This window comes from Halomonas sp. SL18_1 (genome assembly GCF_055755715.1).
Genome location: NZ_JBVTRK010000001.1, coordinates 3350608 through 3462831 on the forward strand (window position 1 = coordinate 3350608; position 112224 = coordinate 3462831).

Here is a 112224-nt window from a genome sequence, read left to right on the forward strand (position 1 = left end):
GCCACGCCGCATTTTCCCCGGCTGCAGGTCCAGGGCCAGCTGCGCCCCTTCCGCGAGGTCGAGCTGCGCACCCGCCGCGAGGGCCGAGTGGCCGAGCTGCCGGTCGCCGTCGGCACCCGGGTCGCCGCCGGCGACACCCTGCTGGCACTCGCCCAGGATGCCCTGGCGGCCCAGCTCGAGCGCACCGAGGACGAGCTGGCCCTGGCCCGGGCGGAGCTGGCCGGCGCCGAACAGCTGCGCCAGCGCGAACTGATCTCCCGCACCGAGCAGCTGGGCCTGCAGGCGGGCGTCAGTCGCGCCGCCGCCGAGGTGGCCGAACTGCGCCGGGCGCTGGACGACACCCGCCCCGCCGCTCCCTTCGACGGCGTGCTCGACCGCCTGGACGCCGAGCTCGGCGACATCCTGCAGCCCGGCGAGGCCTACGGCCGACTGGTCGACGACAGCCGACTGATCGCCAGCGCCTGGGTGGCCCAGCGCGACGCCCGACACCTCGCCCCGGGACTGCCCGCCGAGGTGCGCCTCTTGGACGGCGAGACGCTGACGGGCGAGCTCACCCACGTGGCCAGCCGCGCCGACGATGCCACCCGCACCTTCTATCTCGAAGTGACCCTGGACGATCCAAGGGGCCTGCGCCTGGCCGGCGCCAGCACCAGCCTGACGATCACCCTGCCGCCACGCGAGGTTCACGCCCTCTCCCCGCCCTGCTGGAACTCGATGCCGACAACCGCCTGCGGGTCAAGCACCTGGACGAACAGGACCGCGTCGTCGCCACCCCGGTCACCCTGGTGGAGGCCGATGCCAGCCAGGCCCGCGTCGCCGGCCTGCCCGAGCGGGTGCGGCTGATTACCCTGGGCGGCGGCTTCGTCGAGCCCGATGAGCGGGTCACGCCGGTACCGGCCGACCGCGGCCCGACCGAGCGCGGCCCGACCGAGCGCGGCCCGACCGACCGGGCCATCAACGACGAGGCGTCGCCCTGACCATGCGCACCCTGATCGAGGCGGCGCTGGACCGTTCGCGCACCACCCTGCTGCTGCTGGCCTCGCTGCTGCTGGCCGGGCTGGCCGCCTGGCAGGCGGTGCCCAAGGAGGCCAACCCGGACATCGCCATCCCCATCATCTACGTGTCGCTGGCCCTGGAGGGGGTGAGCCCGGAGGATGGCGAGCGCCTGCTGGTGCGCCCCATGGAGCAGGAGCTGCGCGCCATCGAGGGCGTGCGCAAGATGACCGCCCAGGCGAGCGAAGGCCACGCCGCCGTGACCCTGGAGTTCGACGCCGGCTTCGACCCGCGCCAGGCGCTGGCCGACGTACGCGAGAAGGTCGACATCGCCAGCGCCTCGCTGCCCGACGAGGCCGAGGAACCCCGCGTCTTCGAGGTCAACGTGGGCCTCTTCCCGGTGCTCACCCTGGGACTCTCCGGCCCCCTGGAGGAGGCTCAGCGTCTGGCCGTCGCCCGCCGCCTGCAGGACGAGATGGAGGGCATCGCCGAGGTGCTGGAGGTGGAGCTCGGCGGCGAGCGGGAGGAGCTGCTGGAGATCGTCATCGACCCCCAGGTGCTCGACGGCTACGGGGTCGACTTCGAGGAGCTGTTCAGCCTGATCAGCCGCAACAACCGCCTGGTGGCTGCCGGCAGCCTCGACACCGGCGCCGGGCGCACGCCGGTGAAGGTGCCCGGGGTGATCGACGCCCTGGACGATGTCCTGCAGATGCCAGTCAAGGTCGAGGGCGACCGGGTGGTGACCTTCGCCGAGGTGGCCTGGATTCGCCCTACCTTCAAGGACCCCGAAGGCTTTGCGCGGATCGACGGCGAGCCGGCCCTGGTGCTGGAGGTGGTCAAGCGCGCCGGTGCCGACCTCATCGCCACCGTGGAGGGAGTGCGCGCGGTGCTCGACGAGGCCGCACCGCTGCTGCCCGAGGGGCTGACCATCACCACCATCATGGATCAGTCCGAGATGGTCGAGACCATGCTCGACGAGCTGCTCAACAACGTCATGACCGCGGTGGTGCTGGTGCTGGTGGTGATCCTGGCGGTGATGGGGCTGCGCAGTGCGCTGATGGTGGGCCTGACCATTCCCGGCGCCTTTCTCACCGGCATCCTGCTGATCTGGGCGATCGGCTACACCCTCAATATCGTGGTACTGTTCGCGCTGATCCTGGTGGCCGGCATGCTGGTGGACGGCGCCATCGTGGTCAGCGAGCTGGCCGACCGCCACCTGCGCGACGGCCAGCCGCCCCGCGAGGCATGGATCAACGCCGCCGCGCGCATGAGCTGGCCGGTGATCGCCTCCACCGCCACCACCCTGGCGGTGTTCGTGCCGCTGCTGTTCTGGCCCGGGGTGGTGGGCGAGTTCATGAAGTACCTGCCGGCCACGGTGATCCTCTGTCTGCTGGCATCCCTGGCCATGGCGCTGGTGTTCCTGCCCACCCTGGGCGGGGCGTTCAGCGCCCGCCGGCACCAGGGCGGCGAGCCCGGCAATCCGGTCAGCGCCGGCGGGCGCCTCTACCGGGCGGTGCTGGCCCGGCTGCTGGCGTGGCCGGGCTATACCCTGCTGCTCGCCCTGCTGCTGATGGCGCTGATCTACACCGGCTACGGCCGCTTCCACCACGGGGTGGAGTTCTTTCCCGAGGTGGATCCCGACAGCGCCCAGGTGCTGGTGCGCAGCCGGGGCGACTTCTCCGCCGTGGAGAAGGACGCCATGGTACGCCGGGTGGAGGTGCGACTGGCCGGCATGGGCGAGGTCGAGGCCCTCTACGCGCGCTCCTACGCCACCCCCGACGAGCAGCTCGGCAGCGACGTGATCGGCGTGGTGCAGTTCCAGCTGGTCGACTGGCACCAGCGGCGCCCGGCCCGGGCCATCATGGCCGAGATGGCCGAGCGCACCGCCGCGCTGCCGGGCATCGCCCTGGAGTTTCGTGAACAGGACATGGGACCGGGCGCGGGCAAGCCCATCGTGCTGGAGATCAGCGCGCCCACCGCCGAGCGCGCCGCGGCGGCGGTGGAAACGCTGCGCGATGCCATGGCCCGGCTCGGCGGCTTTCGCGATATCGAGGACAATCGCAGCCTGCCGGGAGTGGAGTGGCGACTGAACGTGGACCGCGAAGCGGCGGCCCGCCTGGGCGCCGACGTGGCCGCGGTGGGCAGCGCCGTACAGCTGGTCACCACCGGCCTGCAGGTGGCCAGCTATCGCCCGCCCGAGGCCCGCGACGAGGTGGACATCCGCGTGCGCCTGCCCGAGGCGTGGCGCTCGCTGGACCAGTTGGACCGGCTGACCCTCAACACGCCCCGTGGCCAGGTGCCCGTCGCGCACTTCGCCAGCCTGGAGCCGGCGCCGCGGGTGGGCACCCTGCACCGTATCGACGGGCGGCGCGCCATCACCCTGGAGGCCGACGTGGCCGAGGGCCACCGCCCGGACGAGCGGCTGCAGGCGCTGCTCGAAGCGCTCGGCGAGCCGCCCGAGGACGTGCTGGTCAACGTGGCCGGCGAGCAGGAGGAGCAGGACGAGGCCAGCCGCTTCCTGATCACCGCCTTCCTGGTGGCGGTGGCGCTGATGGCGATGATCCTGGTCACCCAGTTCAACAGCCTCTACCAGGCGGCGCTGGTGCTCTCGGCCATCGTCTTTTCCACCGCGGGAGTGCTGATGGGGCTGCTGATCAACGGCCAGCCGTTCGGCATCGTCATGGTGGGCATGGGGATCATCGCCCTGGCGGGCATCGTGGTGAACAACAATATCGTGCTGATCGACACCTACAACCAGCTGCGCCGCGAGGGGCTCGCCCCCGCTGCCGCGGCGCTGGAGGCCGGCGGCCTGCGGCTGCGCCCGGTGCTGCTCACCGCCATCACCACGGTGCTGGGACTGATGCCGATGGTGCTGGGCGTCAACGTCAATCTCTTCGCCCCTAGCCTGGGCATCGGCGCGCCCTCGACCCAGTGGTGGACCCAGCTCTCCAGCGCCATCGCCGGGGGCCTGGTCTTCGCCACCGGCCTGACCCTGCTGCTCACCCCCTGCATGCTGGTGCTGGGAGTGCCTAGAGGGGCGAGGAACGAGGGGCGAGGAGCAAGGGCCCAGGAACGAGGGCCCGGGCTGGATGAAGGAGATGGGATCTAAGGGATGACGTCAGGCGTGGGGCTGGGCGGCGCTGGACGAGGCGCCCGGGGTGTGGGCGGCATGCAGCCGGGCGATCAGCTGGTCCTCCAGGGCGAAGCGTTCGGTGAGCCCCTTGGCCAGGCGATCGAGCCAGGCCGGAAGGCGCGGCAGGTAGTGCTGGCAGCGCACCGGAGTGGAGTAGTCGGCATCGAAGGCGAGCACCAGCTCGGTGGACATGTCCAGGCGCTCGAGCAGCTTGTCGGCGATGCCCAGGGCGTCGTCGTCGTCGAAGGCGCGGGCCTCCTCGCGCAGCTGGGGATAGATCTCGAAGTGACCGGCGCTGATATAGTCCATCAGCAGCTCGCTGAAGCGGTCGATCTGCGCCTTGCCCACCGCCTCCAGCTCGGCATCGCAGGCCTCCTTGAGCTCCAGGAAGCTGACCAGCAGCTCACGACGCTCGTCGAGCCAGCGGTCGACCAGCTTGTGAACGCCTCCCCAGCGCTCCTGGGCCGTCTTGCAGTCTTCCAGCATGTACGCCTCCCTTGCGGCTATCGACCTGACCCCACCTCGGCAAGCCCTCAGGGTTCTCTCGCCGGGGAGTCTCAGACTCGCTCGTGGACGGTGTCGCTGTCAATCCTGAAACCGGCCTTCTCTGGGTTATCACCCGCTACCCCGTGGGAGGGACGGTTCGACGCCTCGACTTCAGCTCGCGAAGCAGTGCGCAGCACTGCCAAGGCGGCAACCGCCAGGCGCCTGACGGCACCTTCGCCCGGCAGAGCCGGCCTCCCACACTGACCTGCCAGCGGCTAGGCAGAGTGTTGGGTGTCCTGGCGCCGCGGGCTCAGTGCCAGGCGCAGCAGGCCCAGCGGCACCAGGGCCAGCACCACGAAGCCGATCAGGGTCCAGCCGGGCAGCGAGATGCCGGCCAGCAGGAAATCGATCTCGGCGCACTCCCCGGAGCCGGAAAACACCATGGACACCACCTGGCGCAGCGGCAGGATCTCCATCATGTAGTCGAGCCCGGGGCCGCAGCTGGGCACCTGCTCCGGCGGCAGCGACTGCAGCCACAGGTGGCGCCAGGCCACGCCGATGCCGCCGAGCACCGCGACCAGCGACAGGCCGCCGTAGGCCGCCGCCCCCAGCCGTCCGGCGGGATTGTGGATGGCGGCGACCCCAAACACCGCCGCCGCCGCGAGGACGGCCACGCGCTGGAAGATGCACAGCGGGCAGGGGGCGAGCCCGGCGATATGCTCGAGACCCAGGGCCACGGCCATCATCAGCGCGCAGAAGGCCAGGCCGGCCAGGCTCCACTGGCGTACGCTCATCCGCCGCAGTCTCGCCGTCATCGTCATGCCTCGCTGCCTCCCAGCCGCCGTGGCGCGATCCGGGGCTCCCGGGCGCGGTCAAAGTAGTCGCCAAGGAAGGCCTCGAAGTTCTGGGTATCCCCCGCCTCGATGTCGCGCTGCTGCTGATGGGAGGTCTGGGCCAGCTCGGCGAAGAGCGCCTCGCAGGCGGGGTCCATGGGCTCGCCACGCAGCTGCTCGGCCTGCTCCCTGGCCAGCGCCAGCATGGCATCGACGAACTCCTCATCGCGCTCCTCGAGCCGCGCGAGCAGCCGCCCCGAGGGGGTCAGGGCAGGCTCCGCGAGGCTCGGCGCCAGGTCTGCCAGGGCCGCCGCGTGGGGCACGCCCTCCTCCAGACGGTCGAGCAGCCCGGCCACTGCGGCCATCTCGTCGAAGATCTCGCCGCCCCAGTCGGCCACCGAGCGGCGCTGGCCGTCGTGGACCAGGCGCATGGCCGGGTCGCGGCCCCGCTCCACCACCCGCTGGCGGTTGTCGTCGAGGCGGTCGCACTCCTCGTCGGAGATCCAGGGGCTCTCCTTGAGCAGGCACCACATCAGGAAGGTATCGAGAAAGCGCATCCGCGATGCGTCGATGCCCAGGGTCAGGAAGGGGTCGAGGTCCAGACAGCGTACCTCGATGTACTCCACGCCGCGCGCCTCCAGCGCCTGGCTGGGGGTCTCGTCGTGGCGCATGACCCGCTTGGGGCGGATATCGCTGTAGTACTCGTTCTCGATCTGCAGGATATTGGCGTTGAGCTGGCGCCACTCGCCGTCGACTCGCACCCCCATCGCTTCGTAGGCCGGCCACGGCGTGGAGATGGCGTGGCGCAGGGTCCCCACGTAGTTGGACAGCGAGTTGAAACAGATCTTGAGCTGCGCCTGGACCTTGTTCTGGTAGCCCAGATCCGACATGCGCAGGCTGGTGGCATAGGGCGAGACCAGGGTATCGCGGCCGTGGGCCTGGAGCTTGTCGGGCACCTCGCCGCTCGGCAGGAAGCTGCGGTCCAGCGCCGGCGAGGCGCCGAACAGGTAGAGCAGCAGCCAGCTGTGGCGGCGAAAGTTGCGAATCAGCCCGAAATAGCGGCCAGAGCGGTAGTCACTCATCGCCTCGCCGGTGGCCCCGTCCAGTTCGCGCAGCAGCGACCAGAGCTCGTCGGGCAGCGAGACATTGTAGTGGGTGCCGGCGATGGCCTGCATGATCCGCCCGTAGCGCACGTCGAGCCCCTTGCGGTAGACGTGCTTCATGGTGCCCACGTTGGAGCTACCATAGTCGGCGATAGTCACGCTGTCGTTGCCGGCCAGCCGCGCCGGCATGCTGGCCGGCCAGATCAGCTCCTCGCCCAGGTGGCGGTAGCTGTAACGGTGCAGGTCGGCGAGAAAGGCCGCCGCATCCTCCGGCCGGCCGTAGACCGGGGTGATGTACTCCAGCAGCGCCTCCGAATAGTCGGTGGTGATATGCGGATGGGTCAGCTTGGAGCCGAAGGCGGCCGGATGCGGCGTCCCGGCGATACGGCCCGCCGGGTCGACGCGCAGCCCTTCCTTTTCCAGGCCGCGGCGCAGTCGACCAAAGCGACCTTCGGCGGCGGGCCCCTCGAGGCGCTTGATGAGGGAGGCGAGTGAATCGGACAAGTTGGTCACCCCTGTCTTGAAGAACGGTCGTGGACGCTGGCAAGCAGGCGTTTCACACTTCATGGCGGCGGACAGCGCCGGCACCGGGCATGCCCGAATTATGCCGCCCGCCGGCACCGAATCAAAGGTTAGCCGGCTATGTTTTGCCGCGATCCCACCGACATCGCCAGCCGCCCCTGTTCATTTTTGGTTCATCGCAGACTGGCGTGAACTTGCCCTGTGGGAGGGACGGTTCGACGCCTCGACTTCAGCTCGCGAAGTAGTGCGTAGCGCTACCCATGGGGCGCCTGCGGCGCCTTCGTCGAAGCGTCGAACCGCCGGCAGAGCCGGCCTCCCACCATAAAACCTGCCAGACATGTTCACGCTAAAGTGCGAAGAACCTCATTTTTTCTGCTTGGCTTTGAGCAGCGCCTCGCCCAGAGCACCCAGCTGCCCGCCTGCCCCGGCGTCCTGCTTGGTCGCGCCACGCCGGCTCTGCTTACGCGCCGGCTTGCCACTGCCGCGACGCGAGGCGTCGCCGTCGCGCCGCGACCGGCCGCGGCCCCCCTCGCCGGCCTCGTCGTCGGGCTGGTCGTCCAGACGCATGGTGAGGCCGATGCGCGAGCGCTCCAGGTCCACGCTCATCACCTTGACCTTGACGATATCGCCCGCCTTGACCACCGAACGCGGGTCCTCGACGAAGGTGTTAGAGAGCGCCGAGATATGCACCAGGCCGTCCTGGTGCACGCCGATATCGACGAAGGCGCCGAAGTGGGTGACGTTGGTGACGCTGCCCTCGAGGATCATCCCCGGCTCCAGGTCCTTCAGGGTCTCGACCCCCTCGCGGAACTCGGCGGCCTTGAACTCGGGGCGCGGGTCGCGGCCCGGCTTGTCAAGCTCAGTGAGGATATCGCTGACGGTGGGCACGCCGAAGCGCTCGTCGGCGAACGCCTCCGGGCGGAGCGCCTTCAGGGTGGCGCTGTCGCCGATCAGGCCGGCGAGCGGCCGCCCGCTCTGCTCGGCGATGCGCTCCACCAGCGGGTAGGCCTCCGGGTGCACCGCGCTGGCGTCCAGCGGGTTGTCGCCGTTCATGATGCGCAGGAAACCGGCGCACTGCTCGAAGGTCTTGGGCCCGAGCCGGCTCACCTTCAGCAGCTGCTTGCGGCTGGCGAAGGGCCCCTCGGCGTTGCGCCGGGCGACGATGTTCTCGGCCAGCGCCGCATTGAGCCCGGCGACCCGCGAGAGCAGCGCACTGGAGGCGGTGTTCAGGTCCACGCCCACGGCGTTGACGCAGTCCTCGATCACCGCCTCCAGGCTCTTGGAGAGCTGCAGCTGGGAGACGTCGTGCTGGTACTGCCCTACGCCGATGGACTTGGGCTCGATCTTGACCAGCTCGGCCAGCGGGTCCTGCAGGCGCCGGGCGATGGAGACCGCGCCGCGCACCGTGACGTCCAGCTCCGGCAGCTCCCGGCTGGCGTACTCCGAGGCGGAGTAGACCGAGGCACCGGCCTCGCTGACCATCACCTTGGCAAGCGCTCGCTTCCCGGCAAAGAGCTTGACCAGCTCGCCGGCCAACTTGTCGGTCTCGCGGCTGGCGGTGCCGTTGCCCACGGCGATCAGCGCCACATCGTGGCGCTCCACCAGTTTGGCGAGCTCGGCCAGCGAGGCGTCCCAGGCGTTGCGGGGCGCATGGGGATAGATCGTGGTATGGGCGAGGAACTGGCCGGTGGCGTCCACCACCGCCACCTTGCAGCCGGTGCGCAGGCCCGGGTCGATGGCCAGCGTCGCCTTCTGCCCCGCCGGGGCGGCCAGCAGCAGGTCCTTGAGGTTGGCGGCGAAGACCTCGATGGCCTCGAGCTCGGCGCGCTCGCGCAGCCGCCCCATCAGCTCGGTCTCCAGGTGGGTGTAGAGCTTGACCCGCCAGGTCCAGCGCACCACGTCGCGCAGCCACTTGTCGGCGGCGCGCCCTTCGTCACGGATATCGAAGTGCCGGGCGATGGCCACCTGGGCCGGATGAATCGGCGCCTCCTCCTCGCCGGGCAGCCTGATGGCCAGCGTCAGCACGCCCTCGTTGCGGCCGCGGAACATGGCCAGCGCGCGATGCGAGGGCACCTTGGCGAGCCGCTCGTCGTGCTCGAAGTAGTCGGAGAACTGGCACCCTCGCGCTCCTTGCCGGCGATCACCCGGGCGCTGAGCTCGCCCTCCTGCCAGAGCCGCTCGCGCAGCTGCCCGACCAGCTCGGGGTCCTCGGCGAAGCGCTCCATCAGAATCTGCCGCGCGCCGTCCAGCGCCGCCTTGGCGTCCTCCACGGCGGGGATATCGCCTTCCGCGGGCCGGAGGTACTTGGCCGCCTCGGCCTCGGGGTCCAGGGTGGGGTCGGCCAGCAGCGCATCGGCCAGGGGCTCGAGCCCCGCCTCACGGGCGATCTGGGCCTTGGTGCGGCGCTTCTTCTTGTAGGGCAGGTAGAGGTCTTCCAGGCGCTGCTTGGTGTCGGCGGCCTGGATCTGTCCCTCGAGCTCCGGGGTCAGCTTGCCCTGCTCGTCGATGGCGGCGAGCACCGCGACGCGGCGCTCCTCGAGCTCACGCAGGTAGCGCAGCCGCTCGTCGAGCTGGCGCAGCTGGCTATCATCGAGCGCACCGGTGACTTCCTTGCGGTAGCGGGCGATGAAGGGCACGGTGGCGCCGCCGTCGAGCAGCTCGACCGTGGCCTGCACCTGCTGGGGACGAACGGCGAGCTCTTCGGCGAGGCGTGAAATGATCCGGGTCGTGGCGTCCATGACTTCCTTGGTGTTGCGGCAACGAAAGATCGCGCCAAGGTAGCATAAACGCCTCCTCGACGGCAGACGCTACTGCCGGGAGGCTGTCGCCTCTACAAGATTGACAAGGCCCACTGTTGGAGCGCTGGTTCCCATCGCGACCGGCGCCGGTAGGCGCCCTGGAGAAGGTCACTGGCGCTGGCGCTGATCGCCAGCGTGGGCAACACCGCCGGGAGGCTGTCGCCTCCAGTCGCGATCTAAAGATGCTCCTACATTAGAGCATTTCGACCGTAGGAGCGCTGGTTCCCATCGCGACTGGCGCCGATAGGCGCCCTGGAGAAGGTCGCTGGCGCTGGCGCTGATCGCCAGCGTGGGCAACACCGCCGGGAGGCTGTCGCCTCCAGTCGCGATCTAAAGATGCTCCTACATTAGAGCATTGCGACTGTAGGAGCGCTGGTTTCCATCGCGACCGGCGCCGATAGGCGCCCAATCCTGGTAGCACCGCCGCTTCACGCCGGCACGAAGGTGAGCGCCAGGCCATTGTTGCACCAGCGCAGGCCGGTGGGTTCGGGGCCGTCGCTGAACACATGGCCCTGGTGGCCGCCGCAGCGGGCGCAGTGGTACTCGGTGCGGGGCCAGATCATGCGGAAGTCGAGACGGCTCAGCAGATGGCCGGCGACATGGTCGTAGAAGCTCGGCCAGCCGGTACCCGAGTCGTATTTGGTGTCGCTGCGAAAGAGCAGCAGGTCGCAGCCGGCGCAGCGATACTCGCCGTCGCGCCACTCGTCGTCGAGCGGGCTGGAAAACGGCGGCTCGGTGCCGTGCTCGCGGAGAATCTCGAACTGCTCCGGGGTGAGTCGCTCGCGCCACTCGGCGGCGCTGAGCTCCAGGCGCTCGAGGCCCGGGGCCGGGGATAGATCGAGCCGCGGGAAGCCGAACGAGACTCCCGGCAGCAGGGCCACCGCGCCGGTGGCGGCGGAGAGACCCAGAAAATGGCGGCGTTTCATCGGCGAACTCCTGGGGCCAGGCGGTCGGCGTGCACCGGCGGCCTGCCAACGACAACGGGGGAGAGGCCAAGGCCCCTCCCCGTTATGACCGCCAGCCGGTGCCGGCGGTTCGCCCCGGCGCGCTCAGGTCAGGCTGGGGCCCGCCTTGACGATGGCGTCGCTCACGCCGTCGAACTTCTTGAAGTTCTCGACGAACTTGGCGGCCAGCTCCTTGAGCTGACGGTCGTAGGCGGCCTTGTCCTCCCAGGTCTCGCGGGGGTCGAGCAGGCGGAGTCGACCCCCGGCACAGCCACCGGCACGGCCAGGTTGAGGCCCTCGATGCTCTGGGTCTCGACCTCGCGCAGCACGCCGGTCTGAATGGCGCTGATGATCGCCCGGGTGGTGGGAATGGAGAAGCGCGAACCGCCCTCGCCGTAGGCGCCGCCGGTCCAGCCGGTGTTGACCAGATACACCTGGGCGTCCTTCTCGGCCACCCGCTTGATCAACAGGTCGGCATACTCGCGGGCCGGGCGCGGGAAGAAGGGGGCGCCGAAGCAGGTAGAGAAGGTCGCCTCGAGGCCGGCGGAAGAGCCCATTTCGGTGGAGCCCACCTTGGCGGTGTAGCCGGAGAGGAAGTGGTAGGCGGCGGCTTCCTTGGAGAGCACCGACACCGGCGGCAGCACGCCGCTCATGTCGCAGGTCAGGAAGATGATGGCGTTGGGCTCGCCGGCGCGATTCTCCGCTACGCGCTTCTCGACGTGCTCCAGCGGATAGGCGGCACGCGAGTTCTGGGTCAGGCTGTCGTCCGCGTAGTCGGGCTCGCGACGGTCGTCGAGCACCACGTTCTCCAGCACGGTGCCAAACTTGATCGCCTTCCAGATGATCGGCTCGTTCTTTTCGGAGAGATCGATGCACTTGGCGTAGCAGCCGCCCTCGATGTTGAACACCGTGCCCGGCCCCCAGCCGTGCTCATCATCGCCGATCAGGTAGCGCGCCGGGTCGGCGGAGAGCGTGGTCTTGCCGGTGCCCGAAAGACCGAAAAACAGCGTGGTCTCGCCGTCCTCGCCCACGTTGGCCGAGCAGTGCATGGGCAGCACATCGGCCTCGGGCAGCAGGAAGTTCTGCACCGAGAACATCGCCTTCTTCATCTCGCCGGCATAGCGCATCCCGGCGATCAGCACCTTCTTCTGGGCGAAGTTGATGATCACGGTGCCGTCGGTGTTGGTGCCGTCGCGATCCGGATCGCACTGGAAGCCGGCGGCGTTGAGAATGGTCCACTCGTCCTTGGCCGCCGCATTGTAGGCCTCGGGGCGCACGAACATGGTGCGGCCGAAGAGGTTCTGCCAGGCGGTCTCGGTGGTGACCCGCACCGGCAGGTAGTGAACCGGGTCGCTGCCCACATGCAGCTCGGAAACGAAATGCTCGCCGCTACCCAGGTGCTCCTCGACGCGCCCCCAGAGGGCATCGAACTTGTCGGCATCGAAGGGGCGGTTGACGCTGCCCCAGTCGATCTGGGCGCTGGTGGACGGCTCGTCGACGATGAAACGGTCCTTGGGGGAGCGCCCGGTGCGCTCGCCGGTCTTCACCACCAGGGCGCCATTGGCGGCCAGGCGGCCTTCACCGCGCGCCACCGCACGCTCGATGAGCTCGGCGCTGCTGAGATTGACGTGGGCTTGAGGAGCGGCTTGGGTTGTGGTCATGTCGATTCCTGGGCCTTGCGGCCGGTTCTCTCTCGTGGGCCAGGCGTCCGTAACGCCATTGCAGTGAGGGTTCCGATCAGCCCGGGCGGGTCTTGCCGTCTTGTGGTCGGCTAATCGGCCTGAAAGCGGCGCCATTATGGCAAAAAGCGTCGCGGCGGGAAACGCTGCCGTTGGCCGAAGATCATGTAGTTTTACTACTACATGCCGACTACATCGCGACAGGTTGCCGCACCCGCCCTTGTGCATTGCAGCATGACAGGGCGGGCCCAGGAGCCTGTCGGGTTTGACCGATCGTCGCGAGGAACACGGATTTCGAGACAAGTTTATCGATCTGATGAGGCGAATAGCGCGCTATTTAACGAATCAGATCGAATGAAATTGGCCGAAAGCCCGGGTTTCGCAGCAGATCAGCGTTAAGTCCGACAGGCTCCTTGGCGGGGGATCAGTGAAGGGTCGGCGGCTGAGCGCCGTCGCCGGCCAGCAGGGCCTCGACTTCCGGCGGTTCGAAGCGGTAGTGGGTGTGGCAGAAGTGGCACTGGGTCTCGATGGCACCCCGTTCGGCGAGGATCTCGCGCAGCTCGTCTGCCCCCAGGCTGACCAGGGCGTTGGCCAGGCGTTCCCGGGAACAGCTGCAGCCGAAGCGCAGCGCCTTGGGGTCGAAGACCCGTACTGTCTCCTCGTGGTAGAGGCGGCGCAGCACCTCGAGGGGCGCAAGGCCCAGCAGCTCCTCGCGCTTGATGGTATCGGCCAGGTGCACCGTGCGGCCCCAGGCATCACGGTCCTGGTTCTGCGACTCATCGGGCAGGCGCTGCAGCAGCAGCCCGCCGGCGCGCTCACCGTCGGCCTCGAGCCACAGCCGGGTGGGCAGCTGCTCGGACTGGGCGAAGTAGGCCTCCAGGCAGCCGGCCAGGCTGTCGTGGTCCAGCGCCACGATACCCTGGTAGCGGTTGCCCTCGCGGGGGTCCAGGGTGATCACGATCTGGCCGTCGCCGAGCAGGTCGCGAAAGCCGGCACCCTCGTCGGGCATGGGAGCGTCCTCGGCCAGACGCGCGATGGCGCGCAGCTCGCCGCCGGGATTGGACTCGGCCATCAGCAGCGCCAGCGCCCCCTGGCCGCGCACCTCGAGGCTGAGAATGCCGTCGAGCTTCACCGTGTCGGTGAGCAGCGCCACCGCGGCGAGCAGCTCGCCGAGCAGGCGATTGACCGCCGGAGGATAGGCGTGGCGGTCGAGCACCTCTCGGTAGGCCCGCTCGAGGGTGACGATCTCGCCGCGCACGTTGGTGTCGTCGAAAAGGAAACGTTGGATCTGGTCGGTCATGTCGTGAGTTACCAACTGAGTGTATAGGTGCAGGCGCCAGGTTCGGGCAGCGCTGCGCGCTGCTTCGCGCGATAAATCGCCCTCCCACGGGACGAGTCACCGATGCAGCAAGCCAGTGTGGGAGGCCGCGGTTCGACGTCTCGACGCTTCCGGCGGTTCGGCGGTTCGGCGGTTCGGCGGTTCGACGCTTCGGCGAAGGCGACGCAAGCGCCAAAAGAAGGCCATCCGTGTAGGCTAGTCCTCGCCGCTCTCTTTGAATCGCCGGATATCGCGGCGCTGCTTCTTGTCGGGGCGCTTGAGCGGGTGCTGCATCGCCTGCTGGGTCAGCCTGCGCCCCTCGGCCTCTCGGCTGCGTCGTTCGACGCTTTCGGGGGTTTCGCGGTAGAGCTCGCGGGCCTCGGGAGCGCCGCGGCGCTGGTCGGAGAGCGCCACCACCTCCACCTCCCAGACGTCCCAGCCCTGGGGCACGCGAACGATAGCGCCCACCTCGACGCCCTTGCTGGTCTTGGCCCGGGCGCCGTTGTAGTGCACCTTGCCGCCCTCGATGGCCTTCTTGGCCAGGGCGCGGGTCTTGAAGAAGCGCGCCGCCCATAGCCACTTGTCGAGCCTGACGCTACTCATCGGCACCCTCCCGTGGCGTCTCCCGGCGCATCTCGGCGGGCAGCTCCCCGGGCAGGAGGGTGGCGAAGCGGTCCAGAGCGATGAACGCCTCGAGCTCCTTCTCCGGCCGGGTGCTGTCGGGCTGCTTGATGCCCAGCAGATGGCGCACGCCGTATTCGCGGGCGCTCTCCAACACCTCGGGATTGTCATCGATGAACAGGGTGCGCGCCGGATCGAAGGGCTCCACTTCCTGCAGCGCGAACCAGAACTCCTGGGCCTCCTTGGGCACCCCCAGGTCCGCCGAGGAGACGATGGCGTCCAGGTACTCCTCGAGGCCGGTGAGCGGCAGCTTGAGTTCCAGGCTCTCGCGGTCGGCGTTAGTGGCCAGCACCACCCGCGGATGGGCATGCCTGAGCCACCGGAGAAAATCCAGGGCGTCGCCGCGCAGGCCGATCAGGTGCTGCACCTCGCGCTTGAGGGCGAGAATGTCGACCCCCAGCTCACGGCTCCAGTAGGCCAGGCTGTACCAGTTGAGGGTGCCCTTCTCGCGGATGATCCGCGAGCGCACCGTCTCCTGGGTGGCCTCGTCCAGGCGGTGCAGCTCCACGTAGCGACGCGGCAGGTGTTCCAGCCAGAAGTGGCTGTCGAAGTGCAGGTCCAGCAGGGTGCCGTCCATGTCCAGCAGAACGGTGTCGATGGCGCGCCAGTCGATCATCGCGGCTCCGGGTGGCATCGGGTCAGGGGGAAGGCGTGCTATTGTACCAGCCAGCCCTGTCACGCAGAAATGGAGTTCCCATGCCCGATTCCCAGTGGCCGCCGAAACCCCGGGTGCTGTCCTGCCAGTCGGTGGCCAGAAGCCGCCTCTTTCATGTCGAGTCGCTGGCGCTGCGCTTTTCCAACGGCGCCGAGCGCACCTTCGAGCGCCTGAGCGGCAGCGACCAGGGGGCGGTGATGATCGTCGCCATGCCCGACCCGGAGCATGTGCTGCTGATCCGCGAGTACGCTGCCGGCTTCGAGGACTATGTGCTGACCCTGCCCAAGGGGCTCATCGACCCGGGGAGGACGTGATCAGCGCCGCCAACCGCGAGCTGATGGAGGAGTGTGGCTTCGGCGCTGAGCGCATCGAGCCGCTGGTGGAGCTGTCGCTGGCCCCCAACTACATGCGTCACCGCATGCAGGTGCTGCTGGCCACCGAGCTCTACCCCAGGCGCCTGCCCGGCGACGAGCCGGAGCCGCTGATCGTCGAGACCCACGCCCTGGAGGAGCTGCCCTCGCTGCTGCTGCGAGAGGATTTCCACGAGGCCCGGGCCATCGCCGCGCTCTACATCGCCCGTGACACCCTGCGTCAGCGCCAGGCGCAGGACATTCCGCCGAGCTGGTAGCCGTCCCGCGCTTGTTGTCACGGCGATCGCTCGGGGCTCAGTGGCCGTGCAGGCGGCGTCGGCTGCCGCCCTCCTTGAGCCGAATCCAGCGCCCCTGGCGATAGCTGTCGAGCCCCGCCTCGAGCAGGGTCATGACCGCCAGGGCCTCGTCCAGGGTCACCGGCGGGGGCGCTAGGCCGGCCAGCGCATCGAAGATGCCGGCATAGAAGGCCGAATAGTCGCCGCACGGGGCAGGCGCCTCACGACTGACCAGGGCGACGTTGTCCGCGCTGCCTTCGTTGAGGGTCAGGGTCCCCGGGGACGCGTCCACGCCCCAGCCGGGCGTCGGCCGGCGCCCCTCGCGCAGCCAGGCCTCCTGGGGGTCGCCGCCGTACTTGACGAAGCCGCCGCGGCCGGCGTGCAGCGCCACCCGCGGGGTCGCTTCGGCGACCAGCGAGCTGGCCTGCAGACTGACCCTCAGGCCGTCATACTCCAGCAGCGCCAGGAAGTCGTCGTCGACTTCGGCCCCCTCCCGTACCGCCGCCAGCTCCAGCAGGATCGCCCGGGGCATGCCGAACAGCTGCAGGACCTGATCCAGCAGGTGGGGCGCCAGGTCGTACCAGATGCCGCTGCCGGGGCGATGTCGGTCGCGCCAGCGGTCGCTGACCGCGGGGCGAAAGCGGTCGAAACGCAGCGCCAAGGAAACCGGCCGCCCGAGGCTGCCGGCCTTCAACACCGCTTGCAGGGCCAGGAAGTCGCTGTCCCAGCGGCGATTGTGGAAGACGCTGACGACCCGCTCGGCCTTCTCCGCCTGGGCCTTGAGCAGCCGCGCCTCGGAGAGGGTCACGGTGACGGGCTTGTCGATCACCAGGTGCTTGCCGGCCGCCAGCGCCGCCTTGGCTAGCGGAAAGTGGGTGTCGTTGGGCGTGGCGATCACCACCAGGTCGATATCGCGCCGGGCGAACAGCGCCGCCGCCTTGGGCAGCACCGCCACCTCGGGCAGTGCCGCCTCGACGTCATCGGGTCGGCTGCTGACCACCGCCAGGAGCTCGAGCCCCTCGGTCGCCTGAATCAGCGGCGCGTGAAAGGTCCGGCCGGCACTGCCGAAACCGACCAGGCCAACGCCGTAGCTGTGCTTGATCATGGACAACGCATCCCTGCCAGGTCGCGAAGCGCCGGGGCCCCGGCGCTTCGCCGTGACTCAATCGAGCTTGGAGAGATCGCGCACCGCGCCCTTGTCGGCCGAGGTGGCCAGCAGCGCATAGGCCTTGAGCGCCGGAGAGACCTTGCGGTCGCGCTGGATGCTTGGCTTCCAGGCGGCCGCCCCCTTCGCCTCCTCCGCCTCGCGGCGCGCGGCGAGCTCGGCGTCGCTGAGCTTGACGTTGATCGCCCGGTTGGGAATATCGATCTGGATGATATCGCCGCTCTCCACCAGGCCGATGGCGCCGCCCGCCGCGGCCTCCGGCGAGACGTGGCCGATGGAGAGCCCCGAGGTGCCCCCGGAGAAGCGCCCGTCGGTGAGCAGCGCGCACGCCTTGCCGAGGCCCTTGGATTTCAGATAGCTGGTGGGATAGAGCATCTCCTGCATACCCGGGCCGCCCTTGGGCCCTTCGTAGCGGATGATGACCACCTCGCCCTCCTTCACCTGGCCAGTGAGGATATGCTCCACGGCCTGGTCCTGGGACTCCACCACATGGGCCGGCCCCTCGAAGACCAGGATGGAGTCGTCGACGCCGGCGGTCTTCACCACGCAGCCGTCCACGGCGATATTGCCCTGGAGCACCGCCAGGCCACCCTCCCGGGAGAAGGCGTGGGCCAGGTCGCGGATGCAGCCGCTGGCGCGGTCGCCGTCCAGGCTCGGCCAGCGGGCGCTCTGGGAGAAGGCCACCTGGGTCGGCACCCCGCCGGGGCCGGCGCGGTAGAACTCCACCACCTCGGGGCTGGGGCTGCGCATGATGTCCCACTCGTCGAGCGCCTGCGCGAGACTGTCACCGTAGACGGTGGGCACCCGGGTATCCAGCACCCCGGCGCGGTCGAGCTCGCCGAGGATCGCCATGATCCCGCCGGCGCGATGCACGTCCTCGATATGGTACTGCTGGGTATTGGGGGCCACCTTGCAGAGCTGCGGCACCTCCCGGGAGAGGCGATCGATGTCGGCCATGGTGAAGTCGACCTCGGCCTCCTGGGCGGCGGCCAGCAGGTGCAGAATGGTGTTGGTGGAGCCGCCCATGGCGATGTCCAGGGTCATGGCGTTCTTGAACGCCGCCTTGGCGCCGATGGCGCGGGGCAGCAGGTGGGCCTCGTCGCCTTCGTAGTAGCGCTTGGCCAGCTCGACGATGCGGTGGCCGGCGTTCTCGAACAGGCGGCGGCGGTCGGCGTGGGTGGCCACCACGGTGCCGTTGCCCGGCAGCGCCAGGCCCAGCGCCTCCATCAGGCAGTTCATGGAGTTGGCGGTGAACATGCCGGAGCAGCTGCCGCAGGTGGGGCAGGCGCTGCGCTCCACTTCCGCCAGGGTCTCGTCGTCGACGCTGTCGTCGGTGGCCATGACGATGGCGTCCACCAGGTCGAGGCCATGGTCGAGCAGCTTGGTCTTGCCCGCCTCCATGGGCCCGCCGGAGACGAAGATCACCGGAATATTGAGGCGCATGGCGGCGTTGAGCATCCCGGGGGTGATCTTGTCGCAGTTGGAGATGCACACCAGGGCGTCGGCGCAGTGGGCGTTGACCATGTACTCGACGCTGTCGGCGATCAGGTCGCGGCTGGGCAGCGAGTAGAGCATGCCGTCGTGGCCCATGGCGATGCCGTCATCCACGGCGATGGTGTTGAACTCCTTGGCCACTCCGCCGGCCTTCTCGATCTCGCGGGCCACCAGCTGCCCCATGTCCTTCAGGTGCACGTGCCCGGGCACGAACTGGGTGAAGGAGTTGGCCACGGCGATGATCGGCTTGTGGAAGTCGTCATCCTTCATGCCGGTGGCGCGCCACAGGGCGCGGGCGCCGGCCATGTTGCGGCCGGCGGTGGTGGTGCGGGAACGATACTCGGGCATGGTGTCCTCTTATGCTCAGTCACGCCGTTTTCGGCCATTCGCGATGGCGCACGGTCTGGGTGTCCAGGTTGGCCATAGATTCTGGCATGGGGCCGGCCGTCAGGCCAGGCCCTGAGCTGGACGTCTTGCACCTCGAGACGGCTGGCAGGAAGATAGTCCGTAGCCTTCACGGCGCCGCAACCTTATCCAGGAGAAAGCCGCCATGCCATCTGCCGCAGTTGACGAAGATGCGAAGCAAGCGGTCATGCTGGAAGCCATCGTGTCTCTGGCACGCGAGCGCGAAGACCTGGCGGCCATTTGGCTCTATGGCTCAAGAGCACGCGGGGAGCACCAACCATACAGCGACTATGACCTGGCCGTTGCCTTTACTTCCTGGATCACAGACCCGCTCGAGCGGCGTCTTCGCCCCGAACTGCTGGCGCTGGAGTGGCAACGCGCGCTGGGCCTGGAAGAGCATATGTTAAGCGTGGTGGACCTGGCGATCGCCCCCATTCCCCTGGGTTGGAGCATCCTCAGCCAGGGCGCGCTGCTGGCAGACTTCCATCGGGAGATCAGAATGCGCCAGGAATCCCGCATTCTTTCTCGCTGGGAGATCGACTACCTTCATCCGGAGGGCATCCATGCCTGACAGCTCGCCCCAAAGCGCCTACCTGCTCGCCCAACGCCAACACCTTGCCGAGTGTGCACAGGATCTCGCCGACCTCAGGACGATTCTGCAACAGCGGCAGTGGAGCCGACTGGAGCGACATGCCGCCGAGCGCACCCTGCAAATCCTGATCGAAGCCTGCATCGGCCTGGCCAAGCACTGGGCACGAAGCGAAACGGGGATGGTCTGCCGGGATGCCGTTACCGGCTTCGAGCGGCTAAGGGACGCCGGCAAGGTCGATAGCGACATGCCATGGCGCAAGATCATCGGACTTCGCAACGTCCTGGTGCATGACTATCTGGATGTCGATCCTGAGATCGTGAAGAGCGTGATCGACCATCAGCATTACCGCACGATGATCGATTTCGGTCATCAGGCCCTGGCAGCGCTCGAACGGGGCGAGCAGCCCCGGCTCAACCAGGCTGAAGGGCCTCGAGCGACTCAAGGCAGCACCAGCGGGCTCTCCTCGGGCAGCGGCTCTCTGCCGTACACCACCCAGACGTCCAGCGCCGGGCCCAGGTCGGCGATCAGGCGTAGCGTATCGGGGTGGGCTTCAAGCGTTTGCCGGGCGCAGATGCCCGCCTCGAAGCGACCGTCCAGCAGCCCTTCGGCCACCCCCACGGTAGTGGGCACGTCGATCTCCTCATCGTAGCCGGAGAGGTCGGTGTAGTAGCGGGTGGCCGGCTGGCGCGCCACCCGACGCGGCTCGGCGATCTCACGGCGCGCCAGCAGCGCCAGCGGGTGGCTGCCGGCCACGAAGGTATCCACCGGAAACGCCCGATGCATGTAGCGGCCCACGCAGTCGGCATGGCTGAAGTGGGCAGTGCACTGCAGCACGCGGTCCACCTCGCCGGCCACCAGCGCCGCGAAGGCGGCCGGAAAGTCGTCGATCAGCCGTATCTCGGCATCGGCGAGGCCGCGGGCCTCGAGGTAGCGGCCCAGCACCAGTACGTGGTTGTTGCCCTCGGGGCCCAGCGTGGCAAAGATCATCACTCTTCTCCTTAGAACTCTCGTTGCGGCCTCCGCCTAGGCGCCTGACGGCGCCTTCGCCCGATGAATCGGCCTCCCACACTGCGCCGGGGCGCCTGGCGGCACCTTCGCCCGATGAATCGGCCTCCCACACTGCGCCGGGGCGCCTGGCGGCGCCTTCGCCCGATGAATCGGCCTCCCACACTGTGCCAGGGCGCCTGGCGGCGCCTTCGCCCGATGAATCGGCCTCCCACACCGTGTGGGCGACTGGAGGCCGAAGGACTCCCGGCGGTGTTGCCCAGGCTGGCCATCACCGCGTGCTTCCTACACCGCGAAGATCACCAGCGCTCCGACCACGATCAGCAGCAGTCGCAGCCAGGCCGCCCGGCGGGCGATCACCCCGAAGGAGATGGCCGCCAGCCCCACCGCGATCTTGACCGCATTGAGCACGGCACTGCCGGGGTCGAAGGCCAGACGAATGATGTCGGGGTTGGCGACCATGGCCAGCGGAATGATATAGAGCCCAATGCCCAGCGCCATGGCCTTCATGGCTACCTTGAGCCAGTTCTCGCCGACCATGCCGGCGGCGATGAAGACCCCACCGCACACCGGCGGCGTGATGGTCGAGAGCAGCGCGAACCAGAACACGAAGAGGTGGGCCAGCAGCGGCTCCAGCCCCAGCGCGGTAAGCGCGGGACCTGCCACCGAGACGCAGATCACGTAGGCCGCTGTGGTCGGCACCTCCATGCCCAGGATCAGGCAGGCCAGCGCCGTGAGCAGCAGCGCCGGCCACAGCATATCGTTGGAAAGGGCCAGGATGCCCGAGGTGATCTTGACTCCCAAGCCGGTCAGCGACAGCACTCCGATCACCAGCGAGGCGCAGATGATGATGGAGCCGATCACCGCCACCTGACGCCCCGCTGTCACCAGCGCCGTGGCCAGGCGTGAGGCGAAGCCGCGCAGGGAGAAGGTCAGCGTCACGTCGAAGAACAGCAGCGCCAGGCCGGCGAAGACCGCGAGACTGGCGGCGAACTGTGGCGTATAGCCGCCCAGGAAGATGCGCTCCAACAGGATCACAAAGGGGATCGCAAAGAACAGCGAGGTGATCAGCACCTCGCGTCCCGAGGGGCGATCCTCCTCGGGCATGGGCTTGAGGTCATGACGGGTAGCGTAGGCGTTGATCCCCACCCAGACGGTGGCGAAGTAGAGAATCGCCGGCAGCATCGCCGCCGCCATGATCTGGGTATAGGGCGTACCGGTCAGCTCGACCATCACGAAGGCGCCTGCCCCATCAGCGGCGGCATGATCTGTCCGCCGGAAGAGGCCACGGCCTCGACCCCGCCGGCCATGGCGCGCGGATAGCCCAGGCGGACCATGGAGGGAATGGTGATCGCCCCGGTGGACGCCACGTTGGCCGATGCCGACCCCGAAATGGACCCCATCAGCGCCGAAGAGATGACCGACACCTTGGCCGCGCCGCCGGTGAGCCGCCCCGCCACGGCACCGGCCATGTTCATGAAGCCGCGCCCCGCCTCCCCGGCGTTGAGCACCGCGCCGAAGATCACGAAGATCGCCACCACGCCAACGCTGACGCCGGTGAGCGAGCCCCACAGCCCTCCCTCGGCAATGGTCAGGGTACCCACGAAGCTCTGCATGGGCATCCCGGGATGGCCAAACTGGCCGGGGATGTGCATGCCGAACACCCCGTACAGCAGGGCGCACAGCGCCACGGTGGGCAGCGGCCAGCCGATCGCCCGGCGCGCCGTCTCCAGCGCCAGGCCGATCAAGAAGACCCCTACGGCCATCTGAAAATGGGTATCGATGAAGCCAAACTGGTTGGCCAGCGCCTCTTCGTTAAAGGCGATATAGCCGCAGGCGGCCACGCCCAGGACGGTGAGCACCCAGCCGCTCCAGCGCTCGAAGCGCGTCCGCGCCAGCAGGATCAGGATCCAGGGCAGCGCCAGGGCCATATGGATGGGACGGCTGACCAGCGCCGGGGTCAGGCCGTAGAAGATCAAGCCAAGATGGAAGATGACGCTAATCGCCCCCAGCACCACCCAGGCCGAGTGCAGGCGCGACGCCTCGGCGTCGTCGGCCCTGGCCGACGACGGGGAAGAGATGACAGACATTCGGACTCCGTTACAGGTCCGAGCCCCTGGGGCGGGGCCCGGTTGAGGCATCAGCGCAGCGCGTCGGGAACGTCGATACCGGCCTCATCGTAGTAGCGCACCGCCCCCGGATGCAGGGTGCCGGCGATGTTGCCGATCATGTCGTGGGTGATGCTGCCCCACCAGGCGGTTTCCTCGGCCATGGCGTCGCGGCGCTCCCAGAAAGTCTTGGTCAAGGTGTAGGCGGTCTCGTCATCCATGCCGGTGGTGGTGTAGGCGATCACCGGCAGCGAGGTGGTCTCGACGTCCTGGTCGATGCCCGAGTAGGTGCCGGCCGGAATCGTCTGGCGGGCCGCCCCCGTCGCCTCGATCTGCTCGTCGGTCAGGCTGACCAGGCTGATGGGCATGCTGGCGGCCGTCTCGATGACGTTGGGCGTGGGGAAGGAACTGGCGGTCACGAAGGCATCGATCTGGCCATTCTTGAGCGCATCGGGACCGCTGCCGATGCCGGCGCTGGCGATACGCACCCGATCCATCATGTCGAACAGCTCGAGATAGCGCTCCGCCTCGCGGGCGCCGAAGGTCCCACGGCCGATCAGGATATGCTTGTCTTCGAGCGCCTCCAGGCCGATCACCCCTTCGTCACCCGCCGCCACGAAGTGCATGGTGATCGCCGGGATCGGGAAGAGGCCGCGGATCTCCTGGAAGCGCGGGCTCTGGCGCTCGGCGAAGGCGCCCTCCCCTTCCAAGGCTTGCGCGACCAGCCCCGGGGGCGTGGTGAAGACGTAGTTACCTTGGCGCGCCATGACCTCCATGACGTTTTGCACCGAGCCCTGACTCTCTTCCAGGGTCACCACGATCTCGCCGTCGCTACCGCGGCGAATCGCTTCGGAGAGCTCGACCCCCATCTGGTAGTAGGCGGTCCCCGCGGAAGCGGACTTGTAGGTGACGCGGGTCTCGGCCTGGGCCTGGAACGCCGTAGCGCCCATCACGAGCGCGGCCACGGTCGCCAGCAGCGGGCGGGTGAACTGAGGCATGTCGATCTCCCTTAGTGTCCAATAATGCGTTTGATGGTGATTGTTATCAGTGATGATCACCAAAACACTATAATGCCGATTTTCTGGACGAGGAACCGTTCTGTCATGGAGAAACCGCAAGTCGTTCTGCTGGGGGCGGCCGGCGGCCTGGGCAGGGCCATCGCCGAGGCCCTGCTGGCCCAGGGGGACCGGCTCTGGCTGCTGGACCTTGCCGAGGGTCGCGAAGCGCTCGACGACCTGCTGCAGCGCGGCCCAGGGCAGGCAAGCTTTGTGCCTCTGGACCTGCGCGATCCGGCATCCATCGCCTCCGCCTTTCGGGTCATCGCGGCCGACACCCCATCTCTCGACGCCTGCATCAACGCCGCCGGCGTCATTCACCGAGCGAGCTTCGCGGATACCGACCCCACCGACCTGGAGCGCATCATGGGCGTCAACGTCACGGGCCCCTTTCTGGCCCTACAGCGGGCGGTGGCGCTGATGACGCAAGGCGGCCGCATCGTCAACGTCGCCTCGGCCCACGGCCTGCGTACCGGGCCCGAGCGCAGCGCCTACGCCATGAGCAAGGGCGCCATCCTGGCGCTGACCCGGGCGCTTGCCGTGGAGCTGGGGCCCCGCGGGATCCTGGTCAATGCGGTGGCGCCGGGGCCGGTCAGCGCCGGCATGCAGGATGCCGCCTCGGACTCGCGGCGGCGCTGGCAACAGGCCACGCCGCTGGGGCGCGTGGCCAGAGCCGAGGAGGTGGCCCGTGCCGTGCTACAGCTCGCCTCCCCCGAGAACACCTTTACCACGGGTCAGACGCTGGTGCTCGACGGCGGGGCCACCGCCAGCCTGGGCGCTTAACCAAACACCACCCTGGCCACGTCCCGGTAGCGCTTGGCGAAGTGCACCGTCATCCCCGCCTTTAGGTAGTCGGGCAGCTCCTCGTAGTCGCGGCGGTTGGCGTCGGGCAGGATCACCTCGAAGATCTCGCTGCGCCGGGCGGCGATGATCTTCTCGCGGATCCCGCCCACCGGCAGCACCTGCCCGGTCAGGGTCAGCTCGCCGGTCATCGCCAGGGGGCGGCCGACGGCACGGTGTCGGGCCAGGGAGATCAGCGCCGTGGCCATGGTCACCCCCGCCGAGGGGCCATCCTTGGGCGTGGCGCCCTCGGGCACGTGCAGGTGCACGAAGGCGGAGTCGAAGAAATCGGCATCGGCGCCGTACTCGGGCAGGTGACCCAGCACATAGCTGTAGGCGATATTGGCCGACTCCTGCATCACCTCGCCGAGCTTGCCGGTGAGCTTGAAGCCGCGGGTCAGCGAGTGCACCTTGCCGGCCTCGATGGGCAGGGTCGCCCCGCCCATGGCGGTCCAGGCGAGCCCGGTGACCACGCCCTCCCCCTTGAGCACCTGCTCCTGGCGGAACACCGGCGCGCCGAGGAACGCCTCGAGGTTCTTGACCGATACCTTCACCGTCTGCTGGTCGTTCTCCAGCATCTTGACCGCCGCCTTGCGCACGATGCGGTGCAGCTGCTTCTCCAGCTGGCGCACCCCCGCCTCGCGGGCATAGCCCTCGATCACCTGCTTGAGGGCCGCCTCGGTGAGATTGATGCGTTTCTTGGGGATCTTGTCGCGCTTGAGCAGCTTGGGCCACAGGTGGTGCTTGGCGATGGCCACCTTCTCCTCGGCGATGTAGCCGGAGAGGCGAATCTGCTCCATGCGGTCCAGCAGCGGCCCGGGGATCGAGTCCAGGGTGTTGGCGGTGCAGACGAAGAGCACCTTGGAGAGGTCCAGGCGCACGTCCAGGTAGTGGTCGAGGAAGTCGACGTTCTGCTCCGGGTCGAGCACCTCGAGCAGCGCCGAGGCGGGGTCGCCCTGGAACGACTGGCCCAGCTTGTCGATCTCGTCGAGCATGATCACCGGGTTCTCGACCTCCACCTCCTTGAGCGCCTGCACCAGCTTGCCGGGCATGGCGCCGATGTAGGTGCGCCGGTGGCCCTTGATCTCGGCCTCGTCGCGCATGCCGCCCACCGAGAAGCGGTAGAACTGCCGGCCCAGCGCCTCGGCGATGGAGCGTCCCACCGAGGTCTTGCCTACCCCGGGCGGGCCCACCAGCAACAGGATCGAGCCCCCCACGTCGCCCTTGAAGGTGCCCTCGGCGAGGAACTCGATGATGCGCTCCTTGACGTCCTTGAGGCCGTCGTGATCGCGGTCGAGCACCGTGCGCGCCTGGGCCAGGTCGAGCTTATCGTCGCTTTGCACGCCCCACGGCATGCTGGTCAGCCAGTCCAGGTAGTTGCGAGTGGTGCCGTACTCCGGCGAGCCGGTCTCCAGTACCGCGAGCTTGTCGAGCTCCTCCTCGATGCGGGTGAGCACCTTGGGGGCACCACCAGGCCCTCGAGGCGCTCGCGGAAGGTGTCGACGTCGTTCTCGCGGTCGTCCTTGGAGATGCCGAGCTCGCGCTGAATCACCTTGAGCTGCTCGCGCAGGAAGAACTCGCGCTGGCGCTCCTGCATCTGGGCGTTGACCTGCTCGCTGATCTCGGTCTGCAGCTGGGCGACGTCGATCTCCTTGCGCAGCAGCGGCAGCACCCGCTGCATGCGGTCGAGCACCGGCAGCGTGGCCAGCACCGACTGCAGCTCGTGGCCCTTGGCGGAGGTGATGGCCGCGGCGAAGTCGGTCAGCGGACCCGGCTCGTGGGGGCTGAAGCGGTTGAGGTAGTGCTTGAGCTCCTCGCCGTAGAGCGGGTTGATCGGCAGCAGTTCCTTGATGCCGTTGATGATCGCCATGGCGTAGGCGCGGGTCTCGTCCTCCTCGGCCTCCACCGGCTCCCGGGGGTAGGTCACCTCCACCAGGTAGGGTGGCTTGCGGGAGAGCCAGCGCACGATGCGAAAGCGCCGCAGCCCCTGGGCGATGAACTGCAGCTGCTGATCCTCGCCCTGCAGCTTGTGCACCTTCACCGCGGTACCGATCGCCGGAAAGTGATCGTGGGACAGATTGTCGACCCCGGCATCGCCGACGAAGGCCACGCCCAGCGTGTGGTGAGGGGTCTTGCCGACCCGCCGGATGGTCTCCTCCCAGCGCTCGCGGTTGATCACCAGCGGCTGCACCTGGGCGGGGAAGAAGGGGCGGTTATGAATCGGCAGAAGATAGATGCGCTCGGGCAGGTAGTCGCTGGCCGGGACCACCGCGTGGTGCGAGGTCTCCTCGCCATCCGAGCCCGGCACCTCGTCCGAGGCATTCTCGAAGGCGTCCTGCCAGTCCCGCTCGTCGTGGTCGTGTTCGCTCATGGCATCCTCCCGAAAGGCAATGCCCTGTGGAATGCGGGCGAGGCACGCCAACTTCAAGTCGCGAGGGCGGTTTTTGGGTTCATCGCACTTTAGCGTGAGCATGTTTGGCAAGCTCCAAGGCGGAAGCGACAAAGTGGGAGGGAGCTTCAGCTCGCGAAGTAGCGCGCAGCGCTACCCAGGGGCGCCTGCGGCGCCTTCGTCGAAGCGTCGCACCGCCGGCGGAGCCGGCCTCCCACTACACAGTCAGCAGGCGGCACCGTGGGAGGGCGCTTCAGCGCGCGAAGCAGTGCGCAGCACTGCCAACCGGTGCGCTACCACTGCCAACCGGGCGCCTGCGGCGCCTTCGCCCGGCGGAGCCGGCCTCCCACAACAGCCAGCAAGCCTGTGCTGCCACAACAGCCAGCAAGCCTGTGCTGCCACAACAGCCAGCTAGCCAGTGTTGCCAGCCTCACCGATAGGGGTCGGGAAGGGCTGTGCCCTCCCCGCCCTCCGAACCGTGCGTGCGGTTCTCCCGCACACGGCTCTCCAGTCGATGGTTTTCCTCATCGGGATTGGCTCGCGTACCGCCAGGCTCCGGCTAGGGTGAAGAGCCCCGCAGTCGCGAAGAACGTATTAGACCAGCGCCGTATGTCCGACCGGGTGTTGCCATGCCCCGGACGCTTCTCCTGCTTGCGCAGCATGGCCCGAAGACGTCGACGAATGAAGCCGTCCAGAGGACGGAACGTCGTCCGATAGGCATGCTGGAAGTAGCCGAACCAACCTCTCAGCATGGGGTTCAGCGAGGCAATGACGTGCCGTAGGCTCTTGCCTTCCGTACGCCGCGTCTTGCTTCTCACCTTGTCCTTGAACGCCTTAAGGCTCTTCTTGCGGACCCAGCGCCTGCCCGCCTCGAAGCGGTAGCCCAGGAAGTCGAAGCCCTGTCCCTGTTGCCGGCAATCGCCGACATGGGTCTTGTCGGGGTGCAGGGTCAGGCCATTCGCCGCCACCCATTCCTGTACGTGGGCCAGGGCTTGCCGGGCCTCCTGCTCGCTGTGGCAGAGAATGACGAAGTCATCGGCGTACCGCACCATACGGTAGCCGTGCTGTGTCACTTCCTGGTCCAGCGGATGCAGGTAGACGTTCGCCAACAAGGGGCTGATGATCGCTCCTTGTGGCGTCCCTGACGTGGGTGTCCATCGGCTCATGTCGCTGACAATATCCTGGCTCAACCAGCTTCGTAGCAAGGCCAGCAGTCGGCCGTCGCTGATCCGTCCTTCGACGCGGGCCATCAGACGGTCGTGCGGGATGCTATCGAAATAGCCTTGCAGATCCGCATCCACCACCCAGGTCATGCCCGCCTTGAGCGCGTCATCAACGTCTCGCAAGGCATCCTTGCAGCCTCTTCCCGGCCGGAAGCCGTAGCTCATCGGCAGGAACTCATGCTCGAAGATCGGTTCGATCACCCGCTTGACCGCCGCCTGGACAATACGGTCCTTGACGGTCGGAATGCCCAGCGGGCGCATCTTGCCGTTGCCCTTGGGGATCTCGACGCGTCGCACCGCTTGCGGGCGGTAACGCCCCGCTGCCAGGTCGGCCTGGAGCTCCTCAAGATAGCGCTCGGCCTGCGATGCGAAGCGTGACACGCTTTGCCGGTCGACCCCCGCCGCTCCCTGATTGCGGTAGACCTGTAGCCAGGCATCCACCAGGGTCGACGAGCGGTATACCTTGTCGATCAGACTGAACCACTTACGTCCTTTGACGCCGTTATCCAGCGCCGCCAACATGCGGTCCGTCCAGATCGAGCGGTCAACCCCCGCCATCGTGGCGGATGATGACGCATCTTGTTTAGCCCCATCGTGGGGCACTGTCGATGCTGTGCTGTCGCGTTCGCTCATCTCTGGTCGTCTCTCGCATCCATCTTCCTGCCTCCCTTCCCTCGGCGCAGGTTCTGTTCTCTGCGCCTCCTGTGCGGCGCCTTGGCGGTAGGCAGAGTCCGCGCTCCAGCATCTCTCGATCCCGGCTTTCGCCGGGATGAGCCGTGGCCAGGGCGTGATCCGCACGCCGGTACTATGAAGGCTCTGACTCCTGGCCGCCGTCACCTCGGCCGCCAGGTCTCCCCGATTATCTCGTACACCCTTCCTGACGTTCCGCCTCCAACCACCTGGCAGGTCCCGTCGTCGCTTTGTCCGCCATGCCAGCGCGACGGGTGAGTTTCAGGCTTCGCTATCTCCCAGCGAGCTCGCCACCTGACCCGGCCGAATCGAGTTCGTCATCCTACGGACCGCCAGTTCGCCTCCGGTTGCTCCCCACCCCGCCTCGCGACGACGCAGTTACCTTTGGCTACGGGGCCATGGCTTACCCCGATGCGGACTCTCACCGCACTGTGTGCACGCCTTCTCGGGCGCACTGGGAGGGCGCTTCAGCGCGCGAAGCAGTGCGCAGCACTGCCAACCGGTGCGCTACCACTGCCAACCGGGCGCCTGCGGCGCCTTCGCCCGGCGGAGCCGGCCTCCCACAACAGCCAGCAAGCCTGTGCTGCCACAACAGCCAGCAAGCCTGTGCTGCCACAACAGCCAGCTAGCCAGTGTTGCCAGCCTCACCGTGGGAGGGCGCTTCAGCGCGCGAAGTAGCGCGCAGCGCTACCCAAGGGGCGCCTGCCAACCGGGGCGCCTGCGGCGCCTTCGTCGAAGCGTCGCACCGCCGGCGGAGCCGGCCTCCCACAACAGCCAGCAAGCCTGTGCTGCCACAACAGCCAGCTAGCCAGTGTTGCCAGCCTCACCGTGGGAGGGCGCTTCAGCGCGCGAAGTAGCGCGCAGCGCTACCCAGGGGCGCCTGCCAACCGGGGCGCCTGCGGCGCCTTCGTCGAAGCGTCGCACCGCCGGCGGAGCCGGCCTCCCACAACAGCCAGCAAGCCTGTGCTGCCACAACAGCCAGCTAGCCAGTGTTGCCAGCCTCACCGTGGGAGGGCGCTTCAGCGCGCGAAGTAGCGCGCAGCGCTACCCAAGGGGCGCCTGCCAACCGGGGCGCCTGCGGCGCCTTCGCCCGGCGGAGCCGGCCTCCCACAACAGCCAGCAAGCCTGTGCTGCCACAACAGCCAGCTAGCCAGTGTTGCCAGCCTCACCGTGGGAGGGCGCTTCAGCGCGCGAAGTAGCGCGCAGCGCTACCCATGGGGCGCCTGCGGCGCCTTCGCCCGGCAAAGCCGGCCTCCCACCATAAAGCCTGCGAAACATCTTCACGCTAAAGTGCGATGAACCGGTTCTCGCGCCTAGCGCCAGAGCGGCGGCAACGGCCGACTATTCACCCTCACCTGGCCGCGGCCGATGTCGATCTGCAGAGTACGGGTATCCAGCGGCAGCCCCAGCCAGAGCGCCACCACGGTGGGCAGGTCGTGCCAGGTGAAGTCACCGTCGAGCCGCCGCTGCCACTGGGCCTGCATCGCCGGGTCGTCGAGCTCGACCAGGCTCAGGGACTCCAGGCGCCGCCCGTCGAAGAACAGCGCGCCGTTGATGCGCGCCGAGAGCCCGGTCATGGGGCTGTCGAGCACCAGCTGCAGCACATCGAGACGCGGTGAATCCTGCAGGACCTGCAGCAGCTGCGGTTCGAGCCATGCCAGGGCCTCACGACGGTCGAGGCGGTGATCGCCGCTGGCCGCCAGGTCGCGCAGCTGGGCCATCACGCCGCGCAGGGCATCGGCATTCAGGCGCGACAGCTCCGCCTCCAGCTCGCCTTCGAGCAGCACCTGCTCGGCGCTGTGCACTTCGCCCAGGTCGAGATCCAGGCGCAGGCGCAGCTCCTGATCGTCGAGGGTCATGCGGTTGGTCAGCGCCAGGTCCCGGGCGTCGAGCCGCAGCTGCGGCTGCTGCCAGGTCAGCGCGCTGACGCTGAGACGGTCGGTCTGGGTGAAGGTATGGGCCCCTTCGGTATAGGCGTAGCGGCTGTTGAGAACGGCCGGCCCCACCCGCAGCCGGGTATCGCCGTCGCTGAGCTCCCAGTCGGCCAGCTCGGCGCGCAGCTGCCAGTTGCCCTGCTCGCCGCTGACGGTCAGCCGCCCGCCGTCGAAGCGCAGCTCACGCTCCTGCTGGGTAATCCGAAGGGGAGACAGGCGGATGCCCGCCTCCAGGGTGCCGCTCAGGGTATGATAGCTCGCCTCCCAGCGCGGCGCCGAGGAGTCCAGGGAGTCGCCAAACAGCCGCTTGCCCTCGGGGCCATGGCGCAGCACCGCCTCGCCGTCCAGATGGGTGCTGAGGATGCCGTGGCGTGCCCGGTAGTCGAGCTCGAGGCCCCAGGCCTCGCCGAACAGCGGCTCGAGCTCGATGTGGCCGGTGGAGGACCACCACCCGCGCTCCACATCGACATGCGCCACCGCCAGCTCGCCGCGCGCCTCCAGATCCTCCAGGGCACGCCCCATCTCACGCTGGAAGAGCAGGCTGGAGGCGGCCTGTCCGGCCATCCAGCCCAGCAGCGCCACCGCCAGCAGAGGGACGATGAGACGTTCCTTGCGCATCTTCCTCCTCCCTTGTCGCTTCCCTACGTCCGCCTGGCCACCTGCCTGTCAGTGTAGCCAGAGCCACAGGTGCATCGTACTCCAGGCGTAGATGCCGGCCAGGACATCATCGATCATGATGCCAAAGCCCCCGGCCACCCGGCGGTCGGCCCAGCGGATGGGCCACGGCTTGAAGACATCGAAGATCCTAAACAGGATGAACCCCCACAGCGCCGCCTCCCAGGAGAAGGGCACCGCGGCCATGGTGATCCAGTAGCCGACGAACTCGTCCCAGACGATACCCGAATGGTCGTGAACCCCCAGGTCGCGGGAGGTCTTGTCGCACAGCCAGATCCCGGCCACGAAGGAGACCGCCACCAGCAGCAGGTACCAGTTCAGCGGCAGCTCGGACATCAGCCAGTAGAAGGGAATCGCCGCCAGGGTCCCGAAGGTCCCCGGCGCCCAGGGCACGGCACCGCTGCCGAGCCCGAAGGCGAAGAAGTGCACGGGGCGTCGCCAGACGCTGGCGGGGGCGCGGTTCATGACGCTCCCCCCGGTGATCCCCGGCATGGAAGTGCTGCCAGCCGCGCAGGCCGACCTCGCCGGCCCCCACCAGGCCCGGCTCGGCGGTGATCTGCCCGATCGGCGTCAGCGTCAGCCCCTGACCGGCCAGGCGCCGGCGCGCCTCGGCCATCGCATCCTGCGGCAGGCTGACCAGCAGCTCATAGTCGTCGCCGCCGCCCAGGGCGGCCTCGCGGGCGGCCTCGCGGCCCAGCATCGCCTCCAGGCCCGCGGCCAGGGGCAGCGCCTCGACCTCCAGCCGGGCGCCGACGCCGGAGGCCTCGAGCACATGACCCAGGTCGGCCAGCAGGCCGTCGGAAATATCGATGGCGGCGCTGGCCAGCCCGCGCAGCGCCAGCCCGGCGGCCAGTCGGGGCTGGGGGCGCAGGTAGCGCCTCAGCAGCGGATGGTTGGGGTCGCGCTCGCCACGCTGCCAGGCCGCCAGCCCCCCGGCCCCGCCGCCCAGGGCGCCGGTGACCGCCACCAGGTCGCCGGAGCGAGCGCCGCCGCGGGTCAGGGCCAGCTCGGGAGGCACCTCGCCCATCACGGTGACGCCGATGGAGAGCGTGCCCTGGGTCACGTCGCCGCCCACCAGGGCAGTGTCGGTGGCCGCGCACAGGGCGTGAAAGCCGCGGGCGAAGTCGGCCAGCCAGGCATCGTCGGCATCGCGCAGCGCCAGGGCCATCAGGCACCAGCGCGCCTCGGCGCCCATGGCCGCCAGGTCGGAGAGACTCACCGCCAGGGCGCGGTGGCCGATCGCCTCGGCGGGGGCGTCGGCGGGAAAGTGCACGTCGGCCACCGAGGTGTCGACGCTCACCGCCAGCCGCTGGCCGGCGCGGGGCGCCAGCAGCGCGCAGTCGTCGCCCACGCCCAGCCCCACGCCGGCCTCCGGGTCGGGGGCGGCGGGCGTGAAGTGGCGGGCGATCAGGTCGAATTCACTGGCCACCTTGGCACCTTCAGCGACGACGGGCGCTGACCTCGGCGCTGCGCAGCCGCGCGGCCAGCTTGTCGAGAATGCCGTTGACGTACTTGTGGCCGTCGGTGGCACCGAAGGACTTGGCGAGCTCCACGCCCTCGTTGATCACCACCCGGTAGGGCACCTCCAGGCGCTTGGTCAGCTCGTAGGCGCCCAGGCGCAGGATCGCCAGCTCGATGGGGTCGAGGTCCACCAGGCGCCGGTCGAGCAGCGGCGCGATGGCCGCGTCCAGCTCGGCACGGTCGCGCGCCACATTGTGCAGCAGCTCGCGAAACAGCGCCTGGTCGGCGATCTGCATCACCTTGGTCCAGTTCTCATGATCCTCCAGGTCGTCGTCGGGCAGCTGGCCGCGAAACTCGGCCTCCACCGCGGTGATCGACTTGCCGGTCATCTGCCACTGGTAGAGCCCCTGGACGGCCAGCTCGCGGGCCGCATGGCGCGCCTGCTGGCCCGCCGAGGGCGGACGGGGAGAACGCCCTGCGCTCATGACGCCTCTCCTGCATCGGGCTCGTCATCGCCCAGGCCGCGCAGCAGCGAGACCATCTCCATGGCCGCCATCGCCGCCTCGGCGCCCTTGTTACCGGCCTTGGTGCCGGAGCGCTCGATGGCCTGCTCGATGGAGTTGACGGTCAGCACGCCGTTGGCCACCGGGGTCTCGAACTCGAGCTGCAGGTTGCCGAGAGCGGCGTTGCAGCCGCCCGCCACGTACTCGAAATGCGGGGTGCCGCCGCGAATCACCGCGCCCAGGGCGATCACCGCGTCGGGACGGGCCACCTTGAGGGCGCGCTTGACCGCCAGCGGCAGCTCCCAGGCGCCCGGCACATGGACGATGTCGATATGCTCGGGGTCCACGCCATGGCGGGTCAGGCTATCGACGGCACCTTCCACCAGGCTGTCGACCACGTGATGATTGAAGCGGCCCACCACGATCACGTAGCGGCCATCGACGTCGACGAAGTTGCCTTCGAGTTGGGACAGGGTATGCATTCGGATTGTCCTGCGAAATACGGTTTAAGATTCTGAACGCCGCGCGGCTCAGGCGTCGGACGCGGCGTCATGCTCGCCCGGCCCGACCAGTTCGACCACTTCGAGATCGAAGCCGGACAGCGCGGAAAACTTCCACGGCGAGCTGAGCAGACGCATGCGCCCCACCCCGAGGTAGCGCAGGATCTGCGACCCGGTGCCGATGGTCAGGTAGTTGCCGGCGCCGTCGGAGTCGCTGGTGCGCGGCGGGCGGCGGCGCTCCAGGAACACCTCCAGGTAGTCGCGCAGGTCCTGGCGCTGCCGGCCGTCGTCGAGCAGCACGAAGACGCCGTGCTCGGCGGCGGCGACCTGCTCGATGGCACCGTGGGCGGTCCAGCTTCCGCCCTCGCCCTTCTGCAGGCAGAGCAGGTCGCGCATCACGTCGGCCAGGTGAACCCGCACCGTGGTCAGCTGGTCGGGGTGCGGGCGCCCCTTGACCAGCGCCAGGTGGTGGGTGCCCTGGATGCTGTCGCGGAAGACATGCAGGGTCAGCTCGCCGAAGGCGGTCTTCACCGGCGTGGCTTCCAGGTGCTCCACGGTGTGCTCGTTGTGGATCCGGTAGTGAATCAGATCGGCGATGGTGCCCATCTTCAGGCCGTGCTCGGCGGCGAAGCGCTCGAGCTCAGGGCGCCGGGCCATGCTGCCGTCGTCGTTCATGATCTCGCAGATCACGCCGCTGGGGTCGAAGCCGGCCAGCGCCGCCAGGTCGCAGGAGGCCTCGGTATGGCCGGCGCGGCGCAGCACCCCGCCCGGCTCGGCCATCAGCGGGAAGATGTGGCCGGGCTGGACGATATCCTCGGCCCGGGCGTCGGGGGCCACCGCGGCCTGCACGGTACGCGCCCGGTCGGCGGCGGAGATGCCGGTGGTCACCCCGGTGGCCGCCTCGATGGAGAGCGTGAACTTGGTGCCGAAGCCGGAGCCGTTGTCGCTCACCATCAGCGGCAGCTCGAGCCGCTCGCAGCGCTCGCGGGTCATGGGCAGGCAGATCAGGCCGCGGCCGTGGCGAGCCATGAAGTTGATATGCTCGGCCTCGACCTTCTCGGCGGCCATGATGATATCGCCTTCGTTCTCGCGGTCCTCGTCATCCATCAGGATGACCATCTTGCCCTGACGGATGTCCTCGATCAGGTCTTCGATGGGGGCCAGGCCCCCCTGGGAAGATTGCACCATGGAATCTCCGAATGGTTCAGCGTGCAGAACGTCGCCCGACCGCAACAGTCGTGTTGCCTAGGCTTTGTCCGAAAAGTCGGCGAGCGAAGGCCAGACAAGGCAAAAATCGGCGAAAAGACGGAGTTTACGGGGTGTAAATGAGTACTTTGAGCCGATTTTTAACGCCGTATGGCCGAGCGCAGCCAGTTTTCAGACAGAGCCGAAGGTCGACGCCCCGCCTCGAATGGGCGTCAGGGTACCTTGGCGCGGCCCCGGGCGCCACTGTGGGAGGCCGCTTCAGCGGGCGAAGCAGCGCGCAGCGCTGCCATTGGGGCGCCTGTCGGCGCCTTCGCGCGGCAAAGCCGCCCTCCCACACGGCATTATCCTACCAAAGTGAAAGACTCCCCTCGCTACCGCACAGTAGCGCGCTACCGGGGCCGGGCGGTGATGCGCCAGTCGCGGCCGATGGCGCGGATATCGAGGATCTCCAGCGGGCGCTGCTGAGCCATGCGCTCCAGCCCCGGCAGCGCGAACAGCGGCCGCGCCTCGCCGCCGAGCAGGGTTGGCGCCACGAACAGCTGCATCTCGTCGACCAGGCCGGCGTCGAGCATGGCGCCGGCGAGGGTCGCCCCGGTCTCCAGCAGCACCTCGTTGGCCTGCTCGTGGGCGGCCAGGTGGCGCAGTACCGCCTCCAGATCGACCCGGCCATCCTCCCAGGGCGGCAGCGCCAGCACCTCGGCCCCGGCTTCCTCCAGGCGTCGGCGCTTGTCGTCGTCGCAGACGCTCACCGTGGCCACCAGGGTACGCCCCGGCTCGCGCAGGCAGGCGGCGGCCAGCGGCAGCCGCAGCCGGGTGTCGACCACTAGCCGCAGCGGCTGGCGCTCGGCCACGGCCTCGGCGTTGGCCAGGCCCAGCTGGTCGGCACGCACGGTGAGCCGCGAGTTATCGAAGATCACCGACTCCACCCCGGTCATCACCACGCTGGAACGGGCCCGCAGCCGCTGCACCTCGCGGCGGGCGTGGGGCCCGGTGATCCACTGGGACTCGCCGGAGCGCATGGCGGTGCGGCCGTCCAGGCTCATGGCCATCTTCAAGCGCACATAGGGGCGGCCCAGGGTCATGCGCTGGATGAAGCCGGGGTTGAGGGCTCTGGCCTCCTCCTCCAGCAGCCCCACCTCCACCGCGATGCCGGCCTCGCGCAGCATGGCAATGCCGTTGCCGGCTACCCGGGGATCGGGATCGGCCATGGCGACCACCACCTTCTTCACGCCGGCCTCGATCAGCGCCACCGCGCAGGGGCCGGTGCGGCCATGGTGGGAGCAGGGCTCCAGGGTGACGTAGGCGGTGGCCCCCCGGGCGGCCTCGCCGGCGGCGCGCAGGGCGTGCACCTCGGCGTGGGGCTCACCGGCCCGCTCGTGGAAGCCCTCGCCGACAACGCGGCCGTCGCGGACCAGCACGCAGCCCACGCGGGGATTGGGGTCGGTGGTATAGAGCCCGCGACGCGCCAGCGCGAGCGCCCGGGCCATCCACAGAGCGGGTGACGGGCTGGGCGAGGAGTCAGCGGTCATCGCCATTGCCACCCGGCGTCTGGTCGGGTTCCTGAGACAGGCGGTCGATCTCGGCGCGAAACTCGTCGATGTCCTGAAAGCGGCGATAGACCGAGGCGAAACGGATAAAGGCAACCTGGTCCAGTCCCTTGAGGGCCTGCATCACCGCCTCGCCGATGTCGCGGGCCTGGACCTCCCGCTCCCCGCGGGCGCGCAGGGTCTGGCGGATACGCTCCACCGCCGCCTCGATGGCCTCGGCGCTGACCGGTCGCTTCTCCAGGGCGCGCAGCATGCCGGCGCGCAGCTTCTGCTCGTTGAAGCTCTCCCGGGAGCCGTCGGCCTTGACCACCCGCGGCATCACCAGCTCGGCGGTCTCATAGGTCGTGAAGCGCTCGCCGCAGGAGGAGCACTGGCGGCGGCGACGCACCTGGTCGCCCTCGGCCACCAGGCGGGAGTCGGTCACTCGGGTATCGTGGGCGCCACAAAAGGGGCAATGCATGATATCGATCCGAACGTAAAGCGGTGCGACCTCATGGCCGCTCGTGGGACATAGGCAATGGGCTAACTGGCCGAAAGCCCGGGTTGTTCTGCCAATCAACCCGGCGTGCCGAGAATAGTGTACCCGCTCACCCGCTGACCGCCCAGCACAGGCGCCGATGCATTCGCGTAAAAAGCGCTGTGCACACGGCATTTTGCACGCCGCCGCAGCTGGTGGAAACCGTATCCGTTGGTCGGCGCAACTGGCGCTGGGCAGGCAGGCTTGCCAGGATTGGCATGACCCGTCAACGACAGCCATTCAAGGGAGAGAACAATGGATACGCTTTTCAAGCAACTGGCTAGGGGATTGCTGCTGACCGGAGCCATGGGGCTGGCCGGCGGCGCAGTGGCTCAGGAAGATATCGATGGCTCGGGCGACCATCCGCAAATTCCTCGGGTGGCCGGTTCCTACATCGTCTACCAGGACCTCGTCGATTTCGACCGCCAGGCCATCCCGACCGGCCCCTATGAGGACGGCGAGCTGACGAGCAGCGAGGCATTGGAAGGCCAGGTGACGAAACTCAGCTACGCCTTCCGTGATCCGGACACCTCGACGCTTCGCGTCAAGCGCAACTACCTCCAAGCCCTTGAAGAGCGCGGCTTCGAGATACTCTATGCCGCCAGCGAGGAAGAGCTTTCCGCCGGAGACGGGCGACTGTTCCTGGTGCATGGCACAACGCTTTTCGAACGGGGCGCCCGGGATTGCTGCCACCTAAGCAACCGCGACCGGCAGGTCCGCTATATTGCCGCTCGCTCCGCCGACGGCAGCGTGCTCGCCGGCATCGCCATCTACAATGCGCGACGCGTCGGCACCTCGGTTGCCAAAGGCATCGTCACCGCCGATGAGATGGATACCGCCATGGAGCACATTCCATTGACGGCCGACGAGATGGAAGCGGGGCTGATCCAGGACGGCCGCGTGGCCGTTCAGGATATCCTCTTCGAGTTCGACAGCGACAGGATCCTGCCCGAATCCGCCGAGGCGCTGTCCACCATCGCTTCGCTGATGCAGGCGCAGGACACCATGCGGCTCATGGTGGTAGGGCATACCGATAACGTGGGCAGTGTCGACTACAACCTGACCTTGTCCATGGAGCGCGCCCAGGCGGTCGTCGAATGGCTGCGCAATGAGCATGGCATCGCCGGAGACCGGCTGCAGAGTGCTGGCGCCGGCATGATGGCGCCTATCACCACCAATCGCACGGAGAGCGGTCGTGCCCAGAACCGGCGCGTGGAACTGGTCGAGCTGGCACAATAAGCGCCCTACCCACCCCACTTGAGGATAACCGACATGGTGCGTCGCAACGCGCTGCTTACGGCCGCCCTGGCCGCTCTCGCCGCCGCTCCGCTGGCCTACGCCGACGACTGGCCGGCGCCGGTGCGTGCCCTGACCGATCAGGGGCTCGAGATTCACGGCACCTTCGAGGCCCCCGGCGGGCTTACCGGCTTCGCCGCGAGCCACCAGGGCCGTGAGATGGCCGTCTACCTCACCCCCGATGGCGAGCATGCCATTGTCGGCACCATGATCGACGCCGAGGGCAACGACCTCAGCGAGGCGCCGCTGGATGAGCTGGTACGCGCTCCCCAGGAAGCCGACGTCTGGCAGCGGCTGGAGGCAAGCGCCTGGATCGCCGACGGCAGCGACGAGGCTCCCAGGGTGCTCTACACCTTCACCGACCCCAACTGCCCTTACTGCCGCCGGTTCTGGGAAGCCGCCCGGCCCTGGGTGGAGGCCGGCGAGGTGCAGCTGCGCCATGTCATGGTTGGCATCCTGCAGCAGAACAGCCCGGCCAAGGCCTCGGCGCTACTCGGCGCCGAGGACCCCGAGGCCGCCCTGCACGCCCACAGCGGCGGCGACGAGATAGCCCCCTCGGCCCAGCCCCGGGAGATCGAGGACCAGATCTATCGCAACAACGGGTTGTTCGACGAACTGGGGCTGTATGCCACTCCCACTACCGTCTTTCAGCGTAATGGCCGCCTGGAGCGGGTGGACGGCATGCCCGAGCCGGACCGCCTAAAGGAGATGATGGGCGGCGAGGCGCCCTGAGGCACCGATCTACCGATAAACGCCCCTGCCAGGCTGGCCGGCAGGGGCGGCAGGATCGGCTGCATCCCCTGGTGCGCGGTCAACAAAGTGGCTGTCCTTTCTTCGCTCCGGGCCGCTCTCTCGAGCGGCCTCTGTCTGCCTGATGTGTGAACCATGGTTGACACATCCTTGGCTGTTAACTAGAGTTATCAGATGATCGAACTCATAAAAACCGATGTCTTCGATCGGTGGCTGCGCGGGCTGCGGGATACACGCGCTCGCGCCAGGATCACGGCCCGTATTCGGCGCCTGAGCCTGGGCAATCCCGGCGACGTGAAGCCGGTCGGGGAAGGCATCTCGGAGCTGCGCATTCCCTATGGTCCCGGCTACCGCGTCTACTACATCACTCGAGGGCCCGTGATCGTGGTGCTGCTCTGCGGTGGCGATAAAGCCAGCCAGGCCCGCGACATCGATCAAGCCAAAACCATTGCTGCGCAATGGAAGGAGTAACGTCATGACTGAGCAAGCCGCCAGCTTCAGCCACTACGACGCTGCGGACTACCTGCAGAGCGAGGAGGACATTGCCGCCTACCTCGAGGCGGTGATGGAGGAGAACGATCCCGCGCTCCTTGCTGCCGCGCTGGGTGACATCGCTCGCGCCCGCAACATAAGCCAGCTCGCCAAGGAGGTGGGCATGAGCCGCGAGGGGCTCTACAAGGCCCTGTCCGGCGAAGGCAACCCGGCCTTCTCCACTATCAGCAAGGTGGCCAATGCCCTGGGGCTGCGCCTGACGATTGAACCGCTCTCACGGCCGGAAGCGCACGGCTGAATGGCCAGATAGGCTTCCGTACTGGCGGTGTTGAAACGCGCCTCCAGGGCGTCGTTCAGCTGGTCAGGGCTCGCCAGATATAGGGTGCCACCCTTGAGGCACTGCACCGCTCGCTCGGCGCCGACATACTTGAAGGCAGTGAAACCGTGCATAGCGGAGCTCCGGTCAAATAATCGGCACGAACGGCACACAGCCGCCCTGGGGTAGCCCCAGGGCGGCAATTAGTACGATACGCCGCCCCCTCACGCCGCCCGGCGTTCATACAGCTCGCCCGCCGCGCGCATCCCGCGCAGGTGGCGAGCCTGGCGGGCGGCACAGCAGGCAGTCAGGCTCTCGGGGGTGCCCACGGCGCTGCCAAAGCGCGTGAGCAGCGTGGTGGAAGCGGCGATGAAGGCTTCGGGGTCGATGCCCAGCCGGTCGAGCAGCCGGGGCACGCGGCCTTCGATCAGCCCGCGCTTGTCGGAACGCTGGCAGCGGCCGGTGGTCTCGACCAGTTCGAGATAGTCTTCGAAGCTGAAGGGAATGGCAGCGGGCAGCGGCGCCGTGGCGTGGCGTGGCGTGGCGTGGCGTGGCGTGGCGTCAAACGGTATCAGCGACTGCAGCGGCAGCGCCTCGCACCAGGCCGGCACGCTGCCACACTCGAGGCCCCGCCTGGTTCGACTCTCCAGGCGGGGCCTTGCCATGGGCCTGCCGCTTCTGAGCCAGCGGGCCTCAGTCTGCAAGGGTCTCGAAACGCGGTACGCCGATATTCCACGGCTTGATCTCGTCGCCCTTCTCTCCCCAGTTGGCATGGTCGGCTAGACGGTGGCCGTCATGCTCACGCCGCTGTCCATAGTGAGAGTGGCGATGGAACGTCGGGCCGAAGCGCTCCAGGGTCTCGGCCACGTCGCCGGTGTAACGCGGGTCCTGAGGACGCTCCTGCTGAACCATGTAGTAGGCGATATCCCACGCCTCCTGATCAGAGAGCGAGTTGGGCTGACCCAGCGGCATGTTGTTCTGGATGAACCCGGCCGCGGTGAAGGTGCGCACGATGCCCGCCCCCAGTTGTTGGAGCCATCCCCCAGGTTGCCGGAAAGACATACTCGCCGTCCTGGAAGTAACCGGCGCCATCCTCGGCGTGACAAATGGCGCAGTGCTCCAGATAGCCCTGCTCACCGCGCGCGTAGCTGAGCTCCTCGGGACGCTCGGGGGCCGGAAAACCACGGCCATAGATCGGCTGGTCGGGATACATGGCCACCCCCTTGGCCAGCCACTGATGATAGGCAGAAAGCGCCAGCATATCGTCACTGCCATACGCCGGAGGCGTGCCGTTCATGGAGTAGGCAAAGCAGCCGGCGATGCGCTCCTCCAGGTTGTTGACGTGCTGATTCTTGCCGCGGAAGTTGGGCAGCAGGACCGCCGCCGGCCAGATCGGTGCGCTGAACGGCTGGCGCCCTTCGCCCAGGTGGCAGCTCGAGCAGTTCATGTCGTTGAACACGTTCTCGCCGCGTAGCTGCTGAGTATCGGTAAAGAGGTCATAGCCGCGGCGAATGACCCGCTTGGTCTCTGGGTGGAGGTCGGAGGCGTCGAGGTCAGCCATGGTCGGCGGAATGTGGACCAGCTCCCCCTCCTGCGGGGCCGGATAGCCCAGCGCCACCAGGGTCTCGACCGCTTCGTGCCTGGCATCGGCGAAAGCGGGCAGGCTAATGCCGGTGGCCAGCGCCACGCAGGCCACGGCCAGGGTTGTCCTGTGAAGTTTCATGATCTGCTCCCTTTATTCGAACGCAACGGCCTGGCTGGCCAGCCAGGCGGAAACGGCGCGGATATCCTCGTCACTCATGCGCTTGGCGATGGCCCCCATGAGATTTTGCGGATCGTTGTCGCGCTCGTCGGCCTGCCAGGCGCGCAGCTGAGCCTCGATATAACCGGCGTGCTGACTGGCGATGCCCGGGAAGTGGCTGCCGGCACCCTCGTTGCGAGGGCCATGGCAGCTTGCACAGGAGACGATGTAGGCGTCCCAATCGCCGCGCAGGGCCAGCTGCTCGCCCCGCGCCAACAGGGCATCCTCGACGTCGCCCCCCTGGGCCCGAGAGACCGGCATCTGGCTATAGTAGGCCGCCACGTCGGCAATCTGCTGAGCATCGAGCATGTTGGCGAAGGGCTGCATGCTGGCATTCTGTCGCCGTCCGGCCTGGTAATCATGCAGCTGCTTGGCAAGGTAACCGGCATCCAGGCCCGCCAGCCGTGGCCAGGACTCCCCGTCGGGCACATTCTTTCCGCTGCCGTCGGCCTGATGGCAGGCCACGCAAGCCACCGCGGCCGCCTGGCCACGCTCGGCATCGCCCTCTAGCGCTACCGCCTGACCGCTGACCAGGCCTGCGCCCAGCAGCAGGCCGAGCCCACTCGTGATCCTCTTGCTGATCATGTCGTTCCCCCTCGTTGTGTCATGAGCCCCTGGCAGGGGTTCAGCGACCCCGCCGGACCGGAACGGTCAGGCGGGCATCCAGCCCGCCCGCTTCGGGGCGGGCAAAATCGAGCCTTCCGGCGAAGCGCTCGGCGATGGCCACCACGATGGCCAGGCCCAGGCCGCTGCCCTGCTGCTTGCTGGCCCGCCAGAAGCGCTGCGACATCTGGGCCAGGGCCGGCTCATCCAGCCGCTTCCCCGGTTACGCACGCTGAATGTCAGCTCGTTGCCGGCTTCATCGAGGCTGGCATCCAGCACGATCGGCGTGACGTCGTCGCCGTGACGCAGGGCGTTATCGATGAGATTGCGCAGCGCGGCAACGGCCAGCTCGCGAGGCAAGTCCAGCTCCACCTCGGGCCAGGCACCGGGAAGCGTGAAACGCTGCGTCTGACACCCGCTATCGCGCAGGGCCAGCTCCATCACCTCGGCGACCCGACTGGGCTCCCCATCATCGAAGCGCCCCCGGCCCTCCAGACGCGCCAGCATCAGCAGCTGGTCGAGCGTGCGTGACAGGCGCCCTACCCCCTCCTCGGCGTGTGCCAGGGCGGTCTGTGCCGCCACGCCTTCCACGCGCCTGGCCACCTGCAGATGGGTCTTGATGGCAGTCAGCGGGGTGCGTAGCTCATGAGCCGCGTCGCTGGTGAAGCGCTGCTCACGCTGGAAGGCCTGACTGACCCGGTCCAGCAGCGTATTGAGCGCTACCACCAGCGGCCGGACCTCCGCCGGCACCCCGGCCGTGGTCACCGGCTCCAGCGCATCCGGGTGCCGCCCGGCCAGCAACACGCTCAACCGCCGCAGGGGTGCCAGCCCCCGCACCACGCCAAACCACAGCGCCACCAGACTCCCCAGCAGCGCCACCACGAAAGGCACCACTGCCACCATGACCACGTCGCGCAGCAGCATGTCGCGCTCATCCATGCGGTCGGCAGTGGTGATGGTCAGCCCGCCCCGCTCATAGATGAACACGCGCCAGGTAACCCCCTCGGCCTCTCGGTAGGTGTGCCCTCGCTCGCCGGCCTGAAGAATGCTCTCCAGATCGGAATGGGTGCGCGCCATGATCTCGCCGCGGGGCGAATGCACCTGACAGGCAAGCCCCTCGATGGGGGGAATGGAAAGCGCCCGGCGATCCGCCTGCAGCCATACCTCCTCGGGCAGCTGGGCCATGAGGCCGGCCACCATGCGCGCGGACTGGGCCAGGCGCTGGTCCAGGGTGGCCACCACCTGCTGGTGCAGGTCACGCATCATCCAGGCGGCGGCCAGCCCCCACAGCAGCAACAGGGTCAGCCCCAGGGTGATCAGCAGCCGGGCACGCAGGCTCATCCACGCCTCCCGTGGGGTGCGACATGCCCTCTCTCGCCGGGCTTGCCCAGCCGGTAGCCGAGCCCGCGCACCGTCTCGATCACTCCGCTGCCAAGCTTGCGGCGCAGGTGGTGGATATGCACATTGAGTGCATTGCTCCCCACCTCGTCGCTCATGCCGTAGAGGCTATCCTTGAGCTGGTCGGCGGAAAGCACGCTGCGCGGCGACTGCAGGAAGGTTTCCAGGAGCACCAGCTCGCGTCGCGTCAGTGCCACCGGCCGACCGTCTAGGCTGACCTCCCGGGCCAGCGGATCGAGGCGCAGCGCCCATGCACGATCACCGTGCTGGCGCGTCCGGCCGAGCGCCTCAGCAGCACCTGCAGACGCGCTACGAGCTCATCCAGATCGAAGGGCTTGATCAGATAGTCATCAGCGCCTCCCTGCAGCCCTTCGACCCGGTCGGGAACGGCATCCCGCGCGGTCAGCACCAGCACCGGCACGTCGATGCCTTGCGTCCGCCAGGCCTCCAGCAGCGCCAGGCCATCGCCATCCGGCAGACCCCGGTCGAGCACGACCACATCGGTGGAGACCGCTGACATGGCGCAGCGGGCATCGGCCATGCTGTCGACATGGTCAACCACGAAGCCATGAACTCCCAGGCCAGCCTGGATGCCTGATGCCACCAGCGCATCGTCTTCGATCAGCAGTACGTGCATAGCGGGTTCCTCTCGATGCAGGCAGGGTCGCAGCCCAGGATTAGCAAGGGATTAAGATGACCTTTACGTTCAACTGAAAACCAAGTTTTATTGATCGATATCATGTTTTCTAAACACACAAACCCCGCCGGGGTTGCCGGCGGGAAAGAAGCGGGATGCGGTGACGATCAGCGGGAGGAGGGTATCGCCCTGGCCAGGAACCAGCCGGCGACCATGGCCACCAGCATGGCAAGCAGCGGCGCGGTCAGGCCGCCCACCGAGGCGATGGCCGGCCCCGGGCAGTAGCCGGAGAGCCCCCAGCCGATGCCGAACAGCGCCGAGCCGCCGATCAGCCGGGCGTCGAGGTCCTGGCGGGTGGGCAGCTGGAAGGCGTCACCGAACAGCGGCCGCAGGCGCCGGAACACGAGCCGATAGCCGATGAAGGTGGTCACCACCGCCCCGCCCAGCACGAACATCAGGGTGGGGTCCCAGGCGCCGGCGATATCCAGGAAGCCCAGCACCCGGGCCGGGTCGGTCATGCCGGCCAGCGCCAGCCCCAGGCCGAACAGCAGCCCGGCGATATAGCCCATGACGGTACGCAGGGTCTCGGTCTTCATGCGCCACCTCCGATCACATGACGGACGACATAGACGGTGACGATGGCGCAGACCAGAAAGGTCACCGTCGCCACCATGGAGCGCGGCGACAGCCGGGAGAGGCCGCACACGCCGTGGCCGCTGGTGCAGCCGCTGCCCAGGCCGGTGCCCATGCCCACCAGCACCCCGGCCAGCAGCATCAGCGGCACGCCGCCCGCCGGCGCCCCCACCACCTCGCCGGGGGCGCCGGCGACATTGCCCAGGCCACCCCCAGCAGCATCAGCAGCAGCGGGCCGCTGATCAGCCCCAGCACGAAGGCCACCCGCCAGGCGCTGTCGCCCTTGGGGCGAACGGTAATGAGGTTGCCTACGATCCCGCTGATGCCGGCGATGCGCCCCAGGGTGGCCATCAGCCAGACGGCGGAGAGCCCGATCAGCACGCCGCCGATCAGCCCCTGTACACTTGCAATCCAATCCATGTTTACATTCCTCCCAATCGGTGCGGTGTTGCACAGTCAAACAGAGCGGTCTTTCAGACAGGTTCGATAGGCGCCCCGCCCGGCTGGCCGCAGCGAGCCCCCATGCCCGGCTCGGCCCCGTGCAGGGTTCGCCAGGCGTCATAGGTGCTCAGAAATACCCGGCCGGTGAGCTCCCGGCAGAAGTCGGTATGCTGCAGCCGGTCCATCACCGGCCCCTTCACCTCGGCGAGATGCAGCGAGACCCCGGCGTCCTTGAGCCGCGCGCCGATCACCTCCAGGCTCTCCAGCGCCGAGGCGTCGATGACGTTGACCGCCTGGCAGGCCAGCACGATGTGCTCGAGGCCCGGCTGGCGCGCGGCCAGCGCCATCACGGTGTCTTCCAGGTAGCGGGCGTTGGCGAAGTAGAGGCTCTCGTCGACCCGCAGGATGGCCAGCCGCTCGTCGGTCTCCACCGCATGGCGCTGCACGTTGCGGAAGTGCTCGGTGCCGGGCACCCGCCCCACCACGGCGCTGTGGGCGGCTGCGTATAGTCGAGATGCAGCGCCAGCGACAGCCCCACCCCCGCCACCAGGCCGCTCTCGACCCCGCTGCCCAGGGTGACGGCGATGGTCACCAGCATGGCCGCGGCGTCGCAGCGGGAGTAGCCCCAGGTGCGGCGAATCGCCGGCAGGTCCACCAGCGACAGCACCGCCACGATGATGGTGGCCGCCAGGGTGGCGATGGGCAGGTAGGCGATCAGCGGGGTGAGCAGCAGCGCTGCGGCAGCGATGCCCACGGCGGTAAAGGCCCCGGCCGCCGGCGTCTGGCGCCGGCATCGAAGTTGACCACCGAACGGGCGAAGCCGCCGGTCACCGGCATGCCGCCGGTGAAGGAGGCGGCGATGTTCGAGGTGCCCAGGCCCACCAGCTCCTGGTCGGGATCGATGCGCTGGCGACGCTTGGCGGCAAGCGTCTGCCCCACCGACACCGACTCCACGAAGCCGATGACGCTGATCAGCAGTGCCGCCATGAACAGCTCGCGCCATAGGTCGAGCTCGATGCCGGGCAGGGTCAGCGGCGGCAGGCCCGCCGGCACCTCGCCCACCACCGCCACACCGAGCGCGTCCAGCCCCAGCCACCAGGTGGCCAGGGTGGTCACCGCCACCGCCAGGATGGGGGCCGCCTTGGTGAGCATGTCCGCCGGCCGCGCCGGCACGCCCAGCGCCATCAGCCCGCCCTTGAGCCAGCGCCGGGCGGCATAGAGGAAGGCCAGCACGGAGACGCCGATCACCAGGGTCGGGGCGTTCACCTGCCCGAGGTTGGCGGCCAGGCTCCCTCCCACTTCCAGCAGGTTGTGGCCGGCGGCCTCCACCCCCAGCACGTGCTTGAGCTGGCCGGCGGCGATGATCAGGCCGGTGGCGGTGATGAAGCCGGAGATCACCGGGTGGCTGAGAAAGTTGGCCAGAAAGCCCAGCCGCGCCACCCCCATCAGGGTGAGGATCAGCCCCGACATCAGCGCCAGCACCAGGGCCGCGCCCAGATATTCCGGCGTGCCCTGGGGCGCCACCTGCCCCACCGCTGCCGCGGTCATCAGCGAGACTACCGCCACCGGCCCCACCGCCAGAGTGCGGCTGGTGCCGAAGATCGCGTAGATCACCAGCGGGGCGATGCTGGCGTAGAGCCCGACTTCCGGTGGCAGCCCGGCCAGCATGGCGTAGGCCAGCGACTGCGGGATCAGCATGATGGTGACGATCACCGCCGCCAGCAGGTCGCTGCCCAGGGTCCGCCGACCGTAATGCGGGAGCCACTGCAGAATGGGGAGGTAGCGCTTGGGATTCATCGCTCAGCGTTTCCCGGCGGCTTCCAGCAGCGGGCGACGCTCCTCCAGGTCATGCCCGGCGGCGCGGGCCGCGGCCAGCAGCGCCGGGATATCGCAGCTCTCGCCCTGGCTGCGGGAATGAGCCCAGAGGTGGACGGCGCGCTTGCCGGTTCGACAGAAGGCCAGGATCGGCGTGGGCAGGCTCTCCAGCGCCTGCCCGAAGGCCGCGATGTCGGCCTCGCTGTACTCGCCCGGAGTGACTGGGATGCAGCGCCACTCAAGGCCGAGCTCGGAGGCCCGCGCGCTCAGGGCGCGATCGTCCGGGTGATCCTCGGCCTCGCCGGGGCGACGGTTGCAGACCACCGAACGGAAGCCGCGCCGGGCGACCTCCTCGAGATCGGCGGGGGTGATGGCCTCGGTGATGGCGAAGCCGGGTTCTAGTTCATGGATCTGCATGGAATCTTGTCTCCTGGGCCACTCAGAACTTGTTGATCGGCACTTTGAGATAGACCTGGCCGTTGTCCTCGGCGGGCGGCATGTGGCCCGCGCGCATATTGACCTGCACCGATGGCAGGATCAGCCGCGGCATGTCGAGGGTGGCGTCCCGCTCGGTGCGCATCTTCACGAACTCTTCCTCGCTGATGCCCTCGTGCACGTGGACGTTGAGGCGACGCTGCTCCTCCACGCTGGTCTCGTGCTGGTAGGTCTCGCGGTCCGGCGCCTTGTAGTCGTGGCACAGGAAGAGACGAGTCTCCCGGGCAGGGCCAGCACCTTCTGGATGGAGCGGTAGAGGGTGCGGGCATCGCCGCCGGGGAAGTCGCAGCGGGCGGTGCCGTAGTCGGGCATGAAGAGGGTGTCGCCGACGAAGGCGGCGTCACCGATCACATAGGTCAGGCAGGCCGGGGTATGACCGGGAGTGTGCAGCACCCGCCCTTCCAGGTTGCCGATGGCGAAGGTGTCGCCCTCCTCGAACAGGCGGTCGAACTGGCTGCCGTCCCGGGCGAACTCGGTGCCGGCATTGAACGCCTTGCCGAAGACATCCTGCACCACGGTGATCTTGGCACCGATGCCGGTCAGCCCGCCCAGCTGCTCGTGCAGGTAGGGCGCGGCCGAGAGGTGGTCGGCGTGAACGTGGGTCTCGAGGATCCACTCGACCTGAAGGTCATTGTCGCGCACGAAGGCGATGATCTCGTCGGCGGAGCGCACGTCGGTACGCCCGGCGGCGTAGTCGAAGTCGAGCACCGAATCGAGGATGGCGCAGGCCCGGCTGTCGGGGTCCTGCACCACATAGCTAAAGGTGTTGGTGGGCTCGTCGAAGAAGTGGGTCACGATAGGCCGGGACATGGCTGACAACCTCCGTCATGGTGAGTCGCAGACGCTGCGTGCTAGGACCAGCATAGCTCAACCAGAGTTCTAAGAATAGACTATATTGCTATATGAGGCGCGCCAGCCAAGCGCTGGCCGCTAGTCCCAGGCGGCGCCCTCCAGGGCATCCAGCGGGATCTTGAGATAGCGCTTGCCATTCGCCTCGGGCTCCGGCAGGCGACCGCCCCGGGTATTCACCTGAAGGGCATGCAGGATCAGCTTGGGCATCGGCAGCTCGCTGTCCCGCGCCTCGCGCATAGCCACGTAGTCCGCCTCGGCCACCCCGGCCAGGTGAGGGTTGCGGCGGCGCTGCTCGCCCACGCTGCTCTCCCACTCCGGCTCGCGTCCTCCCGGCATGTAGTCGTGCCCGGTGAACAGCCGGGTATCGTCCGGCAGCGCCAGGATCGCCTGGATGGAGCGCCACAGCTGATGGGCGTCACCGCCGGGGAAGTCGGCCCGGGCGGTGCCGAAGTCCGGCTGGAAGAGGGTGTCGTGGACAAAGGCGGCATCGCCGATCACGTAGGTGATGGACGCCAGCGTATGGCCCGGCGAGAACATCACCCTGGCTTCCAGCTCGCCGATGCGGAAGGTGTCTCCGTCGACGAACAGCTGATCCCACTGCCGGCCGTCATCCGGGAAGTCGGGCCAGTGGTAGATACCCTTCCAGAGCGCCTGAACCCGGGTGACATAGCCACCGATGGCGGTGGGAGCGCCGGTCTTCTCGGCCAGATAGTGGGCGGCGGAGAAGTGGTCGGCATGAGGGTGGGTGTCGAGGACCCACTGCACATCGAGGCCCTGCGCCTCCACATAGGCGAGCAGCTCGTCGGCGTGATGGGTGGCCGTGGCACCGGACTTCTCGTCGAAGTCGAGCACCGGGTCGATGATCGCGCAGTGTCGCGTTGCCGGGTCGCTGACCACGTACTGGACGCTGAAGGTGCGCGGGTCGAAGAAGCCGGCCACGTCGGGGCTGCCGGCACCACGGCTGCGGGAGAGAGAGAAGGTCTTCATGCTCGGCCTCCTTACGTTGGAGAGGGGGCTTCTGGCCAGATAGCCCCGGCGCGCTGCCGGGGCCAGATGGAGCTCGATTCAGAGCGCCTTCTTGCAGAAGTACCAGTCGGTGTACTCGTAGCCTTCGCTGGCGCGCGCCTCGGCGTCTTCCATGGTGGCGGGCGGCGGCACGATGACCGGCTCGCCGGGCTGCCAGGCCTCCGGCGTGGCCACCCCGTGGGCATCGCTGGTCTGCAGCGACTTCACCAGGCGCACCACCTCGTCGACGGAGCGACCGTTGGTCATCGGGTAGTAGAGCATGGCGCGCAGCACCCCCTCCGGGTCGATGACGAAGGTGGCACGTACCGCTGCGGTGTCGCTGGCACCGGGCTGAATCATGCCGTAGGCATTGGCCACCTTCATGTTCAGGTCGGCGATGATCGGAAAGGGAATCTCCACGCCGAAGTTCTGCTTGATGCTGCGCGCCCAGGCGATGTGCGAATGCACGCTGTCCACGGACAGGCCAAGCAGCTCGGTGTTCAGCGCCTTGAAGTCCTCGGCGCGAGTGGCAAAGGCCGAGAACTCGGTGGTGCACACCGGAGTGAAATCGGAGGGGTGGGCAAACAGCACCAGCCACTTGCCCTGGTAATCGGCCAGGGACTTCTCACCATGAGTGGTCTTGGCGGTGAAATCCGGCGCCGGGCGGTTGAGCTGGGGCATCACGGGCTGCTGGGTCGGGTTATCCATCATGCATCTCCTTCAGGCGTGGTGGTGAGCGGGCCTCACCTCGATTACGGTTATAATGTTATTCTAAAAGTGGATATCATGGCCAATTGAGCCTGACGATGATCACGATAGAAAACCTAACCCCTGATCTGAAAAAGAAATGGCGCCACCGCCGTAAAGCGATGACGCCATCGAGAGAGCAGGCCCTTGCCCGCCTCAGACTACTTCTTCAGCTTGCAGGTATTGATACCGAGCAGCCGATAGGCGGGGCAGAAGTTGAACAGCCCGGTCGCCAGGGGCAGGATGCCGATCCAGCCCCAGGCGCCGATGACACCGGTGATCGCCAGGCCGATCAGCAGCGCGCCGATCACGATGCGGGCGATCTTGTCGGGCCCACCGACGTTGCTTTTCATTTCCATGAGGACTCTCCTTCATGGCCTGGCGCCGCCCCGCCCGACGATGCGCTGTTCGTCAGCGGCTCGGCAGCGCCGGCACAGGGCTTCAGAAGCTGTAAACGGGGATGGACGGATCGCGCATCATCTCGGCCATGGGGCCGGGCGCGGCGATACCGACGCCTTCACGCAGATCGCCTTCCTCGTGGTCGCTGTTGGGCAGGTAGATGGCGCAGACATCCACGTTGGCGCCCTCGCCCATCAGCATCTGCATGATGCCTTCCGGCGTCACCTGATCCATGGGATGGCCCGGCGGGGTATTGATGCCTTCACTGCTGTAGCCCTCCACGGCCAGGTCGCCGGCGGCGTCGCAGAGCAGGATGTGCAGCTGAGTGCCCTGCTGCTGCATGGCGTTGGAGAGAATCATCGCCATGCCCTGGGTCTGCAGCGAATCGCTGGTGACAATCACCAGTGCCCGGTCGTCGTCATGGGCATGGTCGTCGCCGTGGCTATCGGCCAGGGCAACGCCGGAAAGGCCGATGGCAGTAGCCGCGGCGGCCAGGGTCAGGGTCGTCTTGATGGTCATACGATCACCTCTTCACTCTAGGGGTTCGGCCCGCCCCGAGCCGGGGCGGTGCGGATCACATCTCGGCTGGCGCTCAGTGGGTCGGACGCCAGGCCACTTCGGGGTCGATCTCGTAGCTCCACGGCAGCCCAGAGTTGCGCCAGCCATTCACGGCACGCACGCCCTGGGAGTCGCCTTCCTGGAGGGTGCTGCCCTCGAAGCCGTCGTTAACGGAGTAGACCTGACTGAAGCCCAGCTCGGCGATCACGTCGGCCCCCGGCGCGCTGCGGGTAGCGCCGGAGCGGCACATCACGATGATGGGATCGTCCTCAGCCACGCCCAGGGCGTCGAGACGTGCCTTCACCTGCGCCTCGAAGCCGGTGTTGCGCACCATCGGCCAGGTCTTGGCCTCTTCATCGAAGCTGTTGCGATCGGCCACAACCCAGGGCACATGGATGTCGGTGGGTTCGGCGAAGCCGGTGAACTTGATCTCGATGGGGTCGCGCACATCGATCAGCACGGCCCGCTCGTTCTCCTGCATCAGCGCATAGGCCTCGGCTGCGGAAACGTAGAGCCCCAGCTGGGTCTCCCGGTAGGCCGGCGCATCTTCGGCCAGCAGCGGCGTCGCCACCAGGGTCATCGCCATCAGCGAGGCGCCACCAAGCAGTTTACGGCACATCATCATAAGGACCTATTTAAGTTCTAAGCAAATAACCTAATGTCATTTGCGAAGAATAGCGCCTCCTGCGCCGGCCTGCATGCGACAAATTGTCTCGATTTGACAAAAATCAATCTTGCCAACGTAATGCGCTGCTCCTTTTCGAGCCAGAAACCGCGAAGCCGGCCTCGAGGGCCGGCTTCGCCGGGTGGGAGCAAGCGGGAGGAGAGCGCCGCTCAGAGCGGCACCGTATCACCATAGGCGGGAATCTCGGCGGTGATATCGGCCTCGGCCAGGACCGCCTGAAGCGCCTGCTGGGCGCCGGGCTCGCCGTGAACCAGATAGAAACGCGGGCGGTGGCGGAAGGCGCCGGCCCAGCCGATCAGCTCCGTCTGGCCCGCGTGGGCCGAGAAGCCGCCCAGGGTGTGGAGCTTCGCCTTCACCGGCAGCATCTCGCCCAGCACCTTGACCTGCTCGGCGCCATCGACCAGGGAGCGCCCCAGGGTACCGGCAGCCTGAAAACCGACGATTACCACCCGGGTGCTGGGCCGGGCCAGGTTGTAGCGGAAGTGGTGGGTGATGCGCCCACCGTTGCACATGCCGGCCCCGGCGATGATGATGGCCCCACCACGAATGCGGTTGATGGCCATCGACTCCTCCACGGTGCGGGTCATGCGCAGGATCGGCAGGTACTGGCGGGTGTCGCCGCTGGCCGCCTTGTTGAGCACCTTGAGATCGTCGGCGTCCAGCGCCTTGCGCGCCCGGTGGTAGAGCTCGGTGACCTTGATCGCCATGGGGCTGTCGAGAAAAACCATCTGCTGGCGCAGCCGCCCTTCGTGGTAGAGCACGCTCAGGTGGTAGAGGATCTCCTGGGTGCGCCCCACCGCAAAGGCGGGAATCAGCACGTTGCCGCCCGCCTCATGGGCCTGCTCCAGCACCTCGGCGAACTCGTCGATGGTCTCCTCCAGCGGGCGGTGGTCGCGGTCTCCATAGGTGCTCTCCATCAGCACCACATCGGCATCAAAGACCTTGCCGGGGTCGCGCATCAGCACCGAGCTGGGATTGCCCAGATCCCCCGAGAACACCAGCCGCTTCTGCTGGCCGCCTGAGGGAACGGCGAGCTCGACGATGGCCGAGCCGAGGATATGCCCCGCATCGCGGAACACCAGCGTCACGCCGCCGGGCAGGTTCACCGGCTGGCCGTAGGGATGGGACTCGCACAGCGCCAGGGTTCGGGCCACGTCATCCAGCTCATAGAGAGGCTCGATGAGCGGCTTGTCGTTGCGCCGGCGCCACTTGTTCTCCCACTCCACGTCCTTGGCCATGATGAAGGCAGCGTCCTGCAGCATGATCTCCAGCAGGTCGCGGGTGCCGCGGGTACAGTGGATGGGGCCGCGATAGCCCTCGCGCACCAGCTTGGGCAGAAGCCCGGAATGGTCCAGGTGGCCGTGGGAGATCACCACCGCGTCGAGCTCCCGGGCCAGCCTGCCGAAGGGCCTGGCGTTGGCCTCGTCGGCATCGCCGCCGCCCTGGTGCAGCCCGCACTCCAGCAGCAGCTTCTTCGAGCCGGTGTCGCCGTCGGTCTCGATGAGGTAGCGCGAGCCGGTGACTTCCCCCACCGCGCCCTGGAAGGTCAATGTCGACATGGGGTTTCGTCCTTGCCCGTGGCTTGATCATGCCTTAAGCATAACGGACAAGGGCAGACGCTACACCGTCGAGCCTTGCGCCAACCGCAGGTCGACGGTCTTTGCCCGGTAGCTGCCCCACAGTACCGCCAGCCAGAAGCCGTAGATCATCACCCCGCTGTTGTGCGACAAGAACACCTGCGTCAGGCCGAAATCGATATACGCGACGGGCAGGATCACCCCCGCCGCCGCCAGGGACCTGAGCTCCATATCGCGAGCATGCAGCTGACGCACGAACAGCTTCATGGGCAACAGGTACAGCGCCAGCAGCATCGCCAGCCCCAGCAGCCCCCGCTTGGCCAGCGTATCCAGAAACTCGTTGTGTGCGTGGTCGTAGATCAGCACCCCGGAGTCGATGATCTCCTGATCGGCCAGCCCGCTCATGGCCTGCTGATAGTGGCCACTGCCAACGCCCAGCCAGGGCGCCTCCAGAGCCAGCCGGCTGGCCCCCGCCACATCTCGAAGCGCGACCCGACCGAGGTGACCCGGTTCTCTCCACTGACATAGCGGCTGATATCATCGACGGCCTGGTGAACGCGCTGCTGCACGCCAACCTGCGGCACCGCATAGGCTACCGTGGCCCCGCCGATCAGCGCTGCCACCAGGGCCAGCTTCGCGGTGCGGGTCAGTTCAGCTCCGTAGCAGCGATAGAGCACCCCCAGGATGACCGGCACGCCGATCCAGCCGCCGCGGCTACCGGAGAACAGTGACCCAGCACGCCACCCAGGGTACCCAGCAACAGCAGCGCCACCCATAGGCGGCGGCGCGGCTGCACCGCCGCCCAACCCAGCCCGGCGAGGCACAGCATGCCCATCAGCATGCTGATATTGCCGAACTGGATCGGGTGAGTGAACGCTTCCACTCTCTGCACGCCCTGCACCAGGCTTTGCCACCCCGCCATGCTCCCGGCCAGTACCGCCCCCAGCGCGAGCCCCGACCATAGCCAGGCCAGCCTTGGCGGGTAAGCCACCACCAGCAGTAAAACCGGCACTGCCAGAAGAATGCGGCTCGGCCGATCGATGCTGCTCGACCCGGCACCGCTTACGGCTGCCTCCAGCATGCTATACACCGCAAATATCGCCATGGCCCCAATCACCAGCCAGTCCTGACGGCCCAGCGCCAGACTTGGCCGCCTGACCAGCAGCACAGCGCTACCCAGCAGCAGCATCACCGCTCCCACGGAATAGCCGCTGGGCACTACCAGCCCCAGACCACCCAGCAGCAATACCGCCAGGCTGGTGTAGGCGTTCCAGAATGCATCGTTTCTCAACATGTCACCTTGTCTCTGGCGGGGCCGACCTTAACCAAACAGATACTCATCGAGCGGTATCGGCTCGCCGACCAGTCCACCGTGATAGTGCTCCAGCATGAAGTCATCGACCGGGCCACGACTGGCATCGATGAACTCGGCCGACTCGGTGAACGCAAGCGCCAGATCACCGAAGCCGAGTTCATCACTCTGCACTTCGGCCAGCCAGTAGGCGTAACCCGGCGCATCCGGCTCACGATCGAGCACATTCTGATAGAGCGCCTCGATGGCCTCTTCCGGGGTTGGCTCGAGCATGCCGCCCAGAAACTCATCGCTCACGAAGAATGCCCCGGCGACATCGGCCAGCGACGCGCCCTGCTCCACCTCACCCTGCCAGTAGTCGAACCCATCGCGATCCGGCATGCGGTCGAGGATGCCGCTATAGAGCCGCACGATTGACTCGGCCGACTCCCGGGCGCTCTCGAAAGCGGCCACGTCGAAGCCCAGCTCGGCGGGATCGAGGCGCTCCAGATTGGGGCCCCGAAAGCATCAGCTTCGCCCCCTGGACCAAGGAGTGGGAGGATGCCGCGTACTCATCGGAGGCGGTAAAGGCCAGCGCCAGCTCCACCGGCTCCAGGCGACCGCTTTCCAGCTCACCCAGCCAGTAGTCGCGCCCCCCGGCATCGGGCTCGCGCCCCAGCACATGCCGATAGAGCGTTTCCACCAGAGCGGCCTCGCCCCGCCCTGGGAGGCCAGCTGCTGAGCGAACTCAGCAGAGTCGAGAAAGCCCTGCGCCAAGTCGACGAGCGAATGGCCGTCATTGAGCTGGCTGACCCAGTACTCCGCCCCGTCTCGATCAGGCGCACGGCCCAGCAGGCCGGTATAGAGACGCACCACCGGATCGATGACGCTCTCCAGATCGGCATAGGCGAAGAAGGTCTCCGTCTGGACGATTTCCTCCGACAGGCCCGGGGAAGCTCCCAGCCTTCGGAGGCAAGCCGTATCATGAACGTCGCCAGCGCCTCCTCGGCCTCGCTCGGAACGGCGGCTTCCCTCAGCTCGGGCGGCAGCAGATGGTCGTTGCCGGCCATCCAGGCCTGAAGCGTATCGTACTGCGCCTGCACGCTAACGGCCCATGAAGAGGTCGACACCACCCCCACCAGCATCGCCTGGCCGTTGTCGTCGTACCAGATGGGCCCCCCGCTGTTACCGGGACTGACATCCAGCGCTTCGATGTCCAGCACCCCATAGCGGGCATTGTCACCGACCCAGCCGCGGTCCTCGATGAGACGCGGCCCACTGGCATCGGCATAGCGGCCGGGATAACCGGCAAGATGATACGCCTCTCCCGCCGCGTAGGGCCCCAGGGTAAACCAGCCGGTCTCCAGGCCCAGGGCCTTATCGAAGCCCAGCAGGGCCAGGTCATCCTGGCTCTCTTGCACGGTCAGCCTCCCCGACGTGGCCGGCTCCAGCTGGTAATACTCGGCATAGTGGGCCGCATGGCCGCTTGCCGGATCGATTCGGCCATCGTGCCCCGGATAGACCGTCACCTGCTCGGCCATGCCGCCATTTTCAGGGCTGTAAACCACGTGCGCCGCCGTCAGGACATCGTTGATGCCCACCACGGCGCCCGAGCCGGAGACCCGGGTGCCATCGGGAAAGGTTGCCTCCACATAGGTGACGGCACTGTAGGGAAAGTTGGTGCTCTCATCGGCTACGAAGGTTGTCATGAGTCCCCCTGGAGCATGGCACTGGTCACGTTTCCCGGGCAGACAGCACGGCGGGGTGCCATGGGCACCCCGCCGTCACGCTCCGCCAGGATGGCTGGCCTCGGCCCAATCGCTCAGTGAGCGGTGGCTTCGGCACCCTCGAGCTCGCGCTTGAGCGCATTGGCATAGGCGGCACGCGCGGTCTGGGCGATGGCCAGCTGCTGATTGAGGCGCGCGACCTCCTGGTCGGTCACACGCAGGTTCATCAGCTGATTGCGCGCCTCTTCGCTGAGCTGATCCACGGCATACTCCTTGCCGTCGATGGTCACGGTCTGATCCTTGCGCTGCTCTGCCATAGTAGAGACTCCTGATATCGGGATAGCCATGGGAAAGTCGCTATCGTAAAAGGTTGGCATGATACCCCATTCCAAGAGCCTGACACAGGCCGTGCAGGCTAAAGAATCCCGGCCGGCGGCCGATATAGGGCCTAACCTTCCAGCTTGCAGAAATAAGGATGTCAGCTTGCGCCTCATTACCCTTGCCACGGCCCTGGCCGCCGGCCTCCTGCTGGCCGGCTGTACCCAGTACCACAGCGCCCAGGCGCCAATCGCCACCACCTATCCCTACAGCGAACAGCAGCGCATGCAGGCTGCGCATCACTGGGGTATTCTCGCTCGGCATGAAGCCAACGGCATCCTGCGCAGCGAGCGGCTGCGCCTGAAGAGCCTGCATCTTCCAGACGCCGAGCCCCATGCCAGCGGCGAATTTGCTCGAGGCTTTCGCACCCTGCTGACCAGCGAGCTGGTCACCCGCGGCGCCCATGTCACCACCCAGCCCGGCTTCAGCGCCGAGGTTCATGTCGACGTGGAAGTCATCAGCCACCGCGACCGCAGCTTCATCCGACCGCCGGTGGGCGCCTTTACCTCACTGGCAGCCGGCATCGGCGTGGCCAACCTGGGGCTCAACCACTGGAGCCGCCCCGCCGTCGGGCTGATCCCGGCCGCCGCCATCACCGCCGACGTGGCCAGCGGCAACTGGACCTACACCGGCAACGAGGAGGTGATCATCACCACCCAGGTGATCGATGGGGGTACCATCCTGTATTCGTCCTCGAATCTCTACTACATCAACGCCGGCGACCGCCGCCACTACGCACCGCATCGCATCCCCGCCCAGAGCCCGTTCCTGCCATCACCGTCACCGACAGCTGGTAACGCCATGAAACGCCTACCCTCACTCCTGGTCATCCTGCTGCTTTCGAGCCTGGTACTGCTCGGCGGCTGCAGCAGCAACGGCCCCGTCGAGCCGCCCGAGCCCGAGCTTGACGAGCTGATCGACGAAGCCGCCCAGCGCATGCTGGACGCCAATCCGGACCTGACCCGCTACAGTCCGATGATTGCCGCCACCTTTGTCAGCATCGACAACCTCTCGCAGTCCTCCACCCTGGGGCGCATCGGCTCGGAGCTGTTCGCCTCGGCGCTATCCCGCGCCGGCATGCAGGTGCGCGAGGTGAAGATGCGCGACAGCCTCTACATCGAAGAGGACATCGGCGAGCTGATCCTGTCCCGGGAAGTGCAGCGGCTCAGCCAGGCGCACAACGCACGCTCCATCCTGATGGGCACCTACGCCCAGGGACAGAACACTCTCTACCTCAGCGTGCGGGTGGTACGCTCGAGCGACGCCATGGTGCTCGGCAGCACCAATCTCGCCGTGCCACTCAATAACAACCTTCGCGCCATGCTCGGCGGGGGCTGGTAGCGCAGCAGCATGCCTCCTTTCCCGAGAGGCTTCGCGACTGAAATGAAGGGGCATGGTCAAGCGCCTTGCCCCTGGCGCGAGCGCAAGTGATCCCAAGGTGATCCGTAAGCGAAACCCGTAACGACGTAGATTGCATTCACCGTTGTGAATCCAATGTACATGTCGTTCGGAGCTTACCGATGCCAACGCCCAAGCAACCGCTCACCCTGCTCACTGCCGCCGCCGGCCTGCTCATCATGGCCGCCCCTTCGGCCCAGGCCTGCAGCTCGGAGCCCTACATAGGCTCGGTCTGCGCCACTGCCGCCGACTTCTGCCCCTTGGGCTACAAGCCAGCCGCCGGCCAAGTGCTTCAAGTCTCTGAATACAATGCCCTCTTCGCTCTGCTTGGCCCAAACTACGGGGGCAACGGCCATACCACCTTCGCCTTGCCCGACCTGCGAGGCCGCAGCATGGTGGGCACCGGCCAACGCCCAGGCGGTCAATCCGTAGAGCTCGCTCAGCAGCGCGGTGAGGAGGAGGTCACGCTCACCGAAGCGCAAATGCCCAGCCACACTCATGGCGTCTACTACGATTCCGGCACCTTCAGCGGCAAGATCGTGGCCACCACCTCGGAAGGGGGACACAAGAACACCGACATCCGACAGAAGGCTCGGAAAGCTGAGCGGTGGACGCAACGACAACCTCTATTCCGAGAGCGACGACAACCTGGTCGAACTCCAGGGCGTGGCGATCCAGCAGGAGGGCGCCCACGTCGACATTCGACCTGCCGGTCACAACTACCCCTTCAGCAACCTGCCGCCACAGCTCGGCATGACCTACTGCATCGCCGTTCAGGGCATCTTTCCCCAGCACAACTGATACCGGGATGATCCGGTCAGCCCAGCCAGAGATCGGTTTTACTGATCAGCATGAAGAAGAGCCGTCAACCAGGCGGCCATGACCCGATCGGTACTCAGGGAGTTCCCCATGGAAAGCAGCGCGTTTCGATCCGAACGATTGGCCATTATTCCCCGGCGCCTGAGCCCTTCTCCCAGGCCGTTACCGGCTCCACCCCGGGCCGGCGCGACGTCGTGTTCATCGATTCGAGCTTGGAGCACCGAGATGCCTTGATCGAGGCGCTACCCATGGGGGTGGAAGTGCAACTGCTCGATGCCCATGGCGACGGCCTGGCCCAGATGGCCAGATGGGCCGCCCTGGCACAGGACTATGATGCCCTTCATCTGCTGTGCCATGGGCGTCCCGGCGTCCTCCAGCTTGGGGCCGTCACTCTGGATGCCCAGACAATGGAGCACTACGCCCTGGACCTGGCGGTCATCGGCAGAAGCCTGACGCCCCAGGGTGCCCTGCTGCTCTATGGCTGCGATCTCGCCAAGGGCAGCAAGGGTGAGGCCTTTGTCAACGCCATCGCCGAGCATAGCGGTGCCGCGGTTGCCGCCTCCCGTGGCCCGACCGGCGCCAGGGAGCTGGGTGGCGACTGGGCGCTCGACGTGGTGCGAGGCCATGTTGCGTCGCAGGCCAAGGCGCTGCTGAACGTTCCGGACTATCCCGGCCTGCTGGGCCAGTTCCATGAGCCCTTTGATGACTTTACCGATGCCGACATCTTCAGCAGCGACATCAACGACCCCGACTTCGACCCCTATATCGAGTTCAGCCACCACGGTGTCGACTTCCGGGTCACCCTGCTCTGGGACGACCCCGACAGAGATGCCGACCTGAACCTCAGAGGGAGAGACTACACATACGAAAACGAGGATAACGTTCCACCGGATGGCGACGACGGCCCCAGCATCTCGATCAGCCACAGCTACTATGAGGTCGGCGGTGAAATACCCGACAACCTGGATCGCGTCGGCTATTTCGATATCGCACGGGTAGACGGCGAGCCCTTCACCTTCGAGAGCCTCTGGGTCCTCAATGAATCCAGTGCGGAACCGACGCTGATTCAAGCCTACCTGGACGGAATGGAAGTCGGCAGCTTTACGGTGCCTGGCCAAGGCGCCTCACCCAACTACCATGGCAACACGGTCGACTTCGACAGCGACGGTTTAGGCATCGACAGACTGCTATTCACCAGTGATGACTTCTACCACTTCACGCTGAAGGACTTCTACGGCAGCACCAGCTACTCGCAGCCCAGCCCCTCCCCCACCCTGAGCCTGGCGGAGGACACCGGCGCCAGCGACAGCGACGGCATCACCCAGAACGGCCGCGTCGAGGTCAGCGACCTGGAAACCGACGCCAGCTGGGCGTACAGCCTGGACGGCGGCAACAGCTGGCAGGATGGCAGCGACGACCACTTCGACCTGCCCGAAGGCCACTACGATGCCGGCCAGGTGCAGGTGCGCCAGACCGACCTCGCCGGCAACCTCGGCGCAACGGCGAGCAGCGACCAGACTTGGGTGATCGACACCACCCCGCCCGAGGCGCCCAGCCTGGCCCTGGCGGAGGACACCGGCGCCAGCGACAGCGACGGCGTCACCCAGAACGGCCGCATCGAAGTCGGCGACCTGGAAGCCGACGCCAGCTGGGCATACAGCCTGGACGGCGGCGACAGCTGGCAGGCCGGCAGCGGCGACCACTTCGACCTGACCGAAGGCGACTACGATGCCGGCCAGGTAAAGGTGCGTCAGAGCGACCTGGCCGGTAACCTCGGAGCGCCGGCAAGCAGCGACCAGACCTGGGTTATCGACACCACCCCGCCCGACCTGAGCGACCAGGCCTTCGAGGTTCATGAAGATGCCAGCAACGACACCGCCCTTGGCAGCATCGCAGCCGATAACCTGTCGCCGCTGAGCTTCGCCCTGCTGGAGGATGCCGAGGGTCGATTTGCCATCGACGCCGACACCGGCAAGCTACGCCTCATCGACACCCAGGCCCTCGACCGCGACACGGATGCCCAGCATACCCTGCTGGTCGAGGCCACGGATGCCGCCGGCAACCAGGCCACCGCCAGCGTGACCATCGAAGTACTGCCCCCCCAACAGTCTCCCGATCCCGATCCCGAACCAGAACCCGAGCCAGAGCCCGAGCCCGAGCCAGAGCCCGATCCCGAGCCAGAGCCAGAGCCCGATCCCGAGCCAGAGCCAGAGCCAGAGCCCGAACCCGAGCCCGAGCCCGATCCCGAGCCAGAGCCAGAGCCCGATCCCGAGCCAGAGCCAGAGCCAGAGCCCGAACCCGAGCCCGAGCCCGAGATTCCCCCGCCGAGGAACAGGATCGGGTCCCCAACCCCGATGGCTCGGGGCATGGCGATGGCAACGGTGACGGCATCCCCGACTATCAGCAGGACCATGTGGTCTCCCAGGGGCTGCTCCATACCAGCACGCCCCGCTCCCGCCCCGGCGAGGCTCAGGAGGTGTTCATCACCCTGGCCACCGAGGACACCAACGCCGACCCCACCGGCGCCCGGCTCTTCAACATGGCCCAGTGGGACGCCCCCGACGACCGCCCCGACACCCTGGAGATGCCGGTGGGCATGCTCAGCTTCGAGGCCAACCTGTCCACCGTGGGCGAGCCGCAGAACTTCTCGCTGTTTCTCGACGGCGGCGTGCTCGTCGATGGCTACTGGAAACAGGACGCCCAGGACAACTGGGTCAATCTGGCCAGCCCCGAACACGGCGGGCGTACCTATCATATGGGCAACAAGACGCGCCTCGACTTCGTGATCGAGGATGGTGGCCCCTTCGATGCCGATGGACAGGCCAACGGGGTCATCGTCGACCCCGGCGCACCGGGCCTGTCCCAGCTCCACCAGTTCGAGCCAGAGCCCCTCAACGCCGGCCTGTTCGACGCCGAGAGCCCGCTGCTTGAGCCGCTCTATCGCGATCTGCTGGGTCGCGACCCCGATGACGGGAGCCTGGCCTACTGGCAGGACCAGCTGCAGTCGGGCCGGCTGGACCGCTTCGATGTCGTGGCAGCAAAACTCGACGCCTCCGAGTTCCAGCACGGCACCGGGCTGATCCTGCAGACCTACCAGGGGCTGCTGTCACGCAGCGCCGACGCCGACGGCCTAACCTACTGGATCGATGTGCTGCAGGAGGAGAGCAACGCCGTGCCGCTGGTCGAGCACATCATGCAGAGCGCCGAGTTCGCCCTCGCCTGGGGCGACATGGATAACGCGGCCTTCCTCGACAAGCTCTATCGCGACGTGCTCGACCGCACGCCGGACGCCGAAGGGCACGCCTACTGGCTGGCCCAGCTCGAACAGGGCCAAGCCCGCCACGAGGTCGTCAGCAGCATACTGCTGAGTGAAGAAGCTCAGCAGGTGATGGCGGCCAGCGTCGCCGTGGATGCCCTGGCGCTGCGGCAGCTCAAGGAGCCGCTGAGCCTGCACGATCAGCTGCTGCTGCGCGAGCAGTGGGAAGAGACCGACAACGGGGCCGAGTTCCACCGCCAGCTGCTGGAAGACGCCACGGTGGAGACGGGCCTCGCCGAGCTCATCGGCAACCTGCAAGACGATATGTTCTGATCCCAACGGCTCGCGCGAAGACGGCCCCACCGGGGCCGTTGCTGACCGCACCTCAGTACGCGGCAAGTGTGGAAAACTTGCTACCCAGGCGCATGGCGTGGGTAGCATACGCCACACACGCATCGGCATAGCAATGCCCGGGGCTACTGCCAGAGGACGGTACCACCATGACCACCGGTCTGTTTTTCTTTGCCAACCTGCTGTTCTGTCTTGCGTACCTGGTGCGCGACATGGCCTACCTACGGGCCATCACCATTCTCGCTGCGCTAAGTACACTGCCCTACTTCTATTTTCTCGAAACGCCGCTCTACTCGGCACTCGGCTGGCAGCTCGCTTTCATCGTCATCAATGCCTTCAATCTCACCGTGCTGCTCCTGTCACGGCGCCCCGTCGCCCTCGACGACGACCAGCGGTGGCTGCATCAGCACACTTTCCGCATGCTGTCCCCGCGGAAGATGCTCAAGGTACTGCGGCCTACCCAGCGCGACCGCTGCCCGCCTAATGCTGCGCTGATCGAGCAGGATCAGCGTCTCGACCACTTGATTCTGCTGCTCGACGGTGAGGCAGAAGTCCACGCCGACGGCCAGCACCGCGCCACGCTGCGCCCGGGCGACTTCGCCGGCGAGATGAGCTTCGTCACCGGCAAACCCGCCAGCGCCACCGTGGTAACCAAGGGGCCGGTCGACTACTTGGCCTGGCAACGCCGTGATCTCGAGGCGCTCTATCAGCGCGATCCAAGCCTCAAAGACGCCATGCTCGGCGTGCTTGGTGCCGACATGGCCAGAAAACTGACCCGCTGAGCGCTACCGTGCTGCGCTATCTCGGCTCATGAAAGCGCCACCCCCTTGCAAGTGCTATCTCGACATGATGATGTAACGGAACGCTAAACAATGAAACTACGTGTACTGGGCGCCAGCGGCGGGATCGGTGACGACAGCGCCACCACGGCCCTGCTAATCGGAGAGACGACCCTGCTGGACGCCGGCACCGGCCTGGCGCGCCTCTCCTGCGACGAGGCCTTCGCCATCCGGCATGTGTACCTCAGCCATGCGCACCTGGATCACGTTGCCGGTCTACCGCTGCTCATCGACAGCCTGTTCGAGCAGCTCGTCAGCAGCGACAGGGGGCTAACCGTCCACGCCCTGCCGGAAGTGATCGATGTCCTGCGCCGGCACCTGTTCAACCAGCAGCTGTGGCCGGACTTCAGCGCGCTACCCAGCACCGAGCACCCGGTGCTGCGCTTTGCCCCGCTGACGCCCGGGCGGGCGCTCCCACTCGATGAGGATAGCGCCCTGACGATCACGCCGTTTTTGGTCAGCCACCGGGTGCCGGCCTGTGGCTTTCGGGTTGCTTCGCCAGAGACAACATTCGTGTTCAGCGGCGACACCACCTACGCGCCCAGCGTCGTCGAGCATCTCGACGCCTGCGGCGACATCGACATCCTGATGCTGGAGTGCGCCTTTCCCGACCGGCATCTCTCCCTGGCACGCCAGGCGGGCCACATGACCCCGGCACTGGTGGCCAAGCTGCTGGCAAGCCTGACCCAGCAACCCGGCCAGCTGTGGATCACCCATGTAAAGCCGGTATATCGCCAGGAAGTCATCGCCGAGCTCGCCACGGTCCTGCAGGAACAGCGCTGGCAGTGCCTCTGAGCTCGCCACCGCCACTGAATTCACCACAACAATGACACCGCCATGCCCATGCCACAGCGACTTCTCCGTGTCTTTCGCCCTCCGCCCGCCGGCCTGCTATCGCTGGCTGTACTCACTGCAAGCCTTGGCGGACCAGCGGCACAGGCCCACCAGACGGTACTGGACAAAGCGCGCCAGCAGCTTCAGGCCGATGCCCCCGAGACCGCCTACCGGCAGCTCAGAGAGCTCGATCAGCGCCACGCCGGAGCGCCTGAATTCGACTATTGGCTTGGCGTGGCGGCACTGCGCGCCGGCCACCCCAGCGAGGCACTGCTGGCCCTCGATCGGGTGATTCAGCTCGAACCCCAGCATGCCGCTGCCAGGATGGAGCGGGTGGGAGCCTACCTGCGGCTCGGCCAGATCGATGCCGCCCAGCGCGAGCTGGACACCCTCGCCACACTGAAACCGCCGCCCCGGGCGCGCCAGGCCATGCGGCGCTACCAGCGGGCCATCGACGAGCAGCGCCAGCGCGATGAAGGCCGCCGGCACCAGACCCGACTGATGCTCGAGACCGGCTACGACAGCAACGCTCAACGGTTTCCCGGCCGCTTTCTGATCGATCCCAACCAGCTGATCCCCGAAGCGCTACGCCCGCTGGTCGAAGAGGCAGAGCGCATCGAGCTGGCACGCAAGGCAAGCCACTTCCAGCGTCTCGCCGGCCACTACCGGGGCAGTCAACCGCTCGGCGACGACCAGCGACTGCTATTCGAGGCCGGCGCCCAGAGCCGCTACTACCAGCGCGAAGCGGCCCAGGCCTACAACCTCTCGGTGGTTCAAGGGCGCCTCGGCTGGGACTACGCTCTCGACGCCGAGCGCCGGCTGACCCTCTCTCTCGATGCGCTACGCGCCTGGCAGGACACCGACTTCAGTCGGCTGCTGCGCCGCTGGGGGCTGAGCGCCGAATACCGCCACCCGCTGGCTCAGAGCAGCCAGCTCCGCTGGCACGGCCACGCCCACGACAACCGCTTCGACCAGAACACCGACAACGATTACCGCAGCGCCGGGCTGGGGGCGGAGCTGCGCCTCCCACAGGACGGCTGGACCCTGCGCCTGAGCGGTCTCGCCGAGCACGAGCGGGCCAGCCGCCAGGCCGGACAGGCGCGCCGAGACGGCGGCGATCTCGACCACCTGCGTCTCGGCGTGGGCGTCGACATCCCCGTCGGCCAGCGCCAGCAGTGGCGCCTGGATCTCGATCATCGCTGGCGCCGCTACCAGGATGCAGGCTTCGCTGTCTATAACGACTTCACCCCCGCCACGCGGCATGATCGCAGCTGGGAGGCCAGCGTTGCCTGGCACCTTCAGCTCGACCGCGACTGGCTGCTGCACGCCGCGGCAGACTACGAGCGGCGCCACTCAAGCATCGACTTCTTCGATAGCCACCGGCTACAGGCTCGCCTGGGCCTTAGCTACCTGTTCTGAGGTAGCGGCCACCCAGCCGTCTTCAAGGTGTCACACATGGACCACACGACTCGCCCACACCTCCGGCCCCTCGCCTCCAGCCTTGGCGGCGCCCTGTTCGTCGGCATGTTCAGCCTGCCGGCCCTGGCCGAAACGCCCGCCGGTCAGCTGATGTTCGTGCATGGCGATGCCCAGATCATTCGCGGCGACACGCGCTTGAGCGCCAGCCGTGGCGACGAGCTCTACCCCGGCGACAGCATCGAGACTGGCTCCGCTGCCAGCGTGCAGATTCGCTACCAGGACGGCGGCACCCAGGCGATCAAGCCCGACAGCCACTTCACCCTCACCCAATACCAGCAGGAGGAGGATACTCAGGAAGGTGAAAAGCGCACCGAGCTGCTGCGCGGCGGCATGCGTGCCATCACCGGGGCCATCGGCCAGGCCACGCCGGAAAACGTCAGTCACGAGACCCCGGTGGCCACCCTTGGCATCCGTGGCACCAGCCTGGCGGCCCTGCACATCCCCGAGCAGGGATACGCTCCGCTTCCCGATGCCGAGCCCGGCACCTACCTCAAGGTCGAGAGCGGGCTGGTCGCGATCATCACCGACGCCGGCACGCGCCTGGCCCGTCCCGGCGACGTCTTCTTCTCCTCGGCCGCCGATCAGCCGCCGCAGCTGCGCCCGGAAGCCAGCGCGCTGTTCGGCCAGGCTGGCGAAGTCGCCACCCCCAGCGGCACCTCGCTTGACCAGGATGGCGTGATGCTGGTCACCCAAGCCGACCCGCAACAGGTACAGGAGCCGCTGCAAAGCAGCGAGACGCAGCAGCTCGAGCAGAGTATCCAGCCCCCACAGCCCGAGCCGGAACCCGAGCCGGAACCCGAGCCGGAACCCGAGCCAGAACCCGAGCCCGAGCCCGAGCCCGAGCCCGAGCCAGAACCCGAACCGGAGCCCGAGCCAGAACCCGAGCCGGAACCCGAACCGGAGCCCGAGCCAGAACCCGAACCCGAGCCCGAGCCGGAACCCGAACCGGAACCGGAGCCGGAACCGGAACCCGAACCGGAGCCCGAACCGGAACCGGAACCCGAGCCCGAGCCCGAACCGGAGCCCGAGCCGGACTGGATCGACTACGACCCGAGCACCAGCGACAACACCCTGCGCAGCGTCAGCGACAGCGCCGGGCGCCTGGGCGAGCTCTATGAGCAGAACGTCGCCCCCGAGGGCCTCAGCGTCTACGAGGTCGACGGCGGCACCCTCACCTATGGCTACTGGCCCGCCGGCACCACCCTGCCCGACGATGACATGCCGCTGGTCGAATCGCTGGCCTTTATCTCGGCCTCCCCGGGCTCGATGTCGAAGACACCCTGCCCGCCTCGCTTGCCGACCAACTCGATGAAGGCACCACGCTGGCCTTCTCCTGGATCGAGGGCACCCCGCTGGTCAGCTTCGAGGACGACACCAGCGTGGATATCGTCGACGGCGAGCTGACGCTCACCTCGCTTGGCGAGGGTCTCGGCGGCGAGATCGGTGTGCGGCTCAGCCTGGCCGACGACCACGGCGAACTGGAGGGCGATGCCCCTACCGAGGGCTTCATGCTTCAGGGCATCCAGCTCGTCAACACCGATGACACGGCCGACATTCAGGACGGCACCCTGCAAGGCCTGTATGTCGGCGACGACGCCGAGGCGCTGATGGCCCAGCTGGACGCCTGGGGCATCGGCGGCGGCTATACCGCCAGCGGCATCTTCGCCGAGCTTGAGCTGATCGAGCCCGAGCCAGAGCCCAGCTGGATCGACTACGACCCCAGTGACAGCGACAGCACCCTGCGCAGCGTGAGCGACAGCGCCGGGCGCCTGGGCGAGCTCTATGAGCAGAACGTCACGCCCGAGGGGCTCGGCGTCTACGAGGTCGACGACGGCGAAATCACCTGGGGCTACTGGGCCGCCGGCACCCCGGTGCCGGAGGGGACGACCTCCCCCAGGCGCTGGCCTTTATCAGCGTCGCGCCGGAGACGACGATCAGCGACACACTACCCGAGAGCGCTCAGGAAGCACTGCAGGAGTCACCGGAGGGGGTCTTCATTTTCGACTGGCAGGACGGGACGGCGCTGGTCGACCTCGCCGGCGAGCAAGACCCCATCCCTATCGAAGAGGGGGAGATATGGATGAATCAGTTTGGGGCACTCGAAGTCTTCCTGAGCTTCGGAGACGACATGGGGGAGCTTCTCGGCGGGTCCGAATTGCCTGAGGATTTCAGCCTCGACGATATACCACTGGAGATTTTCGGAGAGAGCTTCTTCGACGGTGCCAGCCTTACCGGCCAATATGTCGGCGAGGACGCCGAAGCCATCATGGCCATCATCGAAGCCTGGAATGACGATGCCATCTTCGGCGGCAGCGGTGTCTTCGACCGACAATTCACGGAAGATGGCCCCATCATCGACCCCTAGCACTCACTTGTCGCGATGCCGCCATACCCCGTCCCACTCGCCGGGCGGCTGGCGGCGCAGCTCAGTCAGCCGCGCAAGATAGAGCAGGGTCACCGGATCGTCGTCGGGCAGCGCCCTAAAGGCGGCCTCAGCGTCGTTGAAGTCGCCCTGCTGATAGCGCTCGACAGCTGCTTCATAGGCCCGTAGCCACTGGCGCTGTGCCGCCGGGAGCGACTCCGCCAGACCCAGCGGCTGGTAGATCCACAGCGGCGCCTCGCGCCCCTTGACCTGGACCCTGTCCAGCCGCCGGAATGCCCATTTCGGCGCTCGCGACACCACCGACTCGCTGACGATCAGGTCGACGTCGTAGACTTTGGTCAGCCCCTCCAGGCGCGAGCCGAGATTGACGTTGTCGCCCATCACCGTATACGCCATGCGAAAGCGTGACCCACGTTGCCAACGCTCATCTCGCCACTGTTCAGGCCGATCCCCATCGACAGCGGCGGCCTGCCCTCGGCGCCCAGCTCGCGGTTGACCGTGTCCAGGGCCTCGCGCATCGCCCAGGCGCCGTGCAGGGCATGGTCGGCATGATCAGCATCGCGCAGCGGCGCCCCCCAGAAGGCCATCACCGCATCGCCCATGTACTTGTCGATGGTGCCGCCGTGACGATGAATGGCGGCGGTAAGCGGTGTCAGCAGGCGATTCATCACCGCGGTCAGCTCACCCGGCGCCAGCGACTCGGAAAACGCCGTGAAGTCGCGCATGTCCGAGAACAGCACGGTCAGCTCGCGCTCCTCACCGGCAAGCCCGAAATCCTCATCGCTGTCCACCAAGTCCTCGACCAGCGCCGGCGGCACATACTGGCCGAAGCGGGCCGCCACCCACTGCTTGTGCCAATGACTGCGCAGCAGATTGGCGCTGAGATGCCACAGCAGCTGTACGATCAGCAGCACCAGCAAGCCCGCCACCGGCAGTACCAGCCCCTGCTGCCAGGCCCACCAGTTGCCGCCCAGGCTCAGCGCCACCAGGCCCAGGCTCAGCGCCACCAGCCAGGGCGCGCCCACCAGCGGATAGACCACCACCATCAGCGCCCCGAGGCCCACCAGAGTCACCAGTTCAACGCCGGCCACCCAGGGCGGCTCGGCCATGAACGACTGATGCAGCATGCCGGCCAGCAGGCTCAGATGAATCTCCGGCCCGGGAAACACCGCCCCCACCGGGGTCGCACGCAGGTCCATCAGGCCCGGCGCCGAAGCGCCGAGTATCAGGGTCGCGCCGGCCAGTTCACCGGGGGCCACCTCGCCCTCCAGCACGTCCACGGCCGAAACGTACTCGAAGTGCCCGCGAGGCCCATACCAGGGCACCAGTGCGGCGCCCTGACCATCCACCGGGATCTCGAAGCCCCCACGTCAAGCGCCTCGAGCTGGGCCTGGCCGCCCCCCTCGGCAACCCGTGGCGTCACCTCCGGCCCGCCTAACAGGGTCAGCAGCATGGCCAAGGGCAGCGAAGGGTACACCTCACCCTGCCAGCGCTGCAGCATCGGCATGCGTCGATAGACCCCATCGGCATCGACACGGGGATTGTCAAAGAAGCCCCCGCTCATGGCGGCCTGCTGCAGCACCTCCAGGTTGCCGGTATAGCGGCCCGGCTCGGGAAGCGGAAGGGCGTGATCGCCGGACAGGGTCGGCGGCGCCGGCAGCGCCCCGGTGGACACCAGCGCCTGGGCAGACACATCGGACTGAAAGTAGTACCCAAGCACCACCGGGTAGCCGGCCAGCGCCTCGGCCAGGCGCTGGTCGCCGTCATCGGGCGGCGGCGCCTCCTCGAGGGCGGGATACTGCTCGCGCAGCTGCTGCCAGTGGCTCTCCCACAGCGAGACTTCAGGCTCGGCGAAGACCACATCGATGCCCAGCAGCGCGGCATCATGCGACTCGAAGAGCGTCTCGACCAGCTCCGCCAGCAAGGTCCGGGGCCACGGCCACTGCCCCAGCGCCTGCAGGCTGCGCTCGTCGATATCGATGATCTTCAAGGCCGGATCTGGCGTGCCGTTCAGGTCGAGCCGAACGCGCTGATCAAAGGCCTGCCACTCCAGGCGCTCTAGCCACTTCCAGGGCAGCAGCTCCAGCGCTGCCGCCACCACCAGCGCCACCAGCGCCGCGCCGCCCAGGCGCTGCCAACGGCGCCAGCGACGATCCATGGCCCCCTGCCCGCGGGCCTCTCTGCGCATACCAGCCACACACTCTCCGATCCCGGCATAACGACGAAGCGGGCACGGCTTGCGCCGTGCCCGCCTCAGCCTAGCTCAGCTCATGGGTCTCGTCATATGGGCAGTAGCTGCAGCTGGCAACTTCAGTTGAAAGTGTAACGAAGCCCGATGGCGAGTGAAGTGCTGTCGTCATCCACGGTTACACCGGTGACCAACGAGAAAGCGGGACTGCTCCAGTAGGCAAATCCCACGTTCAGCGCGGTGTTGCTGTCGAAATCGTCATAGTTGACGTGAGTGACACCGCCATTGAGTTCGAAGGCCGAACTCACCCAATGACGCACCCCCGCGTCGAGCAGCAAACCGTTGTCATCGACCTTGCCGCAGGTCCAGCTGCACAGCTCCAGCTCGGTATTGACCACTCCCCCTGAAAGACCAGATCGGTCCGCTCGCCGGCTGGCATGGCATAGCCAAGTGAGAGCCCCACATCGGTCAGGTTGATCTCCGTATCACCACGGCTGGTGCGATACATACTGCTAAGTGCGACGAACAGGTTGTCGGTAAACTGATAGCTGCCCGACAGACCAACTCCACCGACGCTGTCATGGGACTCGTACCATCCGTTGCCAACCGGCAGCACGACATCGTCATCCAGCCAGGTGGCAACGAACGCCCCGGAAATCTGCGTGTAGCCAAAATTCGACCCTGCAGCCTGTGCGGTCATCGGCAGCCCAACGGCAAAGGCCAGTACAGCGGAAGCGGTAACTTTCTTCATCTTGACGATCCTTGTTTCTGCTTTTCTTCGTAATGTTCCCACCCCGCCAGCGCGAGGCCGAAGTATTCTAAACATTCGAAACAAGAAAGTCTTGTATACTTTTCGCATCTGGAAAGCGCTGAAGCGATGCCATCAGGCCTCTCAGGTGTCAGTCAGCGGAGAGGCCTGATGGCGCGAAAACTCGGCGCTAAAGTGAACCGCTGCTGCAGCCAGCAGGGTTGCGCCGGCCAGCTCAAGCGATTCCTCGATCAAAAAGTCCATTAACCAGAAGTAGTGGCTGTGGCCCCCGATTTCAGTGATGCGCATGGCACCACCCAGCAGGCCATGGTGGACCCAGTGGCCGAGAGTGTCATACCAGTGATAGCGAAGTGCAGAGCCCATCGCCGCTAGGCCATAGCAGGCAAATCCAGCCAGAAGATATACCCGAGTACGCCTCAGGCATAGCACAGCACGCCCAAAAAGCAGCAGCGCAGATAGCGGGACGCAAGCCAAGGCGACAAAGTAAAGCAGCTCCACATACCGCGCCTCTCTGCCTCCCAGAAAGTGATAGGCAGAACTTCTGAACCAATGGCGTACGTTTCCGGCATCCTCAAGGATCATGAGCATCAACGCAGCCCCCATCAGCAGCCAGAACAGCGCCGCAGATCGCTCACGACTACCGATCACCGCCCCCAGCGACAAACGTCCGTACAACACAAAGGCGACCGCCGCCGCCAGTGCCAATGTCAGCCACTGAAAAATTTCGATAGGGGCGCCTTCACTGAAGAGCATCACCCACACCCAAGAGCGCGTCACATTGCGCTCTATCATATGGAAATAAAGTTGATCACCGGCACCCAACAGATTGAGAACGTCAACAGCGATGACAGCTAACCATGCGAGGCCCAAGACCCCAAAGCCGACAAAAAGCATTCGGTTTGCGGCAGTACGTGGGAGTGGCAGTCGAGATGAAATCATGCGAAATACACTCCGTCATTAAACATATGCACCAACGACATACCACTCCACGAAAGCACGTTGTAGCCCGGTCGGCTAGGAAGGCCTTGCGTTGCGGAGATCGAGACTTAAACGCTCTACAAAATAGCCGCGAAACTTAAGTAGGGCGTGTCGTTTTCCATCAGTGCACCTCCTTCGGCAGCGCCGCCGCCAGCGCTTCGGCATAGGCTTGTCGCGCGGTCCGGGCGATAGCCAGGCGCCGCTTGAGATTGTTGATCCGATCGTCGGTAACGCGCAGGTGGGTGAGCTGGGCGCGGGCCTGTTCGGAGAGGTCGCCAAGACGGTAGCGGATGCCATCGATCGTCACGCCGGGGGCTTCGTGCGGCGTTGCCTCTGGCGCGGGCACCTCTTCCGCTTGCTCGCCTTCCAGCATGAAGCCGTAGTGACGGATAAGGGTTTGACGGGCGCTGTCGCCGGAGAAGGCCTTGGGGCCGAGGGCAGGCTGGTCGGGGCACGCCAGGGCATAGGCGGCGGCGAGCAGCGGGCGCGGCTCGTACCGGGCCACGGCCCTGATAGGTCACGCGCTTACCCTTGGCGGCCTTGAAGCCGGGATGAGTAGCGCTGCGAAACGCCGCCAGCCCCAGCCGGTCGCAGCGGGCCATGGCGTCCTGAAGGTGATCTAGCGTGATGCTGGCCTGTTGCCAGGTCATAGGAGACTCTCGTTCAGGTGGGCCGAACGGCGCCGAGCAGCGCCGCCCGTGGGTCAGTGCTGGTCCTTGGGCAGCTGCTCATTCAGGGCGCGAGCATAGGCGGCGCGGGCGGTCTGGGCGATGGCCAGCTGCTGATTCAAGCGCTCGATCTCGGCGTCAGTGACGCGCAGGTTGGTGAGCTGGGCACGAGCCTGCTCGGAGAGGTCATCCAGCGGGTACTCGGTGCCATCGATGGTGACGGCTTGCGCCTTGGGCTGCTCAGCCATGGCCATATCTCCTGTCATTGGGCGAGCTTGAAAAATGGGCGAACATGATACCGCATTCTACCCTCCCAACACAGGAGACTGCCGGCCGACCAAGGCGCCTATCCGCCAGCGCCGGCTCTAGGCGCAGATACGCCATGCCCTCGCCATGAGGGCAACAACACTTCGTTGACTCAAGCCACCTTAACGGCTGGTACTATAGACTGAGCACTGCACAGGAAAGCAGGGACAAAACAGGGAACCAAAAGAATGAAAATCAGTAAACTCTTCATCGCCTTCCTCACCATGGCGGTGCTAGCTGGCTGTGTCACCCTCACCGGAGAGCCCAGGCACGAACACACCCTCTACGAAGATTCCGACCCGGTAGGCGCCGAGCACCCGCTCTATCAAGGCATCAGCGTGAATTCGGCAACAGACTTCAAGGGCACCAGCATCATTACCCTCTGGGGCGGGTAAGCCCCAACGTGAGCAACGACGGCTTCACCAAGCTGCTCCACGACACCCTGCAAGGCGCCAACCTGTTGGGAGAGGGCTACAGCCTGGATGCCACCCTGATAGATGGTGGTGAGTGGGGACTGATCAGCCATCGCCTGGTCTCGCTGGGTCCGCTCAGGCGTACCGTGGTCATCCACTACGTGGTTACCAGCCCCGATGGCGACGTGATTTACGACCAGGAAATCACTGCGGTCGGCCGGTTCACCAGTTACAACGCCTTGCGCGGCTACTATATGACCGAGCGGCGCGTGGCGGAAGCCGGCTACAAGGCTAACCTGGAAGCGCTGGTGGCAGACCTGAAGGGCCTGCAAGGTTAACGCCATTCACCCCGGCTAGCCGGATCATCTTCGGCTGCCCCGCTCTGGAACGCTGCTCGCTCGGGCCGCGGGCGTAGGCGGCGCTGAGTGCTCTGGGACTATCAGACGATCTGTGCCGGCTCTCGGCACGCGGAAGCATGATGCGACGACTCCACACCACGAAGGCACGCCACAGCCCGGCCTGCTCCGGGGCCTTGAGCCACGCTACCCGTGATGCTTTTCAAGCCGCATGGCTGCGCAACAGGGGCCAGGCGCCCTGCTTGGAGGCTTCCAGAATCACGATCTCCACGATGGTTCCATCCTCCGCGTAACTGACATGGGTGTTCCAGTCCTGCGAGACTTCCTTAGCAATGGCTTTTTCGGAGAGGTGCAAGACGAGAATATCGTCAGCTTCATCGTAGGTGGTACGCACGGTCAATTCTCCCATTGGAAGTGGTGCAGGACGGTCTTGACGATCAGTCTATCTTCCAGCACCACGGCGGCACAGACGAGATTGTCGTGGCGGCCCTGCATGGTCTTGGCGACCCATAGCCAGGTATCGTCTTTATAGCGCGCCTCACCGGTTTCCAGAAGCTCACCCAGCATAGCTTCAGTGATACCCCGTTGCACCATACGCTCGCGTGCGTGACGCGTGACGTGGACTTCCAAGCCGAATCGCTGACAGAACATCAAGGTTTACCGCTGCTTCATCATGGTTTTACCGTACCATTAACCTCTCAGCAGGGACTACAGAATCGGCACCAGCGGCACCCGGCCGCAGCCCGCCAGGGCCACGGCAGTGAGGGCCAGCAGCAGGAGCCGGTGACGCTTGATCATCAGTGCGCCTCCCTGGGCAGCTGCTCGTTCAGGGCGCGGTCGGTCTGGGCGATGCAAGCGATCAGTGCCGGCCCTCGGCACGCAGACGCGCCACGTCGCCGATGGGCAGCCCGGCGATCTCGGCAATCATGGCGTCGTCCATCTCGGTGCGGGCGATCAGGTTACGGGCGGTCTCGCGCTTGGCCTCTGAACTGGCCTTCCTGGCGCCCTTCCTCTCGGCCTTCCTCTCGGCCTTGCAGCCGCTCTTTCTTCACCAGGTTCTCTAAATTCTCTGCCAACATGTCTCTATCCTCCACCAGGCTGTTGAGACAATCCAGGTCAAGCCTGGCCTTGGGGGCGACCCGCTGCAGGTGGCGCTTGAGCCAGCGGGTGATGATCCGGTCGATACGTTCCTTGTTGGGGTCGGCCTGGATGATCGCCACGACCCGATCCACGGCCTGCTGCAGGGCCTCCCAGCTCTCACCGGCGTTCTCCACGCTGAACACTCCGCTCAGTGGCGTCTGGCGCAGCCCCAGTTCTTCATCAGTGTAGCGCCCTTCGTCCACCAGGTAGTCGCGCAAGCGGGGCTGGTAGACCCGCAGGAAGCTCGGCGGTTCCGGGGTGACCAGATCGTCGATGTCCTGGCAGCACCATTCCCGGTGCCCGGTGGGGAAGCCATTAGGCGACGTATCCATACCAGCCAGACGTGAAGCTGTCATATTCTGGTAACCTAACACCCGGCAGGTGCCGGCCCGCTGATGGCCAGTCCTGACCCAGTAATATTCGCTGTTTCAGTGATTATGTTTTCTTATTGTTCAGGCTCCACCGTATGAATATCAATTGGCTACTGTTGTTCTCGCTGGTCATGCTCCTTCTGGCCAGCTGGCTGCTACCTCGTCACAGAATCGTTGCCCAGCTGGCCGCTCTGCTGGGAACGGGCTTGGCTCTGATCTCGTCAGCACATGTGGTGTCCAAACAGCTGTCGGGAAGCGGTATCAACGAGGCCGTGCTATACCACCTGCTGGTTGGGCTGGGCGGCGCCGGCTTTGGGGAATACCATTCAACCATGCTGCTGGCAGCGGGGCTACTGGTGGCCAGTCTGGGCTATGGCGCCGGCTGCCACTATTTGGCAATGAGGCGACATCACGGATTTGGGCGGCTGGCCGTACTACCGGCAGCCATGGCAACCACAATCGCACTGGGCAGCAACCCCGGGGTAACAGGGACCTATAAAACATTAAAAGTCTATCTCGCTCAAGAGCCGGCAGCACCGCTTCCTGAGGACCTGGTCTTCGATAAAGAAACATCCTTGAGAAGCGGCATTAGCCGGCCGAAAAACCTGGTGTTGATCTACGCCGAATCGATAGAAACAGGTTACTTCGACGCAGAGCGCTTTCCTGGTCTAGTGCCAAACCTGAATGCCCTGCGTAAGGAGAGCCTCTCATTTTCGCAGGTCCACTCACTGCCCGGGATGACATGGACCATTGGCGGAATGGTAGCCAGCCAGTGCGGCGTGCCGCTGGTAACAGCCAGCAACACGCGTAACGAGACAATGGGAACGGAAGCGTTTCTCCCCAATGCGCACTGCCTTGGCGACATCCTGGCCTCCCAGGGTTACCGCCAATATTATATGGGCGGGGCTGATAGCAGCTTTGCGGACAAAGACCTCTTTATCAGAGTCATGGCGTGCCCAATGTTATAGGGCGCGACGAACTCGCTCCCCAGCTCGACGATCCAGGCTACCTCAACCAGTGGGGGCTCTATGACGACTCTCTGTTGGCCATGGCAAAAGCACAACTCGATGCCCTGGCGAGCGAACCAGACCCCTTTGCTTTGACGCTTCTCACACTGGACACTCACCACCCTAGAGGCCACGTTTCGAGAAGCTGCCAGGATATTCCCTATACAAGTGACGACAACCCAGGCCTGAACGACAACCCCATTCTCGATGCCGTGCACTGCAGCGATCAGCTGTTGTCTGAGTTCATCGACTATTTACTCAGCGCCGAGAGCCTGGAGAACACCCTGGTAGTGGTGGTGTCGGACCACTTGGCCCTACCAAACACCGCTTCAGACATCCTGAATCAGAAACCCCGTCGCAACCTATTCATGATGCCGGGGGTCAGCCCCGAGCTAGTGCCAGAAGGAATCGACCTGGGAAGGCCCGCCTCCCTGATGGATGTGGGGCCGACACTGCTATATCAGCTGGGTTTCGATGTTCCGGCACTGGGCTACGGGCGGAACCTACTGGCACCAGGCAAGACATTCATGGAGACTCACCCAGATCCAGTCGCGGCGATCCGCAAGCGTTACTCCACAGTACGCCACCTATGGCAATACGCCAGCCTTCGCAAGGGGCTCAGAGTTAATATTGGCGACCAGCGTGCCTCCATCGGAACCCACGAATTCCCGCTGCCTGCTCTGGTGACACTAGATAACAGCCTACGAATCGATCAAACACGCAGCACCGATGAGCTGCTCACACACTTGGAAAATGCCCATAGTACCGAGCGATTTCTGTGGCTTGGCGAATGCAGCACATTACCTGACACTCTGGTGGAAGAAGTCCCCGCTCCACCCGAAGCTCCAAGCCTGTGCTTATTGGCCGGGCAAGGACACGGAGTCTCGCACCCAGCGCAGGTGTTAAAGGGCAGAGAAACCAACCATTTGACGCTGAGCGACCTAGAGACGTTCCTCGAGGCCCCGCAAGACACTTCTCTCAGCGAATACCTGTTGCAGCACCTGCGTTTGCACAACCGCGGCGGCGACGTCGTATTCTGGCCAGAGCGGAAAACACCAGAAAAAAGTCAAGATACGATAGCGCACCTCTCACCTTCCACGCTGGCCATACTCGCCGAAGCCAAGCCGTTGCCCAATCATTCTTTCATTGCCTGGCGGGGAATCCATGACAGCCGCCGCCTGTCGCCGCGGATCATCCTAACACCCTGGCAGGCGGCCACTCTCGAGCCGGAATTCGACCTGCGCGTTCAATCAAACGCCTCGGCACCGGAGTATCGCAGCGCATGGACGGCAGCCGTCATCAAAGGAGAGCAGGTGCTATCAGACCACCTCTCGCCGGGCGATACCCGAGACAGTGTATCTCGCCTGACGGTAGCACTCGATGACAGCTCGGAACTCGATGCCCGCGCGACAGGTGGCTTTCTGGCAAAGCAGTGGGAAAACGCCTATCTGCGACATAATGGGGAGGACCTCATGACCTTACAACGTGGGATCAATCTCTGGGTACGAACGCCTGACGGTAAGTCAGAGCCCCACAACTTCGATACCCACGGAGACCCCGAAGAAAGCGAAGCATTGATCACAACCCTGGAGCACGTTCCCGATGGCGCTCTGATGGTGTTCGTCACCACAGATGAGTTCAGCGCGGCGTTATCCGAAGACGCCATCGGCAGCTTGCGTGCGCTGGGCATCTTGCAGCCTTGAGATCGCCAGCAGTGGCCGCTTTGGAAAGCCCGGCGGCAGCCATTGGATGTCATCGAGGGTATGCTCCAACCAGAAGGGCGGCAGCGGCTCGTTGAGTAGGCAGCGCTGAGCGTTCCGGGCGATGCAAGCAATCAGTGCCGGCCCTCGGCACGCAGCCGCGCCACGTCGTCGATGGGCAGCCCGGCGATCTCGGCAATCATGGCGTCGTCCATCTCGGTGCGGGTGATCAGGTTACGGGCGGTCTCGCGCTTGGCCTCTAACTGGCCTTCCTGACGCCCTTCCTCGCGCCCTTCCTCGCGCCCTTCCTCGCGCCCTTCCTCGCGCCCTTCCTCGCGCCCTTCCTCGCGCCCTTCCTCGATCCACCGCTCAGGCCACTTCTTGATGCGTTCGGCCAGCATGTCATGTACCTCGTGTAGATCCTGCAAGTCGTTGAACTCGGGCAGTTCCATTCCCGGTGCCCGGTGGGGAGCATGACGCGACGTATCCACACCACGAAGGCACGCCGCAGCCCGGTCTGCTCCGGGGCCTTGAGCCACTCCACCAGCCGGCCCAGCACGTCGAGCATGTCCTGCTCGTCGCGGTTGTGCTCCAGCCGGAACAGGGCCGCGGCCACGTTGCGCGTCTCGTCCGACCAGTCGGGCGCCTCGACGATGGCGCCTTCGTCCAGCAGCAGGTAGCTCAGCTCGGGTCGGTAGCGCTCCAGGCCACCCGGTACCCGTTCGACCAGCTCGCTGACGTTGTGTGCGGCACGCCAGCGCGCTTCGCCATTGTAGAGTACCACGGGCAGCACCGGGGGCAGCTTGCCACTGGGCGTCAGGGCTTTCTGGCGAATCAGGTCCTGGTACAGCAGCCCCAGGTAGCTCATGATCCGCACCGCCATGAAGCGGTCGACGCTCGACTGGAACTCCAGCAACAAGTAGACGTAGAGCCAGTCGTCTCCCCAGCGCACCCGCCAGATGATGTCGTCTTCCCGGTCACGCAGCTCGTCGGTGACGTAGGAGCCGCTGACTTTCTCAAGGGTGGCGAAGTCGAGCTGGCTGACCCAGGCTTCCTTGACGAAGCCGGTGAGCAGGTCCTTGACCATCTCGGGATGGGAGAACAGCAGCTTGTAGCTGTGGTCGTGGTGGCTGGCCATGCGGGGCTCTGTGTCTCGGGGTAGTGCGGCTCAGCCTACCACAGCCCCACTGGCTTCCGTATGGTCCTGCCCCATCGGCAGGGCTACCACCGTCCATTCAAATAATCGGCACCAGCGGCACCCAGCCGCACCCCGCCAGAGCCACGGCGGCAAGGGCCAGCAGCAGGAGCCGGTGACGCTTGATCATCAGTGCGCCTCCCTGGGCAGCTGCTCGTTCAGGGCGCGGTCGGTCTGGGCGATGCAAGCGATCAGTGCCGGCTCTCGGCACGCAGACGCGCCACGTCGCCGATGGGCAGCCCGGCGATCTCGGCAATCATGGCGTCGTCCATCTCGGTGCGGGCGATCAGGTTACGGGCGGTCTCGCGCTTGGCCTCTAACTGGCCTTCCTGGCGCCCTTCCTCTCGGCCTTCCTCTCGGCCTTGCAGCCGCTCTTTCTTCACCAGGTTCTCTAAATTCTCTGCCAACATGTCTCTATCCTCCACCAGGCTGTTGAGACAATCCAGGTCAAGCCTGGCCTTGGGGGCGACCCGCTGCAGGTGGCGCTTGAGCCAGCGGGTGATGATCCGGTCGATACGTTCCTTGTTGGGGTCGGCCTGGATGATCGCCACGACCCGATCCACGGCCTGCTGCAGGGCCTCCCAGCTCTCACCGGCGTTCTCCACGCTGAACACTCCGCTCAGTGGCGTCTGGCGCAGCCCCAGTTCTTCATCAGTGTAGCGCCCTTCGTCCACCAGGTAGTAGCGCAAGCGGGGCTGGTAGACCCGCAGGAAGCTCGGCGGTTCCGGGGTGACCAGATCGTAGATGTCCTGCTTGGCCGTCCAGTCTCGGGACCCGTTGTAGAGCACGATGGGCAGGATCGGGGGCATCCCTTGAGCAGCGGTCGTGACCTTGGTCTTGATCAGGTGGCTGTAGAAGCAGGCGACGTAGTGCATCAACCGGATCGGCATGGTGCTGTCCACACCCGACTGGAACTCCAACAGGATGTACAGGAAGACCTGTTGGGTCACACCTTCCCAGGTCACCTCCACGGACCACACCACATCCTCGAACTTCTCCTCGAACAGCGGCGTGATGTAGTTGCCGCTGTGGTTCTTGAGAGTCGAGAAATCCATCAGCTCGACGATCTCGGACGGCGCAAAGCCTTCGAGCAGCTGCTGAACCAACTCGGGGTAGCTGAAAAGCTCCTTGTAGCCGGTATCGTGGTGGTGGGTGGCCATGGGGCTTCCTTGCAATCAACTGCCGATAGCTTACCACGCATCGCCGCCGGCAAGCCGCCGCCCGGCGTTCATACAGTTCGCTCGCCACCCGCATCCCGCGCAGGTAGCGGGTCTGGTGCGCTGCGCAGCAGCCCGCCAGGGCCACGGCGGCGAGGGCCAGCAGCAGGAGCCGGTGACGCTTGATCATCAGTGCGCTTCCTTGGGCAGCGGCTCATTCAGGGCGCGGGCATAGGCGGCGCTGGGCGTCAGGGCTATGCAAACGATCAGTGCCGGCTCTCAGCACGCAGCCGTGCCACCTCCTCGATAGGCAGCCCGGCGATCTCGGCAATCATGGCGTCGTCCATCTCAGTGCGGGCGATCAGGTTGCGGGCGGTCTTCTCGGCGTGCAGCCGCTCGCCTTCCTCACGCCCTTCCTCACGCCCTTCCTCGATCCACCGCTCGGGCCACTTCTTGATGCGTTCGGCCAGCATGTCATGTACCTCGTGTAGATCCTGCAAGTCGTTGAACTCGGGCAGCTCCATTCCCGGTGCCCGGTGCGGAAGCATGACGCGACGTATCCACACCACGAAGGCACGCCGCAGCCCGGTCTGCTCCGGGGCCTTGAGCCACTCCACCAGCCGGCCCAGCACGTCGAGCATGTCCTGCTCGTCGCGGTTGTGCTCCAGCCGGAACAGGGCCGCGGCCACGTTGCGCGTCTCGTCCGACCAGTCGGGCGCCTCGACGATGGCGCCTTCGTCCAGCAGCAGGTAGCTCAGCTCGGGTCGGTAGCGCTCCAGGCCACCCGGTACCCGTTCGACCAGCTCGCTGACGTTGTGTGCGGCACGCCAGCGCGCTTCGCCATTGTAGAGTACCACGGGCAGCACCGGGGCAGCTTGCCACTGGGCGTCAGGGCTTTCTGGCGAATCAGGTCCTGGTACAGCAGCCCCAGGTAGCTCATGATCCGCACCGCCATGAAGCGGTCGACGCTCGACTGGAATTGATGTGCGCCATCCATGGCGCCCACCCTTCGGGCGCACTGAAGTGCGCCCAAATTCATTCCCGATGAATTTGTCCAGCAACAAGTAGACGTAGAGCCAGTCGTCTCCCCAGCGCACCCGCCAGATGATGTCGTCTTCTCGGTCACGCAGCTCGTCGGTGACGTAGGAGCCGCTGACCTTCTCCAGGGTGGCGAAGTCGAGCTGGCTGACCCAGGCTTCCTTGACGAAGCCGGTGAGCAGGTCCTTGACCATCTCGGGATGGGAGAACAGCAGCTTGTAGCTGTGGTCGTGGTGGCTGGCCATGCGGGGCTCTGTGTCTCGGGGTAGTGCGGCTCAGCCTACCACAGCCCCACTGGCTTCCGTATGGTCCTGCCCCATCGGCAGGGCTACCACCGTCCATTCAAATAATCGCGCAGCCCGCCAGGGCCACGGCGGCGAGGGCCAGCAGCAGGAGCCGGTGACGCTTGATCATCAGTGCGCTTCCTTGGGCAGCTGCTCGTTCAGGGCGCGGGCATAGGCGGCGCTGGGCGTCAGGGCGATGCAAGCAATCAGTGCCGGCCCTCGGCACGCAGCCGCGCCACGTCGTCGATGGGCAGCCCGGCGATCTCGGCAATCATGGCGTCGTCCATCTCGGTACGAGCGATCAAATTGCGGGCGGTCTCGCGCTTGGCCTCTAACTGGCCTTCCTGACGCCCTTCCTGGCGCCCTTCCTCTCGCCCTTCTTCTCGGCCTTCCTGGCGCCCTTCCTCGATCCACCGCTCGGGCCATTTCTTGATGCGTTCGGCCAGCATGTCATGTACCTCGTGTAGATCCTGCAAGTCGTTGAACTCGGGCAGCTCCATTCCCGGTGCCCGGAGGCACTGCCTGCCCCGCCGGTAGACGTGGTGCCGGGCCTTGCCGGCTGAGCGATTGTCCCGGCTCGACGCCTCTCCCTTGCACACCCGGATGCCCCGGCCGACCCTCCAAACGGCCTGGGCGCGTGGCGGGCCGGCTCGATCCGGGCAAAGAAGCCCCGTCATAGCGCTCAATAATGAGTGACCACGCCCCCTCACGTCGTGACGCCATACCCAGTTTCTCCCCATCACGACGTGAGGTTACCCCCATGGCCGCCAGCCACCAGCAGCGCTATCGCCAGCGCCGAAGCGCGCAAGGCTTCCAGGAGGTCATTCAAGAATCGACGTCCTCTGCCGATCTATCACCGTATCACCGACACCAGCCATCAAAGGGAGCCTGAGATGCCGATCGTATCGATCACCGCCTGGCTGCTCAGCGTGCCTGTCATGGTCACGGCTCTACTCCTGACCAGGGAGGTCGCCCATGAGGTCTTCACCCAATAACCGCCTCAACGCCATTATGGAGGCTCTGCTGGCCGCCCATGACGACGCTCAACGGCTGTCGCGCTCCTCGCTGCATCGCATGCCGGAGTTCTTCATGGCCATGCGGGTGGCCGACTACTTCGCTGTCCATTTTGACAATTTCGGCTATCGCTTGGAGGCGCAGGTCAAACGTACTTTAGAGGCCTCAGACATGCAGGTCGACGACATCGCCGAGCTGCTCAGTGAGCCCGACCTGCGTCCCGACGGGCGTTTCGACCTGGTACTGCACACGGGCAAACGGGGACGCACGGCGCATATCCTGGAGTTCAAGCGGGGCGATGCCATGCGCGGGCTGATCAGCGATATCCGCCGGCTGGCCAAGGTCAGCCGCCATGCCAGACGACATAGCCTCAAGACCAACTACCTGGTGCTGACCCGCCGCTGCCCGGCGGAGCGGGATACCACCGAGCGCCTGATCGAACGACTCGGTAACGCCCTGCACACGGCGGGTCTAGACGACCTCGACGTCAACCTGATCGCCTCCGAACCACTGCACCCGTTCCTGAATCACGATCACCTGCCGAAGGCCGATCGCGCGTTTCAGATCGTGATTCTCGAGGTCCAGGGGTAACGGGTATCGGTCACGCTTTCTCAGGGCTGGGAGGCCGCACGCCAGTAAGCAATTGACTGCTCCGACACCACTCCCCGCGTGGAACCGATCTCGATCACGGCGTACTGGAAGGCGGCCGCGAGCTCGGGCTGATGACACAGGTGCAGGCTGCGGATGATCCGCGAGATCCGCAGGTGGTTGTGCCCGCCCCGCTTGAGCCAAATGTGCTCGCGCATGTTGAGCTCAGGCAGCGCCTCGATAACATGCTCCCGTCGACCAAGGCCGAAGAACGCCAGCATCACGTCGAGCGAGCGACGCTGATTGGCACGCAGCACCTCGTCGTTGGCGAAAGCGGCGCTTGCCGGCTCGTCCAGCAGCGGGGCGAAGCCGTTGAAGCGCCCCGCCTCGGAAATCGGGAAGAGCCACTGGATAAAGTCGTGAGTGTGCTCCAGCCAGAAGGGTGGCAACGCCCAGATGTCCTCTATCGTGCGGCCCTTGTGGTCAACCGCCCTGCCCCGGCAAAACTCGACGAGTCGGCTGCTTCCCGCTCTATCGCTCAAGGCACTACCTCCTGGTCAAATAATCGGCACCAACGGCACCCGGCCGCAGCCCGTCAGGGCCACGGCCGCGAGCACCACCAGCGGGATCAGGTGGCGCTTGGCCATCAGTGCTCGCTCTTGGGCAGCTCGGTGGAGAGCGCACGCGCATAGGCCTTGCGGGCGGTCTGGGCGATGGCCAGCTGCTGGTTGAGGCGTTCGATCTCCCGGTCGGTGACGCGCAGGTTGGTGAGCTGGGCCTGGGCCTGCTCAGAGAGGGCGTCGAGGTTGTACTCGGTGCCGTCGATGGTGACGGTCTGGGCTTGGGTCGTTTGCGGGGTCTTGGCCATGGGGCTGTGGCTCCTATGAGATTTTGGGGTGTCATTTCCCTTCAAGGGTTCGTTTAAACCGTTGGTAGCGCTCTTTCGGGGCGACGATGTCGATCATCAGATCGCCGGTGCCGGTCTTGATTCGCTGGGCGTGAATGCCATGCGCAAACATGGCGTCCTTGATCGTCTGCTCGGCGTTGGCGCTGACCTGGGTGGCGGGTATCGAGATACGCTGATGTTCCCAGTCAGGCCCCAGCACCGGCAGGCTGACGGCACCCAGCGTGCCGTTCTGCAGCGTCTGGCAGACCTGCACGAAATCGAAGCTGGCCTTGGTATGGCGGGGATTGTCCACCGAGCCAGGAAAGTAGCGGTCGATGAGCGACTCGGCCACACGGTTGCCGGCGTTAGTCGGTAGGGTCGGGAAGGCCGCGCCCAGCAGGATCGGGCACTGATTGGCTTCCAGTATGGCGTAGCGGCCACTCTCCTGAACGATCACATCGACTCCAGAAAAGGGCAGCCCCAAGGCCTGAGCGCAGCGCACACAGGCCTCTCGCACGGCCTCTGGCAGGCTATCGGTGGCCTCCACCTGATCGGCGCCGTGATGCCGCGACGGGTCGTCGTTCAAGTAGATCCGCTCGCCTGGCGCGGGCACGCTATCGAACGTCAGCCCCTGCTCGGCAAGATAGCGCCGTTCGTTATCCCCGGTGGGAATGGCCACGGCGTTAAGCGGGTGGCCCTGTCGGCGCTGGCGCTGCCGGGCGTCAATAAGCTGCGCGATGGAGTGCCGGCCATCGCCCTCGACGCTCACCGGGCGGCGCTGGTAGGCGGCGACGTAGCGCTGGTCGGTGACATAGACACGATACTCCGCCCCGCTGACCATCTCTTCGAGCAGCAGTGACTCCTCCTGGCTCGCCTGGAGATGGCGGCTCACGCCATCGGCCGGGATATCACGAATGATGCCACGCCCCAGGGTTCCGCCGAGCGGCTTGATCAGCAAGCGCTTGCCCGGGTGGCGGGCCAAGAATCCCCTGACGCCCTGGGTCTGGTCAGGGCTCACGACGATGCCATCGGGCACATCGAGTCCCTGGGCGGCAAGATGCTGCTTGGCGGCGGCCTTGTGGCTGGCCAGGGCGCTACTCTTGAGGCTGCACAGGTCGCCGAGGGTACGGCGAAAATAGTGGGTCTTGCGCCCATCGCTGACGCTGAACACCTCGCCACGGTAGCCCTGCACCGGCAGGTCGGCGAAGCGTTCGCACTGGGTGGCCAGCTCATAGTGGAAGCTCACCTGCAGGCCACGCTGCCAGGCTGCCAGAGCCACCAGAAAGGCGTTGATCCCCACATGGTCGATACGCTGGGCATGATAGCGCAGCACCGGGTCATTCAGCGCCGCCGTGGGCCGTGAGGTATTGGGCGTCAGCCGCTCGGCGGCCAGCGAGTCGCCCTTCGGATGGCGGGCGCGTAGGCCGCTAGCCCATCCTGGCGCATTGACGGCTGGCGTTTTGGGCGACCGAGCCCCCGACCGGCGGCGTGACGCGCGCTTGGACATCCCTGCTCTCCCTAGCTGTCAAAGTCGAACTGGAAATCGTCGTCGCCTTCGTTGAACAGCTCATCGAGGTTTTCGTTGGCTGCCGCCTCACCAGCGCGGGCGTGAATGCTGGCAAGCTTGCCGAGATGCTTGAGCTGCGGCTGGCTGAACAGCTGGGCATGGGCGAGCTGCAGGGCATTTACCCGGTTGAGCTTGCCGAGTGCTTCATCGCTGAGCTGTTGGAGCGCCTCGGCATCGATACGGTACAGCCCCGTCAGAGTCTCTTTCTCTTCACCGATCTTCAGGGCGACAGGCCAGGGCTGAATCACCCCCTGTTCGGCGAGCGCATCCACCGCCTGCTGGGTACGCTGTTTGCCCGCTTCCAGCGCCTTGAGAAAGGTCAGGGTGTCCTTGAGATGCTGGGCCGGCTGACCCTGCTCATCGAAAAAGGCCACCGCCCCCGGCTCATCGAGGGAGTCACGCAGCAGGCCGCTGTTGGTATCGAAGCCGAGCACCGGCTTGCCGGTATGGTCATCAATGACGAGCCCAAACGGGTAGGCGCGGTAGCAGGCGGGCGTATAGCCCACCAGCCACTTGTGGCTTTTGGGATGAAGAAAGAGATTTTGGTTATCGTGCAGCCCGAGCATACCCACCAGCTGGAAGCGCTCTCGCCCTTCTTCTGTGGCGTGCGGGGTAAAGCACAGCGGCATAAAGGGCAGCGCGTGAGCCAGCTCGTCCAATAGCAGGGGCGCAAAGCGGTCATGGGCGGCGTGGTAAACGTCCTGGGCACGCTGAAAGCCGGCATGGCGATGGACGGAGGGCTGTATTGGCACAAAGTGGGGCATAAGGTGACCTCATGATCGGTGGCTAGCGACAGCATAGGCCATGCGTCAGAGACAAAACCCCGGCAGAAGCCGGGGGTTCGTTACTTACCTAAAGGTCCGAATAACGAGCTACCGAGGCGGCTCGTAGCCGGTATTAGGCGAAGTTGTCGACATGGAAGTCCTGGGTCTGGCCAAAGTCGACGGTACCCACCAACTCGGCGCCGGTGAAGGTGTCGTCACCAGATTCAGAAGCATCAGATGTGACTTCAAAGACCTTATACTCACCAAGGTTCTGGTCGTCTCCGGTATTCTCAACGAAGAGAATCGACTTCTGAACGCCGCCAACAACATCTGCCTGAGCACTAGAGGTAAAGCCACCAGAGGCATTCAGCGCCGCCAGCACTTGCGAACCCGAAAGGCTTGCGAAGTCGGTAGTGGCCGAAGCATCAAGGCTGCTAAAGTCGGTCACGACCACGCTGTTGGCCGAAAATTCGGTACCGCCTACATCGTAAGTAGTATCGAAGCGCTCACGCGACTGGGTGCTGGAACCAGCCAACTGCTGTTCGTTGTCCAGCCAGGCAGTGAAGTCTAACACATCACCGTCTTCACCGTCGTTAAAGTGCACGATGGTGTTGGTGCCGAAGCCACCCGCGTCAAACTCGACGGTGTCGAAACGGCCTTCCTCCTGATCGGCTGCAGCAGAGCTCAGCACGATCACGTCATCGCCGGTGCCAGCGTTGATGACGTTAGAACCAGTGGTTGTGGAGTCGGTACCCAGGAAAGTACCGTCAAAGGACTCGTTCTCGTTGAGTGTATTACCCTCGAGTGAGTCGTATGCACCGTCAATGTCGCCTACTTCAATGCTGGAGTCGTTGTACTCGGCACGTAGCTCATCGCGAATGCCGTTACGTTCAGCGGTAGAGAGATCGCTCCACTCACCGAGCACTGCCATTTCGGTAACGAGATTAGCTGAGCTGGCCTCGCCATCAATCAGGTAGTTACCGATCAGATTACCGTTGCTGTCGACTTCGGCACGCATCAGCTTGCTGAGCACCGGATCTTCGTTGATGGCACGCGCCGCCGCCTCGTAAAGATCACGCTCAGTGGTCAGGAAACCGTTCGATGCCTCGATGGTAGCCGTTGCCTCGAAGCCGTTGACAAAGGCCCCAACGCCGTCATTGTCACCACCGCCGGGGATGGCAATCGTTACCTGAACCTGACGACCGTGCAGCAGCTGCTCGGCCAGCACATCGTTACCGTTTACGTCTACGGTGCCGAATTCATCAGCCCAGTCACCGGCTTCAAAGCCACCGATAGCTGTCTGGCCTGTATTTTCGGCGTAAATGACGTCGTCGCCAGCACCAGAGTCGACCGTAATAGAGACGCCGTTACCACGGATAACATCATCACCGGCACCGGTGGTGATGGTAGCTGAGTGCTCGCCTTCACCGTCCTGGTCGACTTCGATAACGTTGTCACCGCCGGTAGCTGTGATATCCACAGAGGTCAGCGTGCTGCCGGAGGCAGAGACACCGCTCAGATTGACATCAATCTGGTCATCGCCGTCGCCGGTGGTGATGCTGTGGGTTAGGGTAGTGCTGTAATCCGCCCAGAACTCAACATCGCCGCCGCCGGTGGCAGTGAATACGGCCACATTTTCGATGCGATTTTCATCGGAGCCGATAGTCAGGTCGCCCAGGAAGTCGTTGGCGTTGACTTCGTCGATCAGACCTTGGTTGCTGTCGAAACCGTTGCGGATGGTCAGGCTAGCGAAGCTCTCGCCGTCCACGTAGTCCTCGTGGGTGGCGATGTTCACGGTCTCCATGCCGTCCTGGTTGCGGCCAGTGTTCAGCCAACCAATGTTGCTCGGCTTCTCGTCGGCGCCCAGCACGTCGACGTTGAACACGGCGATACTGCCGCCGGCCTTGCCGCCGACATGGACGTCGCCGCCTTCAGCACCACGGCCCACCTTGTGCAGCTCGACGTTGGTGGTGATGCGCTCGTCTTCACCTTCGATGACGGCTTCGTCGGCACGGTCGTAACGGTTGGAGTTACGGATCGGGCTGTTGTCGGAAGCGGCCAGGAACGCGAAGTTCTCGTTGGCACCCAGCTCGACGCCCGGCTCGCCTTCCAGCACCACGGTGGGTGCATCGCGGCCTTCGGCAGCGTCGACACCGGAGCGCTCGACGAAGTTCGGACCCACGGAAGCGGACACCTGGTCAGCCAGGCCGAGCTCTTCGAGAGCGGCGTTGATGGCGTCGGCCAGGTCCTGGTGAGTGCGGATGGTCAGGCCATCGCCTTCGATGCCGGTCTCGCCCAGCAGCGGGTGCAGGTCGACGGTCTCACCGTTCAGGGTGAAGGAGAGACGCTGGAAGAAGACACCGTCGAGCAGCTCAACGTCGTCCTGGCCGTCAACGTTGATCAGGTCCCAGGCGTCCTGGTTCATCACTTCGTACTGGATGCGGCTGGCGTCTTCGACGCGGCCGGCCAGCAGGTAGTTCTCATCGAAGTAGACGGTCAGGTTGGACGCGAAGCCATTGCTGTTGTCATTGGCCGTGTGGTCCATGCGGAAGGTGAGCTCTTCCGTGTTGCGCACGCCATCATTGCTGGTCTTGGTGGTGACATCGTAGATCACCAGGGAGGCGTTGCTGTCGTAGGAGCCCATGTTGACCACATCGGTCATGCGGGCAGCGTCGATACCGACTGCCGGACCCTGCAACTCCCAGCCGTCAAGTTCATCGCCCAGCTCGGCGGCGATGAACTGCTCAAGGACAGAGCCCAGGGTCATGCTGCCACCGGCGTTCAGCGCGGTGAACTCGAAGTCCTGGATATTCTGGGTCACGGGGCGCAGGCTGGCGCCGGACTCGCCGGACACCGCACCACCGGACTGCACTTCGGCAACCAGCTTGTTGTTGCCGCCGTTACCGTCGAGGTAGTCGCCGGTGTTCAGGCTGTTGGCGGACAGGCCATTGATGGACATCAGCGGCGCGAGGAAGGTGTCGTCATTCTCGGTACCGATGGCGTTGTCATGCCCCATGTCCGCACGGTCGGAATCTGGAGTGAGACCCAATGCAGCTAAATTGAATCATATTAGTCTTTTCAATCATTTAGCCGCGCTTTAATCCGCCCCTTCGCCCGACCCTCCTTTCGTCCTCCGCGCTCGCTTTTCCGCCGCTGCCCGCCGCAGCTCCTTGAAATCTTCTTTATCAATTAAATCAACGCCTTGTAGATATCCCGCCATATCCTCCCCCGTCCCCCGCATTTCCGCCTCGCTGGCCGCCGCTTGCACTTGGCGAAGCGACTCTGCGCGGTGGGCGTGGGCCTCCTGCTGGGCCTGTTGCCAGGCAGGCTCTGCTGGCGAGGGAAAGGCTTGCCGTCGAAAACGCTCCATCACCGGCGAGCGCTGAGTTTCCGCCAGCGCCAGCAAGCGCTCGAAGGCCGAGGGAGCGGTCTCGGCAGGCCGCTCAAACACGGCGAGCTGATCGCGCAGTTCGGTATCGTCGGTCAGGGTCTCCAAGCTCAAGGCCATGGCAGCCAGGTTGAAATGCACCTGAGCCCCCTTCTGGGGATCGAGGGTGATCTCCGCGCCTAGCTGGCGAAAGGTATCCAGCAGGTGCTCGAGGGTCGACTGCCGGGCACGCTCGATACCGCGCAGCGATTCGATGCGATCCAGGGTCGGGCGCGATACCCCGAGAGCTTCGCCAGGTCGTGCTGGCTCAGACGGTAGAAGGTGCGCAGCGCGCGAATGAGGATGGCGCACTGGTAGGCACTACTGAGAGTGGGACGGGGTGCGGCATCAATGGATCGGGTCATGCGCAATCCTTTATGTAGCTTATTTGAATCTTCTGGCCTATATTGCACCTTGTTAGCCGTATGGCTCTAATCAGGAGAAGCATAGTGGCCACACCCCCTCTCACGCAATCCTTCGTCGATAAGCAGGCGTGTCCGCCTGGGAAGCGCAAGGTGAATCTGCAGGATACCCAGGTGACTGGGCTGATGCTGGAGCTACGCGCCTCGGGTGGTCGTACCTACTACGTGCGCTACACCGATGACCGGGGCAAGCGCTATCAGCACAAGCTGGGCGATGCGACGCTACTCAAGCTTTCCCAGGCGCGCCAGAAGGCCCAAGAGGTGAAGTCGAAGGTGGTGCTGGGCGAGAACCCGGCCGAGGACAAGCGCATCGCGCGCCAAGTACCCACGCTGAATGCCTTCATACAGCAGCGCTACCTGCCCTTCGTGAAAGTCCACAAGCGCAGTTGGTCAACCGACGAGTGTCTATTGCGCAACCATGTATCGCCGTACCTGGGCCACCTGCCGTTGGACAAGATCACCAAGGCGGCGGTGGTCGAGGTGATCCATCTGCACCGTGCCAGCCACAAGCCAGCGAGCACCAATCGAGTACTGGTTCTGGTGCGCTACCTCTACAACCTGGCCATGGAGTGGGATATTCCCGGGGTGACGAAAAATCCCACCAAGGGCATTCCACAGTTTCAGGAGAACAACCGGCGCGAGCGCTATCTGAATACCGGGGAGGCCCAGGCGCTTTTCCAGGCCATCGACACCTCACCCAACCCGCTGCTGGGGCCGATCGTGGCCATGCTGCTGTTGACCGGGGCGCGCCGAGGCGAGGTGTTCAAGGCCCGCTGGGAGGATATCCACTGGGAGCAGAAACGCTGGCGTATTCCGCTGCCCAAGACCGGCGAGGCGCGTCATGTGCCGCTCTCCGACCAGGCGCTGGGGCTTTTGGCATCGCGCCGCGAGGCCACCGACAGCGAGTGGGTCTTTGCCAACCCCAAGACCGGCAAGCCATTTATTACTGTGTTTCACTCCTGGGATTCGGCGCGTCAGCGCGCGGGGCTGCCGGATCTCCGCATCCATGACCTGCGTCACAGCTTCGCCAGCTTCCTGATCAACGCCGGGCGCTCACTGTATGAGGTCCAGAAGCTGCTCGGCCATACCCAGGTCAAGACCACTCAGCGCTATGCCCACCTGTCCAACGCCACCCTGTTGCACGCCAGCAACGAAGTGGGCGCCCTGCTGAGTCAGCAGATGACACCCGCCGCCATGACGCTGCACAAGACGCCCATTGCGGTGCCGATCACCGCCACACAGGTCCTGACCGGCTGACGACCGACGTTTCCGGCACACTTCACTGTGTTGACACACGGGCCGCTCCCTCGAGCGGCCTCTGTCTCTCCGGGCTGTTAACCAGAGTTGACACCCTCCTGATTGTTAACTAGAGTTATCACATAATCGAACTCATAAAAACCGATGTCTTCGATCGGTGGCTGCGAGGGCTGCGGGATACACGCGCTCGCGCCAGGATCACGGCACGCATCCGACGCCTGAGCCTGGGCAACCCCGGCGATGTGAAACCGGTCGGGGAAGGCATCTCTGAGCTGCGCATCCCCCATGGTCCCGGCTACCGCGTCTACTACATTACCCGAGGGCCCGTGATCGTGGTGCTGCTCTGCGGCGGTGATAAAGCCACCCAGGCTCGCGACATCGACCAGGCCAAAGCCATTGCCGCGCAATGGAAGGAGTGACCCATGGCAACTCAACACACCACTTTCAGTCATTACGATACCGCGGACTACTTGCAGAGCGAGGAGGACATTGCTGCCTACCTCGAGGCGGTGATGGAGGAGAACGACCCTGCGCTTCTCGCCGCCGCGCTGGGTGACGTCGCCCGCGCACGCAACATGAGTCAGCTGGCCAAAGAGGTGGGCATGAGCCGTGAGGGGCTCTACAAGGCACTGTCCGGCGAGGGCAACCCGGCATTTTCCACCATCAGCAAGGTGGCCAATGCCCTGGGGCTGCGCCTGACGATTGAGCCGCTCTCGCGGCCTGACGCCCACGTCTGAATCGCGATCGCCCTGTACCCCGCCAGCCCACGACCAGGCCGCTCCCTCCGGGGCGGCGGCTGCTTGGTTAGCACCGCGCATTTCCCGCCGCCGCGTTCAATATTGCGCGTCTCGACGCTCAGATATGAGCGACCGCCCGCTCAACCACGCGCCACCGCTTGTCATCACGTCGTGACAACAGACTGACCTTCCCTATCACGTCGTGAGGTTGCCACCATGGCAGCGAAGCACCAGCAGCGCTATCGCCAGCGCCGTCGCGCGCAAGGAGTCAAGGAAGTGACCGTGAGCCTGGAGGCGGACAGCCGCGGACGACTGCGCCGGCTGGGCCAGGTGCACGGCAAGACGCAACAGGAGGTAGTGAAGCTGGCGCTGTTGGCCGCGGAGCGTCTGCTGGACGGCGAGTCGATCGCCAAGGGTGGGACGTGGCGGATCGAGCCGTGATCCGCCGGGAGGTCAGGGCTTGAACATCTCTTCCAAGCTGGTGGCGAACAGTACATCGCGCATCCAGCCTTTCAACTGAGCATGGTCGGCCTGGGCAAGCTGTGCCTCTACCCAGTCGGGCACCTCACCGAATTTGAAGGTGAGCTGCGTTCGCACGACCTCGCGCGCCTCCTCCAGGCGGCCTTCCTGGCGGCCTTCCAACCGCTCTTTCTTGATCAGGTTCTCTAAGTTTTCTGCCAACATGGCCTCACCCCGCCTGGCTCAATGCTCGCCCAAGAGGCTCTCGAGGCTGTCAGCCACCAGGATGGCGGCAGACCAGTCTTCCAACTGATCCGGCGTGGCCTGATCCAGGCGCTGCTGAGCCCAGGTCGGCAAGTCGCCGAACTTGAGGCTGATCTGCTTACGCAAGATCCTCTGCGCTTCCTCCAGACGGCCTTCCTGACGGCCCTTCTCAATACCCAGCCGCTCACTTTCCTGACGCTCTTTCTTGACCAGGTTCTCCAAATTCTCTGCCAACATATCTTTGTCCTCCATCAAGCTATTGAGCCGATCCAGGTTGACCTCAGCCCTCAGCCGATGCAAATGGCGCTTGAGCCAGCGGGTAATGATCCGGTCGGTGCGCTCCTTGTGCGGGTCGGCCTGAATGATCGCCACGACTCGATCCACGGCCTGTTGTAGGGCCTCCCAGCTTTCCCGGCGTTCTCGACGCTGAACACGCCGCTCAACGGGGTCTGGCGAAGGCCCAGATCCTCGTCAGTATAGCGCCCTTCGTCGACCAGGTAGTACCGCAGGTGTGGCTGGTAGACCTGCAGGAACGCGGGCGGTTCCGGGGTGATCATCTCGTAGATATCCCGTGGCGCCGTCCAGGGCTTCGAGCCGTTGTAGAGCACCACCGGGAATACCGGCGGCAGGCCCTGGCCGGGGGTGACCACCTTCTGCTTGAGCAGCTCGCTGTAGAAGCAGGCGACATAGTGCATCAGCCGGATCGGCATGGTGTGATCCACCGCCGACTGGAACTCCAGCAGGATGTAGAGGAACACGCGCTGGGTCACGCCCTGCCAGGTGACCTCCACCGACCACACCACATCCTCGATCTTCTCCTCGAACATCGGCGTGATGTAATGGCCGTTGTGCTGCTTGAGCGTCGAGAAGTCCATCAGCCCGGCGATCTCGCTGGGCGCGAAGCCTTCGATCAGCTGCTGAACGAACTCAGGGTAGCTGAACAGCTCCTTGTAGCCGGTATCGTGGTGGTGGGTGGCCATGGGCGCCTCAAGCAATCGTAGGCTGACAGGATACCACGCCTCGCCGGATTGGCGGGAGCCACGGTGGCGACCCGATAGGCTAACCCCCTGATTCCATGGCGATGCATCCCGCCTCGGGCTAGTCTGTTGGCTTTACGCGACCGAGGCCATGTCATGCCAGTGATACACCCTCGCCGTGACGATGCCGGGCAGCCGGTGATCTTGACGGACCCCTCCAATCCGACGCCCTTGGCCTGCTGGGACGACCCCACCGCGATCGCCCGGGTGGTGCCGGACGGACCGCTGCCGGCGAGCCTGAACGGGCTGGCGCTATCGCCATGGGCCGACGGCAGAGCGAGTGGCCGGAAATGCCCCTGGGAGGCCGCTGGGGCGACGCTGGATCAGATGCCTACCCAAGCCAGTGGTGACGGTGGCTGGAGCCAGGACGCCCCCTCCCTGCCGCTGTTGCCGGGCAAGGCACCTGCGGCCGGTGCCGTGGTCATGGAGCCCGATGGCCGGGTGTGGGTGATCCACCCCAGCAATGCCTTCGGCGGCTATCGAGCGACCTTCCCCAAGGGCAAGCAGGAGCCCGGGCTGAGCCTTGCGCAGACCGCGATCAAGGAGACCTTCGAGGAGGCTGGCCTGGTCATCGCCCTGACCCGCTGGCTGGTGGACGTACCGCGCTCGACCAGCCTCTGCCGGTATTTCCTGGCCCACCGTATCGGTGGCACGCCCGCGGCCATGGGCTGGGAGAGTCAGGCGGTGAGCCTGGTGCCGATCGCGCGCCTCGGTGAGGTATTGCACCATCCCAACGACCAACCGCAGCTGGAGGCCTTGTGCCATGACTGAGCACCCTTCACTTTCCTCTACCCTCCTGAGCCGATACCGCGGCTGCCTGCTCGCCGGGGCCTGCGGCGACGCCTTGGGCGCCCCGGTGGAGTTCTGGCGCCGCTCTCAGATCATTGCGCGCGTCGGTGAGCCGGGTGTTACCGACTACCTCAAGGCCTACGGCCGCGTGGGCGCGATCACTGACGACACCCAGATGACCCTGTTCACCGCCGAGGGGCTGTTGGCCACCGAGGCCCAGGGAGCCGTGCATGACATCGACGTGCATCGCCAGGCGGGGGCGGCGGCCTTGCAGCGCTGGCTGGTCACCCAGGGTGGACGTAGTGCCCTGACGAACGAGGCTCAGGCAGACGCCAGTGCCCTGCTGGCCGAACCGGCCCTGCACCACCGGCGTGCCCCGGGCAATACCTGCCTGTCCGCCCTGCGCGACATAACGGTGCTGGGCGAGCGCGCGGTGAACGACAGCAAGGGCTGCGGCGGGGTGATGCGGGTGGCGCCGGTGGGCCTGTTCGGGGCCTGCCATGGCCTCGAGCCGCGGGAGACGTTTGTCCTGGGCAAGGAGCTGGCCTGGCTGACCCACGGCCACCCCGGCGGCTACCTGACCGGGGGCGTGCTGGCGGTGCTGATTCAACGCCTGGTCGAGGGCGGCAGCCTGGAGGAAGGCCTGACGCTGAGCCTGGCCCTGCTTGCCGACGAGGAAGGCCACCAGGAGACGCGAGAGGCCTTGCAGCAGGCATGGCGGCTGGCGGGGTGCCCCACCCCTTACCCCGAGGCGATTGCGGCCCTGGGCGAAGGCTGGGTGGCCGAGGAGGCGCTGGCGATCGCGGTCTACTGCGCCCTGGTCGCCGATGACCTGCGCCACGGCGTGGTGCTGGCGGTGAACCACGACGGCGACAGCGACTCCACCGGGGCGATTGCGGGGAACCTGCTGGGAGCGATGCACGGCGAGGAAGTGATCCCGGAGACATGGCTGGACGAGCTGGAGCTGCACGAGATGATCGCCGAGATGGGCGAGGCGTTGTGCGGAGCCGCGCATGAGTAGCCGACCAAGGATGCCAGGTCCACCGGGCCTGCCAGATAGCCCACTCCCTGCCCTCCCTGAGCATCTGCCGCCCGAGCAGCGTGAGCGGGTCGCGGTGCTGACCGTGATCCATGCGGGCAAGGCTTCTCGCCGGCCGAGGTCTACCGCCGCTTCGATTCCGAGCCCGACCCCGAGCTGGCACGCCGGCCGACGTTGCTGGAGGGCCTGTGGGCCGCGCTGGCGCCGGGGCATAACCAGGGCAGCCGTCGGGTGCTGGTGCGCGTCAGCGGGGCGCAGCGGCCGTTTCTCGCGGCATGGCGGGGTGAGGGGAGCAACGGTGAGGACGAGGGATTCGCCATGGAGATGCTGGCGCTGTGCCCTTGCTGCCCGGTAGCGGAGACGTGTGCGCTCCGGGGGCAATGCCGCGTTGAGCAGGAGACGCCCGGCCTCGCGATGGAGGTGACTCAGGCCGGGGGTCGGTCCGTTACGCCGAGAATGGCCCGCGAGAGTGAGCTGGGTAACGCCCCCACCCTACCCTGGCACAGCCTCGCCGCCGCGGACGCTCAAACAAAGGCCGAGACGCGAGGCCAAACCTGGCTCAACGCCCCGGGCGTGGTGGAGCATGTGCTGGACGAACTGCAGGCAATCACCTGGGCGGCATGGCACGCCTGGTGGCGCGGTCAGATCAGCGAGGCCGAGGCCCGGTATCGCCAGCACGTTGAGGTGCGCTGGGCGGCGGCGATTGTCGCCGGCAAGCATCCGGGCTACGGCGTCCTGCCCGCCTGGCATATGGAGCAGCTGCCCACCTACCTGTGTCAGGTCTACTACCACCAGGACCAAGGCGCCGAGTGGGAGGATGTCCCAGACCAGGCCGAGGTGGTCGAGGCGCTTCTCTGGACATGTAGTGAGGCGGCCAACCTGCGCTTCCAGGGCATCCCCGCTCCTGATGCCCCAATGCCCGCTGACTGGTTGGCTCGCCAGCTCGTGGAGATGGCCGAGGACGTGGCGATGCACGCCGCCTACCTGCGCGGGTTGGTCGAGGACCGGGGCCTGGAGGACGAGTGAGGCCGGTGGGTCGGGCGAGGGCGGGATGGGTTCGCCAGGAGGCGCCAATGGCTGGCGCCCTTTTTTGGTGCCGGGGAAGCCGGGATCGGTCCCAGAGATACCTGAGGTGTGCCACCCGGGACACACCCGTTCCTCCAGAATGCCACGTCTGATGCGGGCTGGCACCCTTGTCCCACGTGGACAACCAAATCACCACTCACCTCCCCCTATACAGATTGGAGTAATGCCTGCTTCCCCCAGCACTCTTACTATCGCCTGCCTCCTATAGAGCAGAGGTTTTCACACTAGGGGGTCCACCCGTTCCACCTTGGCCAGGCCAGGCCTGATGCGGGCTTGCAGCGGAACCCCTCTGTCACCCGTGGAACGCCTCGGGCCCTGTGATGCAAAAAGCCCGGCTCGAGCCGGGCTATGACGATCATGGGTCATCAGGGCGAAGGGGCTCGCCAGCATTTGACTCGACGGCCACTGGGTAACGTCTGCTTCCCTTGCATCCAGCCGAGACCGGCAAGAGCGTTTGCGATGAGCTTCGTATCCCGCATATCACGGTCGCACGCGTCACGACCCATAAAAGCCTGATACACCTCCCCAGTCGTTGTTACCGTTAGCGGCGTTGCCCGGCGACTGCTCCAACAGCCGCCGACTCTCTCCGGTGGCAACTCCTCAATGAACCTACTGACCCGCTCTTCCCAAGGATTATCGAGCTGACGGGCAGCTTGCTCCTCCCGGGCGAAAGCTTCGGTGGTGTCATCCAACCACCAGGGCTCCTCCTGGCGATAGCGCACGACGGCCTCGGCCCACAACTGATCGCGCTCGGTCTGCATACGTGCCAGGTCGATACGTTTACAGGTCACCGGCCAGAAGCGCCTACCTCCTGTGCGGTCGGCCAAATACCCACCTCCCCCTTCGGGATTGATCGTGCCGATGAAGACCACCTGGCGCTTGAACTCCTTAGTGCGGTAGCCATACGACGGCCGGTAACGATCCACGCGGCTGGAAAGAAACTGCTTGACCTTGCGTACTTCGGAGCGCGCCATGTTGGCCATTTCCGCCATCTCGATGATCCACTTACCTCGCAGCCCCTGCAGCGCGTCCTTGTCCCCGATATCCGCGCCCAAGTCATCGGCGAACCAGACAGTTTCCGGCACCAGGGCGGCAATCAGCGAGGACTTCCTGAGCCCTTGGGGACCTTCCAGGACCAGCATGGTATCGACCTTGCAGCCGGGCACCATGGCGCGCGCCACAGCGCTGATGAGGGTCTTGGCGCCGACAGCTCGAGTGTAGGGCGTCTCCTCAACCCCAGCGCAGTTGGTCAGCCAGGTATCCAGGCGTGGCGTGCCATCCCAGGTCAGGGCATTGAGGTATTCGCCGACGGGGTGCCGCTCCCGTTGGCTGGCGACTAACTCAATCGCTTCGGCCGCAAGACGAGCACTGACCCGCGCCCCCCACTGATGGGTGATCCAAGCGCTCAGGTACTTATCGTGCCCCTCGCCCCAGGCCCCAGCCTCTCCTCCCGACGGCGGCGCCCGGTCACAGTGCACCTCGTAAGAAAGCATGTTTTTCCAGATACCGGTATTTTTCCATTCAGGATACTGAGACAACACAGCCGCCAACTGGGCTGTTGAGGGGAGTTGCACCAGCCAGGCAATAGAGAGCGCCAGTCGAACATCCTCGGGGCTCGCCATGCCGGCAGGAACGTAAGCGATATCAATCTCGTCCAGATGCTGACAGACCTGGATCAGATGATTGCCGATAAAGCTGGTGTCCAGCTTGCCGGGCCCCTGCTGACACCACTGCTCCCAGACAGTCTGGCCGGCCAGGCGGAACAGATGGGCCTTCTTGAGAATATCCCCTTGGCGTATCAGCTCAACGCTCCGCGTACTGCAGCGCCAGAAGCCATAGAAGCCCCCGGTGGCCCCCATGGGGATCACCCCCACATCGTGCGCGAGCAGTTGCACGGCCTCCTCGCCGTAGAGACGCTCACCCCCGAACTGCTCCAGGGTGCCTTTTCCCACCTTCAAGACCGGCTTTGACACCCCCTCCCCCGCCGCGCCCGGTGTGGGGCCTTGTGGGCCGTTGTCGGGGCCCTGTAATGCATTCAGGCAGGCCTCCAGCACTGCCTTGACCGCCTCATCGCCCTCCAGGCGGCGCAGGTCATCGAAGTCGGTCGGCCCCTTGACCTTGCCCGTTTCCGGGGCCGCAACGCCCAGCGTGGCCGGGAAGTCGGGGAAGATAACGTGCCCCGCGACCGCCTCGGCCGCCTTGTCGGCGTAGTGGCGCCCCGGGTTGGCGATCGGATGGGTCGTCCACTGGTCGTTGTCGGCGCAGAGGATCAGGATGGCATCTTTCAGCCTGGCAGCGATGCGCCGCGCCACGGCCTCGAGGTTGCCGGCGTCGAAGGCGACCACGACGCAGTGGTCGGTGGCCTCATGCAGCGCCGCGCCAGTCGCCCAGCCCTCGCAGACCAGGAACACCATCCGGCCCTCATGGTATTGCGGGCTGCCGATGGTTTCGTAGGTGCCCTGGCTGGCGCCGTGGGCCAGGTAGGTGCGATCACGGCGAAGCAGGTTATTGGCATCGGGGAAGATGGCCTGCAGCGAGACGATCTCGCGCTCGGCGCCCCGCCGCGGAATGATCAGGGCGTTGTCGGACACCAGCTCGGGCGCCCAGGTGCCGTCGGCCTGCTGGCGCCGGACATGGAAGGCCCCGACGCGCGCGCCGTGCGCCTGAACGCCCTTCTTGAGCAGGTAGGGGTGGCTGTCCTCGTCCACCGGCTGAGCCTTGGCCCAGATCGCCTTGGCTTCCTTCGCCGCGGCCTCATGCCGGGCCTGAGCCTCGGCGTCGCGCTTGGCTTTCTGGATGGCCTGTTTGGCTTCCAGCTCGGCGCGCTCCTTGGGGGTGAGCGGCTTGGCGCGCTTCGCCGAGAAGGGCAGCTTTCGCCGGGGCCGTAGCGCTTCATGCAGCCGAACTGGCCGGCCGGGGCGGCGTCGTCGTGAAGGATGTACCAGCCATTCTTCGAGCCGCGCGGATCCCCCCGGACATCGAAGCGATGGATAGCGCCATCACCGACAATGGGATCCTTGTCGTCGTACTCGATGCCCGCCGCCGCCATGGCAGCGAGCAGTTGGTCGATGACGCTGGATGATGCCGGGGCTCCCCCGGCGGTGTGAAGGCGGCGTTCATGCGGCCGCCTCCTGACGTCCCCGGCAGGCCGTAAGGATGGCGTCGAGCTGCTCCAAGGTGTAGAGCGGCATCGTGGCATCCATTCCCAACCCATAGCCGTCGATGAACTCGACATAGACCTCCCCCGCGGCGAGAGGTGCAGCAGGGGGCCCACAAAGCGCCGGCCCAGCGTGTACTGCCGCCAGCCAGGCTCGATCGGTTCGGGGTCAAGGCCCAGTGCGGTATACAGTGCCAGCGTCACCGGTTCCGCACTGACCCGTTCTTCACCGACAATCCAGGTGATGTCGTCGATTCCTTGGGCACCGCGCCGTTCTAGATACTGGCGGATAGCCTCGGGACTCCCCAGGCTGGCGAGGATGGTGGGTAACAGCATGGGCCTGTCTGAAGGCGCCGCAGGATCAGGCCAAGTTGTGCGTGCATTATCCCGGCGGGATGGTAGACTTTTGATGATTGAATTGCTCATTTTTGAGCTCCGTTCAAGGCCGATCAAGACGGTTTTTGGACTTTTCGCCCGACCTCTGCATGGGTCGGGGCGTTTTCATTTACGCCTGGCGATTTTCCAGCCACGCATCCAGGTCAGCCTTGCGATAGCCCACGCTGCGCTGGGTGACGCGAATCGGTCGCGGGAAGCCCGGCATGTCCTTCATGTTGCCCAGCGTATTGACGCAGACGCCCAAGTAGACTGCGGCATCCTTACGACGCAAGACGGCGGGGATGATGTGGGGGTGTTGGGTGTTGCTCATGGCGACCTCCTTCTGGGTTGTGCCAGCCCCAAGGGTGCCGTCACGACCTGGAGGAAGGTGAGTGTTATTGGTGTCTGACAGAGCAACACGGGCATTCCGAATGGCCTCGATGAGGCGCCGCTCACCCATTACAACTGGGTTTTGTTGTCTATCTCGCAGGCTGGCTTTCTCGCCACTGATTCGACAATTTTTGGACACGACTTCCTCCTTAGGACTGGGCAATCACCAGCCCATCCCTTTGTAATGGTAAATGGATGAACGACATTGTCCTCGTCTCGGTGGGCGGCAATAGGGAAAACTCTTTGCTCACCACAGGGCCGCTTTGACAACAAGAGGCACCATATCTAGGCGCCAACACCCAGCCCACAAAAAAATTACACTTTTTTTCTTGTATAACAGTGACTTGAGATCATTTATGAGTGGCTGTCGCTCATAAATGAGCGGTGAAAGTGAGCCGCTCTCATTGGCAGCATCGGTTGCTGCAAAGCAGCCTCCCCTGTAAGGGAGGCTGGCCGGCCTACGTCAAAAAAGTGGCGTCGGCGAAGGGAGCGGTGCGCCCTAGCATTTCCAAGCGCTGATCGAGGGTGTCGATCGCGATCAATTCGGGCGCGTCAGGATCTTCGCAGTACGGTCCTGGCTGGTAGAGAATCCCGCCTTCGGAGGTCAAGTGAAGGCACGGCACAAGGCAATCACTGGCGTCCGGGTGTCCATCGATCCTTGGCAGGCACAGCACTCGCCAGCCAGTCAGAACGTCTGGGTCATCGTTTTCCCGGGCGCAGCGTAGCCCACCGACGCACCAGGGCTCATTCGGGGTGATGTCCAGCGTGTCTTAGGGGGTCAAGACTGCCACCAGCATGGCGGTGTCATCTTGGTCGGCCAGGCGATTCGCCTCGCTCATGCTGAAGCCTTCGGGTAAATGACGTTCGGCAAACATCTAACGGGCTGGCCTGAATGGTCCAGTGATTTATCGCTCATAAATGAGCGATGCCTGTCTGCGTGAGCTCATAAATGAGCGACAAGCAATAGCAAATACCCTTAAAACCCAAAGACTTAGCACTAGGATGAAAAAGGCTAACGCGGTACAAAAATGAGCGGCGGCATCCGCAAAAAAAAGGGGGGCGCCAGGCAAGCCCTCCGGCCAACATGGCGCGCGGCCTCTCACCCCCACGCGCGCCACCAACGCAATGGGGGGCGCGCATCCTGCCTCGGACATCGCATGAGCCGCGACCAAGCCCCACCACCTCGCATTCAGAGAGTTAGCGGGGCATGCCATAGGCCTCAGAAACTCGGCAAGGCATCATCCCATTGCGGGGCACACGGCTTGGTTGGGGTGGGAGCCGGGACAATCGGCGTGGCAGGCGGGAGGAATAGATGCACCGGGTCTGGCGTGAAGCGCGGAACGTCAGGCGGCCTCACCCCGCTGCACTCTTGCTCGACCAGCGCAATCACCTCAGCCAGGTCAGCGGCAGCCAGGGACTTACGAGAGCGGCTTGGCTCCACCAGTACGCCACCCCTAGGTGTGACATGCAGACGAGTGGCTCCAACGTCGTTGGGGCGCGGAACGCCGTCGACGCCTCCCAAAATTAGAAGCCGAAACCCTAGTGCTCCGAAGACTCCTGAGGGGTCGCTGCTGCACGTTATGCCACCCACTGACCAGGTATGGGGTCGCCACTCCCGGGCACCATAGGCAATTAATACCAATGTGATGGCCTCGGCCGGGCCCAGACTGTCGAGACGCTGGCGGGGCAAATTCTCCGGTAACAGTTCATCGCGGATTGTAAGCGGCTTGGCTTGCCATGACGCTGAGCGGCGAAGCTGGCGCAAGGCGTCGTTGCGGCGAGCGGTAGAGGTCTTTAGGTGTGTCATAGCGGGCTTCCTTAGGACACCAAATGGGAGTCTTTGTAGCTTTCCATCACGAGGTGCTGTCGCCAAATAGAAAAAGTCCTTTACGTCGTCGCCGTGGGGTAAAATAGTCGCCACGTCATAGAGTTACCTCCCCCTCCCCTTGAGGCGACACCATGCCTGCGACCTGCCAGACCCGGCCGGTGACTTACACCGAGGCCTACCCCGAGCAGCTGCCGGGAGTTCTTCACTTCACCTGCCCTCGCCTGCACGCCACCTTGACCCCGGCGAGCTGTGCGGCGCGCCATGGCCTGGCCTTGGGCGATACCCATGGGCACTACAGTGCGTGTCGGGCGTGTGCCATTGGCAGGATCCATGCGACGGGACAACGAGCGACGCTCGAGCGGCTCGCCGAACTTGGAAGTCCTGGCATCAACGCAAAGCTGTGCGTGCGCTGTGGCCGTCAGAGTAGCCGGATGGTGGTCAGCAAGGAGCTATGCATCAGCTGCTATAACCGTGAACGGGAGGCGAGCAAGGGCTGCAACGCCAAGGGCAACGTGCCGACCGACTACGTGCCTCTTCGCCTGCATCGGGTAGGGCTGAAAATGCCGAACGGCGAAATCCGTTGGGCGCTGTTCGAGGCACAGACGTGGCTAGAGCCGTTGTTGCGAGGACTAAGGGCCTATCCCGGTGCCAAGCTGTATGCGGGCCAGCCGAGTGACGATTCGCCGTGGAATACCGAGGCTGGGCGCTTCGAGTACCAAGACGCCCAAGGGCGGCCCCTGGCGATGGACGTACAGGCGACGGGCAACCACTACGCGGTGCGCTACCGCCCTGCCCTACTTGGCGAACTCCTCGCCCCGGTGGTGGCGCCGGTGAGCCTGTATGACCCGGGCTTTGTGGCTGACTGGCTACGCCATGGCGAGGAAGGCCAGATGATCGGTGAGGTGTGGCGGGCGGTGGGCTATGGCTGCGACGGGTGTCGCCAAGGGGTGATGCAGGCCCGGCGCAAGGCCGGTGTGCTGGAGGTCAGGTGTACGGGGTGTGGGTCGGCAGAGGCCGCATAGTCTCACGAGCGCTTCCAAGGCGGCGCTCGTGCGGTCAGGAGAGTGAAGGACCAGGGCATGAAGGTCGGCGCCAGGAGACGCCCTTAGCGGCTGCTCAGATAGGGACAAAGCAGCCCTCTACGCCCCACCCTCCTGCAGCGTGGCCACCAGCGCCAGGTAGGCTCGCTCGATGGTGTCATCCCCTACCCCGTCGTCTTCGATGCACGCACCGATGAACTCATCCAGGGCGTCGCACAGCGCTATCGCCTCAGGAGAGCCCCCAGACGCTCGCACCACGCCGCGTACAGCGCATAGAGACGATCCAGGTCGGCCTGGGTCATGGGCTCGAACAGCAGGTGCTCAAAGCCCTCCAGCTCGGCCAGCAGGGCCGTGCGGGTCGCGGACGAGATAGGCGCCACATCAGGGCCTTGGGAATCGGGGAAGTCAGTCATGGAAGGAGTCTAGCAGCCCACAGCGGCCCGTGGGCCGCCGTTTATGCCGTGAGGCAGGGCAAGGCACAGGGAAGCGGCATCATGCGCCGCACGAGGCGACACTGAGCGTTCTTGCAAGGGGCAGGCAATCAGTGCCGGCCCTCGGCACGCAGCCGCGCCACGTCGTCGATGGGCAGCCCGGCGATCTCGGCAATCATGGCGTCGTCCATCTCGGTGCGGGTGATCAGATTGCGGGCGGTCTTCTCGGCGTGCAGCCGCTCGCCCTTCTCGATGCCAAGCTGCTCACCTTCCTGGCGCCCTTCTTCGCGCCCTTCTTCAATCCACCGCTCGGGCCACTTCTTGATGCGTTCGGCCAGCATGTCATGTACCTCGTGTAGATCCTGCAAGTCGTTGAACTCGGGCAGCTCCATTCCCGGTGCCCGGTGCGGAAGCATGACGCGACGTATCCACACCACGAAGGCACGCCGCAGCCCGGTCTGCTCCGGGGCCTTGAGCCACTCTACCAGCCGACCCAGCACATCGAGCATGTCCTGCTCGTCGCGGTTGTGCTCCAGCCGGAACAGCGCCGCCGCCACGTTGCGCGTCTCGTCCGACCAGTCGGGCGCCTCGACGATGGCGCCTTCGTCCAGCAGCAGGTAGCTCAGCTCGGGTCGGTAGCGCTCCAGGCCACCCGGTACCCGTTCGACCAGTTCGCCGACGTTCTGTGCGGCACGCCAGCGCGCTTCGCCATTGTAGAGTACCACGGGCAGCACCGGGGGCAGCTTGCCACTGGGCGTCAGGGCTTTCTGGCGAATCAGGTCCTGGTACAGCAGCCCCAGGTAGCTCATGATCCGCACCGCCATGAAGCGGTCGACGCTCGACTGGAATTGATGTGCGCCATCCATGGCGCCCACCCTTCGGGCGCACTGAAGTGCGCCCAATTCATTCCCGATGAATTTGTCCAGCAGTAGATAGACGTAGAGCCAGTCGTCCCCCCAGCGCACCCGCCAGATGATGTCGTCTTCTCGGTCACGCAGCTCGTCGGTAACGTAGGAGCCGCTGACCTTCTCCAGGGTGGCGAAGTCGAGCTGGCTGACCCAGGCTTCCTTGACGAAGCCGGTGAGCAGGTCCTTGACCATCTCGGGATGGGAGAACAGCAGCTTGTAGCTGTGGTCGTGGTGGCTGGCCATGCGGGGCTCTGTGTCTCGGGGTAGTGCGGCTCAGCCTACCACAGCCCCACTGGCTGCCGTATGGTCCTGCCCCATCGGCAGAGCCATCGCCGTCCTTTCAAATAATCGGCACCAGCGGCACCCGGCCGCAGCCCGTCAGGGCCGCGGCGGCGAGGGCCAGCAGCAGGAGCCGGTGCCCCTTGGCCATCAGTGCGCTTGCTTGGGCAGCTGCTCGTTCAGGGCGCGAGCGTAGGCGCCGCGGGCGGTCTGGGCGATGGCGAGCTGCTGGTTGAGGCGTTCGATCTCCCGGTCGGTGACGCGCAGGTTGGTGAGCTGGGCCTGGGCCTGTTCGGAGAGGGCGTCGAGGTTGTACTCGGTGCCGTCGATGGTGACGGTCTGGGCTTGGGTCGTTTGCGGGGTCTTGGCCATGGGGCTGTGGCTCCTATGAGATTTTGGGGTGTCATTTCCCTTCAAGGGTTCGTTTAAACCGTTGGTAGCGCTCTTTCGGGGCGACGATGTCGATCATTAAATCGCCGGTGCCGGTCTTGATTCGCTGGGCGTGAATGCCATGCGCAAACATGGCGTCCTTGATCGTCTGCTCGGCGTTGGCGCTGACCTGGGTGGCGGGTATCGAGATACGCTGATGCTCCCAGTCCGGCCCCAGTACCGGCAGGCTGACGGCACCGAGAGTGCCGTTCTGCAGCGTCTGGCAGACCTGCACGAAATCGAAGCTGGCCTTGGGTTGCCGGGGATTGTCCACCGAGCCAGGAAAGTAGCGGTCGATGATCGACTCGGCCACACGGTTGCCGGCGTTAGTGGGTATGGTCGGGAAGGCCGTGCCCAGCAGGATCGGGCACTGGTTGGCTTCCAGTATGGCGTAGCGGCCACTCTCCTCAACGATGACATCGACCCCGGCAATGGGCAGCCCCAAGGCCTGAGCGCAGCGCACGCAGGCCTCTCGCACGGCTTGAGGCAAGCTGTCGGTGGCCTCCACCTGATCGGCGCCGTGATGCCTTGACGGGTCGTCGTTCAGGTAGATCCGTTCGCCTAAGGCGGGCACGCTCTCGAACGTCAGACCCTGCTCGGCAAGATAGCGTCGTTCATTCTCCCCGGTGGGAATGGCCACGGCGTTCTGGGGGTGGCCCTGCCGGCGTTGGCGCTGCCGGCCGTCAACGAGCTGCGCGATGGAGTGCCGGCCATCGCCTTCGACGCTCACCGGGCGGCGCTCATAGGCGGCGACGTAACGCTGGTCGGTGACATAGACACGGTACTCCATCCCGCTGACCATCTCCTCCAACAGTTGCGGCTCATCCTGGCTGGCCTGGAGGTGGCGGTGTACATCATCAGCAGGGATATCACGAATGATGCCACGCCCAGGGTTCCGCCGAGCGGCTTGATCAGCAAGCGCTTGCCCGGGTGGCGGGCCAAGAATCCCCTGACGCCCTGGGTCTGGTCAGGGCTCACGACGATGCCATCGGGCACATCGAGTCCCTGGGCGGCAAGATGCTGCTTGGCGGCGGCCTTGTGGCTGGCCAGGGCGCTACTCTTCAGGCTGCACAGGTCGCCGAGGGTACGGCGAAAATAGTGGGTCTTGCGACCATCGCTGACGCTGAACACCTCGCCACGGTAGCCCTGCACCGGCAGGTTGGCGAAGCGTTCGCACTGGGTGGCCAGCTCATAGTGGAAGCTCACCTGCAGGCCACGCTGCCAGGCTGCCAGAGCCACCAGAAAGGCGTTGATCCCCACATGGTCGATACGCTGGGCATGATAGCGCAGCACCGGGTCATTCAGCGCCGCCGTGGGCCGTGAGGTATTGGGCGTCAGCCGCTCGGCGGCCAGCGAGTCGCCCTTCGGATGGCGGGCGCGTAGGCCGCTAGCCCATCCTGGCGCATTGACGGCTGGCGTTTTGGGCGACCGAGCCCCCGACCGGCGGCGTGACGCGCGCTTGGACATCCCTGCTCTCCCTAGCTGTCAAAGTCGAACTGGAAATCGTCGTCGCCTTCGTTGAACAGCTCATCGAGGTTTTCGTTGGCTGCCGCCTCACCAGCGCGGGCGTGAATGCTGGCAAGCTTGCCGAGATGCTTGAGCTGCGGCTGGCTGAACAGCTGGGCATGGGCGAGCTGCAGGGCATTTACCCGGTTGAGCTTGCCGAGTGCTTCATCGCTGAGCTGTTGGAGCGCCTCGGCATCGATACGGTACAGCCCCGTCAGAGTCTCTTTCTCTTCACCGATCTTCAGGGCGACAGGCCAGGGCTGAATCACCCCCTGTTCGGCGAGCGCATCCACCGCCTGCTGGGTACGCTGTTTGCCCGCTTCCAGCGCCTTGAGAAAGGTCAGGGTGTCCTTGAGATGCTGGGCCGGCTGACCCTGCTCATCGAAAAAGGCCACCGCCCCCGGCTCATCGAGGGAGTCACGCAGCAGGCCGCTGTTGGTATCGAAGCCGAGCACCGGCTTGCCGGTATGGTCATCAATGACGAGCCCAAACGGGTAGGCGCGGTAGCAGGCGGGCGTATAGCCCACCAGCCACTTGTGGCTTTTGGGATGAAGAAAGAGATTTTGGTTATCGTGCAGCCCGAGCATACCCACCAACCGGAAGCGCTCTCGCCCTTCTTCTGTGGCGTGCGGGGTAAAGCACAGCGGCATAAAGGGCAGCGCGTGGGCCAGTTCATCCAGCAACAGGGGCGCGAAGCGGTCATGGGCGGCGTGGTACAGATCCTGGGCACGCTGAAAGCCGGCATGGCGATGAATGGAGGGCTGTAGCGGGACAACGTGGGGCATAGGGTGACCTCGTAATCGGTGACTGGCGACAGCATAGGCGATGCGCCAGCAACAAAACCCCGGCCGAGGCCGGGGGTTCGTTACTTACCTAAGGTTCCGAATAACGAGCCGCCGAAGCGGCTCGTCGCCGGAATTAGGCGAAGTTGTCGACGCTAAAGTCCTGAGTCTCACCGAAGTCAAGGATACCGATCAGGTCGGCAGAGGTGAAGTCTTCGTCGTTGTCAGAGACAACCTGGAAGACCTTGTACTCGCCGGCGTTATCGGGATTCTCCACCATCATGATAGAGAAGGCATCGTTGCCCACCAGCCCAGAAGTATCACTCACAGAGGCTTGGTCATTCAGGGCATTGAGCACAGCACTTTCGTTGGTCAGATCCGCCCACTCGTCGATGGCGGTAGAGCCACTAGCAAGGGTGGAGAACTCAACCAGATTCACGCTGTTGGCGGTGAAATCATTACCGTCCACGAAGGTGGTCGGCACGTCATCGCGCGATACCGTTGAGGTACTCCCCGAACCTTCTGTCTGGTTGGTCAGCCAGGCAGTGAAGTCCAGCACGTCACCGTCTTCACCGTCGTTGAAGTGCACGATGGTGTTGGTGCCGAAGCTGCCGGCATCGAACACGACGGTGTCGGTGGTGTCATCGTCGGAGCTCAGCACGATCAGGTCGTCGCCGGTGCCGGCGTTGACAACGTTGGAGCCGCCGTTGCTAGCGGAATTAGTGCCGCCCTCATCAACGGTGATGTACTGACCGTCGGTGGTAACACCGTTGTAGGCATCCTGAGCAGCGCCTGCGTCGATGGTGGAATCGCCGAAGAACTCCTGCAGCGCACTAACGATGTTGTTCTGCTGTGAACCGTTCAGATCAGCCCAAGCGTTGTCGGACTCAACGATGTTGTACTCGATGATGTTTTCGTCAGAGGAAGAGGCGCCGTCGACCAGGTACTGCACGGTCAGCCGACCGTTGCTGTCGATGGAGGCCGTAGCCAGCTTGCTGACGATCGGGTCTTCGTTGATCGCGCGGGCAATGGCGTCGTAGAGGTCCGCCTCAGAGGTCAGCGGGCCGTCGCTTTCGATATCGGCGAAGACTTCGAAGCCGTTTTCGAACCCTTCAGCAGCGTTATCGGTACCGGTACCGCCCGGCATGGCCACGGTGACCTGCACCTGGCGACCAAACAGCAGCTGGGTGGCGTCGATTCCAAGGCCATTACCCACAGAGCCGAGCGTGCTTTCGCCCTCCGCAATGGTTGCAACGGTCTTGTCACCGGTGTTCTCGGCGTAGATCACATCGTCGCCGCTGCCGGTGCTGGCAGTCAGGGAGATGTTGTTGCCGTTCACCACATCATCGCCGGAGCCGGTAGTCACGGTGGCGGAGTATACCTCACCATCGTCATCGCCAAGGTGGCCAACGGTGATGAAGTTGTCACCGCCCATGGAGGTGATATCCGCAGAGCTCGTGGAGCTGTCCGAATCGGTAGTGCCGTCGAGGTCAACCGCGATGGTGTCGTTGCCGGCGCCAGAATCCAGCTCCAGCTGAGCACCGCCGCGAACCAGCGTCACGATGGAGTCATCACCGCTACCCGTGGTGATGGAGTAGTCCAGATCACCCTGGGACGCCAGGCCATCTTCATCACCCACCTGAGACCAATACTCGACGTCGCCGCCACCGGTGGCGGTGAAGTCACGCACGTTCTCGATGAAAGTAGCTTCACTGAGGGTGATGGAGTAGTTGTCGGTGATGAGACCGGGACCTTCCACATTCACGGTGCCCGAACCGACAGTCAGGTCGCCCAGGAAGTCGTTGGCGTTGACTTCGTCGATCAGACCTTGGTTGTTGTCGAAACCGTTGCGGATGGTCAGGCTAGCGAAGCTCTCGCCGTCCACGTAGTCCTCGTGGGTGGCGATGTTCACGGTCTCCATGCCGTCCTGGTTGCGGCCAGTGTTCAGCCAACCAATGTTGCTCGGCTTCTCGTCGGCGCCCAGCACGTCGACGTTGAACACGGCGATGCTGCCGCCGGCCTTGCCGCCGACATGGACGTCGCCGCCTTCAGCACCACGGCCCACCTTGTGCAGCTCGACGTTGGTGGTGATGCGCTCGTCTTCACCTTCGATGACGGCTTCGTCGGCACGGTCGTAACGGTTGGAGTTACGGATCGGGCTGTTGTCGGAAGCGGCCAGGAACGCGAAGTTCTCGTTGGCGCCCAGCTCGACGCCCGGCTGGCCTTCCAGCACCACGGTGGGTGCATCGCGGCCTTCGGCAGTGTCGACACCGGAACGCTCGACGAAGTTCGGGCCCACGGAGGCGGTCACCTGGTCGGCCAGACCCAGTTCACCCAGAGCAATGTTGATGGCCTCGGCCAGGGCTTCGTGGTCACGGATGGTCAGGCCATCGCCCTCGATGCCGGTCTCGCCCAGCAGCGGGTGCAGGTCGACCAGTTCACCGTTGAGGGTGAAGGAGAGGCGCTGGAAGAAGACGCCGTCGAGCAGCTCGACATCGTCGCGCCCTTCAACGTTGATCAGATCCCAGGCGTCTTGGTTCATCACTTCATACTGGATGCGGCTGGCGTCTTCGACGCGGCCGGCCAGCAGGTAGTTCTCGTCGAAGTAGACGGTCAGGTTGGACGCGAAGCCATTGCTGTTGTCATTGGCCGTGTGGTCCATGCGGAAGGTGAGCTCTTCCGTGTTGCGCACGCCACCATTGCTGGTCTTGGTGGTGACATCGTAGATCACCAGGGAGGCGTTGCTGTCGTAGGAGCCCATGTTGACCACATCGGTCATGCGGGCAGCGTCGATACCGACTGCCGGACCCTGCAGCTCAAACTCTTCAAAATCTTCGCCAAGAAGATCGCTGGTAAAGATCTGCTCGAACACAGAGCCCAGTGTCATGCCACCGCCGGCGTTCAGCGCGGTGAACTCGAAGTCCTGGATATTCTGTGTCACGGGGCGCAGGCTGGCGCCGGACTCGCCGGACACCGCACCACCGGACTGCACTTCGGCAACCAGCTTGTTGTTGCCGCCGTTACCGTCGAGGTAGTCGCCGGTGTTCAGGCTGTTGGCGGACAGGCCATTGATGGACATCAGGGGCGCGAGGAAGGTGTCGTCATTCTCGGTGCCGATGGCGTTGTCATGCCCCATGTCCGCGCGATCGGAATCTGGAGTGAGCATGAAGGTGTCGCCCGGCACGGACGGCTCTTCGGGGTCGGTCGGCTCGGGGATGCCGGCCACGACAGCGGCGATGTCCAGCTCTTCGACGTCGGTGTCGCCGTCGATGGAAGCCAGCCAGTCGGCAGCGTAGTTGTCGGCGTCGGTGCCGGAGTGGGCGTCGCCCGCCGCTTCGGTGTACAGGTTGGCGGCAGCCACCTTGTTGCCGAGGACAGCGACGTCGTCATTTTGCGCACCGCCGGCGATGGTGGCGGCGATCTCGGGGAGGGTCAGGCGACCGTCGTTCAGACGCTCGGTGTAGAATGCCAGCCCCTCGGCGTCGGCGGCGCGGCCGAACATCTGCTGATACAGGTTCTCGACCAGCTCTTCGTTGGAAAGATCCCCGAAGCGCGCTTCGAACTCTGCGGAGGTGCCGAAATCGTTGATCACGGCGTCAAGACCTTCCTCGTCGATCTTGCTAGCCCAGAACTGCAGGCCAGCCTGATCGGCCGGGCGGCCGTAATATGCCACGTAGAGTTGCTGCGCCTGATCCAAAGCTTCTTGTGTTGCCATGGGACTATAGTCTCCTTGCTTTTCGAAGATTCCGACACCTTGGGTATCGGTCTCACTACCTTGAGCGCTCAAGGGTAATCCTTGGTTCACCCAGTTTTCCGTGGTGGCCATGTACCGGCAAAA

Annotated in this window: 105 protein-coding genes and 16 pseudogenes (1 of these 121 only partly in view); 35 read left to right on the top strand and 86 right to left on the bottom strand. The window is 65.7% G+C overall.

The features are described from left to right. The 3 genes in view from ACSJDS_RS17055 to ACSJDS_RS17065 are tightly spaced (at most 2 nt apart) and all read left to right on the top strand, a layout consistent with a single transcriptional unit that may run on beyond the window. Positions 1 to 843, top strand: partial view of an efflux RND transporter periplasmic adaptor subunit gene (locus tag ACSJDS_RS17055; RefSeq protein ID WP_473034276.1) — the 3' portion only. 165 nt of this gene lie to the left of the window's left edge; 843 of the gene's 1008 nt are visible here — the last part of the coding sequence; the start codon falls outside the window, past its left edge; the stop codon is at positions 841 to 843. After that, positions 834 to 977 carry a hypothetical protein gene (locus ACSJDS_RS17060; protein WP_473034277.1) on the top strand — a complete coding sequence of 48 codons (144 nt, stop codon included), beginning with the start codon at positions 834 to 836 and terminating at the stop codon, positions 975 to 977. The genes ACSJDS_RS17055 and ACSJDS_RS17060 overlap by 10 nt, the downstream gene beginning before the upstream one ends. 2 nt (positions 978 to 979) lie before the next feature. Next, complete coding sequence (locus ACSJDS_RS17065) at positions 980 to 4102, top strand: efflux RND transporter permease subunit (RefSeq protein WP_473034278.1); 3123 nt, start codon at positions 980 to 982, stop codon at positions 4100 to 4102. Between the two features lie 9 nt (positions 4103 to 4111). Here the strand turns inward: ACSJDS_RS17065 and rsd are convergent, their stop codons facing one another. The 9 genes and pseudogenes from rsd to yrfG form a co-directional block, all read right to left on the bottom strand. Beyond that, a complete protein-coding gene (gene rsd, locus ACSJDS_RS17070) occupies positions 4112 to 4612 on the bottom strand; it encodes a sigma D regulator (protein ID WP_473034279.1) in 501 nt (166 codons plus the stop codon). A gap of 275 nt (positions 4613 to 4887) precedes the next feature. Beyond that, positions 4888 to 5427, bottom strand: coding sequence for a disulfide bond formation protein B (locus tag ACSJDS_RS17075; RefSeq protein ID WP_473034280.1), 540 nt, complete (start codon positions 5425 to 5427; stop codon positions 4888 to 4890). A gap of 2 nt (positions 5428 to 5429) precedes the next feature. After that, entirely contained in the window at positions 5430 to 7052 is a 1623-nt protein-coding gene (gene gshA / locus ACSJDS_RS17080; protein ID WP_473034281.1) for a glutamate--cysteine ligase, read from the bottom strand. Between the two features lie 381 nt (positions 7053 to 7433). Further along, positions 7434 to 9808, bottom strand: a pseudogene (locus tag ACSJDS_RS17085) (Tex family protein). Positions 9809 to 10296: 488 nt separating this feature from the next. Next, complete coding sequence (msrB, locus tag ACSJDS_RS17090) at positions 10297 to 10794, bottom strand: peptide-methionine (R)-S-oxide reductase MsrB (RefSeq protein WP_473034282.1); 498 nt, start codon at positions 10792 to 10794, stop codon at positions 10297 to 10299. Positions 10795 to 10917: 123 nt separating this feature from the next. Beyond that, positions 10918 to 12473, bottom strand: a pseudogene (locus ACSJDS_RS17095) (phosphoenolpyruvate carboxykinase). Positions 12474 to 12915: 442 nt separating this feature from the next. Continuing rightward, complete coding sequence (hslO, locus tag ACSJDS_RS17100) at positions 12916 to 13791, bottom strand: Hsp33 family molecular chaperone HslO (protein ID WP_473034283.1); 876 nt, start codon at positions 13789 to 13791, stop codon at positions 12916 to 12918. A gap of 234 nt (positions 13792 to 14025) precedes the next feature. Beyond that, the gene (gene hslR / locus ACSJDS_RS17105) at positions 14026 to 14412 is read right to left on the bottom strand and encodes a ribosome-associated heat shock protein Hsp15 (protein WP_473034284.1); all 387 of its coding nucleotides are present in this window, start codon (positions 14410 to 14412) and stop codon (positions 14026 to 14028) included. Further along, entirely contained in the window at positions 14405 to 15106 is a 702-nt protein-coding gene (yrfG, locus tag ACSJDS_RS17110) for a GMP/IMP nucleotidase (protein ID WP_473034285.1), read from the bottom strand. The genes hslR and yrfG overlap by 8 nt, the downstream gene beginning before the upstream one ends. 80 nt (positions 15107 to 15186) lie before the next feature. On the opposite strand from yrfG, the pseudogene nudE reads away from it, so the two are divergent. Then, a pseudogene (gene nudE, locus ACSJDS_RS17115) lies at positions 15187 to 15773 on the top strand (ADP compounds hydrolase NudE). Between the two features lie 37 nt (positions 15774 to 15810). On the opposite strand, the gene ACSJDS_RS17120 reads toward nudE, so the two are convergent. Further along, positions 15811 to 16896 (bottom strand): oxidoreductase, encoded by a 1086-nt coding sequence (locus tag ACSJDS_RS17120; RefSeq protein ID WP_473034286.1) that lies wholly within the window; start codon positions 16894 to 16896, stop codon positions 15811 to 15813. Positions 16897 to 16953: 57 nt separating this feature from the next. Beyond that, positions 16954 to 18798 (bottom strand): dihydroxy-acid dehydratase, encoded by a 1845-nt coding sequence (gene ilvD, locus ACSJDS_RS17125; protein ID WP_473034287.1) that lies wholly within the window; start codon positions 18796 to 18798, stop codon positions 16954 to 16956. A gap of 202 nt (positions 18799 to 19000) precedes the next feature. Between ilvD and ACSJDS_RS17130 the strand changes: the two genes are divergently transcribed. Together ACSJDS_RS17130 and hepT are read left to right on the top strand one after the other, a co-directional pair. Further along, positions 19001 to 19426, top strand: a complete 426-nt coding sequence (locus ACSJDS_RS17130; protein WP_473034288.1) for a nucleotidyltransferase domain-containing protein — start codon at positions 19001 to 19003, stop codon at positions 19424 to 19426. Beyond that, a pseudogene (gene hepT / locus ACSJDS_RS17135) lies at positions 19419 to 19748 on the top strand (type VII toxin-antitoxin system HepT family RNase toxin); the annotation flags it as partial. The gene ACSJDS_RS17130 and the pseudogene hepT, both read left to right, overlap by 8 nt. 137 nt (positions 19749 to 19885) lie before the next feature. Here the strand turns inward: hepT and ACSJDS_RS17140 are convergent. The 3 genes and pseudogenes from ACSJDS_RS17140 to ACSJDS_RS17150 all read right to left on the bottom strand — a co-directional run bounded on the left by ACSJDS_RS17140 (position 19886) and on the right by ACSJDS_RS17150 (position 23558). After that, positions 19886 to 20434, bottom strand: a complete 549-nt coding sequence (locus ACSJDS_RS17140; protein ID WP_473034289.1) for a hypothetical protein — start codon at positions 20432 to 20434, stop codon at positions 19886 to 19888. Between the two features lie 303 nt (positions 20435 to 20737). Then, positions 20738 to 22542, bottom strand: a pseudogene (locus ACSJDS_RS17145) (TRAP transporter permease). A 50-nt stretch (positions 22543 to 22592) separates the two neighbouring features. Then, the gene (locus tag ACSJDS_RS17150; RefSeq protein ID WP_473034290.1) at positions 22593 to 23558 is read right to left on the bottom strand and encodes a TAXI family TRAP transporter solute-binding subunit; all 966 of its coding nucleotides are present in this window, start codon (positions 23556 to 23558) and stop codon (positions 22593 to 22595) included. Positions 23559 to 23663: 105 nt separating this feature from the next. On the opposite strand from ACSJDS_RS17150, the gene ACSJDS_RS17155 reads away from it, so the two are divergent. After that, entirely contained in the window at positions 23664 to 24398 is a 735-nt protein-coding gene (locus ACSJDS_RS17155; RefSeq protein ID WP_473034291.1) for an SDR family NAD(P)-dependent oxidoreductase, read from the top strand. Here ACSJDS_RS17155 and lon read toward each other — a convergent pair. The 10 genes and pseudogenes from lon to nrdR form a co-directional block, all read right to left on the bottom strand. Next, positions 24395 to 26826: pseudogene (gene lon, locus ACSJDS_RS17160) on the bottom strand (endopeptidase La). The gene ACSJDS_RS17155 and the pseudogene lon sit on opposite strands and share 4 nt — an antisense overlap. Positions 26827 to 27368: 542 nt before the next feature. Next, entirely contained in the window at positions 27369 to 28700 is a 1332-nt protein-coding gene (ltrA, locus tag ACSJDS_RS17165; RefSeq protein ID WP_473034292.1) for a group II intron reverse transcriptase/maturase, read from the bottom strand. A 1370-nt stretch (positions 28701 to 30070) separates the two neighbouring features. Continuing rightward, complete coding sequence (locus ACSJDS_RS17170) at positions 30071 to 31309, bottom strand: DUF945 family protein (RefSeq protein WP_473034293.1); 1239 nt, start codon at positions 31307 to 31309, stop codon at positions 30071 to 30073. Between the two features lie 48 nt (positions 31310 to 31357). Further along, entirely contained in the window at positions 31358 to 31831 is a 474-nt protein-coding gene (locus ACSJDS_RS17175; protein WP_473034294.1) for a phosphatidylglycerophosphatase A family protein, read from the bottom strand. Positions 31832 to 31844: 13 nt separating this feature from the next. Further along, a pseudogene (gene thiL, locus ACSJDS_RS17180) lies at positions 31845 to 32795 on the bottom strand (thiamine-phosphate kinase); the annotation flags it as partial. A gap of 10 nt (positions 32796 to 32805) precedes the next feature. Further along, complete coding sequence (gene nusB / locus ACSJDS_RS17185; protein WP_473034295.1) at positions 32806 to 33312, bottom strand: transcription antitermination factor NusB; 507 nt, start codon at positions 33310 to 33312, stop codon at positions 32806 to 32808. Further along, on the bottom strand, positions 33309 to 33812 hold the full coding sequence (gene ribH, locus ACSJDS_RS17190; protein WP_473034296.1) for a 6,7-dimethyl-8-ribityllumazine synthase: 504 nt from the start codon (positions 33810 to 33812) through the stop codon (positions 33309 to 33311). The genes nusB and ribH overlap by 4 nt, the downstream gene beginning before the upstream one ends. A 48-nt stretch (positions 33813 to 33860) precedes the next feature. After that, positions 33861 to 35018 (bottom strand): bifunctional 3,4-dihydroxy-2-butanone-4-phosphate synthase/GTP cyclohydrolase II, encoded by a 1158-nt coding sequence (gene ribBA, locus ACSJDS_RS17195; protein WP_473034297.1) that lies wholly within the window; start codon positions 35016 to 35018, stop codon positions 33861 to 33863. Positions 35019 to 35425: 407 nt separating this feature from the next. Then, positions 35426 to 36565, bottom strand: coding sequence for a bifunctional diaminohydroxyphosphoribosylaminopyrimidine deaminase/5-amino-6-(5-phosphoribosylamino)uracil reductase RibD (gene ribD / locus ACSJDS_RS17200; RefSeq protein ID WP_473034298.1), 1140 nt, complete (start codon positions 36563 to 36565; stop codon positions 35426 to 35428). Next, positions 36555 to 37043: a transcriptional regulator NrdR gene (nrdR, locus tag ACSJDS_RS17205; RefSeq protein ID WP_473034299.1), complete on the bottom strand. Its 489-nt coding sequence runs from the start codon at positions 37041 to 37043 to the stop codon at positions 36555 to 36557. Before nrdR ends, ribD begins: the two co-directional genes overlap by 11 nt. A 312-nt stretch (positions 37044 to 37355) precedes the next feature. On the opposite strand from nrdR, the gene ACSJDS_RS17210 reads away from it, so the two are divergent. The 4 genes from ACSJDS_RS17210 (at position 37356) to ACSJDS_RS17225 (ending at position 39936) form a co-directional block, all read left to right on the top strand. After that, positions 37356 to 38339: an OmpA family protein gene (locus tag ACSJDS_RS17210; RefSeq protein WP_473034300.1), complete on the top strand. Its 984-nt coding sequence runs from the start codon at positions 37356 to 37358 to the stop codon at positions 38337 to 38339. 33 nt (positions 38340 to 38372) lie between these two features. Further along, entirely contained in the window at positions 38373 to 39128 is a 756-nt protein-coding gene (gene dsbG, locus ACSJDS_RS17215; RefSeq protein ID WP_473034301.1) for a thiol:disulfide interchange protein DsbG, read from the top strand. Positions 39129 to 39320: 192 nt separating this feature from the next. Further along, entirely contained in the window at positions 39321 to 39617 is a 297-nt protein-coding gene (locus ACSJDS_RS17220; protein ID WP_473034302.1) for a type II toxin-antitoxin system RelE/ParE family toxin, read from the top strand. 4 nt (positions 39618 to 39621) lie between these two features. Further along, positions 39622 to 39936, top strand: coding sequence for an addiction module antidote protein (locus ACSJDS_RS17225; RefSeq protein ID WP_473034303.1), 315 nt, complete (start codon positions 39622 to 39624; stop codon positions 39934 to 39936). A gap of 242 nt (positions 39937 to 40178) precedes the next feature. Here the strand turns inward: ACSJDS_RS17225 and ACSJDS_RS17230 are convergent, their stop codons facing one another. The 26 genes and pseudogenes from ACSJDS_RS17230 to ACSJDS_RS17355 all read right to left on the bottom strand — a co-directional run bounded on the left by ACSJDS_RS17230 (position 40179) and on the right by ACSJDS_RS17355 (position 56935). Beyond that, positions 40179 to 40619 carry a hypothetical protein gene (locus tag ACSJDS_RS17230; RefSeq protein ID WP_473034304.1) on the bottom strand — a complete coding sequence of 147 codons (441 nt, stop codon included), beginning with the start codon at positions 40617 to 40619 and terminating at the stop codon, positions 40179 to 40181. 28 nt (positions 40620 to 40647) lie between these two features. Next, on the bottom strand, positions 40648 to 40926 hold the full coding sequence (locus ACSJDS_RS17235) for a c-type cytochrome (RefSeq protein WP_473034305.1): 279 nt from the start codon (positions 40924 to 40926) through the stop codon (positions 40648 to 40650). After that, positions 40895 to 41677, bottom strand: a complete 783-nt coding sequence (locus ACSJDS_RS17240) for a c-type cytochrome (protein WP_473034306.1) — start codon at positions 41675 to 41677, stop codon at positions 40895 to 40897. The genes ACSJDS_RS17235 and ACSJDS_RS17240 overlap by 32 nt, the downstream gene beginning before the upstream one ends. A gap of 12 nt (positions 41678 to 41689) precedes the next feature. After that, a complete protein-coding gene (locus ACSJDS_RS17245; RefSeq protein ID WP_473034307.1) occupies positions 41690 to 42340 on the bottom strand; it encodes a c-type cytochrome in 651 nt (216 codons plus the stop codon). Positions 42341 to 42380: 40 nt separating this feature from the next. Further along, positions 42381 to 42545 carry an ATP-binding protein gene (locus tag ACSJDS_RS17250; protein ID WP_473034308.1) on the bottom strand — a complete coding sequence of 55 codons (165 nt, stop codon included), beginning with the start codon at positions 42543 to 42545 and terminating at the stop codon, positions 42381 to 42383. Between the two features lie 359 nt (positions 42546 to 42904). Then, a pseudogene (locus tag ACSJDS_RS17255) lies at positions 42905 to 43699 on the bottom strand (histidine kinase dimerization/phospho-acceptor domain-containing protein); the annotation flags it as partial. Further along, positions 43696 to 44393: pseudogene (locus ACSJDS_RS17260) on the bottom strand (response regulator). The pseudogenes ACSJDS_RS17260 and ACSJDS_RS17255, both read right to left, overlap by 4 nt. A 167-nt stretch (positions 44394 to 44560) precedes the next feature. Beyond that, on the bottom strand, positions 44561 to 44989 hold the full coding sequence (locus ACSJDS_RS17265) for a DUF6691 family protein (RefSeq protein WP_473034309.1): 429 nt from the start codon (positions 44987 to 44989) through the stop codon (positions 44561 to 44563). Then, positions 44986 to 45446: pseudogene (locus ACSJDS_RS17270) on the bottom strand (YeeE/YedE family protein). Before ACSJDS_RS17270 ends, ACSJDS_RS17265 begins: the two are co-directional and overlap by 4 nt. Before the next feature lie 53 nt (positions 45447 to 45499). Then, a pseudogene (locus ACSJDS_RS17275) lies at positions 45500 to 47264 on the bottom strand (SulP family inorganic anion transporter). Positions 47265 to 47267: 3 nt separating this feature from the next. Next, complete coding sequence (locus ACSJDS_RS17280; RefSeq protein ID WP_473034310.1) at positions 47268 to 47699, bottom strand: protein tyrosine phosphatase family protein; 432 nt, start codon at positions 47697 to 47699, stop codon at positions 47268 to 47270. A 22-nt stretch (positions 47700 to 47721) separates the two neighbouring features. Beyond that, positions 47722 to 48587: pseudogene (locus tag ACSJDS_RS17285) on the bottom strand (MBL fold metallo-hydrolase). Between the two features lie 120 nt (positions 48588 to 48707). Beyond that, a complete protein-coding gene (locus ACSJDS_RS17290; protein ID WP_473034311.1) occupies positions 48708 to 49616 on the bottom strand; it encodes an MBL fold metallo-hydrolase in 909 nt (302 codons plus the stop codon). A 78-nt stretch (positions 49617 to 49694) separates the two neighbouring features. After that, positions 49695 to 50342 carry a peroxiredoxin gene (locus tag ACSJDS_RS17295; RefSeq protein ID WP_473034312.1) on the bottom strand — a complete coding sequence of 216 codons (648 nt, stop codon included), beginning with the start codon at positions 50340 to 50342 and terminating at the stop codon, positions 49695 to 49697. Between the two features lie 200 nt (positions 50343 to 50542). Next, positions 50543 to 50734 (bottom strand): YgaP family membrane protein, encoded by a 192-nt coding sequence (locus ACSJDS_RS17300; protein WP_473035060.1) that lies wholly within the window; start codon positions 50732 to 50734, stop codon positions 50543 to 50545. 88 nt (positions 50735 to 50822) lie between these two features. Further along, complete coding sequence (locus ACSJDS_RS17305) at positions 50823 to 51299, bottom strand: DsrE family protein (protein ID WP_473034313.1); 477 nt, start codon at positions 51297 to 51299, stop codon at positions 50823 to 50825. Between the two features lie 73 nt (positions 51300 to 51372). Beyond that, positions 51373 to 51960 (bottom strand): rhodanese-like domain-containing protein, encoded by a 588-nt coding sequence (locus ACSJDS_RS17310; RefSeq protein WP_473034314.1) that lies wholly within the window; start codon positions 51958 to 51960, stop codon positions 51373 to 51375. A gap of 212 nt (positions 51961 to 52172) precedes the next feature. Further along, positions 52173 to 53582, bottom strand: a complete 1410-nt coding sequence (locus tag ACSJDS_RS17315; protein ID WP_473034315.1) for an MBL fold metallo-hydrolase RNA specificity domain-containing protein — start codon at positions 53580 to 53582, stop codon at positions 52173 to 52175. A gap of 60 nt (positions 53583 to 53642) precedes the next feature. Continuing rightward, complete coding sequence (locus tag ACSJDS_RS17320) at positions 53643 to 54077, bottom strand: O-antigen ligase family protein (protein ID WP_473034316.1); 435 nt, start codon at positions 54075 to 54077, stop codon at positions 53643 to 53645. After that, positions 54002 to 54295 carry a hypothetical protein gene (locus ACSJDS_RS17325; RefSeq protein WP_473034317.1) on the bottom strand — a complete coding sequence of 98 codons (294 nt, stop codon included), beginning with the start codon at positions 54293 to 54295 and terminating at the stop codon, positions 54002 to 54004. Before ACSJDS_RS17325 ends, ACSJDS_RS17320 begins: the two co-directional genes overlap by 76 nt. Further along, positions 54247 to 54894: a hypothetical protein gene (locus ACSJDS_RS17330; protein ID WP_473034318.1), complete on the bottom strand. Its 648-nt coding sequence runs from the start codon at positions 54892 to 54894 to the stop codon at positions 54247 to 54249. Before ACSJDS_RS17330 ends, ACSJDS_RS17325 begins: the two co-directional genes overlap by 49 nt. Before the next feature lie 27 nt (positions 54895 to 54921). Continuing rightward, positions 54922 to 55365, bottom strand: a complete 444-nt coding sequence (locus tag ACSJDS_RS17335) for a DUF4214 domain-containing protein (protein WP_473034319.1) — start codon at positions 55363 to 55365, stop codon at positions 54922 to 54924. Continuing rightward, on the bottom strand, positions 55310 to 55594 hold the full coding sequence (locus tag ACSJDS_RS17340) for a DUF4214 domain-containing protein (RefSeq protein ID WP_473034320.1): 285 nt from the start codon (positions 55592 to 55594) through the stop codon (positions 55310 to 55312). Before ACSJDS_RS17340 ends, ACSJDS_RS17335 begins: the two co-directional genes overlap by 56 nt. A 92-nt stretch (positions 55595 to 55686) precedes the next feature. Next, positions 55687 to 55767 (bottom strand): annotated as a pseudogene (locus ACSJDS_RS17345) (DUF4214 domain-containing protein); the annotation flags it as partial. Positions 55768 to 56021: 254 nt separating this feature from the next. Next, positions 56022 to 56600, bottom strand: a pseudogene (locus ACSJDS_RS17350) (trypsin-like serine peptidase); the annotation flags it as partial. Between the two features lie 113 nt (positions 56601 to 56713). Further along, positions 56714 to 56935, bottom strand: a complete 222-nt coding sequence (locus ACSJDS_RS17355) for a DUF6447 family protein (protein WP_473034321.1) — start codon at positions 56933 to 56935, stop codon at positions 56714 to 56716. Between the two features lie 166 nt (positions 56936 to 57101). Here ACSJDS_RS17355 and ACSJDS_RS17360 point away from each other — a divergent pair, with 166 nt between their 5' ends. The 11 genes and pseudogenes from ACSJDS_RS17360 to ACSJDS_RS17410 all read left to right on the top strand — a co-directional run bounded on the left by ACSJDS_RS17360 (position 57102) and on the right by ACSJDS_RS17410 (position 68337). Then, a complete protein-coding gene (locus ACSJDS_RS17360; RefSeq protein WP_473034322.1) occupies positions 57102 to 58337 on the top strand; it encodes a FlgO family outer membrane protein in 1236 nt (411 codons plus the stop codon). 236 nt (positions 58338 to 58573) lie between these two features. After that, positions 58574 to 58774: pseudogene (locus tag ACSJDS_RS17365) on the top strand (phage tail protein); the annotation flags it as partial. A gap of 118 nt (positions 58775 to 58892) precedes the next feature. After that, complete coding sequence (locus ACSJDS_RS17370; RefSeq protein ID WP_473035112.1) at positions 58893 to 59195, top strand: hypothetical protein; 303 nt, start codon at positions 58893 to 58895, stop codon at positions 59193 to 59195. Between the two features lie 50 nt (positions 59196 to 59245). After that, a pseudogene (locus ACSJDS_RS17375) lies at positions 59246 to 61297 on the top strand (DUF4347 domain-containing protein); the annotation flags it as partial. 512 nt (positions 61298 to 61809) lie between these two features. Beyond that, positions 61810 to 62802 (top strand): DUF4214 domain-containing protein, encoded by a 993-nt coding sequence (locus tag ACSJDS_RS17380; RefSeq protein ID WP_473034323.1) that lies wholly within the window; start codon positions 61810 to 61812, stop codon positions 62800 to 62802. 167 nt (positions 62803 to 62969) lie between these two features. After that, positions 62970 to 63602: a cyclic nucleotide-binding domain-containing protein gene (locus ACSJDS_RS17385; RefSeq protein ID WP_473034324.1), complete on the top strand. Its 633-nt coding sequence runs from the start codon at positions 62970 to 62972 to the stop codon at positions 63600 to 63602. Between the two features lie 90 nt (positions 63603 to 63692). Next, positions 63693 to 64454 (top strand): MBL fold metallo-hydrolase, encoded by a 762-nt coding sequence (locus ACSJDS_RS17390; protein WP_473034325.1) that lies wholly within the window; start codon positions 63693 to 63695, stop codon positions 64452 to 64454. A gap of 48 nt (positions 64455 to 64502) precedes the next feature. Further along, positions 64503 to 65912, top strand: a complete 1410-nt coding sequence (locus tag ACSJDS_RS17395) for a tetratricopeptide repeat protein (protein ID WP_473034326.1) — start codon at positions 64503 to 64505, stop codon at positions 65910 to 65912. Between the two features lie 36 nt (positions 65913 to 65948). Continuing rightward, entirely contained in the window at positions 65949 to 67376 is a 1428-nt protein-coding gene (locus ACSJDS_RS17400) for a FecR family protein (RefSeq protein WP_473034327.1), read from the top strand. Beyond that, the gene (locus ACSJDS_RS17405) at positions 67352 to 68056 is read left to right on the top strand and encodes a hypothetical protein (RefSeq protein ID WP_473034328.1); all 705 of its coding nucleotides are present in this window, start codon (positions 67352 to 67354) and stop codon (positions 68054 to 68056) included. The genes ACSJDS_RS17400 and ACSJDS_RS17405 overlap by 25 nt, the downstream gene beginning before the upstream one ends. Next, positions 68053 to 68337: a hypothetical protein gene (locus ACSJDS_RS17410; RefSeq protein ID WP_473034329.1), complete on the top strand. Its 285-nt coding sequence runs from the start codon at positions 68053 to 68055 to the stop codon at positions 68335 to 68337. Before ACSJDS_RS17405 ends, ACSJDS_RS17410 begins: the two co-directional genes overlap by 4 nt. Positions 68338 to 68340: 3 nt before the next feature. Here ACSJDS_RS17410 and ACSJDS_RS17415 read toward each other — a convergent pair whose 3' ends face one another. From ACSJDS_RS17415 to ACSJDS_RS17450, 8 genes are all read right to left on the bottom strand, one after another. Continuing rightward, a complete protein-coding gene (locus ACSJDS_RS17415) occupies positions 68341 to 68751 on the bottom strand; it encodes a hypothetical protein (RefSeq protein ID WP_473034330.1) in 411 nt (136 codons plus the stop codon). After that, positions 68736 to 69680, bottom strand: coding sequence for an adenylate/guanylate cyclase domain-containing protein (locus tag ACSJDS_RS17420; protein ID WP_473034331.1), 945 nt, complete (start codon positions 69678 to 69680; stop codon positions 68736 to 68738). Before ACSJDS_RS17420 ends, ACSJDS_RS17415 begins: the two co-directional genes overlap by 16 nt. Beyond that, positions 69581 to 70543 (bottom strand): CHASE2 domain-containing protein, encoded by a 963-nt coding sequence (locus tag ACSJDS_RS17425; RefSeq protein WP_473034332.1) that lies wholly within the window; start codon positions 70541 to 70543, stop codon positions 69581 to 69583. The genes ACSJDS_RS17420 and ACSJDS_RS17425 overlap by 100 nt, the downstream gene beginning before the upstream one ends. A 122-nt stretch (positions 70544 to 70665) precedes the next feature. Beyond that, entirely contained in the window at positions 70666 to 70881 is a 216-nt protein-coding gene (locus ACSJDS_RS17430) for a hypothetical protein (RefSeq protein ID WP_473034333.1), read from the bottom strand. Then, on the bottom strand, positions 70848 to 71294 hold the full coding sequence (locus ACSJDS_RS17435) for an outer membrane beta-barrel protein (RefSeq protein ID WP_473034334.1): 447 nt from the start codon (positions 71292 to 71294) through the stop codon (positions 70848 to 70850). Before ACSJDS_RS17435 ends, ACSJDS_RS17430 begins: the two co-directional genes overlap by 34 nt. Positions 71295 to 71435: 141 nt before the next feature. Further along, positions 71436 to 72206, bottom strand: a complete 771-nt coding sequence (locus ACSJDS_RS17440; RefSeq protein ID WP_473034335.1) for a hypothetical protein — start codon at positions 72204 to 72206, stop codon at positions 71436 to 71438. A 205-nt stretch (positions 72207 to 72411) separates the two neighbouring features. After that, on the bottom strand, positions 72412 to 72795 hold the full coding sequence (locus ACSJDS_RS17445; RefSeq protein ID WP_473034336.1) for a hypothetical protein: 384 nt from the start codon (positions 72793 to 72795) through the stop codon (positions 72412 to 72414). A gap of 198 nt (positions 72796 to 72993) precedes the next feature. Further along, positions 72994 to 73206 carry a DUF6447 family protein gene (locus tag ACSJDS_RS17450; RefSeq protein WP_473034337.1) on the bottom strand — a complete coding sequence of 71 codons (213 nt, stop codon included), beginning with the start codon at positions 73204 to 73206 and terminating at the stop codon, positions 72994 to 72996. 246 nt (positions 73207 to 73452) lie between these two features. Here ACSJDS_RS17450 and ACSJDS_RS17455 point away from each other — a divergent pair, with 246 nt between their 5' ends. Both ACSJDS_RS17455 and ACSJDS_RS17460 read left to right on the top strand, forming a co-directional pair. Next, on the top strand, positions 73453 to 73659 hold the full coding sequence (locus ACSJDS_RS17455) for a hypothetical protein (protein ID WP_473034338.1): 207 nt from the start codon (positions 73453 to 73455) through the stop codon (positions 73657 to 73659). 8 nt (positions 73660 to 73667) lie between these two features. After that, positions 73668 to 74015 carry a protein kinase family protein gene (locus ACSJDS_RS17460; protein WP_473034339.1) on the top strand — a complete coding sequence of 116 codons (348 nt, stop codon included), beginning with the start codon at positions 73668 to 73670 and terminating at the stop codon, positions 74013 to 74015. A 220-nt stretch (positions 74016 to 74235) separates the two neighbouring features. Here ACSJDS_RS17460 and ACSJDS_RS17465 read toward each other — a convergent pair whose 3' ends face one another. The 3 genes from ACSJDS_RS17465 to ACSJDS_RS17475 all read right to left on the bottom strand — a co-directional run bounded on the left by ACSJDS_RS17465 (position 74236) and on the right by ACSJDS_RS17475 (position 75529). Beyond that, on the bottom strand, positions 74236 to 74427 hold the full coding sequence (locus ACSJDS_RS17465; RefSeq protein WP_473034340.1) for a DUF2283 domain-containing protein: 192 nt from the start codon (positions 74425 to 74427) through the stop codon (positions 74236 to 74238). A gap of 2 nt (positions 74428 to 74429) precedes the next feature. Next, positions 74430 to 74684, bottom strand: a complete 255-nt coding sequence (locus tag ACSJDS_RS17470) for a DUF4258 domain-containing protein (RefSeq protein ID WP_473035061.1) — start codon at positions 74682 to 74684, stop codon at positions 74430 to 74432. A gap of 308 nt (positions 74685 to 74992) precedes the next feature. Next, positions 74993 to 75529 carry a hypothetical protein gene (locus ACSJDS_RS17475; RefSeq protein ID WP_473034341.1) on the bottom strand — a complete coding sequence of 179 codons (537 nt, stop codon included), beginning with the start codon at positions 75527 to 75529 and terminating at the stop codon, positions 74993 to 74995. Positions 75530 to 75639: 110 nt separating this feature from the next. Between ACSJDS_RS17475 and ACSJDS_RS17480 the strand changes: the two genes are divergently transcribed. Further along, complete coding sequence (locus ACSJDS_RS17480) at positions 75640 to 76512, top strand: sulfatase-like hydrolase/transferase (RefSeq protein WP_473034342.1); 873 nt, start codon at positions 75640 to 75642, stop codon at positions 76510 to 76512. Continuing rightward, positions 76497 to 78254, top strand: coding sequence for a sulfatase-like hydrolase/transferase (locus ACSJDS_RS17485; protein WP_473034343.1), 1758 nt, complete (start codon positions 76497 to 76499; stop codon positions 78252 to 78254). Before ACSJDS_RS17480 ends, ACSJDS_RS17485 begins: the two co-directional genes overlap by 16 nt. A 131-nt stretch (positions 78255 to 78385) precedes the next feature. Here ACSJDS_RS17485 and ACSJDS_RS17490 read toward each other — a convergent pair whose 3' ends face one another. The 5 genes from ACSJDS_RS17490 to ACSJDS_RS17510 all read right to left on the bottom strand — a co-directional run bounded on the left by ACSJDS_RS17490 (position 78386) and on the right by ACSJDS_RS17510 (position 82425). After that, positions 78386 to 78613, bottom strand: a complete 228-nt coding sequence (locus tag ACSJDS_RS17490) for a hypothetical protein (protein ID WP_473035062.1) — start codon at positions 78611 to 78613, stop codon at positions 78386 to 78388. After that, a complete protein-coding gene (locus ACSJDS_RS17495; RefSeq protein WP_473034344.1) occupies positions 78511 to 79389 on the bottom strand; it encodes an Rpn family recombination-promoting nuclease/putative transposase in 879 nt (292 codons plus the stop codon). Before ACSJDS_RS17495 ends, ACSJDS_RS17490 begins: the two co-directional genes overlap by 103 nt. A 248-nt stretch (positions 79390 to 79637) precedes the next feature. Continuing rightward, a complete protein-coding gene (locus tag ACSJDS_RS17500; protein WP_473034345.1) occupies positions 79638 to 80606 on the bottom strand; it encodes an Rpn family recombination-promoting nuclease/putative transposase in 969 nt (322 codons plus the stop codon). A gap of 263 nt (positions 80607 to 80869) precedes the next feature. Next, the gene (locus tag ACSJDS_RS17505) at positions 80870 to 81886 is read right to left on the bottom strand and encodes an Rpn family recombination-promoting nuclease/putative transposase (protein WP_473034346.1); all 1017 of its coding nucleotides are present in this window, start codon (positions 81884 to 81886) and stop codon (positions 80870 to 80872) included. 245 nt (positions 81887 to 82131) lie between these two features. After that, positions 82132 to 82425: a hypothetical protein gene (locus ACSJDS_RS17510; RefSeq protein WP_473034347.1), complete on the bottom strand. Its 294-nt coding sequence runs from the start codon at positions 82423 to 82425 to the stop codon at positions 82132 to 82134. Between the two features lie 475 nt (positions 82426 to 82900). Between ACSJDS_RS17510 and ACSJDS_RS17515 the strand changes: the two genes are divergently transcribed. Beyond that, on the top strand, positions 82901 to 83530 hold the full coding sequence (locus ACSJDS_RS17515) for a hypothetical protein (protein WP_473034348.1): 630 nt from the start codon (positions 82901 to 82903) through the stop codon (positions 83528 to 83530). 20 nt (positions 83531 to 83550) lie between these two features. Here ACSJDS_RS17515 and ACSJDS_RS17520 read toward each other — a convergent pair whose 3' ends face one another. The 7 genes from ACSJDS_RS17520 to ACSJDS_RS17550 form a co-directional block, all read right to left on the bottom strand. Continuing rightward, positions 83551 to 84069 carry an opioid growth factor receptor-related protein gene (locus ACSJDS_RS17520; protein ID WP_473034349.1) on the bottom strand — a complete coding sequence of 173 codons (519 nt, stop codon included), beginning with the start codon at positions 84067 to 84069 and terminating at the stop codon, positions 83551 to 83553. Positions 84070 to 84173: 104 nt separating this feature from the next. Then, complete coding sequence (locus ACSJDS_RS17525; protein WP_473034350.1) at positions 84174 to 84395, bottom strand: DUF6447 family protein; 222 nt, start codon at positions 84393 to 84395, stop codon at positions 84174 to 84176. A 31-nt stretch (positions 84396 to 84426) separates the two neighbouring features. Further along, the gene (locus ACSJDS_RS17530) at positions 84427 to 85920 is read right to left on the bottom strand and encodes a hypothetical protein (protein ID WP_473034351.1); all 1494 of its coding nucleotides are present in this window, start codon (positions 85918 to 85920) and stop codon (positions 84427 to 84429) included. Between the two features lie 11 nt (positions 85921 to 85931). After that, positions 85932 to 86744: a SapC family protein gene (locus tag ACSJDS_RS17535; protein WP_473034352.1), complete on the bottom strand. Its 813-nt coding sequence runs from the start codon at positions 86742 to 86744 to the stop codon at positions 85932 to 85934. A 133-nt stretch (positions 86745 to 86877) separates the two neighbouring features. After that, positions 86878 to 89760, bottom strand: a complete 2883-nt coding sequence (locus tag ACSJDS_RS17540) for a hypothetical protein (protein ID WP_473034353.1) — start codon at positions 89758 to 89760, stop codon at positions 86878 to 86880. 81 nt (positions 89761 to 89841) lie between these two features. Further along, on the bottom strand, positions 89842 to 90273 hold the full coding sequence (locus tag ACSJDS_RS17545) for a hypothetical protein (protein ID WP_473034354.1): 432 nt from the start codon (positions 90271 to 90273) through the stop codon (positions 89842 to 89844). 38 nt (positions 90274 to 90311) lie between these two features. Continuing rightward, positions 90312 to 90536 (bottom strand): helix-turn-helix domain-containing protein, encoded by a 225-nt coding sequence (locus ACSJDS_RS17550; protein WP_473034355.1) that lies wholly within the window; start codon positions 90534 to 90536, stop codon positions 90312 to 90314. A gap of 60 nt (positions 90537 to 90596) precedes the next feature. On the opposite strand from ACSJDS_RS17550, the gene ACSJDS_RS17555 reads away from it, so the two are divergent. The 4 genes from ACSJDS_RS17555 to ACSJDS_RS17570 all read left to right on the top strand — a co-directional run bounded on the left by ACSJDS_RS17555 (position 90597) and on the right by ACSJDS_RS17570 (position 93028). After that, entirely contained in the window at positions 90597 to 91850 is a 1254-nt protein-coding gene (locus ACSJDS_RS17555; RefSeq protein WP_473034356.1) for a tyrosine-type recombinase/integrase, read from the top strand. 134 nt (positions 91851 to 91984) lie between these two features. After that, entirely contained in the window at positions 91985 to 92269 is a 285-nt protein-coding gene (locus tag ACSJDS_RS17560) for a type II toxin-antitoxin system RelE/ParE family toxin (protein WP_473035063.1), read from the top strand. Positions 92270 to 92272: 3 nt separating this feature from the next. Continuing rightward, the gene (locus ACSJDS_RS17565) at positions 92273 to 92587 is read left to right on the top strand and encodes an addiction module antidote protein (RefSeq protein ID WP_223135873.1); all 315 of its coding nucleotides are present in this window, start codon (positions 92273 to 92275) and stop codon (positions 92585 to 92587) included. A 216-nt stretch (positions 92588 to 92803) separates the two neighbouring features. Further along, positions 92804 to 93028 carry a hypothetical protein gene (locus tag ACSJDS_RS17570; protein WP_473034357.1) on the top strand — a complete coding sequence of 75 codons (225 nt, stop codon included), beginning with the start codon at positions 92804 to 92806 and terminating at the stop codon, positions 93026 to 93028. Between the two features lie 12 nt (positions 93029 to 93040). On the opposite strand, the gene ACSJDS_RS17575 is transcribed toward ACSJDS_RS17570, so the two are convergent. From ACSJDS_RS17575 to ACSJDS_RS17585, 3 genes are read right to left on the bottom strand one after another with little or no spacing between them, the layout of a single operon-like run. Continuing rightward, positions 93041 to 93271 (bottom strand): hypothetical protein, encoded by a 231-nt coding sequence (locus tag ACSJDS_RS17575; protein ID WP_473034358.1) that lies wholly within the window; start codon positions 93269 to 93271, stop codon positions 93041 to 93043. Between the two features lie 18 nt (positions 93272 to 93289). Further along, positions 93290 to 93682 carry a DUF4351 domain-containing protein gene (locus tag ACSJDS_RS17580; RefSeq protein WP_473034359.1) on the bottom strand — a complete coding sequence of 131 codons (393 nt, stop codon included), beginning with the start codon at positions 93680 to 93682 and terminating at the stop codon, positions 93290 to 93292. Then, the gene (locus ACSJDS_RS17585) at positions 93598 to 94290 is read right to left on the bottom strand and encodes an Rpn family recombination-promoting nuclease/putative transposase (protein WP_473034360.1); all 693 of its coding nucleotides are present in this window, start codon (positions 94288 to 94290) and stop codon (positions 93598 to 93600) included. The genes ACSJDS_RS17580 and ACSJDS_RS17585 overlap by 85 nt, the downstream gene beginning before the upstream one ends. Positions 94291 to 94443: 153 nt before the next feature. On the opposite strand from ACSJDS_RS17585, the gene ACSJDS_RS17590 reads away from it, so the two are divergent. From ACSJDS_RS17590 to ACSJDS_RS17600, 3 genes are all read left to right on the top strand, one after another. Further along, positions 94444 to 95118: an NUDIX hydrolase gene (locus ACSJDS_RS17590; protein WP_473034361.1), complete on the top strand. Its 675-nt coding sequence runs from the start codon at positions 94444 to 94446 to the stop codon at positions 95116 to 95118. Then, on the top strand, positions 95111 to 96157 hold the full coding sequence (locus tag ACSJDS_RS17595; protein WP_473034362.1) for an ADP-ribosylglycohydrolase family protein: 1047 nt from the start codon (positions 95111 to 95113) through the stop codon (positions 96155 to 96157). The genes ACSJDS_RS17590 and ACSJDS_RS17595 overlap by 8 nt, the downstream gene beginning before the upstream one ends. Positions 96158 to 96349: 192 nt before the next feature. Further along, on the top strand, positions 96350 to 97201 hold the full coding sequence (locus tag ACSJDS_RS17600; protein WP_473034363.1) for a hypothetical protein: 852 nt from the start codon (positions 96350 to 96352) through the stop codon (positions 97199 to 97201). Positions 97202 to 97626: 425 nt separating this feature from the next. Here ACSJDS_RS17600 and ACSJDS_RS17605 read toward each other — a convergent pair whose 3' ends face one another. Next, positions 97627 to 99969, bottom strand: a complete 2343-nt coding sequence (locus ACSJDS_RS17605) for a VapE domain-containing protein (RefSeq protein WP_473034364.1) — start codon at positions 99967 to 99969, stop codon at positions 97627 to 97629. 954 nt (positions 99970 to 100923) lie between these two features. Continuing rightward, complete coding sequence (locus tag ACSJDS_RS17610) at positions 100924 to 101124, bottom strand: helix-turn-helix transcriptional regulator (protein ID WP_473034365.1); 201 nt, start codon at positions 101122 to 101124, stop codon at positions 100924 to 100926. A gap of 2018 nt (positions 101125 to 103142) precedes the next feature. On the opposite strand from ACSJDS_RS17610, the gene ACSJDS_RS17615 reads away from it, so the two are divergent. Next, positions 103143 to 104033, top strand: coding sequence for a hypothetical protein (locus tag ACSJDS_RS17615; RefSeq protein WP_473034366.1), 891 nt, complete (start codon positions 103143 to 103145; stop codon positions 104031 to 104033). 117 nt (positions 104034 to 104150) lie between these two features. On the opposite strand, the gene ACSJDS_RS17620 is transcribed toward ACSJDS_RS17615, so the two are convergent. The 8 genes from ACSJDS_RS17620 to ACSJDS_RS17655 all read right to left on the bottom strand — a co-directional run bounded on the left by ACSJDS_RS17620 (position 104151) and on the right by ACSJDS_RS17655 (position 112101). After that, entirely contained in the window at positions 104151 to 104306 is a 156-nt protein-coding gene (locus ACSJDS_RS17620; protein WP_473034367.1) for a hypothetical protein, read from the bottom strand. Continuing rightward, on the bottom strand, positions 104273 to 104464 hold the full coding sequence (locus ACSJDS_RS17625) for a hypothetical protein (RefSeq protein ID WP_473034368.1): 192 nt from the start codon (positions 104462 to 104464) through the stop codon (positions 104273 to 104275). The genes ACSJDS_RS17620 and ACSJDS_RS17625 overlap by 34 nt, the downstream gene beginning before the upstream one ends. Before the next feature lie 128 nt (positions 104465 to 104592). Beyond that, complete coding sequence (locus tag ACSJDS_RS17630; protein ID WP_473034369.1) at positions 104593 to 105633, bottom strand: Rpn family recombination-promoting nuclease/putative transposase; 1041 nt, start codon at positions 105631 to 105633, stop codon at positions 104593 to 104595. 186 nt (positions 105634 to 105819) lie between these two features. Further along, positions 105820 to 106041, bottom strand: a complete 222-nt coding sequence (locus ACSJDS_RS17635; protein WP_473034370.1) for a DUF6447 family protein — start codon at positions 106039 to 106041, stop codon at positions 105820 to 105822. 31 nt (positions 106042 to 106072) lie between these two features. After that, entirely contained in the window at positions 106073 to 106888 is an 816-nt protein-coding gene (locus tag ACSJDS_RS17640) for a hypothetical protein (RefSeq protein WP_473034371.1), read from the bottom strand. Then, entirely contained in the window at positions 106825 to 107565 is a 741-nt protein-coding gene (locus ACSJDS_RS17645) for a hypothetical protein (RefSeq protein ID WP_473034372.1), read from the bottom strand. The genes ACSJDS_RS17640 and ACSJDS_RS17645 overlap by 64 nt, the downstream gene beginning before the upstream one ends. 11 nt (positions 107566 to 107576) lie before the next feature. After that, complete coding sequence (locus ACSJDS_RS17650; RefSeq protein WP_473034373.1) at positions 107577 to 108389, bottom strand: SapC family protein; 813 nt, start codon at positions 108387 to 108389, stop codon at positions 107577 to 107579. 133 nt (positions 108390 to 108522) lie between these two features. Beyond that, positions 108523 to 112101, bottom strand: a complete 3579-nt coding sequence (locus tag ACSJDS_RS17655; RefSeq protein WP_473034374.1) for a DUF4214 domain-containing protein — start codon at positions 112099 to 112101, stop codon at positions 108523 to 108525. Positions 112102 to 112224: the final 123 nt, after the last annotated feature.

Bases quoted from the DNA above. Each gene is read 5' to 3' on its own strand.
- ACSJDS_RS17065 (WP_473034278.1), top strand. From the start codon at position 980: ATGCGCACCCTGATCGAGGCGGCGCTGGACCGTTCGCGCACCACCCTG.
- rsd (WP_473034279.1), bottom strand. From the start codon at position 4,612: ATGCTGGAAGACTGCAAGACGGCCCAGGAGCGCTGGGGAGGCGTTCAC.
- ACSJDS_RS17075 (WP_473034280.1), bottom strand. From the start codon at position 5,427: ATGACGGCGAGACTGCGGCGGATGAGCGTACGCCAGTGGAGCCTGGCC.
- msrB (WP_473034282.1), bottom strand. From the start codon at position 10,794: ATGAAACGCCGCCATTTTCTGGGTCTCTCCGCCGCCACCGGCGCGGTG.
- hslO (WP_473034283.1), bottom strand. From the start codon at position 13,791: ATGACCGACCAGATCCAACGTTTCCTTTTCGACGACACCAACGTGCGC.
- hslR (WP_473034284.1), bottom strand. From the start codon at position 14,412: ATGAGTAGCGTCAGGCTCGACAAGTGGCTATGGGCGGCGCGCTTCTTC.
- yrfG (WP_473034285.1), bottom strand. From the start codon at position 15,106: ATGATCGACTGGCGCGCCATCGACACCGTTCTGCTGGACATGGACGGC.
- ACSJDS_RS17120 (WP_473034286.1), bottom strand. From the start codon at position 16,896: ATGATCAAGCACAGCTACGGCGTTGGCCTGGTCGGTTTCGGCAGTGCC.
- ilvD (WP_473034287.1), bottom strand. From the start codon at position 18,798: ATGCCCGAGTATCGTTCCCGCACCACCACCGCCGGCCGCAACATGGCC.
- ACSJDS_RS17130 (WP_473034288.1), top strand. From the start codon at position 19,001: ATGCCATCTGCCGCAGTTGACGAAGATGCGAAGCAAGCGGTCATGCTG.
- ACSJDS_RS17140 (WP_473034289.1), bottom strand. From the start codon at position 20,434: ATGATCTTTGCCACGCTGGGCCCCGAGGGCAACAACCACGTACTGGTG.
- ACSJDS_RS17150 (WP_473034290.1), bottom strand. From the start codon at position 23,558: ATGCCTCAGTTCACCCGCCCGCTGCTGGCGACCGTGGCCGCGCTCGTG.
- ACSJDS_RS17155 (WP_473034291.1), top strand. From the start codon at position 23,664: ATGGAGAAACCGCAAGTCGTTCTGCTGGGGGCGGCCGGCGGCCTGGGC.
- ltrA (WP_473034292.1), bottom strand. From the start codon at position 28,700: ATGAGCGAACGCGACAGCACAGCATCGACAGTGCCCCACGATGGGGCT.
- ACSJDS_RS17170 (WP_473034293.1), bottom strand. From the start codon at position 31,309: ATGCGCAAGGAACGTCTCATCGTCCCTCTGCTGGCGGTGGCGCTGCTG.
- ACSJDS_RS17175 (WP_473034294.1), bottom strand. From the start codon at position 31,831: ATGAACCGCGCCCCCGCCAGCGTCTGGCGACGCCCCGTGCACTTCTTC.
- nusB (WP_473034295.1), bottom strand. From the start codon at position 33,312: ATGAGCGCAGGGCGTTCTCCCCGTCCGCCCTCGGCGGGCCAGCAGGCG.
- ribH (WP_473034296.1), bottom strand. From the start codon at position 33,812: ATGCATACCCTGTCCCAACTCGAAGGCAACTTCGTCGACGTCGATGGC.
- ribBA (WP_473034297.1), bottom strand. From the start codon at position 35,018: ATGGTGCAATCTTCCCAGGGGGGCCTGGCCCCCATCGAAGACCTGATC.
- ribD (WP_473034298.1), bottom strand. From the start codon at position 36,565: ATGACCGCTGACTCCTCGCCCAGCCCGTCACCCGCTCTGTGGATGGCC.
- nrdR (WP_473034299.1), bottom strand. From the start codon at position 37,043: ATGCATTGCCCCTTTTGTGGCGCCCACGATACCCGAGTGACCGACTCC.
- ACSJDS_RS17210 (WP_473034300.1), top strand. From the start codon at position 37,356: ATGGATACGCTTTTCAAGCAACTGGCTAGGGGATTGCTGCTGACCGGA.
- dsbG (WP_473034301.1), top strand. From the start codon at position 38,373: ATGGTGCGTCGCAACGCGCTGCTTACGGCCGCCCTGGCCGCTCTCGCC.
- ACSJDS_RS17220 (WP_473034302.1), top strand. From the start codon at position 39,321: ATGATCGAACTCATAAAAACCGATGTCTTCGATCGGTGGCTGCGCGGG.
- ACSJDS_RS17225 (WP_473034303.1), top strand. From the start codon at position 39,622: ATGACTGAGCAAGCCGCCAGCTTCAGCCACTACGACGCTGCGGACTAC.
- ACSJDS_RS17230 (WP_473034304.1), bottom strand. From the start codon at position 40,619: ATGGCAAGGCCCCGCCTGGAGAGTCGAACCAGGCGGGGCCTCGAGTGT.
- ACSJDS_RS17235 (WP_473034305.1), bottom strand. From the start codon at position 40,926: ATGCCGCTGGGTCAGCCCAACTCGCTCTCTGATCAGGAGGCGTGGGAT.
- ACSJDS_RS17240 (WP_473034306.1), bottom strand. From the start codon at position 41,677: ATGAAACTTCACAGGACAACCCTGGCCGTGGCCTGCGTGGCGCTGGCC.
- ACSJDS_RS17245 (WP_473034307.1), bottom strand. From the start codon at position 42,340: ATGATCAGCAAGAGGATCACGAGTGGGCTCGGCCTGCTGCTGGGCGCA.
- ACSJDS_RS17250 (WP_473034308.1), bottom strand. From the start codon at position 42,545: ATGTCGCAGCGCTTCTGGCGGGCCAGCAAGCAGCAGGGCAGCGGCCTG.
- ACSJDS_RS17265 (WP_473034309.1), bottom strand. From the start codon at position 44,989: ATGAAGACCGAGACCCTGCGTACCGTCATGGGCTATATCGCCGGGCTG.
- ACSJDS_RS17280 (WP_473034310.1), bottom strand. From the start codon at position 47,699: ATGCAGATCCATGAACTAGAACCCGGCTTCGCCATCACCGAGGCCATC.
- ACSJDS_RS17290 (WP_473034311.1), bottom strand. From the start codon at position 49,616: ATGAAGACCTTCTCTCTCTCCCGCAGCCGTGGTGCCGGCAGCCCCGAC.
- ACSJDS_RS17295 (WP_473034312.1), bottom strand. From the start codon at position 50,342: ATGGATAACCCGACCCAGCAGCCCGTGATGCCCCAGCTCAACCGCCCG.
- ACSJDS_RS17300 (WP_473035060.1), bottom strand. From the start codon at position 50,734: ATGAAAAGCAACGTCGGTGGGCCCGACAAGATCGCCCGCATCGTGATC.
- ACSJDS_RS17305 (WP_473034313.1), bottom strand. From the start codon at position 51,299: ATGACCATCAAGACGACCCTGACCCTGGCCGCCGCGGCTACTGCCATC.
- ACSJDS_RS17310 (WP_473034314.1), bottom strand. From the start codon at position 51,960: ATGATGTGCCGTAAACTGCTTGGTGGCGCCTCGCTGATGGCGATGACC.
- ACSJDS_RS17315 (WP_473034315.1), bottom strand. From the start codon at position 53,582: ATGTCGACATTGACCTTCCAGGGCGCGGTGGGGGAAGTCACCGGCTCG.
- ACSJDS_RS17330 (WP_473034318.1), bottom strand. From the start codon at position 54,894: ATGTTGAGAAACGATGCATTCTGGAACGCCTACACCAGCCTGGCGGTA.
- ACSJDS_RS17355 (WP_473034321.1), bottom strand. From the start codon at position 56,935: ATGGCAGAGCAGCGCAAGGATCAGACCGTGACCATCGACGGCAAGGAG.
- ACSJDS_RS17370 (WP_473035112.1), top strand. From the start codon at position 58,893: ATGGCGTCTACTACGATTCCGGCACCTTCAGCGGCAAGATCGTGGCCA.
- ACSJDS_RS17380 (WP_473034323.1), top strand. From the start codon at position 61,810: ATGCTCAGCTTCGAGGCCAACCTGTCCACCGTGGGCGAGCCGCAGAAC.
- ACSJDS_RS17385 (WP_473034324.1), top strand. From the start codon at position 62,970: ATGACCACCGGTCTGTTTTTCTTTGCCAACCTGCTGTTCTGTCTTGCG.
- ACSJDS_RS17390 (WP_473034325.1), top strand. From the start codon at position 63,693: ATGAAACTACGTGTACTGGGCGCCAGCGGCGGGATCGGTGACGACAGC.
- ACSJDS_RS17395 (WP_473034326.1), top strand. From the start codon at position 64,503: ATGCCACAGCGACTTCTCCGTGTCTTTCGCCCTCCGCCCGCCGGCCTG.
- ACSJDS_RS17400 (WP_473034327.1), top strand. From the start codon at position 65,949: ATGGACCACACGACTCGCCCACACCTCCGGCCCCTCGCCTCCAGCCTT.
- ACSJDS_RS17410 (WP_473034329.1), top strand. From the start codon at position 68,053: ATGAATCAGTTTGGGGCACTCGAAGTCTTCCTGAGCTTCGGAGACGAC.
- ACSJDS_RS17415 (WP_473034330.1), bottom strand. From the start codon at position 68,751: ATGGCGTATACGGTGATGGGCGACAACGTCAATCTCGGCTCGCGCCTG.
- ACSJDS_RS17425 (WP_473034332.1), bottom strand. From the start codon at position 70,543: ATGCGCAGAGAGGCCCGCGGGCAGGGGGCCATGGATCGTCGCTGGCGC.
- ACSJDS_RS17435 (WP_473034334.1), bottom strand. From the start codon at position 71,294: ATGAAGAAAGTTACCGCTTCCGCTGTACTGGCCTTTGCCGTTGGGCTG.
- ACSJDS_RS17440 (WP_473034335.1), bottom strand. From the start codon at position 72,206: ATGCTTTTTGTCGGCTTTGGGGTCTTGGGCCTCGCATGGTTAGCTGTC.
- ACSJDS_RS17450 (WP_473034337.1), bottom strand. From the start codon at position 73,206: ATGGCTGAGCAGCCCAAGGCGCAAGCCGTCACCATCGATGGCACCGAG.
- ACSJDS_RS17455 (WP_473034338.1), top strand. From the start codon at position 73,453: ATGAAAATCAGTAAACTCTTCATCGCCTTCCTCACCATGGCGGTGCTA.
- ACSJDS_RS17470 (WP_473035061.1), bottom strand. From the start codon at position 74,684: ATGTTCTGTCAGCGATTCGGCTTGGAAGTCCACGTCACGCGTCACGCA.
- ACSJDS_RS17475 (WP_473034341.1), bottom strand. From the start codon at position 75,529: ATGACAGCTTCACGTCTGGCTGGTATGGATACGTCGCCTAATGGCTTC.
- ACSJDS_RS17480 (WP_473034342.1), top strand. From the start codon at position 75,640: ATGAATATCAATTGGCTACTGTTGTTCTCGCTGGTCATGCTCCTTCTG.
- ACSJDS_RS17495 (WP_473034344.1), bottom strand. From the start codon at position 79,389: ATGGCCAGCCACCACGACCACAGCTACAAGCTGCTGTTCTCCCATCCC.
- ACSJDS_RS17500 (WP_473034345.1), bottom strand. From the start codon at position 80,606: ATGGCCACCCACCACCACGATACCGGCTACAAGGAGCTTTTCAGCTAC.
- ACSJDS_RS17505 (WP_473034346.1), bottom strand. From the start codon at position 81,886: ATGGCCAGCCACCACGACCACAGCTACAAGCTGCTGTTCTCCCATCCC.
- ACSJDS_RS17510 (WP_473034347.1), bottom strand. From the start codon at position 82,425: ATGGAGCTGCCCGAGTTCAACGACTTGCAGGATCTACACGAGGTACAT.
- ACSJDS_RS17515 (WP_473034348.1), top strand. From the start codon at position 82,901: ATGAGGTCTTCACCCAATAACCGCCTCAACGCCATTATGGAGGCTCTG.
- ACSJDS_RS17525 (WP_473034350.1), bottom strand. From the start codon at position 84,395: ATGGCCAAGACCCCGCAAACGACCCAAGCCCAGACCGTCACCATCGAC.
- ACSJDS_RS17530 (WP_473034351.1), bottom strand. From the start codon at position 85,920: ATGTCCAAGCGCGCGTCACGCCGCCGGTCGGGGGCTCGGTCGCCCAAA.
- ACSJDS_RS17535 (WP_473034352.1), bottom strand. From the start codon at position 86,744: ATGCCCCACTTTGTGCCAATACAGCCCTCCGTCCATCGCCATGCCGGC.
- ACSJDS_RS17540 (WP_473034353.1), bottom strand. From the start codon at position 89,760: ATGGGGCATGACAACGCCATCGGTACCGAGAATGACGACACCTTCCTC.
- ACSJDS_RS17550 (WP_473034355.1), bottom strand. From the start codon at position 90,536: ATGACCCGATCCATTGATGCCGCACCCCGTCCCACTCTCAGTAGTGCC.
- ACSJDS_RS17555 (WP_473034356.1), top strand. From the start codon at position 90,597: ATGGCTCTAATCAGGAGAAGCATAGTGGCCACACCCCCTCTCACGCAA.
- ACSJDS_RS17565 (WP_223135873.1), top strand. From the start codon at position 92,273: ATGGCAACTCAACACACCACTTTCAGTCATTACGATACCGCGGACTAC.
- ACSJDS_RS17570 (WP_473034357.1), top strand. From the start codon at position 92,804: ATGGCAGCGAAGCACCAGCAGCGCTATCGCCAGCGCCGTCGCGCGCAA.
- ACSJDS_RS17575 (WP_473034358.1), bottom strand. From the start codon at position 93,271: ATGTTGGCAGAAAACTTAGAGAACCTGATCAAGAAAGAGCGGTTGGAA.
- ACSJDS_RS17585 (WP_473034360.1), bottom strand. From the start codon at position 94,290: ATGGCCACCCACCACCACGATACCGGCTACAAGGAGCTGTTCAGCTAC.
- ACSJDS_RS17590 (WP_473034361.1), top strand. From the start codon at position 94,444: ATGCCAGTGATACACCCTCGCCGTGACGATGCCGGGCAGCCGGTGATC.
- ACSJDS_RS17595 (WP_473034362.1), top strand. From the start codon at position 95,111: ATGACTGAGCACCCTTCACTTTCCTCTACCCTCCTGAGCCGATACCGC.
- ACSJDS_RS17610 (WP_473034365.1), bottom strand. From the start codon at position 101,124: ATGAGCAACACCCAACACCCCCACATCATCCCCGCCGTCTTGCGTCGT.
- ACSJDS_RS17615 (WP_473034366.1), top strand. From the start codon at position 103,143: ATGCCTGCGACCTGCCAGACCCGGCCGGTGACTTACACCGAGGCCTAC.
- ACSJDS_RS17625 (WP_473034368.1), bottom strand. From the start codon at position 104,464: ATGACTGACTTCCCCGATTCCCAAGGCCCTGATGTGGCGCCTATCTCG.
- ACSJDS_RS17630 (WP_473034369.1), bottom strand. From the start codon at position 105,633: ATGGCCAGCCACCACGACCACAGCTACAAGCTGCTGTTCTCCCATCCC.
- ACSJDS_RS17635 (WP_473034370.1), bottom strand. From the start codon at position 106,041: ATGGCCAAGACCCCGCAAACGACCCAAGCCCAGACCGTCACCATCGAC.
- ACSJDS_RS17640 (WP_473034371.1), bottom strand. From the start codon at position 106,888: ATGGAGTACCGTGTCTATGTCACCGACCAGCGTTACGTCGCCGCCTAT.
- ACSJDS_RS17645 (WP_473034372.1), bottom strand. From the start codon at position 107,565: ATGTCCAAGCGCGCGTCACGCCGCCGGTCGGGGGCTCGGTCGCCCAAA.
- ACSJDS_RS17650 (WP_473034373.1), bottom strand. From the start codon at position 108,389: ATGCCCCACGTTGTCCCGCTACAGCCCTCCATTCATCGCCATGCCGGC.
- ACSJDS_RS17655 (WP_473034374.1), bottom strand. From the start codon at position 112,101: ATGGCAACACAAGAAGCTTTGGATCAGGCGCAGCAACTCTACGTGGCA.